This is a genomic window from Brevibacillus sp. SYP-B805 (assembly GCF_011059135.1).
Lineage (GTDB): Bacteria > Bacillota > Bacilli > Brevibacillales > Brevibacillaceae > Brevibacillus_F.
The window spans coordinates 1-115,343 of record NZ_JAALGD010000004.1 but is presented as its reverse complement, the minus strand read 5'-3'; the positions used below and the strand labels follow the sequence as shown (position 1 = coordinate 115,343).

The following is a 115,343-nucleotide window of genomic DNA, read 5'->3' as shown; positions in this document are numbered from 1 at the left end:
TCCCGACAAGGTGATCGGGCTGTTGACCGACATCGGGACGGAAGAATTTGCCCATCTCGAAATGATCGCCACCATGGTGTACAAACTCGTCAAGGATGCGACGCCGGAAGAGATGGAAGCGGCAGGACTGGGCGCCCATTTTGCCAACCATGACCGGGCGCTGTTTTACAGCAATGCGGCAGGGGTTCCCTGGACGGCCGCTTATATTCAGGCCAAAGGCGACCCGATTGCCGATCTGTATGAGGACATCGCGGCGGAAGAGAAGGCGCGGGCCACTTACCAGTGGTTGATCGATATGACGGATGACGTCGATCTGCAGGACGGCCTGAAATTCCTGCGCGAGCGGGAGATTATCCATGCGCTGCGGTTCCGGGAAGCCGTGGAGTTGATCAAGGAGGAGCAGGAGAGAAAGAAAGTGTTCTGAGGACGGGGAACCGATCTATTCCGCATAGGAACCTCCCGCGAAGTACATCATACTTTGTGGAGGTGATGCACAATGACAGTAGGCGTCAAAATGCAGCAGACGCTTGCAAGCGCACAATCGGTTCTGGCCAACCTGAACTCGTTTGCCCTGGAGACCCAAGATCAAGCGGCGAAAGCCATGTTCAACTCCCTTGCCCAAACGCAAAAAACGGTGTGTGATCAGTTAAGCCAACGCTTGCAGTACATTCAGGAACAGGAGCCGCAATACAAGCAGCAGTAACAGGAAACACGACAGCCGCCATCAACGGATGGTGGCGTTTTTCATGTGCGGGAACATTTTTTATGGGCAGCATGTTTGAACGGGAAAAAAGCCATTCGTGCGAATTGTGAGGTAGACAAAAGTACCAGGAAAGAAGTATTATTGACTATTGGATTCAAACATGCGGCAGCGTCGTTCGCATGGCCCTCGGAAACATGAAAAAAGAAAAACTGCTCCGATAATCGCAAACTTGTCGAAAGGCAGGGACGCAAAGCCATGGGCCTAAGGAAAGCATTTTCTATGGTTGCCAGGTTGCCGAAGAGTGGTATGTTGCTATTCTTGAGATGCAAACCACCTTCTTTACGGACGGTGGTTTGTTTTTTCATGCCACCTTCTTGCCCGCAGGTCGGGACGATCAGACAGGAGGCGGTACGATGAATCTTTGCAATGAGTGTCCGGAAAATGAGGCGTGTCAAGCCTGCTTATCGATGATTGATGGGGGAACGCTGCGGAAAAAGGTGGTTCCCCCACTGCCGGTGAAACTGTGCAATGTGGATGGCACAAAAACCTATCACGGCAAATTGTGCGCCGTCAGCCGGGTGGCGATGTTGATCCAAACAGACGCTCCCAGCGCCATCTATGACGTGGAGATCGATCAAAAGATCAAGGCGCGGTTATCACCGGTATTTCAGGAAAGACGGACCGGCCTGATTGCCTTCGATATTGTGGAAGTGATGCGGAAAGGAACGGCAGACACCCGTCTCTCGAAAGATGAATACGAGTATTTGTTCCTGCAGAAAAAAGACGTGATCCGTCAGCTGACGGAAAACCTCGGGACGGAGATCAAAGATTATCTGCGGGAAGAATTGTACAATGCCCTGATCAAATCGGAGATCCTGGATCGGCTGAACGTCGGTTCCACCTATAAGTACGAGAAGGGGAGGCTTGTCCGGCTGACCGGGGAGAAACCTGCCTTTTTGAAAGAAGAAGAGATGCTTGCGATCATGCAGGCAGCGCTGGAGGAACATGCGCCCAAACGGGAGATGTTCTTCGACAACGCTTCCGGAAGATATGTGGATGTGCACGCCATCCCCATCGAGCACCAGGTGGGCGGTTTTGTCATCTTTGACGTGACGGAGATTGTGAACAAGGAAAAAGCCCTGCTGAAAGAACAGTGGAACAATTATAAAGAGATCATCGGGGCGCTGACCCATGGAAAAATCATGCTGATCGATCAGCAGGAATTGCAGGACAAGCTGAAGGAGCTTGTCAAGGAGAGCGAGCTCATTTTTCAGAAGAGCACAACAACATTACGGGACATACGGGAACAGGTAAAAAGGAAATTGGAGCGCTTCGGCTACCCGGAGAAGGCTCACTTCGGGGCTTTGCTGGGCGTGCAGGAAGCTGTCACCAACGCATTAAAGCACGCGGAAACGGGGTATATGCAGGTTTGGGCAGACGAGAGCCGCATGCTGATCGTCATTGCGGATCAGGGGAAAGGGATTGAGCTGCAGGATTTGCCGAAAGCAACGCTTCTAAAAGGATATTCGACAACAGGCTCCATGGGCGCAGGCTTTCTCCTGATGTCCAAGTTTAGCGACAGAGTCTACCTGAAAAGCGATCAATACGGAACGACGGTTGCACTGGAATTTTGCAAGCCAACCGAAGCGGAAAGGCCGCGCAGGCACGGGGAGGATTGAGCAGGCGTGCCCGGGACCGGAACGCCGCGGAGAAGCGCATGCGTGCACCGGTCAATTGTGAAACCGGAGAAAAATTTGCTATCATGTTGACTACTTCAGCATTTCGGATGACAAAAAGGTGATGGTGAATGTTCTCCTCCAGACCTCGTTACGCCAATCTGGATGATGTGAATCCCCTGAAATCGGTGAGAGAGCTGTGGCGCTGGCGGCAAGAGCGCAAAGCGAAACAGAAGGCCCTGTCTTTTCAGGTCCCGCGGGTGGCTGAACCCGATACGGCTTTTCTGCGGGCAAACAGGCTGCATACCACCCTCACCTGGGTGGGCCACGCCACCTTTTTCCTGCAGCTCGGCGGGCTAAACATCCTGACGGACCCGGTTTGGGCCAGGCGGATGGGCTGGGAGCGACGGTTAAGCGAGCCGGGTCTTCCGCTGGCGCAGCTGCCCGCGATCGATCTGGTGCTGATCTCCCACGGCCATTACGATCATTTGCACTTTGCCACCTTGCGCAGATTGCAGGGGGACCCGCTGTATCTGGTGCCCGCCGGCCTGGCATCATTGATGCATCGGAAAGGGTTCCGCCGTGTCAGGGAATGCTCCTGGTGGGAGGAGCATCGGGTGAACGATGTCACCTTTACCTTTGTGCCGGCCCAGCATTGGGTGCGCAGAACCCTGTGGGATACCAATGCCTCGCACTGGGGCGGTTGGGTGATGCAGAAGGACCGCGGGGAGACGATTTACTTCGCGGGAGACAGCGGGTATTTTCGCGGCTTCCAGGCGATCGGCGAACGTTTTGCGATCGATTATGCGCTGATGCCGATCGGGGCGTACGAACCCGAATGGTTCATGTCCGTGCAGCATGTGAGCCCCGAAGAGGCGGTGCAGGCGTTTCTTGATGCCAAGGCGAAAACATTCATTCCGATGCATTACGGTGCCTTCCGTCTGGCGGATGACACCCCGAAAGAGGCGCTGGATCGGCTGACGGCGGAGTGGGAACGGCGCGGTTTGCCGCAGGAACGATTGTGCATCCCGAAGCTGGGAGAGATCGTGAGGAGCGGAGGATGAGAAAACTTTATTAATAAAAAGAGGTTTATGGCGGTTTATAGCTGGGTATATCAACCATAACAAAACAAACAGAGAAACAAGCTTCTGAAAAAGGCAAACTTGTTCGAAAGACAAGGACGCAAAGCCACGGGCCTAAGGCGAATGCTATGGCAGCCGGGTTGCCGGGAAGGTTGGCAAAATCCCACCTTCTTCAAGGTGGATTTTTATTGCCATTTTTCGGTATACGGCGAGCGGCAGCCGCGTGGACATGGGAGGGAAAACATGATATACGAGTACCTGCTCCTCGTTGTGTTGATCGCATTGTGGAAGCGCGGATCGTTCAAACGGCTTGCGCAGACTGACATCAGGCAGCCGTTCCTGATCATCGCCAGCCTCTTGATGCAGATCGCGGCAATGAGCCTCTATCACCGGGTGGAATGGATGGCGCAGACGTTTACCATCTGGATCGTGCTCTCTTACGCGCTGTTGAGTTACTGCTGCTGGCTGAATCGCAGGCTGCCGGGTTTTCTGCTGTTCGGCATCGGGATGGCTCTCAACTTCATCGTGATTACGGCCAATGGCGGAAGGATGCCGGTTTCCGTCGATGCGCTGCAGTGGGCGGGCTTATCCTCCTACATCCCTCTGCTGCAGGAGGGGATCACGAAGCATCAGGCAATGACGGATGCGACCCGTCTGCCGTTGTTGGGGGATATCATCCCGCTGCGGCCGCCATTTGTCTTCAGCAGGATGGTGGTGAGTGTGGGAGATGTGGCTGCAACCTGCGGGATCTCCTGGTTCTTCTATAAAAGGATGACGCAATAGAGTCGTTTTTTCCGGGGCGCAAGCGATGTCAGGTGGAAGAAGGTGATGACGGATGAAAAAGAACATACTGTTCTGGCTGACCATGGCCGCGCTGGTGCTGTCGGCCGTCGCGAGGATTCCGCTGAAATAATCCGATCTGCACAACCGTAATGCAAGCCTGCGGCTCAAGCGCGCGGGAGAAGATTCCGCTTCAATCATCGAAGGAAAGATAGAGAGAGAAATCATTCCTGCTGCAATTCACATGCTGCTTGCGCCCCGTTTTTTATCATATCAGAAAGAAAGGATGTGCAGACATGCCAAGGATACTGAATAGCTATCTTTATACGGTATTTGCTCTCGGCATGGCTGTGCTTTTCTGTTATTTTCCCAAGCTGAATCCAGGTTCGCTGCTCGCTGTCATGATACTGGCCATCATCGCCGGTTTCATGGAAAAATATCTCGTGGAACTGCCAAACGGGACGCTGTTCTCGGGGGCGGCGATTTTTACATTTACAGCGCTATTGTGCTACGGGCTGCCGGAAGCCATGATGGTCGAGGTCGTCGTAGTGTTAAGCAGCACGGTGTTTGATCGGGTGCAGCTTTCCTATATCCTTTTCAATATCGGTCAATTTGTGCTCTCGATTGCGGCAGCAGGCAATACATACCTATGGCTTGGGGGAACGCCAGGCAGCTTTGCATGGAGTGATTTGCCCCATTTTCTGGCTGCGCTGTTGGTGTATAACCTCGTCAATTCAGGCCTGGTCTTTGTGGCCTTGTCCCATATCCAAAACAAGAACTACTTCGTTCTCTGGTACGACAGCTTGCAGGACATCGCCCTGATCTACACGGTAACCTTCTCGTTGGGGCTGCGCCTTGTGCTTACCTTTCGGGCAGACAACCAGACGCAGTTCTGGATCGAAGCCATCTTTATCTTTTTCATCTTCCTGGCTCTCCGCTATGCATTCCGACTATTTATTGAATTGCGAAAAACCTACTTGACGTCGATGGAATCTTTCACGAATATAACGGAGGACAAGCTTTCCATCAGCGTCGGGCATGCCACCCGGGTAGGGCGGCTGGCCCGCCAGATCGCGGAAGAATTGAAATTATCCCAAACGGAAATCGATGCCATTCACTACGCGGCGTTGTTTCATGATTTGGGGAAAGTCCAGGTGAAAGACAGCATTTACAAGAAGCGGGGACCGCGCACACTGGAAGAAGAGAAGGAACACCGGAAGCACGTGGAAATCAGCGCGGAGATGGTAAAAGAAATCTCCGGACTGGAAAAGGCGGCCGAATTCGTCCTTTACCACCACGAACAATGGGATGGCCGCGGCTATCCAACCGGCAAAAAAGGGGAAGAAATTCCGCTTGGCGCCCGCATTATTGCAGCGGCCAACGAATATGACCATGTGCTGTATCATGCCAAGGGGAAAAATCCGAAAAGCGAGTATGCCAAACTGGCGGATAACAAGCTTGATCCCAGGCTGGTCAAATTGGTCATGAAAATTGCCGATTTCCATATCGAGACGGAGGAAACGGCACAAGTCGACAATCAGGTGGAAGTGGTTGGACCGTCCCTTTCTCCAAGCGGTGCCCGCATCAAAATCTATCAGTCGAAGCTGCTGCAGAAGATTGGCGCCTGTCTGCTTGCCGTATACGACGATACCTTCCGCAATGGCAAAGGGGAGCCAATCGACATTCCGCTCGGGCAACACATCCTGCCGCTGGTGAAGCGGGCAAGGGAACAGCACGTCCAGGTCCGTGAATTCGTGGAAGATACGGCAAACGGCAAGGTGTATGACGTATACTGCGTGCCTTACCGGGATGTCGTCTATCTCAGCCTGTTTGATGCCTCCACCATCATTGACTATGAGCAGAAGCAGGAAGAACGGATCAAGCTGCTGTACCGGGACGTGATTTATTCCGTCACCCAGGGAAAAATGCTGCTTTCCGATGACCAGGAGATCGCGCAGTTCTATCGGTCCGAACTGCTGGCCGAAGTGCCGATTACGGCAAAGAAAGACGTGGCCATCTGCCGCGATCAGGTCTCCAAGCATCTGGATCGACTGGGCGTACCGGAGAAGATGAAGTTCAGCATCCTGCTGTGTACCTCGGAGGCGGCGACCAATGTACTGAAACACGCCATCGACGGCCGGATGAAACTGTTCGTGGATGAGCCGTTCCTGCGCGTGATCGTAGAGGACAACGGCAGCGGCATCGAGTTGTCCGAGATTCCCAAGTCGACCCTGATGACGGGTTATTCGTCAAAAGTCTCGATGGGACATGGGTTCAGTCTCATGCTGAAGCTGATGAACCGCGTGGTGCTGAGTACCGGTCCGCAGGGGACCACGGTTGTGTTGGAAGCAAAACTGGACAGCGACAGGGAAGCGGAACCCCGTCTCTCCCATGCACCGCACAGCGTTGATTCCCTGTCGTCGATACCCGTCCAGCCCGTTCTGCGCGGCGGTACATAATGGCCATAACGTCATATCAAACCTGTGGTGATACGGGATGAAAGCTGCTCGCAGTCGAATCATGACGCAATTGCTGTTACGCTTTGGGCTGGTGATCAATCTCCTGGGCTTTGCCATGATCGCCATCCTCTATGTCCTCTTGAGCAGGGCATACCATGCCGACCAGCAGGAAGAGATTCAAACGGTCAGCAAGGTGGTGCTTGAGGCGATGGCATCGTCCCACAAAGCCAGCCAAACCGTCGAACACCTCATTGATATCCATTTGCAAACCGTTTCCAAGGAGATCGCGGAACGGCTGAAGGGGAGATCGCTGGACGCCATCAGCCTGCAGGAACTGCTTGACCTGAAGAAAACGTACGACCTGGCTGGCATCTCCCTTTTTGTCCGAAAAGGAGACGATATCGTCATCGCCAAATCGACCGACATTCACGAGCTGGGGTTGAGCGCCAAGAGCTGGGGGTATTGGTTTACCGCCTTTCAGCAGCTGATGAATCGGGAGCAGGTGACGGTCGAAAAAGGATACAGGAGCGATCACTTTTGGGTCGGGCCGATCTCCAAATCCGAATGGGAGCAGCGCTATTACAAATATGCCTACTATTTTGACGGTTCATCCCCCTTTATGATCAATCCTTACATGGATGCGGAGAAAGTGTATCAGCTCAGCATCGAATCAGGCCCGAACCAGCTGATTGAACAGATCAGCAGGGAGAGCGCACTGATCGATCGGATCGCCGTTGTCAATGTGCCCGCGTTCCTGAAGGGGGCCGACAATCAAGTGATTGAACCGGAAAATGATCTTCCCGTACTCTATGGCACACTGGACCCTGATCTCCCGGAGAACGGGAAGCTGCTGGAAGAAGCGTGGCGCACCAAGCAAATGCAAAGCATCCGATTCGAACGAGAGGGGAAGGTAAAAAACAGCATCTATCTCGCCTTGCCGCAAAATCGGGTGATGGTGTTTACCACCGACTTGACGAAACAGGAAGCGGAACGGACACAGCTGATCACCGTCATGATCGCGGGCCAATGCCTGTCGATGCTGCTGCTCTTCGTGATCTTTCATGCGGTGACAAAGCGGCAGCTCAGGCCGCTCATGCAAATGGCCGACCATATCAGCCGAGTATCCGACGGAGATTTGACCCAAACATTGCGTATTCACGAGAATAACGAATGGGATCAGCTGGCGGAAAAGATCAGCCAGATGACGGAAAAAATGCGGCAGTTGATCCTGCAGATCAAAAAGGAAATCCATTCCCTGCACGTGCTCTCCAGCCTGTTATCCCAGCGCGTCTATGCGTCGATCAACAGTATGAATACCCGTTCTCTCTTGATGACGGAAGAGTCCAAAGCCCTGCTGGTCGAGCTGGACGCCTGCGGGGAAACCATCCAGGAATACGTACAGGCTGCCACGAAGCTGCTGCAGCAAGGGGAATGGAGCCCGGCAGATCTCGCTGCGCTGGAAGAAAGCGTGGGAGCAATGGGCAACAAGGTGCAGCAGCTATCCGCTCTATCCCATTCACATGCCGGCAATCTGGTGAATCTCAGTATTGCTTTCCACGATTCGCTAAGCGAATTGAGTGGAATTATTGACAATATTGATCACCTGACGGAAGAGCTGAAGGAAAAAATAGGGATGTTCCGTCTGGGCGAGTAGACAGGAGGTACAACTATGGTAAAAATACATCATGTGCAAACGGATCGCCACCATGTGCTGGAAGTGGAAGGGGTGCTTGATATCTTTACCATCGAAAACTTTGATGCTGCCCTGGAAGAGATACAGGACGTGTCGTCACTGACGATCGATTTTTCCCGGTTGACGTTCATCGATTCCACCGGCATCGGTGCGATCTTGCGGGCGATCCACTTGTCGCAGGAACAGGGTTTCCCTATTTCTTTAACCGGTATGAATGAAGAGATTCTCGATATGTTCGAAACGGTGGGGGTACTGCGGGTGTTGGAAGCATTGCAGAAGGGGGAAAAGTAAATGGGATCAAATGAGCTGGATCCAATAAGACAGGGGGCTTCTTCCCCTTGGGGACGCCCCGACAGCTCATCGCTGGAAGACCTGGAGAAGACGCTAAGGCGGGAAATCCATCTGGCGAAACATATTCAGATGCGATTGCTCAACGGCAGGAAGCCGAACCTGCGGGAAGGCGCATTGACGGGAAGATCGATTCCCGCGCGCTTGATCGGCGGCGATTATTACGATTTCTATCCGCTGCCGGGCGGGAGCATCCGCATCGTGATCGGAGATGTGATGGGAAAGGGAATTCCCGCAGCGATGCTGATGATCCTTACCCGGGGAGCTTTCCGCAGTGCATCAGCCACCGCGAAAAGTCCCGGTGAGACGCTAACGGCCATGAATCAGGCCCTGTACGAGGATTTGCGCGCGTTATCTTCCTTTGTCACGGTATTTTGTGCAGACTGGAATCCGGTGACGAATCTGTTCACCTATGCGAATGCGGGTCACACGCAGCCTCTTCTTGTCAAAGGCAGCCGAGGCGTCAGCGAGATTCCGAGAAACAATGGCGTCATGCTGGGGGGACTGCCCGGACAGACATATGGGGAAAACCAGATCCGACTTGAAGCCGATGATACTGTCTTTTTTTACACCGACGGGATTATCGAAGCGGAAAACAAGCGGGGCGAACAGTTTTCGCGCCAGCGTTTGATCGAGCTGCTGCACAAGCATGGCGATCAAAACGTGAATCAGCTTGAACAGACGGTGGTTGATGCGATTCAGGACTTTACCGAAGATTTGCCGCAGAAGGACGATATCACCATGGTGATTATCAAGGCGGGCAAAAACGGGAATCTCCCTCCATCCGGCGAATCAGCAAGGAAGTGGTGATGCAGATGAGCAGAAGCGTAGTGTCCAGGGGAAAAGACGTGCAGGAAGCGATTGCGCTTGCCTTGCAGCTGTTGAATACGCAGAGAGACAACGTTGACATCGAAGTATTGGAAGTCGAATCAAAAGGTCTCTGGGGGATCGGACGGAAACCCGCTGTCGTCAAAGTCTCCACCAGAGAGGGGAGAAGCGCCGGATCCACATCTCCTGCCGACTCCGCCGCCCTGCCCACAGCGCCTGACAAAACGGATGCCTTTGAGGAACTGGTCCGCACCATCGAGCAGCTGGAGATACCGGAAGATTCGCTTTCTTCCGTCCCTGAACGGCGGGATTCCGCGACGGCAGCCCGGCATGCGGAGGGCAAAGTCTGGGTCCGTAACGGGCAGATCTATTGCAAGGATGGCATCAACAAATTTCCAACCGTCACGCCCTGCAAGGGGGCCGTGTTGTACAAAAACGGCGAGCCGGTTGACGGGAGCGTCATTGTGACGGAAAATGATACCCTGCGCGTCGAAACGGAGCGGGAAGTGACGCCTACGAAATGGGAGATTTTTCTTTCCCCTGATCAATTGAAAGCCATTTTGCAGGTGAAACCGGGCAGTATCATCGAGCGAAAGCTGCTTGACCAAGAACCGGCAGATCATCTTGATCTGCGTTTGGAGGAAATACGTATCCGGAAAAACGACATCGATATCAAGAGGGTGCTTGATCGGGCTGCCGAATTGGGGATCGTACAGGGAATCAATCATGCCGAAATCGTGCGTGCATGCGAATCGGAGGAAGGGGGCGAATTCGTCATTGCGGTCGGCAGGGAGCCCGAGCCTGGTATCGATGGGTATCTCGAGTTCATGGTAGACGTGTCGGAGCAGACGAGCGGTCCGCGTGAACGCTATAACGGGACGATCGATTACCGGGAGAAGAAACGCATTCCTTCCGTAAAAAAAGGGGAGGTCATCGCGATCGTTCGACCCCCGAGGGAGGGAAGGCCCGGTTTGACCGTAACAGGGGTTACCCTGCTTCCTCCGCCTGTTCGGGCCATGGAGGTGAAGACGGGGAAGGGCGCGGTCCTGATGGAGGATGGGATGAAGGTGGTCGCCATCGAGGCGGGACGTCCGCACGTTCAGATCCGCGGCCGCTTGGCCAAAATCGCCGTTCTTGAAAAACTGTACCATGACGATGACGTCGACATGAGGTCGGGAAACATCCGCTTCACGGGAGACGTGGAAATTTTCGGGAACGTGGAAGAAGGCATGGAGGTAAGTGCGGAAGGAGACATCATTCTGCACAAAAATGTGAATATGGCGAAGATTACGTCCGGCAATTCGATCGAGATTCTGGGCAACGTCATCGGCAGCGAGGTTGTAGCCGGGAAAAGCAATCTGTTCATCGCCGAAATGTCGCTGCTGTTGGGAGAGATGGCCGTACAAATCAGACAGATCATCACAGCCGTCGAGCAGCTCTATCGAACCCCGGCCTTCAAAACGGCTGACATCCAACGGGTCGGGTTAAGCTCGCTGATCAAGATCCTGCTGGAAAGCAAATTCAAGGCGTTTCCCGGTTTGGTGAAGCAATTTTATGAAAAAGCCCGGGAAAACAAACAGGTGCTGGATGACGAATGGCTGGAGTTTGCCAACCGTCTGTATCTTGGCTTTTGTACGATCCATCCGAATGAATTAAAGGGCATTGAAGATCTGGAACGAATCAAGCACAAGCTGAATGAGCTGCATCAATTCAGCCTGACTCCCCCTGACCCCAACGCCAGCATCCATCTGCCGTACGCGCTGAACAGCCAAATCTACTGCAGCGGCGATATTGTGGTGACCGGCCAGGGCTGCTACAACACCCGAATTTACGCCGGCGGGGTTCTCAAGGTGAAAGGTTTCCTGCGCGGCGGGGATATTTATGCCGGATGGGGGGCGGAAATCACGGAAGCAGGCACCAAAGGCGGGGTTCCCACCCGCATTGTCGTTCCGCACGACCGCAGCATCATCATCAAACTGGCGATGGAAGATACGGTGGTTCAGGTGGGAAAAAAACAGCACAAGTTTTTGCAGGAGACGCGCAACATTTACGCCCGCCTGGATCAAAACAACGAACTGCTTCTGTTCTGAGGAAGAAAGGAGGTGCCTCATGTTTCACTATCAGGTAACGGTCGAAGATACCAAAAGCGTGCTGTCGCTGAACGGGGATTTGGATATCGACGCGTTTGAAACCGTGAAGGAAGAGATCATGACGGAGCAGTATTCCACCCAGCATGTGGAAATCGATTTCTCCCGCGTCCGGTTTGTCGACTCCACCGGGATCGGACTGTTGATCGATCTCGTCCACCATCTGCGGAACGGCGGCAAGGCGATTACCATTGCCAACGTCTCGCGCGAGGTGCAGGAGGTTTTCTCGCTGCTGCAGCTTGCCGACATATTGGGGAAGGACGTGTTTATCTGACCAGGATGGACGCGACGCCATCTGCTGACAGTCCGCATGCAGCCTGAGCGGCCGGATTGCCTTTACAATCCGGCCACCAGGCGGGGCACCCGCTGTGAGACCTGCCTGAACAGTTCCTCTTCCGGGATCGTCAGCAGCTGTCTGTTCCGCATCAGGATGCGGCCGTCGACAATCGTGGTGTCCACATCAGCACCGGTCGCGCTGTACGCGAGAAGCGCGTACAGGTTGTGGACGGGCTGCAGGTGGGGCTTCTGCAGATCGATGAGAATCACATCCGCCCGTTTGCCTTCCTCCAATGTGCCGACCTGACCGTCAATGCCGAGCAGCCGGGCGCTGTCGATGGTCGCCATCTGCAGGGCCCGTTTGGCCGGCAGCTGCGTGGGATCGCCGTGGTTCACCTTTTGCAGCCAGGCGGCCGCCTTGATCTCGGCAAACATGTCCAGGGTTGTGGCGCTGCCCGCTCCGTCCGTTCCCAGGCCGACCGTCAAGCCCTGTGCAGCCATTTCCGCTACGGGCGCGATGCCGCACCCCAGCTTCAGATTGCTGACGGGGTTGTGGGCGATCCCGCCGCGCATGCCCCGCAGGCAGCCGATATCCCGGCGAGTCAGATGGACGCCGTGCGCCAGGAGGACATGCGTCTTGTCAAACATGCCGAGATGGTACAGATACTCGGTCGGCGTCTGTCCGTACTTCTCCCGGATCTTTCCGATCTCTTCCCTGGTTTCGGCCAGATGGATGTGAATCGGGATGCCGCGCGTGCGCGCCAGTTCAATCACTTCCGAAAGCGGCTCGGGGGGACAGGTATACGGCGCGTGCGGCCCCAGCATCGTCGTGATCCGGCCGTTTGCGGCGCCCGACCACTTGTCCACCAGATCGATCGCTTCCTGCATGCGGCGGCCGCCGTCATCCTGCAGGAAGACAAGCCCGCGTGCGAGGGAAGCCCGCATCCCGCTCTCCTGCACGGCCGCCGCGATCGTGTCCATCCGGATGTACATGTCGGCGAAGGCCGTCGTGCCGGACCGGATCATCTCGGCCATCGCCAATTGAGCCCCCCAGTAGATATCCTCGCTGTCCATCCGCTCTTCTGCCGGGAGCATTTTCTTCTCCAGCCAATCCATCAGCTTCAGATCATCCGAAAAACCGCGCAGCAGCGTCATGGCCGAGTGCTGATGCGCATTGATCAGCCCCGGCATCGCCACCATGCCCTGCGCGTGAATCGTCTCGTCGGCAGCCGCTTCGACGGCCGGCGCAATCGCCGCGATTCTTCCGTCCGCGATCAGGATATCTCCCGCAAACGGCTCATCTTCCTCCCGCATGGTCAGAATGGTTGCGCCTTTGATCAGAATCGATGTCATATCCGCTTCACTCCTTCATCATTGGTTGCATGGAAGAAGTGTAAAGCTTGACGCAGGGGGAAGGTCAATCGGGATGACGGACGTTTTTTTCCAGCCAGAGAGCGGTGATCGTGCCATCCCGGAACGTGGCAAAAAAGGTGAGAACATTGGCTTGGGCAGGATAACGGAGGAGATACGCGGCGTGGGTGTCGCTCTCCCGCTCCCATTCGGGCTTGCCCAAGGCCCGGCGGACATCTTCCGCGCGCAAGTACCCGATCTGCTGCTGGAACACCCAGAGAATCGCTGCTTTCCCCGTATCATCATAGAGCACCGCACATCCGCAGGCGGCATACAGGTGGAAGATGCCGCCTTCATAGGCATAGGTATCGACCGGTTTTCCCCAGGTTTTCTCAATGTCTTCCCGGGCGGCACCCAGCGTGACGGGAATGCCTTTTACCTCTCCCCGCGCCGCAAGGGCAAGCATCTCCTTCTCCACGATGCCGAAATCTTTCGGCCTGGTGGCGATCACGGCGGTCCGGGCATACGCAACCCACTCCACCTGCGCCCCCAGCGATTCGCTGACGAAGCGCAGCGGCACCAGCATCCCGCCTTTCTGCGGGCGCGGGGCAAGCGGCAGTTTCACCCGTTGGCCGTTCACCACAGCGAAGGAGGTTCCCGCCCGCAGCTGCAGCTTGTTGCTCCCCTTGACCGCCGTGATGGTTGTCCAGGCCGGATCGTGCTCCACCTGCGCCCCCAGGGAGGCGAAAAGCTCCGCGGCGGAGACCAACAGCCGGTCTTGGACGATCGTATACTCGAATTGTTCCATGTAGGTAAGTACGTTGCCGTCCACCTCGATGGCTGCGGCAGGAGCATCCGCCGCATGGGCGGTCCGTCCGGCAGCGAGCGCGATGATGAGACCGAACGCCATATGGAAAAGAACCATCGTCAACCGTTTCATTCCGCCTCATTCCTTCGTAGGGGATTGGATGGATATGACAAGACCCTTCCTGAACCGTTTCCGGTACTGGCTTTACAGAGAAAGACAGGTTGGTTTGACAAAAAGTTGCTGATCTGGGTTGATGTATACATCTCCGCCCCAAAGCCGGATCGTCTCATCATGGCTCGTCCGGCGTGGGCGGCCGGGTCTCTTTCTGTTACCACCAACGTATGCACGCATGATCCAAAATAGAAGCATCCCGCCCATTTCCCACCGCCGCCGCATTCGTTATAATAGTCGGAAGATCAAGCTGGAAGATCGTGGGCTTTTCCAATGCAGAATAAGACTGGAACATGTATCTAGTTTCAGACCGATGACAAACGTCTGTTTGGGGCATGGAGGAATGGGGCCAGGCGAGCTCCTTTGACGACCGACCCAGCGGAGAAACAAAGACGCGGGGTCACAGGGGGCGTGAGTCTCACTTCGCTGAGACGCCCAGATGTTGAGCCCCCTGCCCGCGTCGCGTTTCGGAGCGGACAAAAGCCCACTTCCTCGCGGGTCGTCAAGAGAGCGAGCAGGAACCATTACCCATGAATTTATCGACAAACAGAGACTGGAACACGTTTCCAGTCTTTTGTACTAGGAGCGGCGGCTCGAATCAACAGCGACAGCATCGTTCCCGATGTTGAATGCCAGGGGAAGTAAGCGGTAATATTATTTCATAGAATATTTAATAAAAAAGAAGTATTATTACTTATCATGAAAAACCGGAAAAGGAAGGGTGCATGCGCATGCTTGCAAGCCAGGCCAAGACCGAACTGAAAGCATTGCTGGGGGAAGCGTACTGTTTGGATAAACCGGAGGCGCTGGTCGCGTATTCCTATGATGCGACCCCGATGCAGCAGGCGCTGCCGGATCTGGTCGCCATGCCGAAGGATACGCAAGAAGTGAGCGAAGTGATGAAAATCGCGTCCCGCTACAAAATTCCCGTCATCACGCGCGGGGCCGGAACCAATCTGTGCGCGGGAACGGTTCCGGTGACGGGAGGGATCGTGCTTGTCCTGAACCGGATGAACCGCATTCTGGAACTGGACGAACAGAACCTGACGCTGACGGTGCAGCCGGGGGTCAGGACAAAGGATATCCACGCGTATGTGGAAGAGAAAGGGCTTTTCTATCCCCCCGACCCGAGCAGCATGACGGTGTCGACCATCGGCGGAAACATCGCCCTCGGTTCGGGAGGGCTGCGCGGCCTGAAATACGGGACGACGAAGGATTACGTACTGGGGCTGGAAGCCGTGCTGCCGAACGGGGAGATCATCCGCACGGGCGGCAAGCTGATGAAAGATGTTGCCGGTTATGATCTGACAAAGCTGCTCGTCGGCTCGGAAGGCACCCTCGCCATCATTACGGAAGCGACGCTCAAGCTGATCCCGAAACCGGCGGTGCAGCGGGTGATGCTGGCCATGTTTGCCGATCTGACAGCGGCGGCCAAAACGGTGTCGGAGATCATCGCCAACCGCATCATCCCCGCCACGCTGGAGTTTATCGACCAGGGGACGATCCGCGTCGTGGAAGCGTTCAAGCTGATCGGGCTGCCGACCGACATGGCGGCGATCCTGGTCATCGGTCAGGACGGCGAACAGGAGGCGGTGGAGCGGGATATGGCCAAAATCGCGGAGATCTGCCGCCAGAACCAGGCCGTGCAAACCCGCCTGGCCCATTCGGATGCGGAAGCGGAGGAAGTGATGACCGCCCGCAGAAGCGCCTTGGCCGCGCTGTCCCGCCTGCGCCCGACGACGATTCTGGAGGACGCGACCGTCCCCCGCGCCCAGGTGGCCCCGATGATCGAAGCGATTCAGCACATTGCGGAAAAATATCGCGTGCAGATCTGCACCTTCGGCCATGCGGGGGATGGCAACCTGCATCCCACCTGCATGACCGACGCCCGGGACCACGCGGAAGTGGAGCGCGTGGAACAGGCGTTTGAAGAGATATTCGCCAAGGCGATCGAGCTTGGCGGCACCATTACCGGCGAGCACGGCGTAGGCATTGTGAAAGCGCCGTATCTGGAATGGAAGCTGGGGCGGGCGGGGATCGAGCTGATGAAAAACATCAAGCGGGCTTTTGACCCCGACAATCTGCTGAATCCGGGAAAGATGTTCGCCAAGGAGACGCGCAAGAGGGTGGTGATCGATCGTGCAGCTGACCGATAAGCTAAAACAAACCCTCGATTACGAAGAGCTGTCCAACTGCATGCGCTGCGGATTTTGCCAGCCGGCATGTCCGACCTTTCGGGAGACCGGCTATGAAGCGGCTTCGCCGCGCGGACGCATCGCCCTGATGAAGGCGGTGGCGGACGGCTTGATGGAGCCGGATCAGGATTTTCTCGATCAGATGAGCCTGTGCCTCGGCTGCCGCGCCTGCGAGCCGGTTTGTCCGGCCGGTGTGCATTACGGCCAGCTGCTCGAACAGACGCGCGAAGCGATCGCAGAGACCGTGCGGCATCCGTGGTGGGTGCGCATGATCCGCTCCATCGTTTTTACCCACCTGCTGCCGCATCAGCACCGGCTGTACCGGGCAGGCAGGCTGCTCCGCTTCTACCAGCGATCCGGGCTGCAGAAGCTGGTGCGCCGCTTCAAGCTGCTGAAGCTGTTGCCCGCCCATCTGCGCGAGATGGAGGCGATCCTGCCGGAAGGAAACGGCACGCCGCTGACGGAAGCGGTGGGCACCTTCGTCCCGGCGGAAGGGGAGCGCAGGGGACGCGTCGGCATGTTTCGCGGCTGCATCATGGACGTGATGTTTCACGATACCAATGTGAATACGGTGAAGCTGCTCGCCAGGGCCGGCTATGACGTCGTGATCCCACCGGAACAGACATGCTGCGGCGCCCTGCACGCCCACAGCGGCGAACGGCCGCAGGCAAGGGAACTGGCGAAACGGAACATCCGCGCTTTCCAGGCGGCAGAAGTCGATTACATCGCCTCCAATGCGGGCGGCTGCGGCGCGCTGCTGCAGGAATATGACATGCTTCTGGAAGACGACCGCGAATGGCGGGAAGCGGCAGGCTGGTTCGCCTCCCGCGTGCGGGATATCAGCGAACTGCTGCTCGATGCGGGCGGCGTGACCCCGCTTGCCCCGATCCAGCGGCGGATCACCTACCAGGGCTCCTGCCACCTGCGCAACGGCATGCACGTCACGACCCAGCCGCAGCGCCTCCTGCAGGCGATTCCAGGAGCGGAATATGTGCCCCTCTTTGAAGCGGACCGCTGCTGCGGTTCCGCCGGAATCTACAACCTGGTGCAGCCGCAGATGGCAGGGCGCCTCCTGCAGGAAAAAATGGAGCATGTGAGCCGGACCAAGGCGGATATCCTGGCAACCTCCAATCCGGGATGCCTCCTGCAGATGAAGGCGGGCATCCATCGGGCCGGGCTGGAAGGCAGGATGACGGCGGTCCATCTTGTGGATCTGCTGGCGGAAGCGTGCAGGGAGAAAGAATAACTGTTTTGTGTAATAAAATTTTATGACAATTAATTGACTTCAGAAATAATGTTTCATAAAATATCCATAAGTGAGGGATGAAAGCGGTGTCATTGATGATGAATGGCGGTCTTGTCAGTCTGCAAGCGATCCTTGACCAATTGAAGCCATCGGAACGGCGGGTGGCCGAGTTTATTCTTGCCAACCCCGAGCAGGTGGTCCATCTGTCGGTGCAGAAGTTGGCCGAGCTGAGCGGCGTCTCGGAAGCCACGGTGATCCGCTTGGCCCGCTCGCTCAACATGAAGGGCTACCAGGAGCTGAAACTGCGCATCGCCGGCGATCTGACGAAGCAGTCGGCGGCGGCCGGCGGCAGTTACCAGGAGATCATGATCCAGGGATCGGTGGAGTCGATTATCCAATCCGTCAGCTGGAACAACATCCAGTCCATTCAGGACACCATCTCCGTCCTGTCGGTGGAGGAGGTGCAGAAGGCGGCGGACGCCCTGTCACGCGCGCGCAAGATCGATGTCTACGGGGTCGGCGCCTCGGCGGTGATCGCGGCTGACATCAAGCAGAAGTTTTCCCGGATCAACCTGTGGTGCGAAGCGTATTCCGACTTCCATGCCCAGCTCACCTCCGCGGTCAGTCTGACGCCGCAGGATGTGGCGATCGGCATTTCCTACTCCGGCCAGACCGAGGACATCATCCAGTCGCTGACGGAAGCCAGAAAGCAGGGGGCCACCGTGATTACCCTGACCAAGTTCGGCCCGTCGCCGGTCGCCGAGCTGGCGGATATCCGCCTGTTTACCAGCACGGTGGAAAAAAGCATCCGCAGCGGCGCCATGGCGTCAAGGATCGCCCAACTGAACGTGATCGACATCCTGTTCATCACGATGATCAGCAAGATGCACGATCGGGTGATCCCTGTTCTGGAAAAAACGCGCATGGCGGTAAGCCGCACGAAACGCTCGGAAAGGTGAATGGGAATGGGACGTGTGGAACAACTGGTGAACGGCTGGACGCAGGCCGGGTTGATCCCCGGGGCTTCCCTGCGGGTCATGCACAAGGGAGAGCTGCGGATCGCGTGTGACGCCGGGATACTTCACCGGGAGCGTCCGCATGCCGTGGACCGCACCACCCTGTTCGATCTGGCTTCATTGACGAAGGTGGTGGCTACCCTGCCTGCCGCGCTGCTGCTCGTGGAAAAAGGGCTGATCAAGCTGGACGATCCGCTTGCCCGGTTTTTCCCCACCTGTCCGGCTGACAAGCGCGCGATCACCATCCGGCAGCTGCTGACCCATACGGCCGGGCTGCCAGCCGGTCTTCAGGTGGAGCGCAGGGATGCCCGGCTGAAGGTGCCCGATGCGATATTCGCGCTGCCGCTGCTTCATCCGCCGGGGACGCAGGTCGTGTACAGCGATCTGGGCATGATTTTGCTGGGGCTGATCGTGGAACAGGCGGCCGGGCAGGCGTTGGACCGGTTCACCGCCGAACAGGTTTTTGCCCCGCTGGGGATGCTGGAGACCTGCTTCAAGCCGGACCGTGGGTGGAGCGGGCGGATTGCCGCGACGGAGTATTGCGCGATCCAGCAGGCGTACATCGTGGGCGACGTGCATGATGAAAAAGCGTTCGTCATGGGCGGCGTCGCGGGCCATGCGGGTCTGTTCGCTCCGGCAGACGACCTCGTCCGTTACGCCCGTTTCTGGCTGTATGGGGAAGGGAAACTTTTCGCGGATGAGTGGCGCCATGCCGCCGCCCGCTGCCATACGGACGGCTTGGGGGGCCACCGCGGCCTGGGCTGGGAGAGCAATCACGGCCCTGTGACGGTCAGCTGCGGTTCACGGTTCAGCGCGGCCAGCTTCGGCCACACCGGCTTTACCGGCACCAGCCTCTGGATCGATCCGGAGCAGGATGTGGCTGTGGTGTTCCTGACCAACGCGGTCCACGCAGGGCGCAACAATTTCATCAGAAAATTGCGACCCATTTTGCACGATGCAGTCATTGCCCAGTTACAGGGTACTGAACCATAAACAAAGGGGGATGTAACCGATGAAAAAACGAAGCCTGACCTTTTTCCTGACGTTGGCCCTTGGTTCTTCGCTCCTGCTGTCGGCCTGTGGCGGGAACGGCTCGGACACGGCCGCGCCCGGAACCGATCAAGGCAAACAGGCGGGAGATTCCAAAGGCGAGGTCGTGCTGCAAATGCACAGCTGGCGCGTCGAGGATGTGGCCGGTTATGAAAAGGTGATCAAAGCCTTTGAGGAAGAGAATCCGGGCATCAAGATCGAGTTCAAGCCGTTCAAGGCGACGGAGTACAACACCATTCTCAATACCGCGCTGCAAAGCGACAGCGGTCCGGACATCATGCAGCTGCGGCCGTACGGGGCAGGCATGGCCCTGGCGGAAGCCGGTTATCTGGAGCCGCTTGACAGCGTGAAGGGACTGGACGTCTTCTCCAAGGAATCGCTGGCGGCCGCAACGGGCAAAGACGGCAAGGTCTACGGTGTGCCGCTCTCGCTCAACACTACGCAGATCTATTACAACAAGAAAATCTTTGACCAGTACGGCTTGAAAGAGCCGAAAAGCTGGGATGAGCTGATCGCCATCGCCAAAACGCTGAAGGAAAAAGGCATCACGCCGTTTGCCTTCGGCTCCAAGGAGGGCTGGCTGCTCTCCCTGAGCCACGGTGTGATCGGGCCGGGCGCCTACAACGGCAGTGCGTTCGTCGACAAAGTGCTGAAAGGCGAAACCAACTTCCTCAGCCCGGAATTTCAGAAGTCGATCGAGCGGATGAAGGAATTGACGCCTTATTTCCCGGACAACTTCACCGGTCTGGAACTGACCGATCTGCGCACCCTGTTCACGGCGGAAAAAGCCGCGATGTTCATCAACGGCTCCTTTGAGCTGGAAGGGCTGCGCAAGGCCAATCCCGACCTACAGCTTGATTTCTTCCCGATGCCGACCGATGACGGCAAGTTCGTGATTACCACCTGGGTGGACGGTTCCTACGGGGTGAACGCGAAGTCCAAGCACAAGGCGGAAGCGCTCAAATTCATGGAGTTCATGACCACGAAAAAATTCGGGGAAACCTTCGCCAACTCCCTGATGCGGATCAGCGCCGTGCCGGATGTGAAGACGGAAGACCCGCTGATCAACAAGATGGCCGACCTGATCAGCACGAGCCCGACCCCGTACCTGATGGTGGTCAACTTCAATGAAGGCAACCCCACGACGAAACAAACGCTTGAAACCGCGCTCCAGGGCATGTATCTGGGCCAGTTGACCCCGGAGCAGGTGGCGCAGGAAGTGCAAAAATCGGCCGAAACCTGGTTTGCGCCATTTAAAAAATAAGTGGAACAGCAGCAAGCAGGGCAGTGTTTACCCGATCAAGAGCCGATACCCCCTCTGAGGCAGGAGGGACAGATCGGCTTCTTCTGTCATCAGGAACATTCGTTCGAAAGCAAAGGTCGGTGAATGTATGGACAAGACGAGGACCCGCACGCTACAGCAAAAGAGCAGCGCCAAATGGCTGATCCATCTGTTTCCCCTGCCGGCCCTGCTCGTCTATGTCATCTTCGTCCTTTACCCGCTCTTTTCCGCGTTCACGTACAGCCTGTACGACTGGAAAGGGATCGCCAAAGGCAGCTTTGTCGGGCTGCAAAACTTCATCATGCTGTTTCAGCAGGAACCTTACAACGAGATGTTCGCCAGAGCGTTTGGGCACAACGTCATCTACTTCGTGGGCGAAATGATTGTGCAAAACGGCATCGCCTTTGCGCTTGCCTACATCATTTACCGGAAAATCAGAGGGGCCGAATTTCTGAAGGCGGCCTACTTTCTTCCGCGCCTGCTCTCCGTGATCATCGTCGGCTTCTTGTGGAAGCTGATTCTGAATCCCAACTTCGGCGCGCTCAATACGCTGTTGGCCAAAGTGGGCCTGCAGGAATGGGCGCGGCCGTGGCTGGGGGACCCGGATACCGCCCTGTATGCCATCATTCTCGTCAACAGCTGGTTCGGCATCGGGTTTGCCGTGCTGATCTTCCTCGCCGGGCTGCAGGCCATCCCGGAGGAACTGATCGAAGCCGCCCGGCTGGAAGGGGCCGGCGGTCTTCGGCTGCTGACCCGGATCATCCTGCCGCTCTGCATGCCCTCGCTTACCATCATGAGCGTGCTCACTTTCATCCAGGCGTTTGAAGCGTTCGAACTGGTGTATGCGATGCAGGGGTCGATGGGTGAACCGTATTATTCCACGGATACGCTGGCGGTCTTTTTCTATCGCCTTACCTTTGGCGGAGCGGGCGGCGGCGACACGGTTGCCATCGGGCTTGGGTCGGCGCTGGCGGTCGTCTTGTTCGCGATCGTCGCGTCCGTTTCTGCGCTTTCGCTCTATGTGATGCGGAAACGGGAAGTGCAGCATTGAGAAAGGGGAGAGAACCATGAAAACAAGCATCGCCGCCCGTTCGCTGCAGGTTCTGTTTGCCTATCTGTTCGCGCTGATCGCCCTCTATCCCATTCTCCTGATGATCGGCTCGTCGTTTAAGACCAACCAGCAGATCTTTGCCAATCCGCTGAGCCTGCCGACGTCGTTTTCCTTCAAAAACTACGCCGAACTGTGGGAAGCGGTGCCGTTTGCCGATTTTCTCTGGAACAGCGTGATCGTCAGCGTCGCTTCGGTGCTGTTGATTTTGCTCTTTTCCGCGATGGCCGCCTTTTACATCGCCCGCTTTTCGTTCAAATGGAACGGGTATCTTTACTTTTTCTTCCTGCTCGGCCTGATGATTCCGGTCAAGCTGGGCATCGTGCCGCTGTTTCTGCTGATGAAAAAGCTGGGGCTGTTGAATTCGCTCTGGTCGCTCATCCTGATCTATACCGGCAGCGGGATTCCCATCTCCGTGTTTATCCTGACCGGATTTTTGCGTACTCTGCCGGTGCAGCTGGAAGAGGCGGCGCGCATGGACGGCTGCAACAACTTCCAGGTGTTCTGGAAGATCCTGCTGCCGCTGGTCCGGCCGGCCCTGGGGACCGTGATGATCATCAATTTCATTCAGGCATGGAACGATTTCTTCTTTCCGCTCATTTTTATCCAGAAGGAAGAGCTGAAGACGATTCCCGTCGGCATGTTAAGTCTGTTTGGCGAATATGAAGCCAATTGGAGCCTCCTTTTCGCCGGCTTGACCCTGTCCGCCCTGCCGATGATCGTAGTCTTTCTGCTGGCGTCGAAACAATTCATGGAAGGATTGACAGCCGGTGCAGTCAAGTAAGCGCGGATGGATCGGCATGGATGGGGGCGGCAGCAAAACGGTTGCCGCGCTGTGCGATGAACAGGGACGTGTGCTCGCCCGGGCGCACGGGGATGCCGCCAATGTGATGTCCGGGCCCTGGCCGGAGGTGGAGCGAACCCTTCGGGAGCTGATCGGCGAGCTGCTGCGGCAGTGCGGGATGGCGGCAGAGCAGGTGGCGGCCGTCTGCCTGGGTCTGGCAGGCGCCGACCGCCCGGAAACGACAAGCCTGCTTCGGGGGGCGTTTGGCCCGCGCTTCGGGGAGAGGCTGCTTATCGACAACGACGCGGCCGTCGCCCTGTACGCCGGCACGTGGGGAGAGCCCGGCGTGGTGCTGATCGCCGGCACCGGCTCTATCGCCTATGGCATGACGAAGGAAGGGGTACGGCACCGCGTTGGCGGCTGGGGCTATCTTCTGGGGGATGAAGGCAGCGGCTTTGATCTGGGCAGATCGGCGCTGGCAGCGGTACTGCGGGCCTACGACGGCAGAGGGGAATCCACGATGCTGACCGAACTGGTATTGGATCAGTTCGGACTGCGTTCCCCTGCGGAATTGATCCAGCTGGTCTATGGGGCGGAGAATCCGCGCAAGCTGCTGGCGGAAGCAAGCCGTGTGCTCCTCATCGCAGCGGAGGCGGGAGATACGCTCTCCCGGCGCTTGGTGGAACAGGCGGCCGCTGAGCTGGCAGCGCTGGCGCTCGCCTGTTTGAAACGGGTGGGAGAACGGCAGCCTGTCGTGCTTGCAGGGGGACTGCTTACCGCCGATACGCTGTTGCGGCAGCGCGTCATCGAGCGGTTGGGCGCTCACGCCGATACCAGAATACCGGCCCATCCCCCCGTGGTGGGGGCATTGGTGATGGCGCTGCGCCATACGGGCATCGCGATTGACCGACAGATTCGGGACAACTTGCAGAAAAATTGGATGGGCAGCGGGAGAGGATGAAGAAGATGTTGGAGAATCTGCACGAACTGACGACGGAGATGCGCAACCCCCGGACGGAAGATCTCGATCGTCTGCCGACGTTGGAGATCCTGCGGGTGATGAACGAGGAAGATAAAAAGGTGGCCTATGCGGTGGAGCGGGTTCTGCCCGAGATCGCCCGGGCGGTGGAGATGATCGCAGAAGCGCTGAAACATGGCGGCAGGCTCTTTTATTTCGGGGCGGGAACCAGCGGCAGGCTGGGGATCCTCGATGCCGCAGAATGCCCCCCCACCTTCGGCACCGATCCGAAGCTGGTGCAGGGCGTCATCGCCGGCGGCATGTCGGCCATGATGGTGGCGGTGGAAGGGGCGGAGGACATGCCGGAACTGGGGGCGGAGGACGTGGAGAAATACGGCGTGACGGCGGACGACGTGGTCGTCGGCATCGCGGCGAGCGGCCGCACGCCCTATGTGATCGGCGTGCTGGAAGCGGCGAAGGCCAGACGGGCGAAAACCATCTCCCTCTCCTGCAATCCCGTCGCCACGATCAACCAGGGCGTGGACGTGGCGATCAACGTGGTCGTCGGTCCCGAAGTGGTCACCGGTTCCACCCGGCTGAAAGCCGGAACGGCCACCAAGCTGGTGTTAAATATGCTGACGACCGGAAGTATGATAAAATTGGGAAAGGTATACGGCAACCTGATGGTCAACGTGCAGGCGACCAATCAAAAGCTGCGGGAACGGGTGAAAACGATCATTCGGGCAGCGACCGGTGTCGGTTATGCGGAAGCAGAACGTCTGGCGCAGGAGGCCGGCGGCGATGCCAGACTGGCCATCGTCATGCAGAAAACCGGCCTGGGAGCGCAGGAGGCCGCACGGTTGCTGGCTGCTGCAGGAGGAAACGTACGACATGCCATCGAAGGAAACGCAAAAGATTAGCAATGTGACGATTTTGACGGAGGACGGCTTTGTTCCGGAAGCCGTCCTGCTCATTGAAGACGGCAGGATCGCCTATCTCGGGGAGGATCAGGGGCAGGCGTGCGCGCAGGTGTTTGACGGCCGGGGAGCGATGCTGGTTCCCGGCTTTCTCGATCTGCATGTGCACGGCGGGGCCGGTTGGGATTTCATGGACAAATCGGTCGAGGCCGTGCAGGCGATCTGCCGCTTCCATGCCGCGCATGGCACCACGGGTCTGTTGGCGACGACCATGACCGCCCCGATGGAGGAGACGGTGGAGGTGATCCGCTTCTACAATCACCTGCCTGACACGGGCGGCGCCGCCGTCCTGGGGCTGCATCTGGAAGGGCCGTTCATCAACAAGGCATTCAAAGGAGCCCAAAAAGAAGAGTGGATCGAGCCGGCCCATATCGAGAACGTGCAGCGGATTCTCGAGACAGCCAAGCCGGGATGGATCAAGCAGATCACGCTGGCACCGGAGCTGGTGGAAGACGACCGGGTATTTGACCTGCTGCGGGAGCGGGGGGTCATCATCGCGGCAGGACATACCGCGCTTGATTATCAAGGCGGTCTCTGCTGCCTGCAAAAAGGGGTAAGCCACGCGACGCATCTCGGCAACGCCATGAAAGGGTTCCATCATCGCGATCCCGGGATCATCGGGCTGGTGATGGAGCGGCCGGAGCTTACCTTTGACCTGATCGCGGACGGCATTCATGTCGCGCCCGCCTTTATCCGCCTGCTGACGCGCATTTGCAGCCCGGAACAGATCATGCTGATTACCGATGCGATGCGCGCCGCCGGTCTGCAGGACGGCGTCTACGAACTGGGCGGACAGGAAGTGACGGTAAAAGGGAACGAAGCCAGACTGGCGGGCGGCGTGTTGGCGGGCAGCCTCCTGACACTGGATGCGGCCTTGGCCAATCTGATGCGCTTTGCCGGCATGCCGCTTGAGCAGGCCATCCGCCATGTCACCCTCAATCAGGCGGAGAAGCTGGGGATCGCCGACCGTAAAGGCAGCATCGCTCCCGGCAAGGATGCCGATCTGGTCCTGCTGTCCGATGACCTGCGGGTGCTCGCCACATGGGTGGAAGGCAGGCTGGTGTATCAAGCCCGGTAAGGGAGGACAAGCAAAAGCCACCGCATTGCAGCGGTGGTTTTCTTAGCGGATCAGAAAGAGGGAATTTAAGTTCATTAAAGTGATAAAGTGACGAAGAAAGTTTGGGGGCCCCCGCCGACACCAGTGTTAGCTTAAGTCGGCGGGGTTATTTTACACATGCTCCGCTGGCTTCGCCTTCTTCAACCGCTGCTCGATCAGCCCGGTCGTCAGCAATACGCCGGTACAGACCAGCAGCCCGCCGATCAGCTGGGCCGCGCTCACCCCGTCGCCCAGCGCGAAACCGAGCAGCGCCGTAAAGACGGGAATCAAATGCAGCGTAACCCCCGCCTGGTTGGCTCCCGTCACCCGGACGGCCATGTTCCACAGCAGATAGGAACCCACTGACGGAAAGACGGCCATATACAGGATACCGATGAGAGAGAGCGAACTAATCTGCCCGACGGACAGCGGGTTGAGCGCCGCGAACGGCAGCAGCAGCAGGACCGCCCAGAGCGCCGAGACGGCCGTTGTCGTGATCGGCGGGATATGGGCCAATCTTTTGCCGAGTACGGAATAGAGCGTCCAAACCGTGATCGCAAGTAGCATCAGCAGATCGCCCCGATTCAGCTGGAAGCGGGCAAACAGGGTAACGTCGCCGCGGGTAATGGTAATCAGTACGCCGACGAGGGACAGGGCAAGGCCTGCGTACTGCCCGCCTGTCATCCGCTCCCGCAGGAGATAGGCGGAAAAAAGAACAATCAAGGCGGGATTCAGGGAATTGACCAGTGCCGCATTCAGCGGGGAGGTAAAGGCGAGGGCCTCGTAGAGAAGGAGATTATAGCCGACCACCCCCAGCAGTCCCATCCCCAGCAGCGGCAGCCAAGCGCGGCGGACCGCCTGCCAGTCCGGCTTCTCCAGCAGCATGGCCATGGGCAATAGTGCGCACAGCGCCAGCACCCAGCGTGAGAATGTGATCCAGACAGGGGAAATTTCCGCTGTGACGTATTTGCCAAAAACATAGTTGCCTGCCCAGAACAGATTGGTCAGGACCAGCAGCACCCACGCCAGATGTTTTTGGTTCATGATTTCTCCTCCGATCCACGGTTCGGATTGTCTTTACTCTTCCATCTTATGTCTTTTTCCCGCAGATTCGTCAAGAGGAAAGGAGCGCCCGGGATGCAACAATCGCATGCTGACATGCGGACGTACCAGTTTTCAAATTTTGGAATTATCCGATTGAAAAGTATAAAAATGGATGTATAATGATAACTATATGAGAGTCTTTCGTTGATCATACGATGAACATACATATATCGAAAGGGCAAACTCTTCGAAAGAGGAGGACGCAAAGCCACGGATCTAAGGTTGACGAAACTAAGATGGCCGGGTTACCGAAGGGGGATTTCTGTCAATAGACCAATGGCTGTTTCCAGGAAGAGTTGGAAGAGCCATTTTTCTTTTGAGCGATTTTGGGGAAAAGGCAGGGGAAAGATGGCAATGTTAAACGACATGATTGTCGCGCGAAATGAACTGCCGAAACACAGAATCTATAAACAAAAGGAAGGGAAGGAGCAGTTGTACCAGGCTCTTTTCGAAAACAATCCGGATGCCGTCTACGCCGTTGACTTGGAGGGCAATTTTATCAACGGCAATCCGGTCTGTGAACGGCTTACCGGCTATACATTGGAAGAAATGCGGGGAAAATCATTTGTTCCCCTGATTGTGCCGGAACAGTTGAAGAAAGTGTACCAATCTTTTAAACGGGCAGCTGCCGGCGAGCGGCTGGAATACGAGACGGTGATCTTGCAGAAATCCGGCCAGCGCATCGATGTGTACGTGAAAAATTTTCCGATTATTCTGGATGATAAAATTGTGGGCGTTTATGGCATTGCCCGGGACATCACCCCTTTCAATCGCAAAAAGATCGAGCTGCGGGAAAGCGAGGAGCGCTACCGCCTGATCACCGAAAACTCGCTGGATCTGATCTGTCGGCTTTCCCTCGACGGCATTTTCCTGTACGTCTCTCCCGCCTGTCGGACGCTTCTGGGCTATAAACCGGAAGACCTGATTGGAAAGCAGGCGGCCGATTACGTTCATCCGGATGATGTGGACGAGCTGACCAGGCTGTATCGCTCCTCGTTTCCGTTCAAGGAGGCGAATACCGTCACCAGCCGGCTGCGCGCCAGGGATGGCCAGTACGTCTGGTTTGAAACCACGGGGAAAGCCATTCTCCACCCTCGGACCGGCGAGCTGGAGGAGTTTATTACCGTCTCGCGCGACATCACGGAACGGATGAAAACTAGGGAACTGCTGCAGCATTCGGAAAAGCTGACGCTCGTGGGCCAGCTTGCCGCCGGGATCGCGCATGAAATCCGCAATCCGCTGACGGCCCTGAAAGGCTTTCTCCAGCTCATGCAGAAGAACGGCCAGGAGAAAAAAGAGTATTTTACCATCATGTCATCGGAATTGGCCCGGATCGAACTGATCGTGAGCGAACTGCTGGTGCTGGCCAAGCCCCAGTCAACCCATTTTCAGGAGCGGGATTTGCAGACCCTGATCAAGCATGTCGTCACGCTGATCGATACCGAAGCCATTATCAAGAACGTGCTGATCACCGTGGAGTTTGAATCCGACATCCCGCCGATCCGCTGTGACGAAAACCAGTTGAAGCAGGCGTTTATCAATTTCCTGAAAAACGGGATCGAGGCGATGCAGAACGGAGGAAATATTTTCATCAAGGTAAGCCGGGACGAGGCGCACGTGATCATCCGCTTTATCGATCAAGGCTGCGGCATCCCGGAGGAAGGGATCAAGAGGCTGGGCGAGCCGTTCTACACCACGAAAGAGACGGGAACAGGCCTGGGGTTGATGGTCAGCTACAAGATCATTGAAAACCACAACGGCCGGATTCGGATGACGAGCAAGCTGAATGAAGGAACCACGGTGGAAGTCATCCTGCCGATCGACCGCGGGTAACCGGCTGTGACGAAAGCCCCCCGTTTCCGTTATAATAGAAGCAGTTGAAACGGTAAGGAGTGTTTTCATGTCATCGCCAGCTGCCGGAAAAAATACGGTGTTGACGGCCGGCTTTGCCCAAATGCCCAAGGGAACCCCGCTCCATGAAGCGTATGCGCTGGTGGGCTGCGTCCTGATTATCGACGTGGAGCAGGAGAGGATCGTCGACGCCGGTTTTACCTTTTTGATGGACACAACGAGCAGTTTCCTTGCCGATCTCGTGCGGGGCATGAGTGTCGCGAACGGGGCCGGAGAGATTCAGAAAGCGATTCAGGAACGTTTCCTGGCCCCGGGGCAAGGGGCGGTTCTGCAGGCGGTTCGCGCCGCTGTCGACCGCTATCTGGAGCATAAGAAAACCCCGCCGACTTAAGCTGTGCTTAACCCCAAAAAGTGACGTTGACCTTCGAAGCTTAATCCGAGTACTTTTTGGGGACCCCTGAACTTGCTGGTGTCGGCGGGGGCCCCAACCTTTCTCACTTCGCTTTAGTGATGTAAAGAGTTTAAACTCCCTCTGTGTTGATACAGTGATGCGGATGTGGAGGACCGGCTGATGAGGCCGGCCATTTTTTTTCGCGCCCGCCCGCAGAGAGGGGAAGGGGCAGCCTGCAGGTGCCATCCACATTAGAATGATTGTAAAATGATATTGACTTTTTGGGGTGGACTGATAAAATAATAGTTGTTACTAAATGATAATAATTACTATATAAAACAGATGAAAAGGAGATGGAGAGGCATGGCACAAGCAATCATTTATACCAGTACCACCTGCCAATTTTGCAAGCAGGTAAAGAATTACATGGATCAACATCACATTTCCTACGAGGAGCGCAACATCGACGAAAATCCGGCGTATGGCGAAGAGTTGGCCCGCCTCGGCATCATGTCTGTCCCGCTCACGCTGATCGGCGACAAGCAGATTCTCGGGTTTAACCCGAACCGCATCAACAAGGCGCTGGCCGCTTTGGAAGAACAGCAAGAGCAAATCGGATAAACCGCCGGGGGGAACAAAGTGCGGCAGGCCTTCCTTCTCTGATCCGAAACAGGTATAGTAGCTTCAAGAAGGAAACAGGAGGAACCCCCATGGTGAGAGATGTTGCCAACCGCTACAGAGGGCTGCCGCCGCGTACCCCGGAGATGCTGTTTCAGATCATCCGCAAGTTTTACCGGGGGGCGGTCAGCCACTACGCATTGATTCAGGAGAGGAAGGCGGATGCGCTGAAGGCTTGGCAGCAGTACCGGCAGACGGGTGATGCTTCTCTGCTGGCCGATGCGCTTTATACGCTTTTTAGTGAATTTCACTTCTATGTTACCTGCTGGCTGCAGATTGATCTGGCGCTGTATCGCCTGGCACGGCTGGAAGAGACGCGCCGTTTCGCCGACGTCCGGGAACGGTTTCATCCGGCGATTGAGCGGCACCTGACCGTCCGGGAGAAGATCGACCATATCGCCGCAGCCCTGGAGGCCCAGTATGAGCGCTTCGGTACGGAAATGGCCTGTGTGCCGCGCGATGAGTACTGGTTCGGCGATGTGGCCTTCAGTGTGAATGAAGAGAGCCTGCGGAACCTGCACCACCTGTATGAAACGATTCAGCAGGAAAGAGAACGTCTGCTATAACTAGAACCGCCCCGTACAAACGGAGCGGTTTTTTGCTGGCTATGTTTTAGAAGCTTCTGTACGGCGTTCCATAACCCGTATTCAGGGCGCGAACCTCCTGGACATTGGTTCCGGCGAAACCGGGATGGAAGATGGCATTGACGGATCCGGGAATGCCTGCTGCCTGTCCGGCATACGGGGCTCCCTGACTGACGAAGGAAGCGGCGGGCGGGCTCGGTACCGTGGCGGGTGCCGGATAACCCGGCTGAAGGCCGCGCACTTCCTGCGGATTGGTGCCGGCAAAACCCGGGGAGAAAATCTGGCTCACGCCTGCACCTCCCACGCCTGCATATGGGGCGTATGTACCCAAGTTGCGTGCGCGGACTTCCTGCACATCGGTACCGACGAAGCCGGGGGAGTAGATGGAACTGATCGGTCCGCCGATGCCGACGTGCGGTTGATAGCCCACAGGGGATGGGGCCGAAGCAATGGGCGCATGGCTTACGCCCAGTCCCCCGGACAGCGCTGGCGTAGCGTACCCGGCATTCAGCGCGCGGACTTCCTGCACGTCAGTGCCCGCGAATCCCGGTTGAAAGATGGCGCTCACCGGTCCGGATGCCGGAGCGTTGAAAGACTGATACGGTTGATAAGGTTGATAGGCTTGTGTTTGCCATTGATGGGTCATGTGTTGACCACCTCCTGAGAATCATTTTTTACTAAAGGTTTTTTCCCAATTCATCCGCGTGAAAGAAATAATATTCATACAACAAAAAAAGCTGCGGCAGCTTGGAGACTGCCCAGCTTTTTCTTGGCAACTGCGGCTCCGCCACCGCTCCAGGCTCGGCGTTCGCCGCGTTTCCGCATCATCCTGCGGCCGCTTCCTTGTTCTCTTTCATCCGGGATACGTATTGCGCGTACCGGATGAGATTGGAGAGTGAAGCGCGGCGGATGGTGGGTTCGTCAAATTTTTCCGGCTTGGCATTGGCCTCGAAGAACCAGAGACGCCCATCCTTGGTGAGTCCCAAATCCATGGACATTTCGGCCAGGCTGTCCAGCTCTTTGTCCAGGCAGCGTGCGATGGTGAGCGCCGTCTGTTTGACGGTTTCCATGATGTGCGCTTCCTGCTTCGGGAACAATTGGCCCAGCACCTTTTGGGGGGATTGGATCGAGCCGCCCCTCGGCACATGGGTGGTGATGCTGTTCGCTCCCGCGTGCCGGATGCCGATGCCGGTCACCCCCCATACCCCGCTGCCGTTTTTCTGCACCAGCACGCGAATGTCAAAGGGGCGTCCCTTGTAGTGCGCCAGTCTGATTCCCTGCTGGATCAGGTATGGTTTGTTCCTGATCCGTTTTTTGACAAAATCCCAAACCTCCTCCAGCGACGAGAAGTAGCGGGTGATGGAGCGCTGTTCGTGGACGCGCCGCAAGCGCCACCGTTCGTTGTGTTGATCGAGCCGCATGATTCCCTCGCCGGCCTTGCCCAGCACGGGCTTCAAATAGAGGACCGGGTGCTTGAGGGTGAAGAATCGCAACCTGGCGTATGAGTCCAATCTTTTCGTATCCGGCAAAAAGGGGGCCGCTTCGGGATTGCCATCCAGCAGGTGGAACAGCGTCTGCTTGTTGAAGAAGCGCCGGTTAAACAGCGTGATGTTCGGGATGCTGGCCAGCTGGTCCAGGGTTTTCCTCACTTCGCTCTGTGTTTCCCATTTCCGGCTGGGGATGCGGTTATAGACGACATGAGGGAACGGCAGGGTGGCTTCCAGCCAGGCATCCTGCTTGTCGTCGTACAGGAAACCGCGTATTTTCTGCCGGGTCCAGTCGATCCCCCCCGGTGTGAACACATAGACCAGGGCGCCCAGCTTCTTACCGGAGAGAAAGATATCCCGAAAGTTCTCCCGGTTTCCGCGAAATCCCATGCCGTATCCTACCGTCAGGATGCCGATCAGCGGTCCGATGGCAAGCCGGTCATTGGCGATTTTCCAGCGGACTCTCGTGCGGATCCGGCCTTGCTGCAGCGGGGGTAAACCGACGTACAGGTGCTTTTTCTGTGCGAAAGGGCCCACATGCGCGACGATGCGGCGGCCTTTGCCGGCGATTAACGGCAGTCGTCCGGCTTGCAGGTACCATTTGTCGGCCGGAAGTATCGTTAACCACCCGGTACGCGACTGGGGCATCGGAATTCCTCCTTCCTTTTCCACACGGGATGTGATCAGAAATTGGCCAGATAGCAGCTGTAATCGACAAGCAGGCTCCGGGAAATTTCATCGGCCTGTTTCAGGCGGGAGTGTTTGAAAATGGAACGGCCGGGCTTGGAATTGGCTTCAAACATCCAGACATGGCCATGGGTGTCGATCCCCATGTCCAGACCGAGTTCGCCCAGATAGATGCCTTTTGCCTGTTCGATCGCCGTGGCCAGGCGGATGGCGGCGTGAGCGATGCGCTCCTGAATCAGGTTTTTCTGCCGGCCAAACAGGTAGGCGAGCAGGTCTTCGCCGGGAATCACGGTACCGCCTGTGCGGACATGGGTGGTGACGCTTCCCGAGCCGGCCACCTTGGCGGCCATGCAGGAGACCACCCATTCATTTTTCTGGTTCTTGTGCAGATGCACGCGGAAATCGAACGGTCGGCCCTGATAGGTGGCCAGATGAATGCCCTGTTGGATGAGATAGGAACTAACCTTGCGGGTGCGGAAAACATGCTGATAGAGAGATTCCAGCTTGCGGAAGCGCCGCTTGATGTTGCCGGAACCGGTATGGTACGAGACATCGTATCCCGAACCGGGGACATGGACCACTTTGACGATGCCGTAGCCGAGGCTGCCGTCCTTGGGTTTGAGGTAAATCATCCGGTGCTTGTGCAGCATGGTTTTCACTGTGCGCAGGGAGGGAGAGGGGTAGGTTTCCGGGATGTGCTCATTAACTTCCGGATTGGGATACAGGAGTTGATGAACTCCCCATTTGTTGAAGAAGCCCTGGTTGAACATCGGCAGATTGTCGTAATGGGCCAGGCGCAGTTTGAACTGGCGGACGCTTTCCTGCCGCTCGGCCCCGCGCGACGGAATGCGGTCATAGATTACATCAGGCAGGGGGGTGGTCAGTTTTTTCCACTGATAGCGCCCGGTTTTGGTCGGGCGCAGAAACCATCCCCTGACCCGGTTTTCTCGCCAATCGACGTCATCCGGCGTAAAAATGAAGTAAAAGACCCCCTTGCCTTCCTGAGCCAGAAGCAGCTTGTAAAAAAAGGAGTGGCGCGTACCGATGGGGTTTTGCGGACGATTGCGCAGGCCTGTCGTGACGATGCCGATGGAGGGGCCAATCCGCAGGACGTCCCCTTCTCTTTTCACATGGATGTAACCGCCATGCGGGATGCCCAACTCCGTTCTGAGTGCGCTGGTCACTTTGATGGTGTTGCTGTTCGGATTTCGTTTGTCCTGATAAACGGTGGCGACCACTTCTCGTTTCCCCAGAGATAGGGTGATTTTCTGGTTGGGGCGAAGCTGCAGCCTTTGACACAGGTGAAGCGGTATGACAATCCCAGTCAGATGAGGATACGACAGGAAGCGAAGCTGCACTGTGATTGAATCCATACAGTTAGTAACCTCCTACACGCTCTTTCATGAGATAGTGTGCGTACCTGACCGGTTGGGTGAGGGAGCGGAGTCTCGCTGTCCGGTCTGCGAGCTGGCGAAACACGTTTCTGCCTGGTCTGCTGTTCACTTCAATGAGCCATACATGGCCGTTCGTATCGATGCCGATGTCGATGCCGAGTTCAACCAGGCGGCCATGCTGCTCTTCCAGAATAGGAGGAAGCAGTTGAACGAGCTGTTCGATTTCATGTTCGATCCGGATGCGCTGCTCTTCCGGAAAGATGCCGGCGAGAAAATCGGACAACGGGGCCGCCCTGCCTCCGCCGTGCAGGTTGGAGGTAATGCTTTTCTTGTCCCCGATGCGGACGGCTTTGCCGGTGGTTTGCCATTGGCCGATTCCGTTTTTCTGGACGAGGACGCGCACGTCATACGGCACATGATCGGGTGTGTGGAGCGTCAGATAAGGCTGCAGCAGGAAGCTTCGGCCGCCGACGAAACGGGTGACGAAGGTTTTGAGCCCCGCCTCGGTGCGGAAAGCGCGCTGGAACGGTTTGTTTTCCTGCCCTCTCCCGCAGACGGTGTATCGCCCGTTCTCCCTGCTGATGCGGACCACCCCGATGCCGTGTGTGCCGGCGGACGGTTTGATCACGGCCGCTCTCTGGCGTTTCAACAGGGAAAAAAGCGCCCCCATCTCAAACGGTTGGGTCTCCGGCAGCCAGCGCTTCAGGGCAGGCGACCGGGATAAAATCCGGTATACCTGCCATTTGCCCGATAATCCGTGCCCCAGGAAAGTGATGGACGGGTCTTTTTGCAACTTCTCGATAAATGGTTTATAGTGGCGGTATGACGGGCCGACAAAGCAGCGGTCATAGACGGTGTCGGGCAGCGGAAACGTGCCTTTTTTCCATTTCCCCTGCCGGTATGCGTAGCCGGTCACCTGTCTGGATTGAAAATCGACCGCCTGCGGAGAAAAGACAAAGACACGGATGCCCCATCGGTGTCCAAACAGCGTCAGCTTTTTATAGTAGGCTTTCTCCATGAAGGTGGGGCCGTTGCAATACGTCATAATCCCTAACGTTTTCTCCTTGTTCGCCATGGAACGTCACCTGCGTTTGCGTTTTCTCTTGTTGGCTTTCGCGGATGCCGACTTCCGCTTCAGGGGAATGGGAAAGCCGCTGAGATAAGCGGCATAATCAAGCATGCGCACGACGGATGGACGGGGACGGCGGCGAGGAGGGGTCACTCCTGCCGCCGCCGACGGCTGCTGGACAGCCGAGTTTGCTTTGGAGGGCTTGCTGTTTACCTCCAACAGCCAGATGCGGCCGTGGATATCCACGCCGAGGTCGATGCCAAACTCGGCGTAATGGCCCTGCAAGGTTTTCTCAAGCAACCGGGCCAGCCGGAGAGAGACCTTTTTCAGCGCCTCGGCCGACACCGGGCCGGACAGCATGGGGCCGCAGATCCGCAGCGCCTGGGAAGCCGAGACCATGGTGCCGCCGCGGGCGATGTTGGAGACGACCATGTTCCGGCCGAGGCGGGCCACCATGGAGCTGACGGCCCACTCGCCGCGTTTTCCTTTTTGCACCAGGACGCGAAAATCGGCCGGATTGCCGTTCACGCCGATCAGCTTCAATCCCTGCTGCAGGATATAAGGGGTGCCTTTGATCCGCTTCTGCAGTTCGCCGTGCAGGGCCTTCAGCGAGCGGAAGCGTTGGATGACTCCGCCGCCTGCGGAGGGACGAATCAATTGATAACCGGACGAACCGGCGCGAATCAGGTAAATTCCGCGCCCCATGCTGCCGCTTGCGGGCTTCGCATAGACGGAGCGGTAAGCGGCAAGCATCTCTTTCAGATCGTGATGCCCGTGATAGCGAATCGTTTTGGGCAGGTGATTGGCTGCGTCGGGCTCGTTCTGCAGCGCTTGGTGCACGTGCCATTTGTTTAGAAACTGCTCGTTGAAAAAGGGGATGAACCGCTCCTTGCACCGCTCGACCCAGCTGTGGACCTGATCGCTTTTCTCCGATTTGCGGGAGATCAGGCGATTGTAGATACACTGTGGCAGCGGCAGGGTGGCGGCGTGCCAGGCTCCGTTTTGGCGGATCAGCCCGTGGACCGTTTCGGTATCCCAATTCACGTCTTGCAGCCGGAGGGCGCAGACGACGCCGCCGCGGCAGGCGTCGGCAATCTCGTTGAGAAATGGGGTAAAGGTGCCGAACGGGGTGGGCGATGACTGCGAGTACCGGGAGACGAGGATGCCGATGAGCGGGCCGAAGACCAGGCGCTGTTGGCTTGCTTCATAACGCAGCAAGAGCGGCACGTCGGTCGGAATGCGCAGCGCGTACACAAGGGAGGGGCGAAGCACGGCGATGTCTTTCTGTCCGTATCCTTTTACCCGCCCGGTTACCTGTTTGCTTCCGAACTGGAACGTAAGCGTCGCCTGCGGAATGTGCAGCCGGCTGCATACGCTGCGGGGGAGATAGAGATCTGTGTCGGCCGATTTCGGTTCGAGTGCGCGAACGGTAGTCCGAACGTACAACATACAAATCCCCTTCCCGTAGGCGTTAGGTTAGTCTATCTTATGAGAGCCTATTATTTTTGGTTCCTTTGCAAGAGAGGTGTTGGAGATGTCCCCTTGGCTGCTGGTAATATTCAATATCGCGATCGGATCGGTGATAGGCGGCGTGACGAACGAGCTGGCGATCCGGATGCTTTTCCGCCCTTATCACCCATGGAAAATCGGGCGTTTTCGCGTGCCGTTTACCCCTGGGCTGATTCCCCGGCGACGGGATGAAATCGGTGTCCAGATGGGCCGGTTGGTAGAGCATTATCTGCTTACCCCGGCAGGTATAAAAAAGGCGGTTGCCCATGCGGATTTGGAGGCGGGTCTGCAGGAATGGCTTGTCGGCACACTGGACCGCTGGCTGGATCATGAACAAACCTTGCGGGAGCATCTGCAGCGCTGGTTCCCGGCGTTGTTTGACCAGGACGGCCGGTGGAGCGAGCTGGTGAGAGGGCCTGTCCGCAAGCAGTGGCAGGGCTGGTTCGAGGAGCTGCTGCGCCAGCAGGGGGAGAGGCCGCTGCACAGCCTGCTCTCCCCGGAGGCCAGGGAACGCCTGGATGAAGCCCTGCAGGCACTGGGGAAGCTGGTGCTGGAGCGGTTTGCAGACTATCTGCGCTCCGAGAACGGCCAAAAGGATGTCCAACGGATGATTCGCGCTTTGTTGGGCGGGGGCGGCGGCATGTTTGGCGGTTTGGTCGGCATGTTCCTGGGCGATGAAAAGGTGGTCGGCAGGCTTCTTCCCTATGTGGAGGAGGCGCTGACCAGCCCGCAGCTGGCGGAGCGGCTGTCAGCCCTCCTCCAGCAGAAAGCGGACAAGCTGCTGGCGAAGCGGGTGGCGGACGTCGCGGCCTGGATCGGGGAAGAACAGCTTGCCGCGTGGGCGGACAACCTGTTTGCCAGACTGGAAGAGAAGAGTCTGGCCTGGCTCGATCAACCCGCTTCCCGCTGGTTCGGCCGCTTCCGCCAGCCCGTCGCGGAGAAGCTGATCCCGCGCCTTGCCAACTGGGCCATCGGGCTGTTGGAAGAGAACGTGGAGCGCCTGTTGGCCAAGCTGTCCATCACCGAGATCGTCAGACGGCAGGTGGAAGGCTTTCCGCTTGAGCGCGTGGAAGAGATGATCCTCGGCGTCACCGGCAAGGAGTTTCGCATGATCACCATCCTGGGCTTTCTTCTCGGGGGACTCATCGGGCTGATCCAGGGCGTGTTTTACCTGCTTTGGTAACGGCGGCAAATTGAAAAGAAATTGTAATTCCCTTGTAATATTCCTGTAACAAAAGAGGGATAAGATAAAAGCACGATGAAAACCCCCTTGATGATATATACCTGTTGGGAGTAGCGAGCAAGGAAAGCTGCTCTTTTTTTTTGTTTCCCGTTCAGTTATATTTGTCGAAGGAGGGCAATACAGTACGGTACGAAGCAGATGCAACGGCATTGATAGAATAGAAAAGAGAGGCAAGGGAAGGGGGAAGATGAATGGCAACCAAGCATGAACAAATTTTGCAATATATCGACCGCCTCCCCGTCGGGACGAAAATCTCCGTACGGCAAATCGCCAAAGACCTGGATGTGAGCGAAGGAACCGCCTACCGGGCGATCAAGGAAGCGGAAACGCAAGGATATGTCAGCACGATCGAGCGTGTCGGGACGGTGCGCATCGAAAAGAAGCAGAAAGAAAACATCGAGCGCCTCACCTTTGCCGAAGTGGTCAATATCGTGGACGGCCACGTTCTCGGCGGCAAGGAAGGGCTGCACAAGACGCTGAACAAGTTCGTCATCGGCGCGATGAAACTGGAAGCGATGATGCGCTACGTGGAGGCGGGCAGCCTGCTCATCGTCGGGAACCGCGATCAGGCCCACAAGCTGTCCCTGCAGCAGGGAGCCGCCGTCCTGATCACCGGGGGATTCGACACCAGCGAAGAGGTGAAGGCGCTGGCCGATCAGCTTGCCCTGCCGATCATCTCCTCCAGCTATGACACCTTTACGGTGGCCTCCCTGATCAACCGGGCGATCTATGACCGGCTCATCAAGAAAGAGATCGTCATGGTGGAAGACATCCTGAAGCCGCTCGCAGAAACGCCCATTCTGCATCCCTGGGATACGGTGCAGCAGTGGCACCAGTTTACCGAATGGTACCGGGAAACACGGTTTCCGGTGGTGGATGAGCACATGCGGCTGGTGGGGATCGTCACGTCGAAGGATATCATCGGCCACGATGAAACCGTTCCGATCGAGAAAGTGATGTCCAAAAATCCGATTACCACGTCGCCGCGCGTCTCGGTGGCCTCTTCCGCCCATCTCATGGTGTGGGAAGGGATCGAACTGCTGCCGGTGGTGGATCAATACAAGAAGCTGGTAGGCGTCCTGAGCCGTCAGGACGTGCTGAAGGCCCTGCAGTACATTCAGAAACAGCCCCAGATGGGCGAAACCTTCCCCAACCTGATCATGAACCACTTCCGCGAGGAGAAGCAGGCGGATACCCTGTATTACCACGGGGAAGTGACGCCGCAGATGACCAACCATCTCGGGACCATCGCGAGCGGCATCCTGACCACGGTGATGGTGGAAGCGGCCTGCAACCTGCTGCGCCTGCACCGCCGCGGGGACATGGTGCCGGAAAACATCACGGTCTACTTCCTGAAGCCGGTGCAGATGGAAAGCGAGATTGAAGTGAAGCCGCACCTGCTGGATATCAGCCGCCGCTTCGGCAAAGTGGAGGTCTCGGTCTTTCATGCGGACCAGCTGGTGGGACAGGCGATGATTACGGCGCAGATTATCGAACGATAACGGAAAACATGACAGGACGACAGGGAGAAATCCGCGGGTCGTCCTGTTTGTTGTCTTGAAAAGTGGATGGCGTTTTCAAATTTACGAACTGGTGTTTTTTTGACGTTTCTCTTCTGGTTCCCCGTATAATCCAACCCCGGCGTTTCTATCATCTTCCTGGTTGTCACGGATTGTTTTTTGCAGCACAAAGGAGGACATGGTGAGGAAGAGCGCGCTTACGACATAGTAACCTTTGACAGGAAGACTGGCATCCAATGTGTAAATGCCAATAAACATGGCAAGGAAAGACAGCACAAAGGATGCCCACGCTAAAAAGGTAAAAGCAGGAGTATTGCGGCGATGCTTCATGTTTTTTCCCCTCTCAAGTGTAATGTTGGTCGATTATCATTTTATCAAATCTTTCCAATATTCCATACTATTTTCCGTGATGTTATTTTCTCTCAACGATTGGACTTCTCTCACCCCCATGGCTATTTGACAACCAACCATCACTTTTATTATTATCTAATTAAATATTCATCTAATTTACATGGAGGTGAATGATTGTGCAGCTGCAGCGCATCGTCAACTTTTACAAAACCCTGGGCGATCCCACGCGCATCCGCATCCTGGCTTTGTTGGCGAAGGGACCACTGCACGGGCAGGCGCTGGCCGGCAAGCTGGGGGTAACGCCGCCCACCATTACCCACCACATGGTCAAGCTGCGGGAAGTTGGGCTGATCTACGAACGACGGGAAAAAAACACCATCTATTTCTACTTGAACGACAAGAGCCTGAAGCGGGATGTCCAGGCGATTCTGGATGTCGTCTTCAAGGGGGAAGGGCTCCTGGAGGAACATGGAGAGGAGGGAAGAAGCATGAGCGCATTGGAAGCGGAACGGGCGGCGGTGATTCAGAACTTTTTCACCGTGGACGGGAAACTGAAGCAGATTCCGGCCCAGCGCAAGAAGAAGCTGTTCGTCTTTGAGCACATGCTGAAAGGGCTGAAGCAGGGACGGAAGTATCCGGAAAAAGAGCTGAACGAGTACATCAAGCAGTTCCACGACGACTATGCCACTATCCGCCGCGAGTTTGTGATGAACCACTACATGTACCGGGAGAACGGGGTATATGAGTTGAATCCGCGGGAGATGTGGGCGAAACCGGAAGAACTGAAATGACAGGGAGGGAAGATGGCCGTTTCCCTGATGAAAAAGAAAAAGGACAACCGCAGGCATCGCAGCACGGTTGTCTGAAGCTATAGAATGTCACTGAGGCGATTATAGCGCGGCTGCCACCACGGCCGCCACCATAAAATTTTTGGCAGAGAAAAAAATGAACCCGGTCGGCTGCGGCCGGGTCAATTCTCCTGCTTCACAGCCTCCCGCCACTCCTTGCGCCAGGCAAGATAATTGCGTGTCCCCAGCACGACGTTCACGCCGCCGAGAAGGAGAAACACCACGGCGACCACAACCCGGGTGGTGGTCAGCGGTTCATAGGTAAACTGGTTGGTGCCAAAAAACAGCAGCAAGAGGCCCATGGCGACATTCATTTTTCCCAGTGTCATGCGCGCCGCCAGCGGATGCATGTCCCGCCTGCGGGCGGTGACGCTGTAATAGACGCTGGCTACCAGCGAGGCGAGCACACCGGTCAGGTACAGGGCAGTCCACATCGTCTTATCCCTCCGTTATCATTTCCCTTCTCCATCCTACCGGAGATTCGCTTTTCGCGCAAAATAGGAAGGGGATTTCAATGTTTAAGAATATCCAACGAGGAAAGCAAGATCAAAAGAAAGGCTTAATCAAACAAAAACGTAGTAAGATTCTTATTTTATCATTGGTGTTGCTGCCATTGCTGGTTCTTTTGTCGCGGGGACTCAATAATTTAGCAAGATAGAAGCAGCACAGACGCAAGAATCACAGATGTCTGATCTGGATTGGGCAAAGCATGTTGGGTAGATTGGTCAGAACCAACAAACGTATCAGCAACAGATTCAAGGAGATTTTTTGAAAATGGTTATGACCCAATTTGGTGATACATCCGCGAAAAATATTGAGAACCTGAACTTAAGGGATCGCCTTATTTGCCAGTATATCAAGCCGCAAAATTTTACGGGGTGATTCCTTGTGGATGTAAAATTAAAGCCCGTTCAACGCTGTCCCTCCAAGAGGGGGTCGAAATCGTCATGCTGGCGATTAATAAAAAGGCCGATGAACGAGCTGTTAGCATCGAAGATGTAGAAGCTTGGGTAGGAGTCAAGGATGGGGCTAATGCTCCATTGAATTACGAGAATGTTGCCAAAATGCTCAGGAAAATGGAAGAGGTATATGAAAGTAAAAAATTTAAGCTCTTTTCGCAAATATTGTTGTCAGTATGAATAAACCATTGTTCCCATATGATTCCAATTGAATGTATAATGAGAAAAACTACGATTAGGGTTAGGAAAATGTATAATGATGTAGATATTAGATACATCAGACAAGATGAAATACAAAAGTTATTGGATTTGTACAAGCATTTGCACAAAGATGACCCTGAGCTTAATGTGGATAGTATAAATTCACTTTGGGAACAAATTTGTAATGACAAAAATATGCATTACATTGTTGCCGAGAAAGATGCTCAATTGGTTGCATCATGCGTTTTGGTTATAGTTCCTAACTTGACAAGAAACGCTCGTCCTTATGGGTTAATAGAAAACGTGGTTACTCATAACGATTTCAGAAGAAAAGGATATGGAACTAAGGTATTAAGGAAAGCATTAAATATTGCTTGGGAACATAATTGCTATAAAGTAATGCTTCTTACAGGCTCAAAACAAGAGGGAACCTTAAAATTTTATGAGAATGCTGGATTTAAGATGGGCGTGAAAACAGGATTTATAGCTACACCATAGCCCCTCTACGCAATTTTGAATGTTTTGATGGTTATATGGTTAGCTCTTTTACAAGCATCAAGCACCATTGTTTGTTTGCAAAGTTTTTTACTCAGTTGTTTGTTCAATTCTAAAAAACGAAACCAAAATAAGTAATTGTCAATATATTTTGTGGCAACACCATTGAAACGTTCCATCCACTTTTTTAATCGTTGGTGATAAGCATTAACGTGCTGGATATGATAAACACCTTTTCTGACATGAACGCCCTTGTTGGCATTTATAATTTCGTGACTAATCCCTTTCTGTTTGGCAAATGCTTTGTAATTGGTCGCAGAATCAGTACAAAGGACAATCTCTTTGTCAAGATATTCACTTAAAACTTGATCGATTTCATCAGCCGAAATACGTCCACGTCCAGCCATTTTAGAAATAATATTTCCATTACGATCATGAGCGACAACAACACTTTTTTGTTCTTTGCTAATACCCCGTTTCGTAGCTTTACCGCCACGCTTACGGGGCTTTCGATATATAATGCGTTTCTTGCCTTTGTCACTTTCCAAGAAGTATGTCTCATCACTTTCAATAATACCTTTTAAAGTGGAGAAACCAAGAGAACGCAACGCATTTAGTATTTTATGTCGCCAATAGAAAGCAGTGGAGATATGAATCTCCAACTCTTCAGCGATTTTGGGCAACGTCTTGCCATCAACGTATTTCAGCCACTTGTGCGGATAATGAGTTCCCGAAATCGGGCTTGCAGTCATGTCATTAAACGATTTGCCACAATCCTTGCACAAATAACGCTGTCGAGAACGATACTTACCATTCCTTTTGAGAGCAATACTCCCACAATGAAAACACGCTAATCCATTGCTGAAACGAACTTCCCGAATCTGGTGAATCATCTTAGATATGTCTTCTTTTTCTTCTGGAAACAATGTATCTTTTATGGCTTGAAATAACCGCATTTGTTCTGTTTTAGACAAATCGGAGAAGTCTTCATAAAGACGTTTCCAATCCATTGTTTGTAAGCCTCCCAAAAGCTTTTACAATTTTTATAACAATTCAGCATAAATAGCAACAATATTTCAGAAAAGATCCAAAATTTAAGACACGAGGAGGCACGACTAATGCGAAAACAAGCTAATACTTTTCTTTTGACAACCCTGATTCTTGGAGTTATCTCATCCGTATCTTCTGTTCATGCAGAAGGTACCTTGCAAAAGGTTGAGGGGAAAGTGATTAAGGCTGTTTCTCAAGTACAGGCTGCTGCAAATCAAGAAAAAAATACTGCAACACAAGTTGCAGGAAAGGTTGCACAGGTGAAACTGTACCTTACCACCAATGAATACGCGAATCATCCTGCAAAAGTAGATATCGATTACGTACTCAAGAATAATCTGATGTGGAAGTTTTCCGATGGAACGTTCCGCCCTGAAGAAGTAATAACACAAGCGCAATTTGTAGCTAGTTTAGTCGCTGTACGAGGATTGAAAGATAAGACCCTGCTTCCAACCATTCCAGCTGGACATTGGGCAAAAGATGTTTATGAGAAGGCTGCTAAAGCTGGGATACTCAATGGAGTAAAGATTGACTTCAATAAACGGCTGACAAAGGAAGAAGTAGCAATGCTAGCTATGAACGCTTGGAAAGTTTATCGAGGGAACAAACCAGCTGGCGTAACATATTCAAGTGCATTGACAAAGTGGGGATGGATGCCAAAAAAAGGGACTTATCTAGGTGAGGTTCCGTACACAAGAGCTGACACCGCCATATTACTCAAAAATTTGCACGAAGACAGACTGGGTATAGAGTTGGCTGAAAAATATGTTAGTGATTTTCACAATGGGCTAAAAATATCGAATGGTGTCTTAAGTGGAAGATTACCCAACAATCAGCAAAATTTACTTTTTAAGCTTATTTTAATAAGTAAAGACTACCAAAGAACATCAATAACACCAGGAAGTGCTTTTTCAGTAAAGATTAGTGACTTAGCGCAAATGTACATTAATGTAACTAGCAATATAGACTCTTCAAACTTGTCACGTTATTCTTACCCGAAACTTCCTGATATTAGAGTAAGAACAGAAATGAGGCAAAAATTCGACTCGTAGGCAGGCGAAAAAAATGAGTGGCGATTGTATGTTCGCATCCCTGGACAAATGCGGTATAATGAAAGCAGATCATTCGTTCATCGGACCGTCCGACGGTAAGGAGGGAGAGCGTGCATACTTCCTTTGTCCATCTCCACGTCCATACGGAATACAGCCTGCTTGACGGGGCGGCCCGCATCGACGCCCTGGTGAACAAGGCGGCGGCGCTCGGGATGCCCGCGCTTGCCATGACCGATCACGTCCATCTGTACGGGGCGATCCCCTTTTACAAAGCGTGCAAACAGGCGGGTATCAAGCCGATCATCGGGATGGAGGCATACATCATTGAGGGGGACCTGTCGGAACGTTCCCGGCAGGCGCCGCCGCCGTTCCACCTCACCCTGCTTGCCGAAAATGATGAGGGGTACCGCAATCTGCTGCGCTTGAGCTCGCTTGCCAATACGGAAGGGTATCACCTGCTCCCCCGCATCAACAAGGCTGCCCTAGAGCAGCATCACAAAGGGCTGATTGCCCTGAGCGGCTGTCTGAAAGGGGAAGTGCCGTCACTGCTGCTGGCCGGCGATGTCGCCGGGGCAAAGCGGGCCGCGCTCTGGTACCAGCGGGTGTTCGGCCAGGGTTCCTTCTTTCTGGAACTGCAGGATCACGGGTTGGAAAGGGAGCGGCGGCTGAACCAGCGGCTGCTGGGCCTGCATCAGGAGACAGGCATCCCGCTGGTAGCGACCAACAATGTCCACTATGTGGAAAAAGCGGATGCCAAGCTGCATGATGTGCTGCTGGCCATCGGCGAAGGGAAGACGCTCGAGGAAGAAGGACGCTTCCGCTACGAGACGGAGGAGTATTATCTGAAAAGCGCGGAGGAGATGGCGGGCTTGTTTGCCCATGTGCCGGCGGCGCTTGCCAATACCCTTGCCATCGCGGAGCGCTGCCAATGGGAGGTTTCGTTCGGGCAGCACATTCTCCCCCGTTTTCCCGTGGAGCCCGGGCAGGATCCGGTGCAGCTGTTGCGCAAGCTGTGTGAAGACGGCTGCCGGGAGCGCTACGGGGAACTGACCGAACCCGTCCGGAAGCGGCTTGACCACGAACTGGACATTATTACCAAGACCGGATTTACGGATTATTTTCTGATCGTGTGGGACTTCATGCGCTATGCCCACGAGCAGGGCATCCCGACGGGGCCGGGACGGGGCTCGGCCGCCGGCAGTCTGGTGGCGTACGCGCTGAAAATCACCAACGTGGACCCGCTCGCGTTCAATCTGCTGTTCGAGCGGTTTTTGAACCCGGAGCGGGTCACCATGCCGGATATCGATATCGATTTTTCCGTCGAACGGCGGGATGAAGTGATCCGCTATGTGGCCGACAAGTACGGCCGGGACCGTGTGGCGCAGATCATCACGTTCGGCACGCTGGCGGCACGCGCGGCCGTGCGCGATGTGGGGCGGGCGCTCGGCATCTCGCTCGGCCAGATCGACCGCGTCGCCAAGATGATCCCCCATTCGGTGGGCATGACGATCGAACGCGCCATGGAGCTGAATCCCGAGATCGGCAGGCTCTGTGCGGAAAACAAGCAGATTGCCCAGCTGATCGACATCGCCAGAGGGCTGGAGGGGCTGCCGCGCCATGCGTCCACCCATGCGGCCGGAGTGGTGATCTCCCGGGAGCCGCTGACCGAGTATGTGCCGCTGCAGGCGGGAAGCGAAGGGTTGGCGCTGACGCAGTACCCGATGGATGTGCTGGAAGAGGTGGGCCTCCTGAAAATGGACTTCCTCGGCCTGCGCAACCTGACGATTATCCAGGAAACCCTGCGTCATCTGAAGCGGCAGGGGATCGAGCTGTCGCTTGATCATTTGCCGCCGGCAGACGGGAAGACGTTTCGCATGCTGAGCCGCGGTGAGACGACGGGTGTCTTCCAGCTGGAGTCGGCCGGGATGCGCAACGTGCTGCGCGAGCTGAAGCCGAGCAGCCTGGAGGATATCATCGCCGTGCTGGCCCTCTACCGGCCGGGGCCGATGGAGATTATCCCGCAGTATATCCAGGCGAAGCACGGCGTCACCAAGGTGGTCTATCCCCATCCGGATCTGGAGCCCATCCTGCGCGAAACCTACGGCTTCATGATCTATCAGGAGCAGATCATGCAGATCTCCTCCAGGATGGCCGGCTTTTCGCTGGGGGAGGCGGATATTCTGCGCCGGGCCGTCGGCAAGAAAAAGCGGGAACTGCTGGCGGAGCAGCGGGCCAAATTCGTCGTCGGCAGCATCCGGCAGGGGTATGACGACAAGCTGGCCAACCACGTGTACGACCTGATCGTCCGCTTTGCCGATTACGGGTTCAACAAGGCCCATTCCGTCGCCTATGCGGTGATTGCCTACCAGATGGCTTATCTCAAAGCCAATTATCCGCTGGCGTTTATGGCGGCCCTGCTGTCGCTTTCCATCGGCAGCCAGGGCAAAATCGCGGAATATGTGGAAGAGGCGCGCCGCCTGCGGTTGACCGTGCTTCCCCCCGACGTGAACGAGAGCGAAGCGGCTTTCACGGTGAAAAACGGGGCGATCCGTTTCGGGCTGGCTGCCGTCAAAAATGTGGGCTACGGCGCCATCGACTGGATCGTGAAAGAGAGGGAGCGCGCCCCGTACCGCAATCTGCTCGATTTCTGCACCCGCATGGATACCCGGCTGGTCAACCGCAGGGTGATCGAATCCCTGATCCTGGCGGGGGCGCTCGACGGCCTGCCCGGCCACCGGGCGCAGAAGCTGGTGATGCTCGATGAGATCATGGGGAAAGCCAACGTCCGGCGCGAGGAGCGGGAGGGGGCGCAGCTGAACCTGTTCGCCCTGGAAAACACGCCTGTCGCCGATACCGCTCCGCTGGCGTATCCGGATGTCCCGCCGTTTTCCCGCATGCAGCAGCTGCGGGAAGAACGGGAGCTGCTCGGCGCCTACCTGTCCGGCCACCCGCTGGATCAGTATGCCTTCGCCCTCAACCGGCCGGAGATCAGGACGATCGCCAGCCTAGCCGATCTGGCCAAGGATCAGCCGGTCAAGGCGATCGGCATGATCGTGGAGCTGAAGCGCATCCAGACCAAAAAAGGCGACGCGATGGCGTTCCTGACCATCGAGGACAAGACGGCGCAGGTCGAGGTGGTCGTCTTCCCGCAGGCATACGCCCGGTACGCCGAACTGCTGGAAAAGGAGCGGCTCGTCGTCGTGGAAGGGCGGCTGGACACCCAGGACGAGACCGTCAAGCTGCTCGCCTCCCGCTTCTGGGATCTGGCCGCCCTGCCGAAGCCGGAGACGGAACCGGTGCTGTTCATCAAAATCTCGCCGCAGCAGGAGCGCGATTCGACGCTCACCGCGCTGCAGCAGCTCTTTGTCGAAAAAAGAGGTACGGTTCCCGTGGTGCTGTACTATGAGCGCAAAAAGCAGTCGCTGCGCCTGCCGGACAGCATCCGGGTGGAAGCGGACGAGCCGTTCTTGGAGCAAGTGCGAGCAATTGTGGGGCATGGCAGCGTAATTCAAAAAGAAATGCCGATAAACTGGGAAGGATGAGGAATGTCCTTCCATTTTTGTGTTTTTCGGCAGGTTTACAGTTAGGCGGGTTTTGCTATAATGAGAACATGATTCGTTAAGTGGTCAGACCACTTGGCAGCGGTTCAACACATGGGTGGGAATGGAGTGATCGAGTTGTCCAAATTACGGGAAGAAGCGCTGGAGTTGCACAAAAAAAATCAGGGGAAATTATCCGCGGTGGCAAAGGTGCCGCTGCGCAATGCGCATGACTTGAGCCTGGCGTACTCACCTGGGGTGGCTGAGCCGTGCAAGGAGATTTTCGATGATCCGGCGAAAGTGTACGATTACACGATGAAAGGGAATCTGGTCGCCGTGGTCAGCGACGGAACGGCGGTGCTCGGGCTGGGCAATATCGGTCCGGCTGCAGCCATGCCGGTCATGGAAGGGAAAGCCGTGCTGTTCAAGGCGTTTGCCGGTGTGGATGCCTTTCCGATCTGCCTGAACACCACGGATGTCGACAAGATCATCGAGACGGTGAAACTGCTGGAGCCGACGTTCGGCGGCGTCAATCTGGAAGATATCGCGGCTCCCGCTTGCTTTGAAGTGGAGGAGCGCCTGAAAAAGGAAACGAACATTCCGATCTTTCATGACGATCAGCACGGAACGGCCATCGTGACGGCCGCCGGTTTGATCAATGCCCTGCGCGTGGTAGACAAGAAGCTGGAAGATATTCGCGTGGTGACCAACGGTGCAGGCGCGGCCGGCATCGCCATCATCAAGCTGCTGCTGCGCATGGGCGTCAAAGACGTGATCATGTGCGATACCAAGGGAATTGTGTACGAAGGCCGTCCGTTTGGCATGAATCCCGTGAAGGAAGAGATGGCGAAGATCACCAACCGGGAGAAGCGGGAGGGAGGTCTGGCCGAGGCGATGAAAGGGGCGGACGTGTTTATCGGCGTTTCCGTGGCCGGTGCGGTTACTCCGGAGATGGTGGCTTCGATGAACCGCGATCCGATCATCTTTGCCATGGCCAACCCGGTTCCGGAGATCATGCCGGAGGAAGCGAAGCAGGCGGGTGCTGCCGTGGTGGGAACGGGACGCTCCGATTTCCCCAACCAGGTAAACAACGTGCTGGCCTTCCCGGGCATTTTCCGGGGAGCGCTGGATACCCGCGCGACCATCATCAACGAAGAAATGAAACTGGCCGCCGTTTACGCCATTGCCGATTTGATCACACCGGAAGAGCTGTCGGCCGACAAGGTGATTCCGGCGCCATTCGATCCCCGCGTAGCGCCCCATGTGGCTGCCGCCGTGGCGAAAGCTGCGATGGAAACAGGGGTGGCGCGCAAGATGGTCGATCCGGAAGAAGTGAAGGCGAAAACGTTCCGTTTGTCTGCGATCACGCCGCAGCAAGTCAACTAGCGTCCGTTCGGGAGGCCGATCTCCAAAAGGACGGCGCCAAAGAAATCATCGAAGGGAGAATGCGGTGTGCTTGATTCCGCCCAAGACCGCAAAGTGTACGAAGGCATTCTGCTGGAGATTCACGAGCTCGTGCAAAAGCGGAATTTGCGCCCCGGAGACAAATTGCCGTCGGAGCGTGAACTCTCGGAGCAGCTTGGCGCGGGCCGTTCCTCCGTCCGTGAAGCGCTGCGCGCGCTGGAACTGCTCGGCCTGATCGAGACCCGGCGCGGAGAGGGAACCTTCCTCAAGCATTACCGGCACAACCGCCTGATCGATATTCTCGGCTTTTTCCTGCTGCGTGATGCCAAGACCAAAAAAGATATCGTCGAGATGCGCAAAATTCTGGAGCTGGAAGCGGTGCGGCTGGCATGCAGGCGGGCTTCCAGCAAGCATTTTGAAGAGATGGAGCGCATCCTGTCGGCAGCGGCCGAACGCGTGGAGAAAGGGGAAGTCCCGACGGAAGAGGATTATCTGTTCCATCGGGTCATCTGCCGTTCCAGCCGCAATTCCATTCTGCACCGCATATGGGTGCCGCTGGTCGAATACAGCCAAAGCACCCGCAGCGAATCGCTGTCGAGAGAAGGCAGGGCGCGTAACGCCATCGAAGAGCACCGGCAGATCATGGAGGCCATTCGTTCCGGAGACGAGGAGACGGCCATAGCCCGGATGAGGGAGCACTTGGAGAACAGCAAGCTGTAAGATACGGCTGGTTTGCGGCGATCCGTAATGCTGTGATATGATGATGCAGGTTACATACTGTCACGGGGGTAGTAAGGAGGAAGAACGGCATGTGGACGGTCATCTACATCGCTCCTAGCGCCAAAATCGCCGAACGCATTCAGCAACGATTGACAGATGAAGGATTTCTTGTCAGAGTTCGTGAGGCAAAGGTTTCCAAACAATATGAAATCCTTGTTCCCGAGGGCGAAGTTCACGAAGTCCAAGAGGTATTAGGCACGATCCTTCACTGAACGAAATGTGAGGTGTTACTGTGCTCAAAGATCTTTTCGGCAAAAAGCGAAAGTTTGCCACCGTTCCGGCGGAGAATCTGGGACGCGCTCCGACAGTCGAACAGAAAGAAGTTCCGGAAGGACTTATGCATAAATGCTCCCAATGCAGCACTATCCATTATTCCAAGGATCTGGAAAAGAATCTGCGCGTCTGCAAGGGCTGCGGCCATCACTTTCCGATGTCTGCGCCGGAGCGGATTCAAACCATCCTGGACGATGGCATCCTGACCGAGGAATTTGACGCGGATCTGATCACGACCAATCCGCTGGAGTTTGCCGGTTATCTGGAAAAGCTGGAGCAGGACATGAAGGCAACCAACCTGCGCGAAGCGGTGATCACCGGGGAAGGCAAGCTGTACGGCAACCCGGTGGTGATCGGGGTGATGGATTCCCGGTTCCGGATGGGCAGCATGGGATCGGTGGTCGGGGAAAAAATCACCCGCGCCATCGAGCGAGCGATCGAACGGCAGCGCCCGTTTCTTCTTTTTTCCGCCTCGGGCGGAGCCCGCATGCAGGAGGGCGTGCTCAGCCTGATGCAGATGGCCAAGACGAGCGCCGCGCTCGCCCGGTTGGCCGAGGAACGCCTGCTGTTCATCTCGGTGCTGACCAACCCGACCACGGGCGGCGTATCCGCCAGCTTTGCGTCCCTCGGCGATTTCAATATCGCCGAACCGGGAGCGCTGATCGGCTTTGCCGGCCGACGCATCATCGAACAAACCATCCGGCAGGAGCTGCCGAAGGATTTCCAAACGGCGGAATTCCTGCTTAAGCACGGACAGCTGGACATGGTGGTGCATCGCAAGGATTTGCGCGATACCTTGGGCAAATTGGTGGAGATGCATCCGGTTCCGGTCCGGGAAGGGGTGTAGATATGGCGGGAGAGCTGCCTTTTGAAAAACCGCTGGTCGAGCTGCAGGACAAAATCAAGGAGCTGCGCCGCTTTACCGAAGAGAAGGGAATCGACTTTTCCGACGAGGTGAAACGGCTGGAGCAGAAAGCCAAAGACCTGGCGGAACAAATATACGGCCACCTGACACCGTGGCAGCGGGTGCAGATTGCCCGCCATCCGGAGCGGCCGACCACGTTGGATTACATTCAGCACATTTTTACCGATTTCATGGAGCTGCACGGCGATCGGCTGTTCGGAGACGATCAGGCGATTGTGGGCGGGATCGCCCGGCTGGACGGCCGGCCGGTGACAGTGATCGGCCATCAGAAAGGAAAAGACACCAAGGAGAACATCAGCCGCAACTTCGGCATGCCCCATCCGGAGGGGTACCGGAAGGCGCTGCGTTTGATGCAGCAGGCGGACAAGTTCGGCCGTCCCATCATCACCTTCATCAACACGCCCGGCGCCTATCCGGGCAAGGCGGCGGAAGAGCGCGGCCAAAGCGAAGCGATCGCCCGCAACCTGCGCGAGATGGCAGGCTTCGGCGTGCCGATCATCTGCGTCGTCATCGGGGAAGGCGGCAGCGGCGGCGCGCTGGCGATCGGCGTGGGGAACCGTATTTACATGCTGGAGAACTCCACCTATTCCGTCATCTCGCCGGAGGGAGCAGCCGCCCTGCTGTGGAAAGATGCCTCCCTGGCGATGCGGGCGGCGGAGACGATGAAAATCACCGCGCCGGACCTGCTGGCATTGGGGGTAATCGACGGCATTATCGAAGAGCCGTTCGGCGGAGCCCATCGCGACGTGGCCCGGCAGGCCCAGCTGGTAAAAGCCCAGCTGCTGGATGGACTGCAACAGCTGGCGGGAATGACGCGCGAGGAACTGATACAGGACCGATACAGCAAGTTTAAACAGATCGGCGCCTATGCCTCCCTGTAAGCACAGGGAGGTTTTCTTGTGGCGCTGTCCGAGGGAAGCGACTGTGATCAGATCAGGGGTTTTTCTGCTTTTTTCTTCGGCATAAATCTGCTACAATCGTCTCTGATGCAAAGTGTGCGAACATTTGGAAAAGAGTGTGGCACATTTGGCCGTTTAGTGTAACAGATATAGAAAGAAAACTATAACAGCATGGTGGAACACCGGTTTGTTACATACTGTTTGCGGTTCCAGCCATGCTAATGACGTGGAGAAGAATGGAGAGGTGAAGCAGGATGAAAAAAATTGCTGTCCTGACCAGCGGGGGCGACTCCCCTGGCATGAATGCCGCGGTGCGTGCCGCTGTGCGGAGGGCCTTCTATTTCGGCGTCCAAATCTACGGCGTGTACCACGGCTATAACGGGTTGATCCGGGGCGACATTCGGGAAATGACGCTGGGTTCGGTGGGAGACATCATTCACCGCGGCGGAACCATCCTGTATACGGCCCGCAGCGAAGAGTTCCGGACGGAAGAAGGCCAGCTGAAAGCGGTGGAGCAGCTGCGCCGCCATGAGATTGAAGGGCTGATCGTGATCGGCGGGGACGGTTCGTTTCGCGGCGCCCAGCAGCTGACCAAACGGGGCATTCCCACGATTGGCGTGCCTGGAACGATCGACAACGACATCCCGTGCACGGACTTTACCATCGGCTTTGACACAGCGCTGAACACCATTGTCGAAGCGATCGATAAAATCCGCGATACCGCCACTTCCCACGAACGCACCTACATCATCGAGGTGATGGGACGAGATGCGGGCGACCTGGCTCTGTGGGCGGGACTTGCCGCCGGAGCCGAATCGATTATCATTCCGGAAGCGGACCAGGATATGGATGACATCATCGAGCGTCTGCATGCCGGCCACCGCCGGGGCAAAAAGCATTCCATCATCATCGTGGCCGAAGGGGTGGGCAGCGCCACGTCCTACGCCGAACAGATCAAGGCGCGCACCGGTTGGGAGACGCGTGTGACCGTGCTCGGCCACATTCAGCGCGGCGGATCGCCGACGGCTTTCGACCGCATGCTGGCGAGCCGGATGGGCGCGGCGGCCGTGGACCTGCTGCTGGAAGGCAAGAAGGATCGCATGGTGGGAATCCAGAACAACCGGATTGTGGACATCGACTTTGATGAAGCGCTGGCGCAGAAGCACCAGCTCGACCTGTCCGTCTATCAGCTGGCCCGCACGCTATCGATCTAGTTGACGTATAAGAGTGATTTGTAAGGGGGACCTACGCTTGCTGAGAAAGGCAAAAATCATCTGTACCATCGGTCCGGCCAGCGAGTCGGTGGAAACGCTGGCCAAACTGATTCAGGCCGGCATGAACGTGGCCAGACTCAACTTTTCCCACGGCTCCCATGAAGAGCACGCCGCCCGGATCGCCAACATCCGGAAGGCTTGTGAGCTTACGGGCAAACAGGTGGGCATCCTGCTTGACACCAAAGGGCCGGAAATCCGTACCGGCACGCTGGCAACAGACGCCGTCGAATTGGTGGAGGGCAGGACGATTACCTTGACGACGGAAGAGGTGGCGGGGACGGCCGAACGCGTCTCCGTCACCTATCCCGATCTGCCGAACGACGTGGAGGTAGGCAGCACCATCCTGATCGACGACGGGTTGATCGGCCTGACCGTGGAAGCGGTCGAGGGCACGGAGATTCGCTGCCGCATCAAGAACGGAGGCACCCTGAAGAGCAAAAAAGGGGTAAACGTGCCCGGCGTCAAAATCAAGCTGCCGGGGATTACCGAGAAAGACGCCCAGGATATCGAATTCGGGATTGAGCAGGGCGTGGACTTCATCGCCGCCTCCTTTGTGCGGAAGGCATCCGATATCCTGGAGATTCGGGAGATCCTGGAGCGCCACAGCGCCAAGATCGACATCATCGCCAAGATTGAGAACCAGGAGGGCGTCGACAATGTGGACGAGATCCTGGCGGTCGCCGATGGCCTGATGGTGGCGCGCGGGGATCTGGGCGTGGAAATCCCGGCGGAGGAAGTGCCGCTGGTGCAGAAGAAGCTGATCAAGAAGTGCAACGAGCTGGGCAAACCGGTCATCACAGCGACCCAGATGCTCGACTCGATGCAGCGCAATCCAAGGCCGACGCGGGCGGAGGCAAGCGACGTGGCCAACGCGATCTTCGACGGCACCGATGCCATCATGCTCTCCGGGGAGACGGCCGCGGGCAAGTATCCGGTGGAATCGGTGGAGACGATGAACCGGATCGCGCTGCGCGCCGAGCGAGAGCTGAACTACCGCGAGATTTTTCGCGGCCATGCATTGGCCAAGCAGGTGACGATCACCGATGCGATCAGCCAGGCGGTGGCCAATGCGGCGCTTGATCTGGAGGCGGCGGCGGTGCTGACGCCAACGGAGAGCGGACATACCGCCCGCATGGTGTCCAAGTATCGTCCGAAAGCCCCGATCGTGGCGGTTACCCCGCATGAAGGGGTGGCGCGCAGGCTGACCATTGTCAACGGCGTTTATCCGCTCGTCAGCGCAGTCGCCCATACCACCGACGAAATGCTGGCTCTTTCCGTCAGCGAAGCGCTGAAATCGGGCATCGTCCGCCACGGCGATCTGGTGATCATTACCGCCGGTGTACCGGTGCGCGAGACGGGAACCACCAACCTGATGAAGATTCATGTCATCGGCGACATCATCGCCAAAGGGCAGGGCATCGGACGCAAGGTGGTGACGGGCAAGGTCGTGATCGCCCGTTCCGCCGCCGAAGCGCTGGAGAAGATGGAAGACGGCGCGGTGCTGGTAACCATCGGCACCGATTCCGACATGATCCATGCTTTTGAAAGAGCCGGCGCGGTCATTACCGAAGAGGGCGGGCTCACCTCCCATGCGGCGATAGTCGGCTTGAACCTGAATGTTCCGGTCATCGTCGGCGTCCCGCGCGCCACCGAGGTCTTGAAGGAAGGCAGCCTCGTCACGGTTGATTCCGGGCGGGGGCACATCTACACCGGGGTGGCACGGGTGCTGTAAGGAACGGGGGCTGCTTCCCAGGCAGAGTGAATCTGCCGGGAGCAGCCCCTTGTTTGTCAAAAATCAAAATTGTCCGGATCCGGACCGACCCGATGATGCTGGTTCAACCCATCAATCCGCGCCATCTCTTCCTCTGTCAGCGCAAAATCAAATACATCCGCATTTTCAACGATGCGGTGTTCCTTTGTGGATTTCGGAATCGTTACAACCCCATGCTGCAGATCCCAACGCAGAATCACCTGGGCAGCTGACTTGCGATACACCTGGTTCACCATGGGGATGATGTCTGCGTCTTTCATCAATTCTTCAAGATGATGAATGTGAAAATTGCTTACTCCGATGGCTTTCACTCGTCCTTCTTGATAAAGGGTTTCCAGCGCTCTCCACGCTTCCTTAAACTTGTCTTCCACCGGCCAGTGAATCAGGTATAAATCGAGATACTCCAGCCCCCATGTTTACCCCATTGTGCAGGGTTGTGGTATCTTGCAAATGTTTCGCCATTGCTTGTTTCTTCCATTTCATTTACATGGAAAGGTTGGTTTGAGATTTTTCGGTACGTGCTTCCCTTTTCTGATCTCTTCGCTCCAAAGCCATGCTCCAGCCTGTCAGGATCACGGCTCCCAGGACCATCAATGCGCCTGCCCAGGCCGTATGAATCAGGCCGATGGAGTCGGTGATCACCCCGCCGAGGTATGAGCCGAGGGCAATGCCGGCGTTAAACGCCGCAATATTGATGGCGGATGCCACATCGATCGCCCCCGGCACAAAACGTTCCGCCAGCATCACCACATAGAGCTGCAACCCCGGCACGTTCATGAACGCCAGCAACCCCATCAGAAAGATCGTGACCAGGGCGGCTGCTTTCCATGGCGCCGTGAACGTTAAGAGAAACAGCACCATCGCCTGCACGATAAACATGTAGAAAAGAGCCGCAATGGGATTGCGGTTGGCGACCTTGCCGCCGATGACGTTGCCGATCGCAATGGCAACGCCGTATACAAGCAGGATGGCAGCAACCGTTTTTGCCTGAAAACCGGTGATTTCCTGCAGCAGCGGCGACAAATACGTAAAGACGACGAATGTGCCGCCATACCCCAATGCTGTGATCAGAAACAGCAGCAATAAACGGCCGTTCGTAAGCAGTTTGTACTGGTCGCGGAATGTGGCGCGGGTTCCTTGGCGCAGATCGGATGGCACAAGGATGCTGTTGGCGATGAACGCAATGATGCCGACAGTCGCTATGGCGAGGAAGGAGGCTCTCCACCCCCACTGCTGCCCAAGAAATGTGCCAAGAGGGACACCGGTGACGATCGCTACGGTAAGTCCCGTAAACATGAAGGAAATCGCGCTGGCCCTGCGATGATCCGGGACGACATTGGCAGCGATGGTAGAGCCGATCGACATGAACACGCCGTGTGAAAGCGCGGAAATGACACGAGCCGCAAGCAGCACCGCGATACTTGTTGCACCTGCGGCGATGCTGTTGCCAATGATAAAAACGATCATAATCCACAGCAATAGGGATTTGCGCGACATGCCGGATGTCAGGGAAGTCAGGACAGGAGCCCCGAACGTTACGCCAAGCGCGTATAAGGAAACGGTTAATCCCGCTGTCGTGACGGGAACCTTCAAATCCTGCGAGATCAGGCCTAACAGCCCGACGCTGATAAATTCGGTCGTTCCGATGGCAAAGGCGCTTACAGCCAATGCGAGCAGCGCCAGCGTGCTTCGCTTTTGCTCCAGGGTCATGTTGGTCCTCCTTGCTCATTGGTTTCGGAATAGCTGCAGCGATCAGGTATGGTGATAACCGGCCGGCAGATGCTATTATGGGTGATACGAAACCAATCGAGAAGTACGCACTTTTTTGTGCTATAGGCACGAAAAAGTGCCATAGGTACGAAAAAGTTCCCATCATGCTGGCAGGAGGGACACCATGCAAAAAAGGAAGTACAATATTGCCGTTGAAGCAACGCTGGAAGTGATCGGGGGAAAATGGAAGTGCGTCATCCTTTGTCATCTGACGCGTGGCAAAAAGCGCACGAGCGAATTGAAACGCCTGATGCCCGGGATTACGCAGAAAATGTTGACACAGCAGCTGCGCGAGCTGGAGAATGACGGGATCATTCGTCGCATTACCTACAATCAGGTTCCGCCGAAAGTGGAATATGAACTGAGCGAATACGGATGGAGTCTGAAAAGCATCCTGGACTCGCTCTGCGCTTGGGGAGAACAGCATATTCTCAAAGTTTATGGAGATAAATATGCGGTATTGGAAGAGAGCATCCTGAATCAATAGATGCAGCAGGATGAGGTGGAAAGGTTGGGGGCCCCCGCCGACAACAGCATGATCAGGGGGGCCCACTCGCGCAGCGTTAGCTATCGCCAAGTGGATAGAGCGATAGCCATTGCCGATTGGGTGGAGCGTTCGATTAAGTCGGCGGGTTTATTTCAGCTCCGGCCGCGTGTGAGCCGGTTGCGATGCGGCCCCGGCCAGCCGCCGGCGCATCGCCTGCGCGGCCCGCACCATGTTGCGCAGCGAAGGAATGGTTTCTTCCGTCCCTCTTGTTTTCAAGCCGCAGTCGGGGTTGATCCAGAACAAGGAAGGATCGAGCACCTGCAGGCCGCGTTCGATCATGCTGCGGATCTCCTCCGTATCGGGAATGCGGGGGCTGTGGATGTCGTATACGCCCAGGCCGATCCCTTTGTCGTAGGTGCGGGCTTCAAAGGCGGCGATCAACTCGCCGTGGCTGCGCGAGGTTTCAATCGAAATCACGTCGGCATCCAATCGATGGATGGCGTCGAGAAAATCGTGAAATTCGCAATAGCACATGTGGGTATGGATTTGGGTCGTATCCCGGACCGAGGACGTGGTCAGGCGAAACGCATTGACGGCCCATTCGATATACGCATCCTGTGCCCGTTTTTTCAGGGGGAGTCCTTCGCGCAGAGCGGGTTCGTCGACCTGGATCAGTCTGATGCCGGCTTCCTCCAGGGCGGCGACCTCCTGTCTGAGGGCCAGGGCAATCTGGCAGGCCACTTCCTGGCGGGATAGATCGTCGCGCACAAACGACCAGTTCAAAATGGTTACGGGTCCGGTCAGCATGCCTTTGACGGGTTTGGATGTCAGCGACTGTGCGTACACCGATTCCTTGACCGTCATGGGCGCTTGGAAGACCACATCCCCGTAGATAATCGGCGGACGCACGCAGCGGGAGCCGTAAGACTGTACCCAACCGTTGCGCGTGAAGGCGAACCCGCCCAGCTTTTCGCCGAAAAATTCCACCATGTCCGTCCGCTCCAACTCGCCATGGACCAGCACATCCAGCCCGATCTCCTCCTGGATGGCGATCCAGGTCTTGATCTCCTGCCGGATAAAGGCGTCATACTGTTCCTGGCTCCATTCCCCGCTCCGCCATTTCTGTCTGGCCTGGCGCACCTCTGCGGTCTGCGGGAAGCTGCCGATGGTGGTCGTCGGCAACAGGGGCAACTTCAGCGCTTGCTGCTGTTTCACCCGCCGCTCCGCGAAGGGGGAAGAACGGTGCAGATCCTCCTCGCGCACGGCGGCAGCGGCTTGATGCACATCACGCTGGTTGCGCGCCGCCGACCGGGCCAGGCGGTCGAGCGCCTGCGACGCTTCGGCGAACAGCGCTTCCGCCCGCTTGCTGTCCTCCTGGCGATAGGCATCGGCCAGAAGCGCCAGCTCACCCAGCTTTTCATCGGCAAACGCAAGCGACCCGCGCACCTCCGGCGGCAGATGGGACTCCTGCCGCAAATTGACCGGGACGTGCAGGAGGCTGCAGGAGGGCTGCAGCCAGATCCGATCCGGCGGCACCATCGCTGCTGCTGTTTTCAGCAGTTCATGTTTCGCACGCAGATCGGCGCGCCAGACGTTCCGGCCGTCGATCAGGCCGAGGCCCAGCGTTTTGTCGGCGGGAAAGCCATGCGTGCGCAGCGCTCGCAGATTTTCTTCGCCGCCGTGGACGAAATCAAGGCCGATTCCCTGCACCGGCAAGGCGATCAGTTCTTCGTACCACTCCACCGCGTCGAAGTAGGTCTGCAGCATGATGTTCAGCTGGGGAGCCGCATCGTGGAGCTGTCTGTACAGATAGGAGACCGTCGCCATCTCGTCTCTGTCCAGAGAGGTGACCAGAATCGGTTCGTCCATCTGCACCCATTCCACCCCTTCTGCGGCCAGTTCCTGCAAAATGCGCGCATAGAGCGGGACAAGCTGCAGGAGAAAGGCGGGCAACTGCTTGGGATGGTACCCCTTGCACAGCTTGACGAAGGTATAAGGACCGACCATGACCGGCTTCCCCTGAATGCCCAGCTTTTCCTTGGCTTCCCGGTAGGCGAGGAGCGGTTTGTTCTCCGTCACCTGCAGCGGTTCTCCCGTGTATTCCGGGACGATGTAGTGGTAGTTGGTGTTGAACCATTTGGTCATCTCGCAGGCCACGGCGTTGTTGTTCCCCCGTGCCATGGCGAAGTAGGTGGCAAGCGGCACGGGGCCGCCTTCATACCCGAACCGCTGGGGAATCATGCCGAACATGACGGCCATGTCCAGCATATGGTCATACAGCGTAAAATCACCGACGGGAATCCGGTCGATGCCGATCGCCTGCTGTTTGCGCAGATGGCGAAGCCGGAGTTCTGCCAGTTCCTTCAACAAGGTTTCCTCATCCGTGCGACCGGCCCAGTATGCTTCCAGCGCCTTTTTCCACTCGCGATGTTCGCCGATGCGCGGATATCCCAGATTGCTGGTTTGGATTGTTGCCATGCTTAACCCCTCCCCGTATGAATCGGCCAAACGCAAAAAGGCATCTCCCCTTCCCATAGAAAGGTAGAGATGCCTACACGGACAAGCGCATGCGAACCCCTGTCTTCCGCGACATTTCTAACACCTCCCTATCTTCCGTAGGTCAAGCAGTGCTGTCAGAACAGGCAGGTCTCCTGACTCAGGGTTCATGGCCATCACGCTCCTTCCCAATCCGTCCGGATCAGTGGATCCATGCGTCATGACTCCCCCATTACAGTGGCGGGACCGTGTCGGAATTGCACCGAGCTTCCCTTTTCATCCATGCGCCGAGTGCGGGCATGGAACCTGTTCCCACATATGCAGTTGGTAGGAATATACATGAATTCCGATAAAAAAACAAGACATTTTTGCCGGCTGTACGAGAACCCGTTCCCCTATCGGCAAAAGGGCTTTGACATTTTTCAGCAAAATTATCCTGATTTCCACTTTTTTCTCCAGTTTTCGTCAAGAGAGCGCTTTTTATAATCATGGTATAGAAGGAAATCACTTACAGGTTGCATGCAATCAGGGAAGAGTGGAGGTATTATCGTTGATTCGTACGATCAGAACGAAACTGATAGCGGCCTTTTGTCTGGTGATTGTTGTTTCGCTTTTGCTTCTGGGAATCTCCGGCACCTATCTGTCCAAACAGCTGATGGAAACGTTGATGATCACGTCCATCAAGAAGGAGATGACCCAGGTTGAAAACATTCTTGGAGAGATGTTAAAAGGGGTGGACGAAAACGTTCATTATCTGGCCAATATGCCGGTTGTCCGCAAAGCGGACGGCACCGTTTCCCACTATTACGACAAGCCGACCGTCACCAAGGCGGCGGAGAAGAAACGGTCGCCCGTCGAGCAGGAGATCTACAATGAGTTCGAGCGGTATGCCCAGAGCCATCCCGATGTCAAGTATGTCTACATGGGGACGGTGCAGGGGGGCTATGTGCAGTGGCCGAACGAGGACGAGCAGGCCAACTATGATCCGCGCGTCCGGCCCTGGTACGAGCAGTCCATCAAACAGCCTGATGCGATCATGCGCTCGGAACCCTACCAGTATGATTCGCCCAACGGCCCGGTGATTGTCATCAGCACCACCACGACGGTGAAAGACAGCGCCGGCAACATTGTGGGCGTCGTCGGAATCGATCAAAGCCTGGACAAGCTGTCGGCCGTCATCAAACAGATCAAGATCGGCCGGGAGGGCTATCTGTTCCTGTTTACGCCGGACGGCACGCTGATCGCCCACCCCAACGACAAGCTGAGTTTCCACAAGCTGGATGAGCTGAACAAAGGGGTGAAGGTGGAAAACACGGGCGAACAGCTGTCGTACCGCCTGTCCGGATTGAATCAACTGCTGCAGAACAAGGAAGGAAGCTTCGAGATGGAAGTGGATGGTCATCCTTCTGTGGTTACCCTGCATACGCTGGGCGACACCGGCTGGAGAATGGCGGCCGTGGTCAATCAGAATGAAGTGATGCAGTACGCCGGGCAGATGTACTTCATGATGGGCATCATCGGTTCCGTCTGTCTGATCCTGTCCATTCTTCTCGGGTGGCTCCTTGCCCATTCGTTTGCCAAACCCATCCGGATGTTGAAAAATTGGGCCAATGAGGTGGCGCAGGGGAATCTGCGTGTCCAGATCGCCAGCGGCGGTCGAAAGGATGAGATCGGGCAGCTGATGGAGAGTTTCGGGCAAATGTCCGCCGACCTGCGGCAGACGATCGAGCGGGTGACAGACGCGATCAGCCATGTCACCTCCTTTTCCCATCAGCTCTCCGCCAGTGCGGAGGAGTCCGGCAAGGCAGCAGAACAGATCTCCGCGATCATTCAGGAAGTGGCTGCCGGCACGGACAAGCAGGCCCAGGGGGTACAGGAAAGCTCGCTGGCGGTAAGCGAGATGTCCTCCGGCATCAGCCGGATTGCCGGCAACAGCCAGGCACTCGCCGCCAATGCCGAACAAACCTCCCGGATCGCCATCGACGGCGGAACGATCATTCAACGGGCGGTTGCCCAAATGAACAGGCTGCATGCCACCATGACCGACATTCAAGCCGTGATCAAGGGACTGGACAGCTGGTCCAAGGAGATCGGACAGATCACCAGCGTCATCACCGGCATCGCGGACCAGACCAACCTGCTGGCATTGAATGCCGCGATTGAAGCGGCGCGGGCCGGAGAGTACGGGCGTGGGTTCGCGGTTGTCGCCGATGAAGTAAGGAAGCTGGCGGAAGAGGCGTCGCATTCTTCCCAGCGGATTGCCAGCCTGGTTGAAAGCATCCAGCAGGAAACCATGAAGGCGACCGAAGTGATGGACGCGGGCATGCAGGAAGCGGAGATTGGCATGAACGATGTCCACGAGGCAGGAGCGCTGTTTGGTCAGATCCAGACCTCGATCGGCGGAATCACGGCGGAGATCCGCCAGATGGCCGGCATTGCCGAACAGCTTTCCGCCCATACGCAGCAGGTGAACGAATCGGTACGGCTCATCTCGCAGGTTGCCCAGGCCAACGCGGAAGGGTCGCAAAATGCTTCGGCGGCGACCGAAGAGCAGCTGGCCGCCATGCAGGAGATTGCGTCTTCCGCCGTTTCGCTGAACCACATGGCCGAAGAGCTGCAGGCACTGGTTCAGAAGTTCCGCATCTGACGTCCGCTTTTCCAGGAAAAGAGGCCGTTGGACAGCCCCTCTGCGCCAACGGCCGTTTGCTTCCGCAGCAAAAATCTCAAGATACGACAAAAAAATTAAGAGGGGGGGACCGCTGCGGAAAACTGGCGCAAAATTGTCCGAAAATTAATATTTCCATCCAGTGCTTGACAAAAGGGGGATGGATAGAATGGGAGATAACCAAAACCCGATTCCGGCGAATACCGTCCCGGTCTCGTACGGCCCAAGGTAAAACAGATAGGAGGAATGCCGGTGAAATATTTGCTTACGCATCTGGACAAGGTGGGCCAGCTCTTCTGGGAGCATCTCTATCTGGTGACCATCTCCCTCCTGATCGCCCTGTGTATTGCGGTTCCCGTCGCCCTGTGCGTTTCCCGCTACCGCAAGACATACACCCCGGTGATCGGCGGGCTTGGTGTGATCTACACGATTCCCAGCCTGGCGCTGTTTGCGCTCCTCATCCCCTTTCTCGGACTGGGCACCAAGTCGGCCATCACCGCCCTGGTTGCCTATTCGCAGATGACGTTGGTCCGCAATATCGTCACGGCCATCCGGGGAATCGATCCTGCCATCATCGAGGCAGCCAAGGGGATGGGCATGAACGGCTGGCAGATCCTGCGAAAAATCGTCCTTCCGCTCGCGCTGCCCGTGGTCGTAGCGGGGGTGCGCATCGCGACGGTTTCCATGATCGGCATTGCCGCCATCGCCGCCTACATCAATGCAGGCGGGCTGGGCGAGCTGATTTTCGAGGGGATCTACTCCGATCACAGCGGCAAGATTGTGAGCGGCACGATCGCCGTCGCCTTCCTGGCTATCCTGTCCGACCTGCTGTTTCGCCTGTTGGAAAAACGGTTGAAGTTGAACGTATAAGGGGGGATTGTCTTGGCACTGCTGCTTGAAGCTTACCAGTACCTGCTGGAGAACCAGTCCGACTTTTGGCATGCGGTCAACACGCATCTGCTCCTCAGCTTTCTTGCCCTTGGCATCGGCGTGGTGATATGTGTGCCGCTCGGCATCTACCTGGCAAAAACCAATCGCGGTTCCATGGTGATCCTCAACGCCGTGAACATCGGGCGGATTATCCCCAGCCTGGCCGTGCTCGCTTTGGCGATGCCGTACATCGGCGTCGGCTTTGGGCCGTCGCTGCTGGCGCTCTCGCTGCTTGTCTGCCCGCCGATCCTGATCAATACGGTAACCGCTTTCCGGGAACTGGACAAAAGCGTCATTGAAGCGGCCTACGGCATGGGGATGGATCACCGGCGCGTGCTGCGCACCGTGGAGATTCCGCTGGCCCTCCCGGTAATCATCACCGGGATCAAGACGGCAGCCGTTGAAGTGATCGCCAGCGCGGCGCTGGCCGCATTCATCGGCGGAGGCGGACTGGGCGAGTACATTTTGAACGGGATCGCGCTGGCGCAAACCTCCCTGCTGCTGGTCGGCGCCATTCCCATCGCCATCCTTGCGCTGCTGGCCGAGGTGATCTTTGGCGGGATTGAAAAATGGACAACCCCGCCGCTTGTCTAACACATGAAAAAGGGGGAAACAGGAGATGAAGCGATTTGTCAAAACATTTGGATTATGGGCGATGGTGGTTGCCCTGAGTCTGGTAACCGCCGCTTGCGGAGGGGGGACGGCTTCCCCGTCGGCCTCATCCAATGCCAATAACGGCCAGAGCAAGCCGACGATCAAGATTGGTTCCAAGAACTTCACGGAACAGTACATCCTGGGGGAATTGTACGCCCAGGCGCTTGAAGCGGCGGGCTATCCGGTCGAGCGGAAGCTGAATCTCGGCGGCACGCTGGTAGCGTTTGAAGCCCTGAAAAACGGCGAGATCGATCTTTATCCGGAGTATACCGGCACCGCTCTCTTGGATGTGCTGAAAGGCGAGGTCCAAAGCGACGACAAGGCGGTGTACGAGGCCGTCAAGAAAGGCTACAAGGAAAAGTGGAATATCGAGGTGCTGGAGCAGACGCCGTTTAACAACGGTTATGTGCTGGTCACGACGAAAGAAGTGGCGGACAAATACGGCCTCAAGACCCTCTCCGATCTGTCGGCGAAAGCACCCGAACTCCGCTTTGCGCTGATTCCCGAATTCGGCGACCGCGCCGACGGACTGCCGGGCCTGCAGAAAACCTATGGCGGCTTCCAGTTCAAATCGGCCAAGCTGTTTGACATCGGGCTGAAGTACAAGGCGCTGACGGCCGGTCAGGTGGATGTGACGATCGGCTTTGGTACAGACGGTCAAATCGCCGGTTACAACCTGGTGGCGCTGGAAGACGACAAGCACTTCTGGCCGCCGTATCACGTGGTGCCTCAGGTGCGGGGAGAGCTGCTGGCCAAGTACCCCGAGGTGGGAGAGATCATCGGCAAGGTGAACGCCCTGCTGACGAATGAAGTGATGGCGAGCCTCAACTGGAAGGTGGACGGCGACGACAAGGAAGAGCCGGCTGCCGTCGCCAAGGAGTTCCTCGAGGAAAAAGGCTTGCTCAAATAATCAATCGGAAAAGGGGCCCGCATCCTGCATGAAGGCCCCTTTCAATCCATAGGAAAAGGGTGAAGGACGTGGGCGGAATCAGATTTGAAAACGTTAGCAAATGGTATCCCGGCAGCGACAGGCCGGCGGTCAACAATGTCAACTTGAGCGTCGAGGAAGGGCAATTGGTCGTGCTGCTGGGAAGTTCGGGCTGCGGGAAGACCACTCTCCTGAAAATGGTCAACCGCCTGTATGAGCAGTCGGCGGGCACCATCTATGTAAACGGGAAGGATACGCGCGAGGTGCCGGTGAACGAGCTGCGCCGCCAGATCGGGTACGTGATTCAGCAGAGCGGCCTGTTCCCGCACATGACCGTCGAGCAGAACATCGCCGTCGTGCCGGACATGCTGGGTTGGCCCAAAGAGCGCATCGAGCGCCGGATCGATGAACTGCTGGAGCTGGTCCATCTCGATCCCGGCCAGTACCGGAAGCGGTATCCGCGGCAGATGTCGGGCGGCCAGCAGCAGCGGGTGGGGCTTGCCCGTGCGCTGGCGGCAGATCCCCCTTTCATGCTGATGGATGAACCATTCGGGGCGATCGACGCCATTACCCGTACCAAGCTGCAGGACGAGCTGGTTTCCATTCAGAAAAAGCTGCACAAAACCATTCTGTTCGTCACCCATGACGTGGATGAAGCCCTGCGTCTGGCAGACAAGATCATCATCATGAAGGACGGCGAAGTGGTGCAGTACGATACGCCGCTTGCCATCATTGCCCAACCGAAAAACGACTTTGTGCGCAATCTGATCGGCGGGGAGGATGTGATCCGCCAGATCAGCCTGATTGCCGTTGAAGCCGCGATGAAACCGGCGGCAGGGAAGGATGCGCCGGCCGGCAGCCGCAGGATCCGCCGCGACGACAACCTGAAAGCGGCCCTCTCCCTGATGCTGCGTTCCGGAGCGGAGAAGCTGGCGGTCGTGGATGAAGAGGATCGGCACGTGGGGGAACTCAGTCTGGCGCATATCCAGGAGCTCCTGCGCGCCGAACGGAACATGGTGGGAGTGAACGCCTGAGATGCAGACAGGAAGACAGGTTATCATCGGTGACGGTCCGGTCACCATCGATCAGCTGGCAGCGGTGGCGCGCGGCCGGGCGGAAGTGCAGCTGAGCTCTCAGGGGGCGGAAAAAATCGCGCGCTGCCGCCGGTTGGTCGATCGTTTTGTCGCCGAGGGGCGGATCGTGTACGGCGTCACCACCGGGCTGGGCGAACTGTGCAAGGTGCGGCTGTCGGCAGAGGAGGCATCCCTGCTGTCCCGGCGCGTGCTGATGAGCCACGCCTGCGGGGTCGGGGAACCGCTGCCGGAAGATTTCGTGCGGGCGATCATGTTCGCGGCCGTCACCAACTTCAGCCAGGGCCACTCCGGGGTGCGCCTGGAAGTGGTGCAAACCTTGATCCGCATGTTAAACGAGGGGGTTGTCCCCTGGGTGCCGTCCCAGGGCTCGGTCGGCTATCTGACCCACATGGCCCATATCTCGCTGGTCTTGATCGGGTTGGGGCAGGCGTACTACCGGGGCGCTCTGTTGTCCGGAGCGGAAGCGATGGCACAGGCGGGCATTCCGCTGCTGGAATTGAAGGAAAAAGAGGGCCTTTCGCTGGTAAACGGCACGGTGTGCATGACCGGAATCGGCGCGCTGGTGATCCATGATGCCAAACAGTTGGCCAAATGGGCCGACATCGCGGGGGCGATGAGCGTCGAAGCGTTGAAAGGGACGCGCTATGCCTTCGATGAACGGGTGCACAACCTCCGGCCGTTCCCCGGACAGCGCCGGGTGGCGGCCAATCTGCTGGCGCTGCTGCAGGACAGCGAGATTGCGGAAACCTACAAGGATTACCGGCTGCAGGATGCGCTCAGCCTGCGGTCCATTCCGCAGATCCACGGCGCCTGCCGCGACAAGATCAGCCATGCGGAAGAGATGGTGACGATCGAACTGAATGCGGCAACGGACAATCCGCTGCTGTTTGAAGACGGGGCTGGCGGCATCGCCATCTCCGCCTGCAATGCCCACGGCGAACCCGTGGCCCTGACGATGGACATGCTGGCGATGGCGATTTCGGAACTGGCCAATGTGTCGGAGCGCCGGCTGGATCGGCTGGTCAATCCGCATGTGAGCGAACTGCCGCCTTTTCTGGTGGAGAAGAGCGGCCTCAACTCCGGCTTCATGATTCCGCAGTACGTGGCCGCTTCGCTGGTGGCGGAAAACAAGGTGCTGTGCCACCCGATCTCGGTGGATTCCATCCCAACCTCCGCATTCCAGGAGGATCATGTCAGCATGGGGACGCCGGCGGCCCTCAAGGCGCTGCAGGTGCTGAAGAACGCCCAGAAGGTGATTGCCATTGAACTGCTGGCGGCGGCCCAGGCGCTGGATTTCCACAAACCGCTGGGATTTGGCCGCGGCACGGGGAAAATCTACGAATTGCTGCGGACACACATTCCCTATTGGCAGGAAGACCGTCTGTTTTATCCCGACCTGCATCTGGCGATCCGCTTCGTGGAGAGCGGCGAGTGGATACGGGAAGTGGAAGCCCAGGTAGGCACGTTATAAATCACGAGAGGATGAATGCGATGGGGAAAGCGGTCCATTCTCCCGCAGAGGGATTGCGCTGCAAAAATTGGCAAACGGAAGGCATTCTGCGATTGCTGCAAAACACCATTGATCCGGATGTCGCAGAAGATCCCGATCATCTCGTGGTGTATGGCACAGGGAAAGCGGCCCGCAGCAAGGAGGCGGTGGCGGCCATCATGCAAACGCTGGAGCGCCTGGATGAGGACGAGACGCTGCTCATCCAATCCGGCAAACCGGTCGCCGTCTTCCGCACGACGGAAATGGCACCGCGCGTGATCGCCGTCAACTCGGTGGTGGTGCCTGCCTATGCCAACTGGAAACAATTTCGGCAGCTGGAGCGGAAAGGACTGACGATGTACGGTCAGTCCACCGCCAGCGCCTGGTCCTATATCGGCACCCAGGGCATTTTGCAGGGCACCTATGAGACGTTTCATGCGGTCGCCAGGCAGCATTTTCAGGGAACCCTGGCCGGCAAGTGGGTGCTGACCAGCGGGCTTGGCGGGATGGGCAGCGCCCAGCCGACCGCGATCAAAATGAATCAGGGCATCTGCCTCATCGTCGAAGTTGACCGGGAGAAAGTGGCGCGCAGCATCAAATACAACATCTGCGATGTGACCACGGATCATCTGGAGGAAGCGGTCCGCTACGTGATGGACGCCAAACGCACCCGCACCAGCCTCAATGTCGCCCTGGTGGGCAATGCCGCCGATGTCTATCAGGAACTGCTGCGACGGGAGATCATCCCCGATGTGGTGACGGACCAGACATCCGCCCACGATCTGTTGAACGGGTATATCCCCACGGAGTATACGGTGGAACATGCCAACCTCATCCGCAAGCAGGTTCCCGACATGTACCTGCGGGACGCCAAAATGACTGTTGTGCAGCACGTGAAGGCGATGTTAGGATTTCTAAAAAAGGGTTCAATTGTATTTGACTACGGCAACAATATCCGCCAGCAGGCGTTCGAATCCGGGCTTAAAGAAGCTTTTACGATATCCAATTTCGTACCGCTTTATATCCGGGAACTGCAGTGCGAGGGGCTGAGTCCGTTCCGCTGGATCGCGCTTTCCGGCCATCCGGCGGATATCTATGCGATTGACCAGCTGCTGCTGAAGCAGCTTGACAATGAACGGGTAAAGCAGTGGATCGAGTACGCGCAGGCCAATATCCGCTTCCAGGGGCTGCCGGCCAGGGTGTGCTGGATGAATGCCAAGGAGCGCATCTGGCTGGCGGAGCGGGTCAACGCCATGGTGGCGGAGAAGGTCCTGCGCGCCCCCGTCGTGTTCACGCGCGATCACATGGATGCCGGGTCGATGGCTTCGCCCCTGCGGGAAACGGAGGGGATGAAGGATGGGAGCGACGTCATTGGGGACTGGCCCATACTAAACACCCTGTTGAACACGGCAAACGGCGCCACGATGGTGAGCTTCCATTCCGGAGGCGGAGTGGGTATCGGCTATTCGCTTCATGCCGGCATGAGCATCGTGGTGGACGGCAGTCAGCGCACCGCGGAGAAATTGCCCAACCTCTTTCTTGGCGACGTGGGGGTCAGTCTGGTGAGGTATGCTGACGCCGGATACGAGATCGCCGACAAAACCGCCCGGGAAGCGGGGCTGAAACGAATTCAGCCGTAAGGAGGACAGCATGAATGTCTTGGTCGCGGAGAAGAGTGACTTTCAGCGAAATGGCCTGAGATGGATGCTGGAGCAATCCGGCTTGGCGATCGAGCGCTTCACGGAAGCAGCCAACGCCAAGGATCTGTTTGAACAGGCGTTCACGGGTCAGCATCAGCTGCTGCTCGTGGATGTGGACATGTTGAGCCATGACGATTGGAAAAGCATGTCGGAAGTCGCCAAAACATCCGTTGTGATTGGCATCACGGAGACGAAGGATTTTGATCTGGCCATCCGATGCATGGAAGCCGGATGCTATCGGCTGTTCGTCAAACCGCTCGCCATCCAATCGTTCATGGAAGCGCTCCAACAGGTCGGGGAAACGACGGCAAGGCGCCCCCATGCCAAAGAGGGGGCTGCCAGGCGGGAGGCATTGAAAAAAGAGTGGGTTTCCACGCTGATCCATGGGCAGGTGACCAATCTGCGCGAAGTCTGGAATCAGGCCATCCAATTGGGCTATGATGCGCTCCCCAGCAGCGTGATGGTAGCCAGGATCAGCCGCCTGAACGAACTGATGGCGAACAAGTCGGACGCGTGGCGCAGGCAGGTTCTTACCCAGGTTTTCCATACCGTGCAGGCTTTCAGCCAGGATACCGGCATGATCGCCACGCTGATCCAGGATGAGTTTGTGCTGCTGTACACCCCGAAAAAAGGGGAACAGAAGCATGAACTGGTGGAGAACATGAAAAAGCTTGGGCTGCGGCTGCATCAGGAGGTAAAAGCGCAGACGGGGTATGTGCTCAATATCGCCTGCGGGGACGAATACAAAAACCCGATGCTCCTCTACCACTCCTATGAAGAGGCGAAGCGCCTCCTTTCCCTGGAGTTTTATTTTTCGTCCGGCAGAATCTGCGCCTATGCCGACTTTCCCGCCCTGTTCAACAAGGAGATCATTGAGGAGATCGAGGTGCCGTTTGACGAGGAAGAGATCACCAGGGAGAATCTGGCATTTCTTTTCGGCGAACTGGAAAAGAAGCTGGTCCGGCTGAAGGAAGGCGGGGTGTCCCCGCTTTATTACAAGCTGACGCTGATGTATGTCTGGCTCAAGATGACGAAACATTTTCACTATACAGAACAGGAGCAGTTCCGGTCCTTCCTGCAGAAGGGGGAACTCTTTCTGAACTGCGAATCGGCCGATGATTTGCTGGCCAAATGGAAAGGATTTATGGAGGAGCTGGCGGAGAATGCGGTGTTCTCCACCCATCATCTGATGATCGACCGGGTGCTGGACTTCATCAACGCCAACTTTCACCAGCCCATCACGCTGGAGCAGGCGGCCGAACATATCAACCGCAGTCCTTATTATTTGAGCCATTTGTTCAAAAAAGTGATGAACATGACGTTTGTGGAGTACATTACCCATGTGCGCATCAAACGGGCCAAAGAGCTGCTGCTTATGGACGAATATACCATTTCGGACATTGCCGCCTCCATCGGGTACCAGGATCCCAACTATTTCAGCCGGGTGTTCAAGGCGATCTGCGGCGTTTCCCCGAAGAAGTGGAAAACGCAAAAAAAACTAGAAACGACAAGAATGGCAAGATCGGGGAAAGGCGACGTTACAACATTGCAAAAAGTTACAACTTACCATAATTCCGTCTAGTGCTGTTTTGCCACGCACCCCCTATCATGAAGAAAACGAGATTGAATGCAAGGAGGAAACCTATGAATACGGACAAACGGATCATCCGCGCCCCAAGAGGCAGACAGCTTCAGGCGAAAGGATGGGTGCAGGAAGCGGCCCTGCGCATGCTGATGAACAATCTTGACCCGGAGGTGGCCGAGCATCCGGAAAATCTGATCGTATACGGCGGCATTGGCAAGGCGGCGAGAAACTGGGCGGCTTTTGACGCCATCGTCGAATCGCTGCGCAACCTGGAGGAGCATGAAACGCTGCTGATCCAGTCCGGCAAACCGGTTGCGGTCTTCCGCACCCACAAGGATGCGCCCCGCGTGCTGCTGGCCAACTCCAACATCGTGCCGGCCTGGGCCAACTGGGAGACGTTCCATGAGCTGGACAAAAAAGGGCTGATCATGTACGGGCAAATGACGGCCGGAAGCTGGATCTACATCGGCAGCCAGGGGATCGTTCAGGGAACGTATGAATCGTTTGCCGAATGCGCCAGACAGCACTTCGGCGGAACGCTGAAAGGCACCATCACCGTAACGGCCGGTCTGGGCGGAATGGGCGGTGCCCAACCGCTTGCCGTTACCATGAACGAGGGGGTCGTGATCGCCATCGAGGTGGACCGGACGCGCATCGAGAAGCGGATCGAGACCCGGTACTGCGACATGATGGTGGAATCGCTGGACGAAGCGATCCGGCTGGCCCAGGAAGCCAAGGCGGAAAAACGGCCGCTCTCCATCGGGCTGCTCGGCAACGCGGCGGAGATTCTGCCGGAGATGCTGCGGCGCGGATTTATTCCGGACATCGTGACCGACCAAACCTCGGCCCATGATCCGTTAAACGGCTATCTGCCGGCCGGCATGACGATGGAGGAAGGGGCACGGCTGCGCAAGGAAGACCCCGAACGGTATGTGAAGCAGGCGAAAGCCAGCATGGCCGTCCATGTCCGGGCGATGCTGGAGATGAAGGAACGCGGCGCGGTCGTCTTCGACTACGGCAACAACATCCGGCAGGTGGCCTATGACGAAGGGGTGAAAAACGCGTTTGATTTCCCCGGCTTCGTGCCTGCTTTCATTCGCCCGCAGTTCTGCGAAGGCAAAGGGCCGTTCCGCTGGGTAGCCCTGTCGGGTGATCCCGAGGATATCTACAAGACGGACGAAGTGATCCTGCGCGAATTCTCCTACAATACCCACCTGTGCAACTGGATCAGAATGGCGCGGGAAAAGATCGCCTTCCAGGGCCTGCCTGCGCGCATCTGCTGGCTGGGCTACGGCGAGCGCGCCCGTTTCGGCAGAATCATCAACGACATGGTGGCATCGGGCGAGCTGTCGGCCCCCATCGTGATCGGGCGCGACCATCTGGATTCCGGCTCGGTGGCCTCCCCCAACCGGGAGACGGAAGCGATGAAAGACGGCAGCGACGCCATTGCGGACTGGCCGATTCTCAACGCGCTGCTCAACACGGCCGCCGGAGCCAGCTGGGTGTCGGTGCACCACGGCGGCGGGGTCGGCATGGGCTATTCCCTGCATGCGGGCATGGTGGTGGTGGCGGATGGCAGTGAAGATGCGGCCAAGCGGCTGGAACGCGTCCTCACCACAGACCCCGGCATGGGCGTGGTCAGACATGCCGACGCCGGCTACGAGCTGGCTATCGAAACGGCCAAACAAAAAGGCATCAAGATTCCGATGCTGAACCAAAAGGGATGACGAGGATGGAGCAGAGAACCTATATCAGGAATGCGGCGCAGGTCATCACGGTCGGCGGGGCAAGCGACGCGCCGAAAAGGGGCGCCGAGATGGAAGATCTGCGGATCATTGAACAGGGGGGAGTGGTCTGCGAGAACGGGCGGATACGCTTTGTCGGGCCGGATGCGGAAGCGGAAGACTTCGTCCGTTCGCTGGGAGGAGCGGATACGGTGATCGACGCGGCCGGCAAAATCGTCACTCCCGGCCTGGTTGATCCCCATACCCATCTGGTGTTTGCCGGCAGCAGGGAACGGGAACTGGAGATGCGGCTGCAGGGTGCCACCTATCTGGAGATTCTCCAGCAGGGCGGCGGCATCCTGTACTCCACCACCCAAACCCGCGCCGCCACCGAAGAGGAGCTGCTGCAGGAGTCGTGGAAACGGCTGAACCGGTTCCTGCAGCACGGTGTCACCACGGTGGAAGCCAAGAGCGGCTATGGCCTTACGGTGGAAGACGAATTGAAGCAGCTTAGGGTGGCGCGCCTATTGCACGAACGCCATCCGGTCGACGTGGTTTCCACCTTTATGGGGGCGCATGCGGTGCCGCAGGAATACAAGCACGATCCCGACGAATACGTGCGCATCGTGATCGAGGAGATGCTGCCCCGGGTGGCCGCCGAAAAGCTGGCCGAGTTTTGCGATGTGTTCTGCGAGCAGGGCGTGTTTACGGTGGAGCAGTCGGAGCGGATTCTGGAGGCGGGGAAACAGTGGGGATTGATCCCCAAAATTCACGCCGACGAAATCGTCTCTTTCGGCGGCGCGGAACTGGCCGCCAAAGTAGGAGCCATCTCGGCGGATCATCTGCTGAAAGCATCCGATGAGGGCATGCGGGCCATGGCGCAGGCGGGCGTCATCGCCGTGCTGCTGCCGGCAACGGCCCTCTTCCTGATGGAGCAGCCGGCACGGGCGCGCGCGCTCATCGAAGCGGGAGTGCCGGTTGCGCTCTCGACCGACCGCAATCCCGGCTCCAGCCCGACGGAATCGCTGCCGCTGGTGATGAATCTGGCCTGCCTGACCATGAAAATGACGCCCGCTGAGGTGATCACCGCCAGCACCATCAACGCCGCCCATGCCATCGGGCGCGGCCGGGAAATCGGCAGCATCGAGCCGGGCAAGAAAGCGGATCTGGTGGTATTCGATGCGCCCAACTACGTATACCTGCAGTACAACTTCGGCGTCAACCTGGTCGATACCGTGGTGAAGGATGGCCGTGTGGTGGTCAGGGAGGGGAGGATCGTATGACGAACGGCTATGGCTACATTGATCCCCCGCAGATGAAATGGAACGCTGCGCCGCCACCGGGGCCGGAGATGCGGATGAATCAGCTGATCCGGCAGCACGTCCAGGGGGAGCCGTTCGACGTGGGCCTGCTGGGCGTCCCGCTTTCCCGCTCGTCCATCAGTCCGTCGGCTGCCAGCGAGAATCCCAATGCCATCCGGATGATCTGGAAATCGTTTGCGGCCTATAACATTGATTACGATATCGATCTTTCCACCCTGCAGATTGTGGACCTGGGCGACGTGAAGATGCATGTGACGGATATTCCCCGCTGCCATCACAACATCGAGCAGGGATTGCTGGAGGTGCTCGACCGGAACCCGCCGTTTCTGCCGGTCATGATCGGCGGCGATCACTCCATCACCAACCCGCTGGTGAAGGCGGTCAAACAGCATCACCGGGACAAAACGATCGGGATTGTCCAGTTTGACACCCACTTTGACCTGCGCGACCTGCGGGACGGGGGACCGAGCAACGGGACGCCGATTCGCGGCCTGATCGAGTCGCAAACCGTCTCCGGCCAGCATGTGGTCAACATCGGGCTGCACGGTTATTTCAACACCTACTCCCTCAAGCAGTATGCCGATCAACACGGGGTGCGGTATGTAACGCTGCGCGAGGTGAAACGAAAGGGAATCGAGCAGGTGGTAGCGGAGGCGGTGGAGTATCTGCGCCAACGGGTCGATCTGATCTATGTGACGGTGGACATCGACGTGCTGGACGCCGCGTTCGCTCCCGCCGCTCCCGCTTCCACGCCGGGGGGAATGTCCCCGTGGGAGCTGTTTGACGCGCTCTATCTCCTGGGAAAAGAACCCCTGGTATGCGGCATGGACCTGGTTTGCCTCGATCCTTTCCGCGACCACCGGCACATGGGGACCGTGAAAACGGGCGCCCATGCGATCCTGAATCTGTTGTGCGGATATATGGCCAGACAGCGTTAAGCGCGGAAGATAGGTTTTTCGAAACCTATCTTAGATTGATGACAAACTTCAGTCAGAGTCATGGCATGATGGGACCAAGCGAGCTCCTTTGACGACCGGCTCAGCGAAGAAACGAAGACGCGGGAGCTAAGGGGGCGTGAGTCTCACTTCGCCGAAACACCCAGATGTTGAGCCCCCGCCCGCGTCGCGTTTCGGAGCGGACAGAAGCCAACTTCTTTGCTGGTCGTCAAGAGAGCGAGCAGGAACCATCATCCATGATAGAACCGACTTTGTCCCCCACTGAGATAGGTTTTTCGAAACCTATCTTTTTTTGCACTTTCAGAAAGGTAACGGACAGACAGAGGAGAGGACTGGCATGATCTATGTGTGGATGGGATTGATCCAGATCCTGTATGTGGCGCTGAACTCGCTGCGCGTGGTGCTGATGATCAGGGGAAGGAAACTGCTTGCCACCCTGATCAGCACGGCGGAGGTGTTCGTATACATCTGCGGGCTGTCCATCGTGCTCAACAACCTCCAGTCCCCCTTGGGGATCGTCGTGTACAGCTTGACATTTGGGGTGGGGGTGCTGCTCGGCACCTACCTGGAGCAGCGGATCGCGCTCGGGTACATCAGCCTGCAGGTGATTACCGATTGCGAACGGGACTTGGCCACCCCTCTGCGGCAGCGGGGATTCGGTGTCACCGTGTGGACGGGCTACGGAGCGGATGGGGCCAGGCAGATGCTTTTCATTCTGGCTCCGCGCAAAAGCTTTTCCGGGCTGCTGGCCGATATCAGGCAGCTTGATCCGGACGCGTTTATCGTTTCCTTTGATGCGTCGCATGTGGCTGGCGGATACTGGCGGCGTCATGCCGGAATCGGATAGCATATCCGCTATGCCCGCCGCCTCCCTGCTCCGCTTCTCCACCAGCATTCTCCGACGGGCGGACGCTCCCCCGGAATCCGGCGCTTTCATTGGTGTCTGGATCAAAACATGTTAGTATGAATAGCAAGGGGATGAAAGGAGAGAGGATATGAGCAAGCCCATGCATTGGAACACAGAGATCCGTGTAAGATACAGTGAGACCGATCAGATGGGCGTGGTCTACCATGCCAATTATCTGCACTGGTTTGAAGTGGGGAGAACGGATTTTTTGCGCGGAGCGGGGTTCAGCTACCGTGAGCTGGAGGAGCAGGGGCTGCTGCTGCCGGTCACCGATGCATCGCTTTCGTACAAGCAGCCCGCCCGCTATGACGATGTGGTGGTGGTGCGGACATGCATTTCCCGGCTAACGCCGCTGCGCCTGGCCTTTGGCTACGAGATCACCCGGCCCGGCGACGGTCAACTGCTGGTTACGGGAGAGACGATGCACGTCTTCACCAACGCGGCGTTTAAACCCGTCCGCCTCTCCCGGCAGCTGCCCGAGCTCTACGCCTGGCTGGAAGAAGCGTACCATGCCAACCAGGCAGCCCGGGCGCAGGAAAACGCTGCAACATAGGAGGGCATGCGATGTTTCGCCTTTTGGTGCTGTTGTTTATCGTCGTACCGGCGATCGAACTGTGGGGATTGATTGCGGTTGGCAAATGGATCGGCGGCTGGACAACCGTGGGCCTGGTGATTCTGTCCGGCGTGCTGGGAGCCTGGCTGGCCAAACAGCAGGGCTTGCAGGTGCTGCGCCTCGTGCAGCTGCAGCTGTCGCGCGGCCAGCTGCCGACCGATGCGCTGCTGGACGGCCTTCTGGTTCTCGCCGGCGGCATGCTGCTGCTGACGCCGGGATTTTTCACCGATATCGCCGGCTTGGTGCTGCTGATTCCCTACACCCGCATGTTCGTGCGCTTTTTCCTGAAAAAATGGATCGTGTCGCTAATTGCGTCCGGCCGGATCACGATGATCTTCCGCCGTTAGGAAGGCTTTTCTTTAAAGCGATAAAGCGACGTGAGAAAGGTTGGGGGCCCCCGCCGTCAACAGCAAGGGACCCCACTCGGCGAAGCGTTAGCTATCGCCGAGTGGGTGGAGCGTTAGCTCAAGTCGGCGGGGTTTTCTTGATGTAGGCCCACAGATCGGCCAGCACATTCGCCCTGACCAAGGCGTTGATGACCACCAGGCTCACCGGACCGACGATTAGGCCGAAGAAGCCGAACAGCTGCAGGCCGACAAACAGCGCCACCAACGTCAGAAGCGGATCGAGCCCCACGTTTTCGGCAACCACTTTCGGCTCCACAATCTGCCGGAAGATCACGACGATGCCGTACAGGATGGAGAGACCGATGACCAGCGAATAATTACCTTTGAAAAAGGCGTACACGATCCACGGCACAAATACGGTGCCCGTTCCCAGGTAAGGGAGCAGGTCGACGAGCCCGGTGATCAAACCGATGGTGACGGCAAAATCGACGCGCAGGATCAACAGCCCGACGATCACGATCGCGGCGGTTAACGAGATCAGCGTCAGCTGCGCCTTCACAAATCCGAACAGCGCATTGCGCAGGTCGAGCGCAATCTGGTCGATGCGGCTGCTGTAATGTTTGGGCAGAAGCCGGCGGAAGCGGCGGTTCCATAAATCATAGTCCTTGCTGATAAAAAAAGCGCCCAACAGCGAGATCACCAGCACGGTGGCCAGATTCGGCAGCGACAGGAGGAAGTTCTGCAGTCCGGCCAGAAAGCCGACGACCAGCTCTTTACCCGCAGCCGTGACGGTCCGGATCGCATTGCCGACATAGGCATCGATGTTCTCCTTGTACGCCGGGTCCAGCTGGTTGTAGAAATACTTGACCTGGTTGTACAAGCCGGTCACAAAATCCTGCGAAATGGTTTGCTGCAGATAGTCGGCGAACTCGTTGGCAATGGGGGAGAGCCTGTCGATCAGGTGGCCGATCTCAATCACGGTTTCCGTAATGGCCAGCGTGATCAATCCCCCTAATACGGCCAGCAGCAGGGCGAGCAGGAGCAGAACCGCGAGCCACCTCGGCAATCTTGCTTTTTGCTGCAGGTACGCGACGGGCCGGTTGATCATCAACGCGATGAGTAAGGAGATAAAAAATGGGTAAAGTAAGGGTGTTGCGAACAGGAAAACGCGGTAACCGATGTACAGGATGACACAGACCCAGAGAAAGCGAACGATCTGAAAATGGCGGGCAAGCCAATTGTCGCTGGACAAAAAAAAGCCCCTCCTTTACCTGTAAGTACAGCTTTTGCTTTCATTATGCCGCAAGCGTTTCCCGCCGGGCAAGCATGCATACCGTTCATGGCGGATTGCATGCATCTTGGAACTTTATCATTCACAAAGGCGTAATAATCTTTTATAATTGTTGTCGGATTATGGGTACTTTCTTTGTATTGCCATGCTGAAGGGGATACATGCACGTATCTTCTTTCTCTTTCCTTTTTTCCTTGCGATGGAAAGGCGTCTCTCGCTTTCATCCGCACTTCCTTGCCCACGGTGATCGATGGATGCCTTTTCAAATCTTGGGGAATGGCGGTAAAAAGGAAGTCTGCCTGAACAATTCACGAGAGGGACCAATACGCTAAAAAAGGAGAGAGTATTATGACAGCTACTCGTGGACTCGAAGGCGTCGTTGCCGCGCAATCGTCCATCTGTTCCATCGTAGACGGCGTCCTCAGCTACGGCGGGATCAACATTGACGAGCTTGCCGAGCACGCCACCTTCGAAGAAGTCGTCTACCTCCTCTGGCACGGTGTGCTGCCGAAGCGCGAGCAACTGGAAGAACTGAAGAAGCAGCTTGGTGAAAATGCCGCTGTACCCCAAGAGGTGATCGACAACATCCGTACATATCCGCACGGTGTTCACCCGATGGCGGCGCTGCGCACGGCTGTTTCCACCCTGGCGCTCTACGATGCGGAAGCGCAGGATATGGATGCGGAGGCCAACTACCGCAAGTCGATCCGCCTGGTGGCGCAAACCCCGACAATCGTCGCCGCTTTCGCCCGCATCCGCAAAGGGCTGGAGCCGGTAGCGCCCAATCCTTCCTACAGCATTGCCAAGAACTTTTTGTACATGCTGACGGGTCAGGAGCCTTCGGACACGGCGGTCAAAGCGTTTGACGTCGCGTTAATCCTGCACGCCGACCATGAGTTTAATGCGTCGACGTTTGCCGCGCGCGTAACGGTGGCGACGCTGACCGACATCTATTCCGGCATCGTCTCTGCGATCGGTACGCTGAAAGGACCGCTGCACGGCGGAGCCAACGAGGCGGTAGCGTCCATGCTGACGGAGATCGGCTCCATCGACCGCGTGGAATCCTACATCCGGCAGAAGCTGGATAACAAGGAGAAGATCATGGGCTTCGGCCACCGCGTTTACAAGGATGGCGATCCGCGCGCCAAGTGGCTGAAAGCGATGTCAAAGCAATTGACGGCACAGGTGGGACGTCCCGAACTGTACGAAATGTCCGTCAAGATCGAAGAGATGGTGACCGGAGAAAAAGGATTGAAGCCGAACGTTGACTTCTACTCCGCATCGGTCTACATGTCGCTCGGGCTGGAAAACGATCTGTTCACCCCGATTTTTGCGATCAGCCGCATGTCCGGCTGGACCGCACACATCATGGAACAATATGAAAACAACCGGCTGATTCGTCCGCGCGCCGATTACACCGGCCCAGTCAATCAGCATTACGTGCCGATCGACCGCCGCTAACCGCCCGGTCGATGGGAGACCGCAGGAACTACCACATTCAGGGTGGTAGTTCTCCTGCGTTTGTGGCTTCGTTTTTCCAATATTTTCCTATATATGCGATGTGGAGGGATTACAGTGTTCAAAACCTTGTCGATGCCGACATCCGGCGAAAAAATTAAGGTAGATAACGGACGTCTGCTTGTTCCCAACAATCCGATCATTCCGTTCATCGAGGGTGACGGTACCGGACCGGATATCTGGAAAGCAGCCGTGCGCGTGCTGGACGCGGCGGTAGAAAAAGCGTACAAGGGCGAAAAGAAAATCGCCTGGTTTGAAGTGTACGCAGGGGAGAAATCCTATAATCAATTCGGCGAATGGCTGCCGGAAGATACGCTGACGGCCGTGCGGGAATACCTGATCGCCATCAAGGGACCGCTCACCACACCGGTTGGCGGCGGCATCCGTTCCATCAACGTCGCGCTGCGCCAAGAGCTTGATCTCTATGCGTGCGTGCGTCCGGTTCGCTACTTCCAGGGCGTGCCGTCCCCGGTGAAACATCCGGAGCTGACCGACATGGTGATTTTCCGCGAAAACACCGAAGATATCTATGCCGGTGTGGAATGGGCGGAAGGAACGCCGGAAGTGAAAAAAGTGATCGAGTTCCTGCAGAAAGAGATGGGCGTGAAGAAAATCCGCTTCCCGGAAACGTCCGGTATCGGGATCAAGCCTGTCTCCAAGGAAGGAACGGAGCGTCTGGTGCGCGCCGCGATCAACTACGCGCTGGACAACAAGCGCAAGTCGGTGACGCTGGTGCACAAGGGCAACATCATGAAGTTTACCGAAGGCGCGTTCAAGAACTGGGGCTATGCCGTGGCTGAGCGCGAATTCGGCGACAAAGTGTTCACCTGGGCCCAATATGATCGCATCAAGGCGGAAGGCGGCGATGCCGACAAGGCGCAGAAGGAAGCGGAAGCAGCCGGCAAGCTGATCATCAAGGATGTGATCGCTGACGCCTTCCTGCAGCAAATCCTGACCCGTCCGGCGGAATACGATGTCGTAGCTACCCTGAACCTGAACGGGGACTACATCTCCGACGCGCTGGCCGCACAAGTGGGCGGCATCGGAATCGCTCCGGGTGCCAACATCAACTATCTGACCGGCCATGCCGTCTTTGAAGCAACCCACGGCACCGCGCCGAAATATGCGGGTCTGGACAAGGTGAACCCGTCTTCCGTCATCCTGTCCGGCGAAATGATGCTGCGTCATCTCGGCTGGAACGAAGCGGCCGATCTGTTGATCAACGCCATGGAAAAAACGATCTCCGCGAAAACCGTCACCTACGATTTCGCCCGTTTGATGGAAGGAGCAACCGAGCTGAAATGCTCCGAGTTCGGCGACGCGCTGATCAGGAACATGTAAGAAAAATCACGGATCTGGAGGGGATCCTGTTATGACCATGTTCAAACGCAAAAAAATCGCCGTCATCGGCAGCGGCTTCACCGGTGCAACCACCGCTTTCATCCTGGCTCAAAAAGAGCTGGGCGACATCGTGCTGGTTGACATTCCGCAGCTTGAAAATCCGACCAAAGGAAAAGCGCTGGACATGCTGGAGTCTTCCCCGGTGCTCGGCTTCGACGCCAACATCACCGGGACGGCTGACTATGAAGAGATCAAAGATGCCGACCTGGTGATCATCACCGCCGGCATCGCCCGCAAGCCGGGCATGTCCCGCGATGATCTGGTGAATACCAACGCAGGCATCATGCGCTCCGTGGCGGAACAAGTGAAGACCTATGCGCCCAATTCCATCGTGATCGTACTTTCCAACCCGGTGGACGCGATGACCTATACCTTCTACAAAACGTCCGGCTTCCCGAAAGAACGCGTCATCGGTCAATCCGGCGTACTGGACACCGCGCGCTTCCGCACGTTCGTCGCACAGGAGCTGAACGTGTCCGTGGAAGATGTGACCGGCTTCGTCCTGGGCGGCCACGGCGACGACATGGTTCCGCTCGTGCGTTACTCCTATGCCGGCGGCATCCCGCTGGAAACCCTGATCCCGAAAGACCGCCTCGATGCGATCGTGGAGCGCACCCGCAAAGGCGGCGGTGAGATCGTCAACCTGCTCGGCAACGGTTCCGCCTACTACGCGCCGGCCGCATCCCTGGTGCAGATGGCGGAAGCGATCCTGAAAGACAAGAAGCGCATCCTGCCCTCCATCGCATATCTGGAAGGCGAGTACGGCTACCACGATCTCTACCTCGGCGTGCCCACCCTGCTCGGCGGCGCGGGTATCGAAAAGGTAATCGAACTGGAGCTGACAGCGGAAGAGAAAGCGGCGCTGGATAAGTCCGCAGACTCTGTGCGCAACGTCCTGAAAGTATTGGAGTAAATGCGATCAACCGAAGCGGTGAAATAAATAGACATGAGTGATGGGGCCAAGCGAGCTCCTTTGACGACCCACGATGCGAAGGAACCATCACCCATGACAATACGGAAGCGTCCTGTCAAAAACAGGGCGCTTTCTTTACAGAAAAATAACTTGTATCCCGAACTGCCTTTTGGCAGACTGAAAGTTAAGAACAGGTTAAGAAAGATTGTTGCTGTGCGGTGGGGGGTTCAGCAAACGTGACGAAGATTTTGGTCGTGGACGACGAGGTGTCAATCGCCAAGCTGCTCCAGTTCAACCTGGAGAAAGCGGGGTATGAGGTGGTAACCGCCTTTGACGGCAAACAGGCCCTGGAGATGGTTCAGAGAGAGAACCCGGACTTCATCATCCTTGACTTGATGCTGCCAAAGGTGGACGGGATGGATGTGTGCAAAACGCTCAGACAAGAGAAAAACAATACGCCGATCCTGATTTTGACGGCCAAGGATGACGAGTTGGACAAGATCCTGGGGCTTGAGCTGGGAGCGGACGATTATTTGACGAAGCCGTTCAGTCCGCGGGAGGTGCTGGCCCGGGTGAAGGCGATCCTTAGGCGCACCCAGGCGGTTCCGGAGCCGGCGGTCGTGAATGAGGACGTGGTCCTGCAATTTGGAGAAATCCGCCTCTATCCGGAGAAATACGAGGTGTACCGCGGCGACCAGAAGGTGGAGCTTACGCCCAAGGAATTTGAACTGCTGCATCATCTGGCAATCCACCAAGGGCGCGTGCTGACGCGGGACCAATTGCTGAACGCCGTGTGGAACTATGATTTTATCGGCGACTCGCGCATCGTCGACGTGCACGTCAGCCATTTGCGCGAGAAGCTGGAGGAAGATACGAAAAATCCCCGCTATATCAAAACCGTGCGCGGATTAGGATACAAGCTGGAAGGATCGTGATGGTGGTGGGCAAGTGACGCGCTTCCGCATTCGACTCTCCTTGACCATCCTCGGCTTGATCTCCGTCGTCATGGTGCTGACGGGCGGATTTTTTGCCAAGGTGCTGGAACAATCGTATCTGGATACGATGCAGGAACTGCTGGGAAGGGAATCCCGGTTCATCGCGGAGTCGATCAGGCAGCCGGAACAGCTGGCGGATTCCGTCCTGCTGGCGGAGCGGGTCCGCCGGTTTTCCCCTGACGGCGAGGTTCGCGTGACGGTGATCGACAGGACGGGCACGGTCCTGTACGATTCGGAATCGGACCCGACGCATATGGAAAACCACGCCGCCCGTCCCGAGTTCAGCGCCGCGCTGCGGGGGGGAACCGGCATGTCGCGCCGCTACAGCGGAACGCTTGGCTACGATATGCTGTACGTGGCGGTGCCGATCCGTTCGGAGGCCACCGTGATCGGAGCCGTGCGCTCCGCCATGTCGATGGAAGAGATCACCAGGACGATCCATCGCATGTGGTACAGCCTGATCACCGGCCTGTTTGTCACGCTCGTGGTCGGTTCGCTGATCGTTTCCAAGATTTCGTCCAACATCAGCAGACCGATCGAAGAGATCACCCGCGTGGCGCGCAACATTACCCAGCGCCAGTTTGAGAGCAGGGTAAAGCTGAAGGCGAAAGATGAGATCGGCCAGCTCGCCGATGCGATCAATTTCATGGCCTCCAGCCTGGAACAGCAGATGTACGCCATTTCGGAAAACCAGCAGCGCCTGACCGGCGTGCTGACCAACATGACGAGCGGCGTGCTGTTCGTTTCGGAAAACAGACGCATCATGCTGGTGAATCCGGCGGTGGAGAAGCTTTTGGGCACGTCCGCCAATGAGCTGATCGGCAAACTTCATATCGAAGCGGGGAAAAATTTCGGGCTCAGCCGCTATATCGACCGCTGCATCGACACGGGGGAGAAGTTTCGCCAGGAAGTGCACATCTACTACCCCGAGGAACGCATCCTCGATGTGCATTTCGCCCCATACATCAACTTCAAGGGCGAGGCGAAGGGGGTCGTGACCGTTCTCCATGACATCACCGAAATTCGCCGCCTGGAGAAGATGCGGAGCAATTTTGTCACCAACGTCTCCCATGAGCTGCGGACCCCGATCACGTCGATCAAGGGCTTTACCGAAACGCTGCTGGACGGCGCCATGTATGACGAGGAAACATGCCGCAATTTTTTGCAGATCATCTATGACGAGAGCGAGCGCCTGTTCCGGATGATCCGCGACATCCTCGACCTGTCCAAGATCGAACAGAAGAAGATACCGCTGGACATCCGCAGGCTGAATGTGCATCAGTTGATTCACGATCTGGCGGCGCTTCTGCAGGAGCAGGTGCAGCGCAAGAACCTGTCGCTCAACCTGCCGGAGATGGCGGAGGTCTGGCTTCATACGGACCGCGACAGCCTGCACCAGATTCTGCTCAATCTGGTAAGCAACGCGATCGCCTATACACCGGAGGGCGGCACGATCACCATCAGCGTCGAGCAGGATCAGGAACGCACGATCATCAGGGTGTCGGATACGGGAATCGGCATCCCCGAGGAGGATCTCGGCCGCATTTTTGAACGCTTCTACCGGGTGGACAAGGCGCGGGCCCGCGACTCGGGCGGTACCGGCCTCGGCCTCTCCATCGTCAAGCATCTGGTGGAGAATCTGGACGGACAGATCAGCGTGGAAAGCAAGGAAGGCGTTGGCACGACCTTTACGGTATCATTGCCTCAACGGGCATGACAAGGCGAGGGTCAGGAGGATCCCCACCACAGACTGATGAGTAACGTTTGTTAGCTTCATGGCGTGATGGGGCCAAGCGAGCTCCTTTGACGACCGACGAAGCGAAGAAACGAAGACGCGGGAACACAGGGGGCGATAGTCTCACTTCGCTGAAACACCCAGATGTTGAGCCCCCTGCCCGCGTCGCTTTTCGGAGCGGACATGGACAACTTCCTCGCGGTCGTCAAGAGAGCGAGCGGGAACCATTACCCATGATCGACGGACTTTGTCTGCACAACTGTGGCGAGGATCGGGAAGACCCTCGCCTTTTTTCGCATTCAAAAAATTTACAAAAAACATACATGGCGTTAAACATGCGTCCATATTCTCCATGTACCATGAACGCGTCGAGCATCTTTTTTGGGGAAAAGTCGAGGCGCCCCGGGAGGAGAAGAGTACGCATGAGCAGACACGCTTTTGAGGAACAGCTGGATATTCTGCATCGCACGCTGATGTCGATGGGCTCTTTGGTCGAAGAGGCCATTCACAAGGCGATTAAAAGTTTGGTGGAACGGGACACGAAGCTGGCGGAAGAGGTTATTGAAAACGACAGGATGATCAACCAGCTTGAACAGGAGATTGAAGCCGGCTGTTTTCGCCTGATTGCGCTGCAGCAGCCTGTTGGCAGCGACCTGCGCAGGGTGGGGACCATGCTGAAGCTGGTGACGGATCTGGAGCGGATGGGCGATCATGCCGTCGCGATTGCCAAAACCACGCGCCGGCTGATGAACGAGCCGTATGTGAAACCACTGATCGATATCCCGATCATGGCGGACAACGTCAAGGCGATGGTCCGCGACTGCCTGAACGCATACATCGCCAAAGATCAGGCGGCGGCGGAGGAGGTGGCTGCCCGCGACGATATCGTGGACAAATTGTTCTCCAAAATCTTCCGCGACCTGATTGAAGTGATGACCAAGCATGAGCACACGATCTCGCAGGGGACGCACCTGCTGCTGGTCGCCCAGTATCTGGAGAGAATCGCCGATCATGTCACCAATATTTGCGAGTGGAACATCTATATGCTGACCGGCAGGATGACGGAGCTGAACAACTGACGGCTTCGTCAAGCGCACGCCCGTAAGCAGCAAAAACAGGGATGAAACCCATGGGTCTGCCCATACTAATTTGGGAGGTGCTGACACATGGGTTTTGCTTGGCTGGCGGGGTTGATGCTTCTGATGCAGCCATCGGCAACGGCGGACAGCTTTATCATCGAGATCGACGGACAGCCGGTTGCGGTTGCCCAGAAAGCCGATTACCACTTTCCGCTGCTGGGGAAGCCGTTCGTGGATGATGAGAAGCTGGATGGGTTTCTTGCCTGGGTGGCAAGCCGGGTAAACCGGCAGCCCATCAATGCCAGGATAGACGATTCGGGCCGGATCATTGCCGAAGAAAACGGGCGGCAGCTGGACGTGGAACGGCTGAAGCACGATTTTTTGCAGTATTATTACGGAACGGGCGGCATGCTGGTCCAAAATCCTTACCGGACGCTCCTGCCCAAGGTGGACAGGAAGCTGCTCGCACAGGTCCGGCAGAAACAGATCGGCTGGTATGTCACCTACTTCAACGCCCGCAACCGCAATCGTTCCCATAATATCAGCCTGGCGGCACAGGCCATCAACAACTGGGTGCTTTTGCCGGGCGAGGTTTTTTCCTTCAACAAGGTGGTCGGTCAGCGGACGGCGCAAAAAGGGTACCGGCCGGCCCCGGTCATCGTCAGGGGAGAGCTGTCGGAAGGCATCGGCGGCGGCATCTGCCAGGTCTCGTCCACGCTGTTTAACGCCGTGGACCGCGCCGGGATGCACATCCTCAAGCGCTATTCCCACAGCAGGGAAGTCCCATACGTACCGCCGGGCCGGGATGCGACGGTCAGCTGGTACGGGCCCGATTTTGTCTTTCAAAATCTGTATCCTTATCCCGTCCTCATTCGCGCCTATGCCAGGTATGGACAGGTGATGGTCTCGGTTCATTCGTTTCAGGAATTGGAATACGAACCGCGCCATGTACCGGGGGCCTCTACCAAACTGCCCCAGGAAACAAACGCAAACGAACAGAAAGTGACGGAAAGCGGCGATTCGTAGAAATCCCGCTTTTTTTTCTTTACCATTCCAAGCTACCTGTGATATATTGTCATTTGTAAAAAAATTTCGGACGCGAAATACTTAGCAGATAGGAGATTGAACCATGGGGAAAGCGCATGAGATTGGCACCCTGCTGCGAAAGCTGATCAAGACCTATCAGCTGCTGATGGCCAGGGAATGGGAACGGTGCGGCTTAACCATGCCGCAGATGATCGTATTGCGCGAAATTTCGCAAGGGCCCAAAACCATCGGCCAGATCAGCCAGTCTGTCGATCTGTCGTACAGCACCATTTCCGGCATCATCGACAGGCTGGAGCGCAGTCAGCTGGTGGAGCGTGTCCGGGATGAGCATGACAGGCGGGTGATTTGGATTCGCAAGACACACAAAGTGGAAGAGATGATGGAGCAGGTTCCGTTTCTCAATGAAGCCTACTATGCCGAGATGCTCGAAGGGATCACCGGAGAGCAGATGGATGCCATCATTTCCACCCTGCATGTATTGATTGGAATCATTGAACAGAAAGTTGAGGAGAACGCATGAACCGCAAAACAGTCTTATTCCTGATCCTGGCTTTGATGGTGGCAAGCGGAGCCGGCATTGGCGGCTACTACTGGTATGAAGGGGAGCATTACGTCAAAACGGAAGACGCCCGGGTCACAGGGGATATCTACCGCATCATGCCGCGGATCTCCGGCAAGATCACGTCGCTGGTCATCGCGGACGGCGATCCGGTGGTAGCGGATCAGATCGTCGGCGAGCAGGACACCGCCAATCTGCCGACCAACATGCTGGATAACGCCACGCTTCGTTCCCCGATCACAGGGACGGTCATCAAGACGCTGGCCAAAGTGGGAGAGGTCGTCAGCCCGGGCCAGACCGTTGCGATGGTCGTGGATGAAAGCAAGCTCTATATTTCCGCCAACATTGAGGAGACTGAAGTAGGGCGCGTCCACCTTGGCCAACCGGTGGAGATTACGATCGATGCCTTCCCGGACAAGACGCTGCACGGTCACGTGACGGAAATCGGCAGGGCGACCAACGCCACATTCTCCCTGCTGCCCTCCACGAACACGAGCGGCAACTTCACCAAGGTGACGCAGCGGATTCCGATCAAGATCACCATTGACAAGATGGAGGATGTGGACCTGTCTACCGGGATGAACGCATTCATCAAGATTGATGTGAAAGGAACATAGGTGATCACGATGAACAGAAAATCAACTATTACATGCGCATGCCTGTCTCTTCTCGCTTCCCTGGCCCTAGTCGCTGCGGGATGCAGCAGCCCGGAGTCGGCCGCCGCTCCTGACAACAGCCTGCCTGCCATAAAGGTATGGAACGTCGGCAGTGTGTCCGAAGGCGGGGTCATCGCCAGCGGCAAAGTGGCGGCGGCAGAGGAGATCCAGGTGGTTTCCAAGCTGGCCGGCAAGATGGCGTCGGTAAACGTGCAGGAAGGGGACGTGGTCAAGCAGGGCGCTGTATTGGCCCAGCTGGATGCCGCCGATTACATCCAGCAGGTGAAACAGGCGGAATCCGGCATCGCCAGCGCCCAGGCGAAACTGGCGGATGCGCGCGCCGGTACCCGCACGCAGGAGCTGGAACGTCTCGAAAGCGTCGTCGAGCAGGCGAAAGCAGCCCAGGATGTCGCCCAGAACACCTACAACCGGATGAAGGCGCTGTATGAGACGGGGGCCATCTCGCAGGCGGAATTTGAAAAAACCTCGCTGGAGCTGGAAAAGGCCCGCACCGGGTACGATCAGGCGAAGGCGCAGCTTGACCTGGCCAAAGCGGGGGCAACCCCCAACTCGCTGGCTGCCCTGCAGGCGGAGGTGGATCGGCTGCGGTCCAGCCTGGATCTGGCCAAAATCACGTTGGCCAACACCAGGATTACCGCCCCGATCTCCGGAATCGTCGCCCGCCGCAGCATCGATCCGGGGGAAATGGCGCAGCCCGGCGTGCCGCTCTTTACCCTCGTCAACATGAATGACGTGAAGGTGGAAGCAAGCGTACAGGCCGAAGCGATAAACCGGATTCGCACCGGCAGCAAGGTTGCCGTGCGCGTCAGCAGCCTCGGCAATCAAACGTTTGCAGGCACTGTGGAGTTTGTCAGCCCGATCTCCGATGCCAACAGCACCACATTCCCGGTGAAAATCAGGGTGAACAACCGGGAAGGGCTGCTGCGCGCCGGCATGGTGGCGGAAGTATTGTTGGACCAGCAGGCGGGCAGCGCGCTGAAAATCCCGGCGTCCGCTGTCGTCCAGAAAGAAGGCAAAGCCTTTGTCTACAAGCTCGACGGGGATGTCGTCCATCTGACGCCTCTCACCATTCAGGACCAACAGCAGGACTGGGTGACCATCGCCGGCGGTCTTGCCGCTGGCGACAAGATCGTCATCACCCCGGACGCCCGCCTGACGGACGGCGGCAAGGTCCGGGTGAATTAGGAGGCGAGCGGCGTGTCGCAAACGACAGAGGCCAAGCGCGCCGGGGAAAACGGCAGCTTCTGGGTGACGCTGTTCGCCATCATCCTCGGCACGTTCGTCGCCGTGTTGAACAACAGCTTGATCAACGTGGCGCTGCCCAAGCTGGTCAACGTCTTCGGGTCCACGACGCAGGACATTCAGTGGGTGCTGACCGGATACATGCTGGCGTCAGCCGTTGTCATTCCGATGAGCGGCACGCTCGGCGACAAGTACGGGTATAAAAAAATGTTTTTGCTGTCGCTCTCGGCCTTTACCATCGGCTCACTCCTGTGCGGCCTGGCGTGGAGCGACACCAGTCTGATCGCCTTTCGGATCTTCCAGGGGGTTAGCGGCGGCTTCATCATGCCGATCGGGATGGCGATGATCTACATGATCGTTCCCCGCCACCAGATCGGGATGGCGCTTGGCCTGTGGGGAATTGCGGCGATGGTGGCGCCGGCCGTCGGTCCGACGCTCTCCGGTTACCTGATCGAATATTACAGCTGGAGGGTGCTGTTTTTCATCAACATTCCTGTCGCGATCTTTGCCGTGCTGGTCAGCGGGATGCTGCTGAAAGAGACCCCGAAAAAACCGGAGCTCTCCTTTGACATGCCGGGGGCGGTGCTGTCCGTCATCGGGTTTGGCACACTTCTGCTGGCGCTGACCAAAGGGCAGTCGGAAGGATGGGATTCCCTGTATATCGTCAGCCTGTTCTTCCTCTCCTTTTTCAGCCTGGTGCTCCTGGTCTGGGTGGAAACGGGGAAGGAACAGCCGCTGCTGGATTTCCGGCTGTTTAAAATTCCAGTCTTTTCCATCAGCGTGGTTACATCCGGCCTGGTGATGATGGGAATGTTTGGCGGCGTCTTCCTGACCCCCCTCTTCCTGCAGAACATCCAGGGGCTTTCCCCCGTTGACACAGGGCTTCTGCTGATGCCGCAGTCGATCGCCATGGCCTTGATGATGCCGATCAGCGGGAAGCTTTTCGACAAGTTCGGGGTCGGCCCGATCGGCTTGGTCGGGTTGACGATCATGGGGACGATGACCTATGAGCTGCATCGCCTGACGGCCGACACGCCCCACCGCTGGCTGGATATGATCCTGACCATCAGGGGGCTTGGCATCGGCCTCTGCATGATGCCGCTCACCACGGTGGGAATGAACAGTGTTCCCCGCCACATGGTGGGGCGGGCTTCCTCCTTGTCCAACGTGATCCGCCAGGTGATGGGCTCGCTTGGAATCGCGGTACTGACGGCGATCATGACGCAGCAACAGTCGCTGCACAGCGCCATCATCGCGGAGAGCGTCTCCGTCACGTCGCCTGTGGCGCAGCAAACCATCAGCGCTTTGGGCGCACTCTATGCCCAAGGGGGAGTCGATGCGGCCAGTGCCCAAGGGGGAGCATTGGGCCTACTGGCCGGTTTGGTCCAGAGGGAAGCGGCGGTTCGCGCCATTGCGGACACGTTCCTGATCTCCGCGATACCGATTTTGGCGTCGATTCCGCTTGTGTACTTCCTGCGCAAAAAGAAAAGTCCGGCCCAGGCCGGACAGGCTTGACAGCGGTGAAATCCCGCTGTTTTTTTGTTTCCGCACGCTCAGCAAGCACCCGCCACCCTTTTTACACGGGGCGGGGCTGTTCAGGAGAGCCGGTAGATGCGCCAAGAAACGCCAGCACCTGTTCGGCATACGGGCCGGCATCCCGGTGAATCCAGTGGTCCGCTCCGGCGACGGTAACCAGCCGGGCATCGGGCATGATCTCCACCATGCGCTTCGCCACATCGGGGGACAGGTGGGTGCTTTCGGCGCCGCGCAACAGAAGGGTCGGCGCCGTGATCACCGCCAGCCGATCCCAATAGTCCCGCAAATAGAGCAGCCGGATCGTTTCTACCATCATGGCCTTGTCAAACGCCCATCCCCACCCGCCGTGGGGGAGGGGAATCAGGCTGGGCTCCCACCAGGCAAGGGAGCGCCCTGCCTCCGTCAGATAGGCGATAGCCTCTTCCCTTGACGCAAAACGCCATCTCCACTCCTCCGCCCATTCCAGCCAGTAGGGCAGCGTGCTCAGGGCGGCGTCGGGATGGTGATCCTCCAAGACCAGCCGTTTGACCAGATCGGGGCGGGAAGCGGCGATTTCCCAGGCAACGGCCGCGCCGAAGGAATGGCCGACCAGATGGACGCCGCCATGTCCCGTCTGTTCGATCAAACCGATCATGTCGGCAGCGTATGCGGCAAGCCGGGGATCCCCCGTCTTGGCGGAGCGGCCGTGTTCGCGCAGATCGGGGGCAAGGACCCGGTACCCTGCTGCCGCCAGCCGCGCGGCCACCCCCTCCCAGATCGCAGCGCAGCCGGTCAAGCCGTGAATCAGGACGATGGCGGGCGACGACCTGTGCCCCCACTCCAGATAATGGATCCGGATACCGTTCGATGTCAGCATGGGCATCGGCGATTCTCCTCCTTTCCCTGTGCAGAAAACCGCATGCTGCCGGAAGGAACGCGCTGTTCTGCGGCTATGAAAGCAGTTTGCCGATCCAATAGACGATCCGCCCGACGATATAACCGAGCACGATCACCCACCCGATCTTGCCCCAGACGCTGAGGCCCGATACATACTCACGCAGGCTTTTCCTGTGAGGTGAAGGCTGCTTCATTGGTTTCCCTCCCTTTTTGCGGCGTATTGTAGCGGATAAAGAGGAAGATGCCTCCCAGAATCACAGCGCCTCCGATCCACTGCGGCAGACTGAGCACTTCGCCGAGGATAAAATAGGCGAGGATGGCTGTGCCCACCGGTTCGCCGAGAATGCTCATCGAGATCGTCGAGGTGCTCAGCCACTTGATCGCCCAGTTGAAAAGGGTATGGCCCAGGAGCGTGGGGAACAGGGCCAGGCAGAAGAACCAGCCCCAGTCGGCCGCCGGATAGCCGACGAGCGGAATCCCCAGCAGAAGATCATAGCCGACCAGAAACAGGCTGGTGATGGTGTAGACCAGCAGGGTATAGGCGGAGAGCGACATGTCCTTGCGAATATATTGGCCGATCAGGAAATAGCCGGTCACCGTCACCGCCCCGAGCAGCGCCAGAATATCCCCCCAGAGCGCCATCCCGCCCAACCGGAAATCTCCCCAGCCGATGACGACGCTGCCCGCGATCGCCAGAAATCCGCCGGACAAGGCCAGCAGGTGCAGGCGTTCGCCAAAGAGGAAATAAGCGCCGACAAAGGCGAAGAGCGGCTGCAGCGTGACCAGCACGGTCGAGCTGGCAACGGATGTGTAGCGCAGCGACTCGAACCACAGCAGGAAATGGCTGGCCAGGAATGCCCCCGAACAGGCAGCCAGCAGCCATTGCTTGCGTCCCAGCGTCACGATTTCCCGCCATACGCCGCGCGTCAGGAACGCCAGCGGCAGGGTCAGCAGCACCGAAAATACGAGACGGTACGTGGCGATGATCGGGGCGGGAGCGGATGCCAGTTTGACAAAGATTGCGGATGTCGATACGGCAAGCACGCCGATGAATAAGGCAAGATACGGTGGGAAGGTTGGTTTGTCCATTGGCAGCACCCTTTTGTGGCAATGATGGTTGATGTATATCTACTTATTCTACCCGGAGCGATTCCCGCAGACAACCGCCAAATATGGCCGCTTCCGCAGGGGAAAGCCAACCGGTCAATCGGTCGGCAGGCTGCCCTTCCAAATGCTGCACCGCACGCTGGCAGCATGGAAGACCACCCGGACAGGCGAGCCGGAGACAAGCGTGAACGCCCGTTTTGCCAGCCTTGTCCAGCCTATGGTAAGATGAAAGGTAGCGATCGATTGGAGAGGGGTCGGAAAGCGTGCAACATTTTGTATTGATTGACGGAAACAGCATTGCCAATCGCGCGTTTTACGCGCTTCCGCTGTTGTCCACCTCCAGCGGACTGCATACCAATGCCGTGCTGGGCTTTACCACCATGCTGTTGAAAGTGCTGGAAGAGATGAAACCGACCCATCTGCTGGTCGCTTTTGACGCGGGCAAGGTGGTTTTTCGCCACAGCGACTTCACGGAATACAAGGCCGGCCGCGCCAAAACGCCGCCCGAGCTGTCCGAGCAGTTTCCGCTGATTCGCGAGCTGTTGGATGCATTCTCCATCAGCCGCTATGAGCGGGAAGGGTATGAGGCGGACGACATCATCGGGACCCTGACGCGCCTGGCGGATGAGAACGGCTGGAAGACGACGGTAATCACCGGCGACAAGGACATGCTGCAGCTGGTGTCGGATCATGTTACCGTGGCGCTGACGCGCAAGGGCGTAAGCGAGATCGAGCTGTACGGAACGGCGGAGATCCAGGAGAAATACGGGCTGACGCCCAGGCAGATCATCGACTTGAAAGGGCTGATGGGGGATACCTCCGACAACATTCCAGGCGTGCCGGGTGTCGGGGAGAAAACAGCCCTGAAGCTTCTGCACGAATATGGCTCCGTGGAGGAAGTGCTGAACAACATCGACCGCGTCTCAGGCAAAAAACTGCAGGAGAATCTGCGGACCCATGCCGAGATGGCCAGGCTGAGCAAGCAGCTCGCCACCATTTTGCGGGATGCACCGCTCGATATCGAGATGGAACAGGTCAGCTACCGGGGGTACGATTCGGCTGTCCTGACCCAGTTTTTCCGAAAAATGGAGTTCAAGTCGCTGATCCCCAAGATCGCGACGGCGGATGCCGCCCCTGCTCACGGGGAGGGAGAGGCCGCAGGCGGCGAGGAAGCGGCAGCATTCTCGTACGAAGTGGTGGATGCCGGATCGCTGGACCGCTTTGCCGCCAAGCTGACTTCGCCGATGAGCCTGATCGTGGAGATGGACGGAGACAATTACCACCGCGCGCCGATCATCGGGTTCGGCGTGGCTTGCGACGATACCGCCTTCTACGTGCCGTATGAGGTTGCCTGCGATTGGCCGGCATTTCGGGAATGGCTGGCGGACGAGACGAAAGAGAAGCACGTCTTTGACGGGAAGCGGGATACGGTCGGCCTGGCATGGCACGGCTTCACCCTGCAGGGCATCCGTTTCGATCTCTATCTTGCCGCCTATCTGCTGAATGCCTCCGAGAGCAATCCCGTTCTGCACGAGGTAGCGGCCCAGCATGCGGCGGTCAAAGTGGCGGCGGATGAAGACATCTACGGCAAAGGGGCGAAGCGTGCGCTGCCGGATGCCGCCGTCATCAGCGAGCATGCCGCCCGCAAAGCGGCCGCCGTCTGGCAGTGCGTCTCCGCCGTGAAGCAGGAGATCGCCGCCCACCAGCTGGAGCAGCTCTTGGCCGAACTGGAAGAGCCGCTCAGCCTGGTGCTCGCCCGGATGGAGCATACCGGCGTCCGCGTGGATGGGGAGCGCCTTCTGCAGATGGGACGGGAACTGGATGAGAAGCTGGAGGAGTACACCAACCGGATTTACGAGCTGGCGGGCACTTCGTTCAACATCAACTCGCCGAAGCAGCTGGGGGAGATTCTGTATGACAGGCTGAACCTGCCCGTCCTGAAGAAGACCAAGACCGGTCCGTCCACCAGCGCCGATGTGCTGGAGAAGCTGGCCCCCTATCATCCGATCATCGATACCATCCTGCATTACCGCCAGTTGGGTAAGCTGCGCTCCACCTACATCGAGGGGCTGGTCAACGAGATCAACAGCAAGACGGGGAAAATCCATACCATCTTCAACCAGGCCACGACGGCGACGGGTCGGCTGAGCAGCACGGAGCCCAATCTGCAAAATATCCCGATCCGGCTGGAAGAGGGGCGCAAGATTCGCGAAGCGTTTATTCCGTCGGAAGAAGGCTGGTATATCCTGGCCGCCGACTATTCGCAGATCGAGCTGCGCGTGCTGGCCCATATCTCGCAGGACGAAAATTTGATCGACGCCTTCCGCAAAGGGATGGATATCCATACCCGCACCGCCATGGATGTGTTCGGCGTGCCGGAGGAGCAGGTGACCTCGCTGATGCGCAGGCAGGCCAAGGCGGTTAATTTCGGCATCGTCTACGGCATCAGCGATTACGGTCTCTCCCAGAACCTCAACATCACGCGCAAAGAGGCGGCCGATTTCATCGAGCGGTACTTCGCCGTCTTTGCCGGGGTGAAACGCTATATGGAAGAGATCGTCAAGCAGGCCAAACAGGACGGCTACGTCACCACGCTGCTGCACCGCCGCCGCTACCTGCCGGATATCCGCAGCAGCAACTTCAACCTGCGTTCGTTTGCCGAGCGGACCGCGATGAATACGCCCATCCAGGGGACGGCCGCCGACATCATTAAGCTTGCCATGATCCGCATGCAGGATGAGCTGGTGAAACGCGGGTTGAAGAGCCGGATGCTCCTGCAGGTTCACGACGAACTGGTCTTTGAAGTGCCGCAGGACGAGCTGCAGGCGATGCAGCAGATCGTACCGGACGTGATGGAAAATGCCCTGCCGCTCGACGTGCCGCTCAAGGTGGATGTCCACTACGGCCGTACGTGGTACGAAGCGAAATAGGCAATGACAGGCACGCCCCTTTCCCGGTGAGTGGAGAGGGGCGTTTTGGCATGGATCGCCCGGCATCCCTATGATATGCTATGGAAAGAAACCAGAGCAGGAGAGGGTATCATGCCGGAAGGACCTGAAGTGCAGCGCGTGCTGGAGACGCTCGCGCCGAAAGTGATCAACAAAACGATTGAAGCCGTCCGCATCTCCCCGTACAAAATCACCATGCCCCAGGGCAAGCGGGGACGGCAGGACGTTGAGCTGTTTATCGGGCGCATGTCCGGTACCAGGGTGGAAAAACTGGAGCGCCGGGGCAAATATCTGGTGTTCCACTGCCGAAACAACAGCGTGCCCCTTTACATGGTTGCCCATCTCGGCATGACGGGAGCCTGGTTCGCCGTCGGTTCGCCGGAAGAAGTGGAGGACAGATACCGCAAGCATATCCATGTGACGTTTCTGCTGGATGACCGCTCGCTGATGGTCTACTCCGACCAGCGACGATTCGGCTGGGTGGGGGCCCTCACGGAGCAGGAATACCGGGAGTACGCCCCCATTCAAAACATGGGGCCGGAAGCATTCTGGGAGGACGCTCCCGCCCTTTTCCTGGAAAATCTCCGCAGCAAGCAGGCGATGACACAACCCATCAAAAGACTGCTGATGAAGCCGGAGATCATCGCGGGGGTTGGAAACATCTACGCGTGCGAAACCTTGTTCAAAGCCAAAATTCACCCGCTGACACAGCCAAAGGATCTGTCGGATGCCAAAATCATGGAACTGTTCGGCCACATTCGGGAGACGCTGGAGACGGCTGTCAAGCTGGGCGGCTCATCCATCAGTAACTATGTCAATTCGGAAGGGAAGAAGGGCAGCTTTCAGAACCACCACAAGGTGTACAAGAAAGAACACTGCCCGGACTGCCTCACGCCGCTGGGCAACATCCGCATCGACCAGCGCTCGTCGTTCTTCTGCCCGCAGTGCCAGACCCTGCCCGGCCGGGGGTAGGTTGAATCGCCCGCCCGTCTCTGCGATAATGGAAAAGATTCTGCCATTTCCCGCCAGGAATGTATCGCTCATGCGGGGAATATGTATAGGACAAACCCAATTCACCGAGGGAGGTAACGTCCATGATACTTGGATTGACGGGTGGGATTGCCACGGGCAAAAGTACGGTTACGGCGATGCTGCGCGAGCGTGGAATCCCGGTCATCGATGCGGACGCCATCGCCCGTGAGGTGGTTGAGCCTGGCAAGCCTGCCTATGAAGCGATTGTCCGTCATTTTGGACGGGATATCCTGCTTCCGGACGGGCAGCTCAACCGGAAGAAGCTGGGGGAAATCGTCTTTTCGGATGAGGCCGAGCGGCAGGCGCTCAACGCCATTGTCCATCCCGAGGTGCGGAGGATGATGAGAGAGCAGGCGGAGCTGGCTGAACGCAGCGGGGCGCCGATCGTTTTCATGGATATTCCGCTGTTGTTCGAAAGCAGGCTGCAGCATATGGTGGAAAAAACCGTGGTGGTCTATGTACCCGCCGCTACCCAGTTGGAGCGGTTGCAGGAACGCGACGAACTGGACGAGGAGCAGGCCATGAAGCGGATTCGCGCCCAACTGCCGATTGAGCAAAAGAAGGCATGGGCCGATTTTCTCATCGATAATCAGGGAACGCGGGAAGAAACGGCCAAACAAGTCGACCAATTACTCGCCAAAATCAAAGCGGAGTTAGCTACATGAACCGGAAGCGAAGAATGTTCATCCTCCTGGCCATTTTGCTGGGGGTGTTTGTCCTGATCAATACGCCATTTGTCTGGAAATGGATGTATCCGATCAAATACAAGGAGGAAGTCATGCAGGCATCCGCCCGGTATCAGGTGGACCCTCACCTGATCCTGGCCATCATCCGGACCGAGAGCGATTTTGCGACGGACAAGATCTCCAAGAAGGGGGCCGTCGGGTTGATGCAGGTGATGCCGGAAACAGCCGATTGGGTAATCAGCCAGGGAGCTTTCAAATCCGTCACGAAGGAACAGCTTCTCACTCCGAAGGTTAACATCGAAATCGGTACCTGGTATCTGGCTTTCCTGCTTGACACGTTTCAGGGGGATTATGTGAAGGCCATCGCCGCTTACAACGCCGGACCGGGCAACGTAAGCGGATGGATCAGCCGCAAGCTGTGGGACGGCTCCATGGAGACGATCCAGGATATTCCAATCGGAGAGACCCGCCATTATGTCCAGCGCGTGCTCTATTTTCAGGAGCGTTACCGCAAAATCTACAATGACCAGCTCAAATAACGAAGACTCCCGCCCCCTTCAGTCCCCGCGTCTTTGTTTCGCCGCTGAGTCGGTCGTCAAAGGAGTTCGCCTGGCCCCATTACTCCATGCCCCAAACAGAAGTTTGTCATCAATCTGAAGCTGTCGTTTATAGCAAACGGCAGCTTTTTCCTATATTTGAAGAGTTTTGGCGCACCCGCCTACCTCAGCAAGGGCGCCTACTCGGCAAAGCATGGCAATCTCCCAGCGGGGAGTGTTCGCTTAAGGCGGCGGGATTCATTCAGCAAAAGGATACACCAAAAATGATCCAAATTTTTATTTTTTAGTAAAACACATTGATAATTGTGCCATACTTATTATAATAGAGGTAACAGAAAAAGTGTATCTTAATTGTGGAAGGGGACTCAACATGACAATCAAAATCGGCATTAATGGCTTCGGGCGTATCGGACGCATGGTTTTCCGCCGGGCGATCCAGGACCCCAATATCGACATTGTAGCAATCAACGCAAGCTATCCCCCGGAAACGTTGGCCCACCTGCTGAAATATGATACGATCCACGGTCGTATTGACAATACCATCGAGGTAAACGGGAACCGCATCATCGTGGACGGCAAGCCGACCATCGTGCTGTCCGACCGCGATCCGCTCAACCTGCCCTGGGGCGATCTGGGCGTGGAAATCGTGGTGGAAGCGACCGGCAAATTCAAGGATCGGGAAGGCGCATCCAAGCATTTGAAAAAGGGCGCGAAAAAAGTAGTGATCACCGCTCCGGCCAAGGAGGAAGACGTCACCATCGTGATGGGCGTCAACGAGCATGTGTACGATCACGAGCGGCATCATATCATCTCAAATGCTTCCTGCACCACCAACTGCCTGGCGCCGGTAGCCAAGGTGCTGCATGAAGCGTTTGGCATCGAACAGGGCTTGATGACCACGGTTCACTCCTACACCAACGACCAGGTGAACATCGACAACCCGCACAAGGATCTGCGCCGCGCCCGCGCATGCGGTCAATCGATCATCCCGACCACTACGGGAGCCGCCCGCGCTGTCGGCAAGGTGCTGCCGGAATTAAACGGCAAGCTGAACGGATTTTCCCTCCGGGTTCCGACACCGAACGTCTCCGTCGTTGACCTGGTGGTGAATGTCCAGAAAGCCGTGACGGCGGAAGAGGTGAATCGTGTCCTGCGCGAAGCGAGCGCCGGCAAGATGAAAGGATACATCGAATTCTGCACCGAGCCGCTTGTTTCCAGTGATTTCAACGGCAATGACCACTCTTCCATCATCGATGGACTCTCCACGATGGTCATGGGCGACAAACAGGTGAAGGTGATCGCCTGGTATGACAACGAATGGGGCTATTCCTGCCGCGTCGTCGATCTGGTACGCCACGTATCGGAGATGAATCAACAACAAAAACAGGCGGAAACTGCCGTTGCCGCCCGTTGATACAACAATCCCCTTCTGGCCGCCAGAAGGGGATTGGTTCTTTATGCCTGCTTGACCTGCTCCTGCACCACGAACAAATCATCATCTTCGAATCCGACAATAAACTGGTTCAGCTGCGTCTTCAAATCGATCTCAAACGGCATGCGCAGCTCGTTGCCGCGTCCGTCTTTCATCACGCGGACCACGGGGCGATGGCAGCATTCCGGGTCCACCTTGCAGACAACTCCCGTCTCGCCCGTGTTCAGCACGACGGTGGAGCCGATCGGAAAGACCGCGATATGCTGGCGGAAGGCGTCAACCAGGCGCAGCTCAAAGAGATGGCCGCCGGAACCCAGCAGATACTCCAGCGCGTCCTGCGGCATGTACCGTTTGCGCCACGGACGGGGGGAAGTCAGGGAGTCATACACATCGCAAATCGCCACGATCTGGGCATATTCATGAATCTGCTTTCCCTTCAGCCCCTGCGGATAGCCGCTGCCGTTCAGGCGTTCGTGATGCTGCAGGGCAACGTGCGCGGACAGCAGCGAGATGTTGTGCTGCTTTCGCAGGATATTGAAACCGAGCATGGTATGCTGTTTGGCAATCTCCATCTCTTCCGGTGTCCAGCGGGTTGTCTTTTGCTGCATCTCCTGCGGCAGCTCCACTTTGCCGATATCATGAAGAAGCGCTCCAATCCCCAGTTCGGTCAGCTGCTGCCTGCTGTAGCCGAGCGACATCCCCACGGCCGTCGCCAGCACCGCCACGTTGACGGAATGATGGTACAAGGCGCCGGAGTAGGTCGAGATCGTGGATAGATGAACCATGATTTGCTGATTGCTCATCAGATCGTTTAAGATGGAGAGGAAAGCCTGTTGAAAGTGGTATCCCATCTCCTTCACGGATACGCGGCGCGACAGTTTGTTGGAATTGGCCAGCTGCCTGGCCATCTGATGAATGGTATCGACGGCCAACTGCCGTGTCTCCGGACGGACGAGATCCTCGACTACGATATCTGCCGTGAGGGGATCGTCAATGTAGACCGAATCGATCCCGGCCTTGATGAGTCCGCTAATCAGCCGTTCAGTCAGAACCATGCCGCTTCCCAGGAGAACTTTGCCGTCTCCGGTAAAGATGGTTCGTCCAATTTTCATCCCGGGCCGCACCTGCTTCATTGAGAGCAAACGCATCGGATATTGCCTCCTCTACCTTACTTCCTCTTATTCTAAATCACCCTATTTTGGAAAGAAATAGGCAGAATGATTTGAACTTGACTTTTCCCGCTCAGATAAGGGACACTGAGGAAAAGCATTGACTTTATTGGGAGTTGATCAAACATGCGCTGTCCCTTTTGTGAATACAATGGGACCAGAGTCCTGGATTCACGCCCGTTCAATCATAACAAATCGATTCGCCGGCGCAGGGAATGCGAGCGGTGCGAGCGCCGCTTTACCACCTTTGAAGTCGTGGAAGAAACGCCGCTGTTAATTATCAAAAAAGATGGCACACGGGAAGAATTCAGCCGCGAAAAGATTTTGCGCGGGCTGGTCCGCGCCTGTGAGAAGCGGCCGGTATCACTGGATGCCCTGGAAAACATCGTGAACGAGATAGAAAAAGAGCTGCGCAGCACCGGCCATTCCGAGATCCCCAGCAAAGATGTGGGAGAAAAAGTGATGGAACGGTTATACTATGTGGATGAAGTGGCGTACGTACGTTTCGCCTCCGTCTACCGGCAGTTTAAAGACATCAATGTGTTCATGCGGGAACTGCAAGATTTGCTGGCCCATGCCCGCAATTCCCCGCAGAAGCAAACCGACAGCTGAGGAGGATTGTGCTGCATGGTAACAAGCGCGCTGTCCAAACGGGTGCTTCTGCTGTTGCTGGCGGCTTCGTTGATGACAGGATGTACCCCTGGACAGCTGCCGTCTCTCCAAACGTCACCTGCTCAGTCGCCTCCTCCCCAAACGCCTCTTCCAACGGGTTCTCCGGCTGCACCAGCTTCCGCACCGCGTGAAGGCGGGGAACTGGTTGCAGCGGCTCTGGGCAAACTGCCCTCCTTTGATCCGTTTGGAGTTTCCAAGCAGGAGACGGCATTGACAGATTTTGAATCCCTTGCCTACCGGGGATTGTTTACCCACGGACCGGACCGCAGCCTCGTCCCGGCGCTGGCTTCCGGCTATACGATCGACCGGACGCAAGGCAAGCCGGCCGTCGTCGTGACGCTGCGCAGGGGAGCCGCCTGGTCGGACGGCCAACCGGTTACGGTCGACGATGTTGTCTTTACCTATGAGATATACGCCAACCCCCACTATTACGGGGTATGGCGCAAGTGGTCCCATCTGCTGGACGGAGTCTCGCCTTTCCGTGCGGGCAAGGCGCCCCACATCGCCGGCATCACGGCCGACCCGAAAAAGGGAACCGTCCGCTTTGCGCTCGTCCGGGATGATGTGACGTTCCTGCAGAGCTTGACGGCTCCCCTTTTGCCGAAGCACCAGCTTGCGGGCAGGCCGATCGGCGAGCTGGATGCGCTCTCCCGCAGCGGCAGGATGGTAGGCGCCGGTCCTTTTCAAGTGAAGGCGCTTGCAGAAGGAGCCTGGCAGTTTGCGGCCAACAGCCATTACGATGAAGGCAAACCGCACCTGGACGCGGTCCGGGTCGTCCCGGTTCCCCCGTCCCGGCTGGCCGACGAGGTCAAAGCCGGACGCATTCACTTCAGCTGGATCTCACCGGAGATGGCCCACCAACTAACGGTGGTTGGCGGTGAAGCCTGGATCGCGACCGGGCCTGCAAACGGTTACCATTTCCTCGGTTTTAACACGCAGAGCCCGGCCCTGCAGGATGTTGCGATCCGGCGCGCGCTGGCACAGGCGGTGTCGCCCCGGGCAATCACCGAGGAAAGTTTTTGGGGGCTGGCTGCTGTCGCCAAGGGCCCGCTGGCTCCCGGCTCGTTTGCATATGCGCCCGGCGAGATGCCGGCGTATCAACCGGAAGCGGCCGCCGGCGCGTTGGCCCGGAAAGGATATACCCGGGAGAAGCCGCTGGTCTTGACGCTGACTTATCCGGGGGGCAATCCCGTACGCGACCGGTTGGTAGACAGCCTGCTCAAGTCCTGGAGCAGCCTTCCCGTGCGCATCGAGAAGAAAGCGCTCCCTGCGGAAGAGTTTGCCGCCGCTGTTTTCGGGGGAAGCAAGCTGGATCTCTATCTCTACGCCTGGAAATATCCGGACGATCCCACCGAGCTGATGCAGCTGTATCACTCCCGCGAAAAGGTGGGCGAACTCGGCCTGAACGCATCCCGCTACCAGAACCGGCAGGCCGACCAACTGCTGGAGAGAGGCCAGCTGCTGCTGCCTGCGGAAGAGCGGAAGAAGGTGTTTGCAGCGTGGCAGCAGCGCTTTGCTGCCGACCTGCCTATCTTCCCGCTGCTGGCGCTTCCCAACCGCTATCTCGTGTCCAACCGCCTGCACGGCGTCCCGCAGCAGCTTGAAACCCAACCGTTTGCGGAGATTCATACCTGGTGGGTGGAATAACCGCCGCCCGACATCCCGAAACCGTCGACCTTCACAGTCGGCGGTTTTGCTTCCCTGCGTGCACAGGGGCGAGACATGGTATAATAGATAGACTAGATTCGACAGGAAGGATTCGGTCCCATGCGTCTGGTTTGGAATGAGCTTACCCCCAAAGACCGCTTTGTGGTGCGGCTGGTTCGCCCATTGAGCGTCAGCGAGATGGGGATCGTCTCCCATCTCTATCTCCCGATCATCGGGATGGAATCGTTTGCGCTCTACCAGCTTCTTGTCCATGAAGTGCAGGAGATCAGCGGGGCTGCCAGCGAGAGCACCCACCGCAGCCTCATGCTCATGACCTCCTTGCCCCTTGACCGGCTGCTGGCGGCCCGCGAACGCCTGGAAGCTTTGGGGCTGCTGGAAGTGTTCCGGCGCGAGAACAGGCAGGGGGACTATCTCTATGAATACGTGGTGAAGCCCCCGCTGACCCCGGCGGAATTTTTCCGGGATTACGTCTTGTCGCTGATGCTGCTCAACCGGGTGGAGAACTTCCGGTTTCAGCAGCTGCGCCGCAGGTATGCGGACGTGCTGGCGGCGGAAGTGCAGCGGGAGTACGACAGCGCGGAGAATGTGACCAAAGGCTTTCACGAGGTGTTTCCGACCCTCAAGGCTTCCGAACTGGAAGTGCCGCAGGGCTCGGAGCGGGAACAGTTTCTCGCGGAGATGGAAGAACGCTATCCGCCGGCGCCGATGCAGGCCGCCTATCAGGCCGTGCCCAATCAGCGGCTGAACCTGGCGGAGCTGCGCTTCAGCCTGCCGCCCGACATCAAGGCGGACAAGGTGCTGACCGGGGAGAATATCGAATTTTTCTACAAGCTGATCCACTTCTACCAGATCGACAGCTGGAGCTTGGGCAGGGAGCTTTCCGATTGGACCCTGTTCCGTTCCGACGGCTCCCTCGATCGGGAGGTGCTGCGCAAACGCCTCGTCCAGAAATATGTCGAAGAGGCGCTCGTCCGGGATGTGGCGGCTGCTTCCCCGGACGACGAACTGGCGCCGGGCAGGCTGCCGGAAGTCGGCAGCGAGGCGTTCCGGCGGATCTGCCGGGGCATCTCGCCGCTTTCCCTGCTGGAGCGTATTGTGGGCGGGAAATTGAGCAAACCGTTCGTGGACCGGGCGGAAAGCCTTGTGTTTGGCGATGGTTTGGCGACGGAAGTGGTGAATGCGCTGCTTCTGCATACCCTGCAGAGCCAGAACATGGAGCTGCCCAAATCGTATCTGGAGACTATCCGGGACACGTGGAAAGCGAAGCGGATCACCACCGTCGACGAAGCCGTGCGGCAGATCCTGGAGCGCGCGCAGGGTCTGGAAAAAGTCCGCAAGACGAAGAAAGAGGCGGAAGCGCCGCTGCGCAGGAACGGGCGTACGGTGTTGAAAGACAAGCTGCCCGAATCCGTCCAATGGCAGCTGGAGCGGGAGCAGGAACAGGAGAGGGCGCAGCCTGCCGCTTCGGCGCAGACGAAGGAGACGCGCTCCCAGACCCGGACCGTCCTGGACGATCCGGAACTGAAGGCGCTCCTGGAATCCCTGCGCCAACGTCAGAAAGGAGGGAGAGCGTAGATGGAACAGATCAAACAGTTCATGGAGGAACTGGCCAAACGCGCGCCGCGAACGCTGCTAACCCCCGAGCAGCAGCTGGACAAAATGCTGCGTTCTTCCGCCTATTTGCGGGCATTTCAACAGGAGCATCCCCAGCTGACCCGGGAGGATTACCTGCGCTCCCTCAGCACGGTTTATGAAGCGGTGAAGGAACAGTACTGGTGCGACAACTGTCCGGGGCTGGAGAAATGTCCCAACCTGGTGAAAGGACATTACAGCCAGCTGGATGTGCAGAACGGCCATATCGTCAGCGCGATCGCCCCCTGTGAGAAGCAGCAGGCGTATGAAGAGGAACTGCGGACCCGCCGCCTGATGCGCAGCTACTATGTGTCGGAGGAAACGCTCTCCGCCAGCTTCGAAACCTTGGAGATCGACCCGTCCAACCGGGCTGCGGTGACAAGGGCGATCCAGTTTTGCCAGGAGGCAAACGGCGGAGAGCGGGTCAAAGGCATCTATCTCCACGGCCCCTTTGGCGTCGGCAAGAGCTATATCATGGGGGCCATCGCCCGTGAGCTCTCCCAGCGCGGCGTCGCCTCCCTGATGGTTTATGTGCCCGACTTTGTGCGGGAGATCAAGGAGTCGATCGCGGATCATTCGTATTCCACCAAGCTGGAGCTGCTGATGGAAGTGCCGGTATTGATCCTCGACGACATCGGAGCGGAGAGCCTGACCCCATGGATCCGCGACGAGGTGCTGGGCGTGATCCTGCATCACCGCGTGAACAACCGCCTGCCGACCCTCTACACCTCCAACTATTCGCTGGAGGAGCTGGAGGAGCACTTGTCGATCAGCAACGGTAACCGGATAGAAGTTACCAAGGCCCGCCGCATCATGGAACGCATCCGGCATTATGTCGATGTGTTCCTGATCAAAAGCGACAACCGGAGGATGAAGGGGTAACCCTTGCATCACTCCGGTTTTTCCATGGGAAGGTATTCAGAGAGGATCCATTTGGTATAGGCAAACACTTCGCGGGCTTTATAATACGGGGTGTAGAGCACATTCGACTTTGCCCCCACCGGATGCACGTCCATCCCCAGCTCCTTCGCCATGTCGACCGCCCGTGCCAGGTGGTAGCCGTGGCTGACGACCAGCGCGGTTTTGAAGCCGTAGTCTTCCATCAGCTTTTGGCTGAACGCCAGATTTTCATAGGTGGAACGCGCCTTGTTTTCCACGATGATGCTGTCTTCCGGCACGCCCTTTTCCATGAGGTAATTTTTCATGACGACCGCTTCTTCCACTTTCTTTCCTTCCCCCAACCCGCCGGAGACCAGCAGAAACGGAACGTAGCCCTCTTGATAGAGGCTGAGTGCCAGGTCGAGCCGTTCCCGCAGTCCCGGACTGGGCTGGTCACCCCAGACGGACGCGCCGAGAACAATGGCGACATCCGCTTTCTTCGGCTCCGCCATCCGTTCCACCGCGTCGATTTTGTACAGGACATACCCGAACCAGAAGGCAAACAGCAGGACCAGCAATGCTGCAAATCTTACCACTCGATTCATCAAACCTCCTCCATGCGCACGCGAGCAAGACGGAAAGAATCTGCTACCAGCATAACAGAGATTGCTATCTGGATATACGCTCGGAAGGAGATTTTCGTTTCGGTTGAAAAAGGATCGCTTTTTAAAAAAATTACTCTTGCATTCGGTTAAGACTCTGTGTTAGAATCAATCATGTCGACGCGATGAAAACAACACGGGGCATTAGCTCAGCTGGGAGAGCGCTACACTGGCAGTGTAGAGGTCAGCGGTTCGAACCCGCTATGCTCCACCATACAATCTGTATGTAGAACCCTTGGAAAATCAAGGGTTTTTTTCTGTGAAAAACGTCTTCACGTTTTTCGTGAAATTGGATGTGACCGCTTGCGGTCAACAAAACAGTCGTGACCGTTTTGTTTTGGTAGTTCGGAGCGTCCAGTACAATAGGAGTTATTTAAATTCCAAATCTATCCTCCCCACCCCTCGCACATTTCTCGTATAATGTGAGAGGGGTGATATTGTGTATGATGAGCTAATCCAATATCTGCAATCCTATAAAAAAACCAGGATATCATTGGGTCAGCTCGAAAATTTGGCCGATCCGACTATGACCTATAACTCTTTTCAGCAAAACATACAAAAGCTGCTGGATAACCAGATTCTCCTCCCCATCAACAAGCATGGGACCAACGGGAAGCAACCACCGCTACCCCTAACCTTTCGTATCCGCAAATCTGTCGTCACAAAGCCCCTAAGGCAAGAAATTCAATCAGCCCAATTACGCGTGCACCCACTGATCAAGTTGGATGCCTACTTTTCGCTATCCGCTTCAAGATGGCAGAAGGACTTGCCATACATCGAAAGAATTCACGACTATCTGACACGCTATGGCGTCCCGCAGGAGGAAGCCACTGCGCCGGAACGATCCTTTCACCTTGTTGGCGACGAAAAATGGTTGGACGAAAAAGGTGGCAGAAAGCTGCTGGAGACAATTGGCGTATGGGAATTGCTCAAAATATCTGCAATGCCCGATCCATTGATGCTGGCGGTTAATAGTAGACGATATCACGAGAACCAGAGCGTTTGTCATCACCTGATCGTTGAGAACAAGACAACGTTTTATGCCATTCAACCGATTCTTTCATCCACACCATATACCAGTTTGATTTATGGAGCAGGCTGGAAGGTGGTTTCCGGCCTTGGGAACCTGACTGCCCAACTTGGATTGGTACGAGACGTTGAGCATCGTTTGGAATATTTTGGCGACCTCGACCACGAGGGCATTGCAATCTGGTATACATTGTTCGAAAAATGGGAAGTCGTACCGGCGGTATACCTGTATCAGGCTCTCCTCAAGCAACGCCCATCTGCGGGGAAAGAGACGCAAACTGCCAGAATGGAAGCGATAATGCGATTCGTCTCGTTCTTATCAAATGAGGAAGGTGAGCTTATCCAACGTCTTCTGCAAGGAGTTCAATACCTTCCTCAAGAAGCGGTTGAGGCGGAGCGGTTGCGAGCGTGCATGAATCAGTACGTCAGCCGCATGATGGAAAAGGAGGAGCGACGTATTGGAAATTGACCGATTGACAGGGATGCTGGAAGGATACAAGGAACGAATCCAGCGTCTCGCGTTGTTTGATCCCTTGCATAATTTGGAGGCGAAACGGGAAAAAGACCGTCAAGATCGGCCGATCGACTTCTTTGGACTCGGGCTCCTTGCGCTCCTGTTCTTTTTTGAGAATATGCTGATTCGCAACAAAAAGACGGGTGTCAAAGAGCTGGCCGACTATCTGCAGCAGATGAACGAGGGCGAGATCGACCTGGATGAAGTAGGTTTCGAGAAACTCGCCAGAACGATTGTGGAAGCATTCCGTCCCCCTAGCGGCAAGCGCAATGCTCGATCTTTCTATAACTGGGAGACGAGGCAGATGGATTTTGTGGAGTTCTCCATTTTGAAAGCGGAGCGGGGAGATCTTGCTTCCAACAAGCAATATTACTCTCTGGATGAGCACGGCCTGGAGCTGGTTTTTGCCACAAAAGAGTTTTTCCGGGAATTTCATTTGTCGATCAACCAATTGCTCCTGCGCAAACAATTGGAAAAAGGGGAGTTCGTAGGCGCACTGAGGCAAATCAGCGAGATGAGCGTAGATGTGGAAACGCTGAAGGAGCGTATCTTGCGGATCAAGCATGAGGTGCAGCGAAGCATCGTCTCCGAGGAAACCTATCTCCGCTACAAGCAAGTGATAGAAGATATCCATGCGCGGCTCGCACGGGAGCATGAGGAATTTACGGAGCTGCAAACATTTGTCGACGAGACCAAAGAGCGCCTGCTGTACGAACGCAAGGACGGAAAGGAACAGAAAGCGTACGAATATATTTTGCGCATCGACCGCGAGTTGGGGGAGGTACATTTTGCCCACACCCAACTATTGAAGGACAGCATCGCACTGAAAACGACAGCTCTCCAGGCAGCGCAAGAGTCGTTATACCATGTTGCACTGCAATCTTTCAACTTTGATCAGGAACTCGTGTCCCGGCTCGTCTCTACTCCCTTGCCGCTTTGGGCGACAAGGGTATTGCTGGAACCATTTCTGGGACTGGAGCAATCCGCCAGCTGGTCGCCCTTGGCTGTTTTTGAAAAACAGCGGGTGGGCGTCGCCAAAGAGGAAGAGGAACAGGATGAATTCGAGGATGTCACGGAAGAGCAAGAGCAAGCCCACTTTATGATTCAGCAGGCCAATTTTGGCACGCTCATGCAACGCATCCTCGCCATGTTGGGAGAGAAGAATGAGATAACGCTTGCTGAGGTTGCCGCCCATCTGCAGGAACATGGCGATGATGATTGGCTGCAGCATCGCTCTTTTTATGATTTCTGGCTGCTCTTGCATCATCGCTCACCTCTGCAAAAATCTGAGGAAGAAGAAGAGAATCATCTGTTGAAAGAAGTCCTGACGCACCTGGCTCCCGGTGAAAGCATCAGGGTGACGGAGTTGCTCGGACGATTACGATTGACAGAACGTTATGAAATTCAGAATATGCTCTTGACCAGGGAGGGACATAACGATGTATGAGAATGAGCAGGTTCTAGCTGCTTTCCGGCTCTACAGTCAGCTCAGCCGCGATGGTCAGGCGGATACGGCGGGCATGCGGCAGTATCTCTCCAACGACATGTTGAGGGGGCTGGTTGACCAATTTGTCCAAGAGGTAGATTGTACGATTATTCCGGCGGGGGACAAGCTCTATCTGGTGCCGATTGCGGTGGCCTCTCCCTTTCATGTCAAGAATGCGACCCTGAAAAAGGAGTACCTCTCTGCAAAGGCGAAAAACATCGACCTCTACCTGATGTATGTGGCGATTCTAGTATTGTTTGGAGAGTTCTATGACAGCTACCATTCCCAGAACACTACGCGCGATTTTATCACGATGTTCAACTGGCTGGAAAGTGTCGACGCGCGCATCCAGGCGTTAAAGGAACATGATCAAGAGGCCTTACAGAGGCTGGACGCGGAATATGATTTCAACTGGAGTCAGCTGGTGGAGAAATGGGATGCGATCGATGACCTTCGTGAGTCGTCCAGACAGCAGGATGGACGGACCAACAGCAGGTTGGGCTTCTTATCCCAGGTGCAAAATTTCCTGCTACAGCAAGGACTTATAACCGAGCTGGGCAATCAGGAGATCACCCTGACTGAAAAAGCAAAGACCATCGTGCAGCGCTATTATATGGACACACAATACAACCGGGGGATCCTGGAATTTTTATCCTCCCTGGAAAATCGGAAGGAGGGAGCTTGATGCCCGTAATCTCCAAAATCCGTTTTACAAACGTCATCTACGAAGGCGGCAGTAAGCGGTACAATGATGAGCTGTTCCAGTTTGATGGCCATAATGCAGCTATATTGCTGGAGAATGGCGGCGGTAAGACGGTATTCATACAGACTGCCTTGCAGGCCATATTGCCACATGCTGATATGGCAGGACGAAGGATCAGGGAAACGCTCTCCCTATCCGGAACGCCTGCCCATATCGCCATAGAATGGATCTTGAATGATTCCCCGCGCCGCTACGCGTTGACGGCTGTCACGTTATTTATTCACAACGATGAGCTGGATTCCTTGCGCTATGTCTTCGAGTATGAAGAGGGAAACCCGCATTCGATCGAAAATCTCCCTTTTGCCAAAGAAGGGATCAACGGGAAAAAACGGCCTGCAGACAAAGGGGAGATGCAGGAATATTACGCTTACATGAGCTCCCAACACCTGAATGCCCATATGTTTGGAACGAAGAAAGAATACCATGGGCATCTTGAATCACAGTTCCATATCATCCCCAGCGAATGGCAAAACATCGCGGTGATAAACGGCTCAGAGGGCGGTGTAGAGAACTTTTTCGAGAACTGCAAGACTACGGACCAGCTCGTCTCCCAGTTGCTGATCCCGGTCGTGGAAGAAGGGATCAATGGAAATAATGGTGATGCTTTTGCGGAAATCTTCGAAAAGCAACGGGAGCAGTTCAAAATGAGCAAGCAGCTGCGTACACAAATCCAGGAGTGCAAGCGGTTGGAGGAGCAAATCCAGCAGTTTAGCCAGGTGTTTGCCCGGTACGATAAAGCCAAGACGTTGTTTGAACGGGAAAAAGAGTGGTGCAAGGCCCTGTTCAACCATGCAAAAAGTGAGCATGCGAAGACCCAGGATGAACTGGCGGCACTGGAGGGGCAGCTTGCCGATTCGGACGAAGAGCTGAGGATCATTGAACGCAAGAAGGCTTCGCGAAACATTGCCGTGCAAGAACAGGCATGGCATGAAAGCGTGCTGGAGTGGAAGCAGGAAAAGGAGCAGCTTGACGAAAAGCAGCGGGAGTTCGATCAGCTTGAGCATCAGCAATATCAGCTGGAATACGCCAGATACAACGCCAAAAAACAAGAGGCAGTAGAGAAAAAGGAACTGGCTGAAGCGCAACTGCGCGCTTTGGATGAGGAACAAGATATCATCCAGATCAAGGATGATGTGGAGCGCGTGAAGAGGGAGATTCGCGGCTGCTATGTGGATGCGGAAAAAAGGGTAAAGCAGGAAGAGGCAATTCTCGGCAGCCAAATGGAATCGTTCCTCTCGCAAAGAAAGCAAAAACAGGCGGAAACCGAACAAGAGAGACGCCAAATCGAAATGAAGGAACGGGAGCATGCCGCTGTACAGATGCAGATGGAACAGACGGCACGGCAGATGGAGAAAATCGCTCATAAAATTTTGGATAATCCGCTACTGGAGAGCTTGGAAGAGTCGATTCCGATCTGGCAAAGCGAGATGGAAAAAACGCTTGCCGCTCAACAACGCTATCAGCAGCATCTTCACGATTGCGAGCAGCAAATCGAATCACAGACCGAGATGCTGGAAAAGGCGCAAAAAGAGCTCGAATCGGTACAGGAACAAGCCAATCTCTGGAACATGAAGTGCACGGAAGTGGAGCGGCAACAGGAAGTCGTATTGGCTGACGTGAAGCTTCACTTGCCGCGGATGGATTACCTCGATTCCCTCTATACCAAGCAGGAGACCGTGAAGCAAATGCTCGCAGACAAGGTGGCGCTGCTGGAACGGGATAAGGAAGAGGCCCTGCTGCATGAACGAATGGCTACAAGATTGAGCGACGATTACTTGCAAAGTGCTGTTTTCTTCGCTGATCCCGAGTTGGCCGTGCTTGTCGGCAGATGGAAGGATGCTTTTCACTATCTGGAAACAGGGACACTATTTCTTCAGGAAGCCGTTCGGCATAGCGGCGGGGTATCTTTGGACACCCTGTATGAGCGTTTTCCCTTCTGGTCCGCCTTGCTGATCACGACGGAGGCAGAGATTGAGCAGGTTGTGCAACGGGTGAAAAAACATGCGGATCAACTTCGCAACCCGGTGTTTGTTGCGAGTCTTCAGGAAGCAAAAGCGTTGCTGGAGTCGCCCGAGCAGTACGCGCATAGATACAGAGAAATCATTCCTGCACATTGGCGAACCAATCTGGATCAGGATCAGTTTGAAAACTGGAAGGTTGAAGCCCGGAAGAAAGCGGAGGAAGTGATCCAGCTTCGCAAACAAAAGGAGAAGGAGCATCAAGAACTGCTGCATCTGTACAGTCAGGTGCTGGGCTTCTTTTCCCGTTATCCACTGGAAACGTATCGTGAATGGAAACAGCAACGCGATCAATTGCGGGAGAGGGTTGGCACTCTTCAAAAAGAAATTTCCAACAGGAAAGCAGATATCAAAAAGTATGAAATGGAATGGAAATCCTTTAAGGACAGATTGGCCGACGAGATGAGTCGTGAGCAGCATCTTGGCTATCGCTTGCAGGAAGCAAGGGAGTATCTGCTCTTGAAAAAGGAGCGGGAAGAGGCCAAGAAAGCCGGAGAAGAGCTCAAGGCGAAGATTGACCAGATGCATCGCAATTTTGCCGCGCTTGCCAAATCCCTTCAAACACTGGAAGGACAGATCGAGGAACTTCGCAGTGAACTGGATGAAAAGCGGAACGAACTGGCAAAACTGCAAGGAGATTGGCTGTATCAGCATGTTGCAGCATTTTTGCCGCTTCCTCCGCGACATTCACTTGAGCGATTGCGTTCAGAGCTTGAGAGTCTTGAGGCGCTTTTGCGGAAACAGCAAGCAAGCAGAGCGGACCTGGAAAAACAGATCGAGCGTTATAGCAAGGAAATCGTCGAACACCAGCACGAGATGGAAATCATTCACACCAAAATGTCTCAGCCGCTTGATCTGGAAGCGCGTTTTCCTCTGGATGGACATGCACAATTGCAGCGTCTGGCAGCAAAAATGAAGCAACTAAAAATAGAATTGTCCGCACAACGAGATCGCGTTGAAATCTTGCTTAGCAATGCTACAGGCCATGGGAATCGCCTTGATCTGATGAAAAAGCAATTCGAAGAGAGATTTCCCGAGCAAGCCATTGACGAGTTTGCAGGCAATCTCGATGATGTTAGATCCATGCTGGAGCAAGAGGAGAAGGCTGTATCCTCCAGAAAAGAATATCTGTTGGGGCAACAAAATCGCTTACAGCTTGCTTTAAAGGAACTGGATGAGGTTATCCGCAAGCTCGAATTAAAAAATGAATCGTATACCTTCCTATCGTCACATGTCCAGGATGTTGCGCTAGCGGAGGATGATGATCTTGCGTTCTCGTATCAACGAATGGGGCTCACGCTCAAACGGTTAAAAGAGCTGGAAGAAAAACATCTCCACGCCGAAAGGGAATACAAGAAAGTAGAGGAGGAGAAATCGCGATTCAAACGTTTCTGCGAAAGCTCGATCCATAATGTCAAATTGCAGAAAACAGCGTTGGCGGGGATCGAAAGCAAGCTACGATTCGCAGAAGTGGAAGAATGGGCAGGCAATATGAGCAAAACGCTTGCAGCGAGCATTCGGGTGCTTGAGGATAATCTGCAAGGCCGGGACAAAGAGCTGCAAGATTTCATCACCATCGTGCACACGCATCTGCAGCGTATCGCGATCGAGTTGAAAACGATTCCGAAAAAGACGAGTGTAAAGATAGAGAGCGGAAGGAAAGAGATTTACCACTTCCATGTGCCTGAATGGAAAGAGGAGGTTGGCAAACAGCTTCTCCGCAATCATGTCGACTGGATGCTTCAGCGCTTGGATCATGAAGACTTTAAAGACCAGGAGGGAAATGACGATGTCGGCAAAATAAAGAAGTTTATTAACACTTCCCTTCAATCTAAATCGCTGTTGGGCATCGTCATGGGAAGCGACAGCATCCGGGTCAAATGTCGCAAGGTGAATCGAGATGCGAAAGTAAGCGGGGCGCTATCCTCTTGGGAGGAATCCAACAAGTGGTCCGGCGGGGAAAAGTGGAGCAAGAATATGACGCTATTCCTGGGGATTCTAAACTACCTGGCTGAGAAGCGTCAGCATATTGCTCAAAATGGCGAACGATATCGTACGGTGATCGTCGACAATCCATTCGGAAAAGCATCGAGCGAGCATGTGCTCGATCCGGTATTCTTTATCGCGGATGAATTAGGATTCCAGATCATTGCCCTGACGGCACACGCGGAAGGCAAATTTATTCGTGATTACTTCCCGATCGTATACAGCTGTCGTTTACGCGAATCTGCAAGCGGCGATTTCCTGATCATGACCAAGGAGCGTGAGATTAGGCGAGCCTACTTCCGTGATCACGATCCGTTTGCGTTAATAAGGCTGAGTGAGCATGAACAGCTCAGTTTGTTTTGATGAGATGAAATAATGAGGGTATGACAGCTATTTCTGTCAGTGGAACGGTCGTTCTCTTGTAGGAACTGTCATTTCATTAGCGAAACGTATTGACAATGGACATATCATTTCGAAAGTTATGCTCCACCGTGTACGAACTTACAGCTCAGCTGAAAAGCAAGCTGCGTTTTTCATGACGCGAATCTTGCATGCATAAAATGGAAAATGTATAATTAAGCTAAAGAAGGAGCCGTGCGGTAACACGACTCCCCGGCACAGTAGTCCGCTTCAAAGGCGGTCGGCTTCGGAAATACGGTAAAGAATAGACCGCAGACCTTGGCAGGGGCGGTCTATTTCTTTTGGTTAATCGCTGTGACGATGGCGATAACCAGCGTCAGCAGCGCGATAAGGAGCGCGCCAAAACTGATCATCAACGTCAAAGCGTCTTTAACCTCCATGGGCATCCCTCCCTTCATTTGAGAGGTAGCCGAGACCGCCCTTGCAAGCCGTTCTATGTGCCAGCTCTATTATAGCATAATTTACCAGATGTAATGAAAGAATTATAGGCAGTGAAACTAACCACCACGGTAGAGCGCTACACTGGCAGTGTAGAGGTCAGCGGTTCGAACCCGCTATGCTCCACCATACAGAATAGCAGAAACGGCAGAAATGGGGTCTGTCAATGATTTTGTGTAAACTCCAATAGCCGTTAGGCTCAGCGGAGATATGGTTGAACTCGCTCCGGAAACTGAACGGACAGTTGTAACAGAATTTGGCCCCAGTTCTGAACTCTCCCCGTCCACTTTCGTAACACATCCATGGTTGCCAGGTAGAGCATTTTGAGCAGGGCTTCG

At 56.5% G+C, this 115,343-nt stretch carries 100 protein-coding genes, 1 tRNA gene, 2 pseudogenes and 4 riboswitches (1 of these 107 running past the window's edge); of the genes and pseudogenes, 80 read left to right on the top strand and 23 right to left on the bottom strand.

The features are described 5' to 3' along the window. The 11 genes from G3578_RS06895 to G3578_RS06845 form a co-directional block, all read left to right on the top strand. Positions 1 to 424: the 3' portion of a manganese catalase family protein gene (locus G3578_RS06895; RefSeq protein WP_165210535.1), read on the top strand. The gene continues 146 nt to the left of window position 1, outside the view; 424 of the gene's 570 nt are visible here — the last part of the coding sequence; its start codon lies off the left edge, out of view; it ends in the stop codon at positions 422 to 424. A gap of 72 nt (positions 425 to 496) precedes the next feature. Beyond that, positions 497 to 703 carry a DUF1657 domain-containing protein gene (locus tag G3578_RS06890; protein ID WP_165210532.1) on the top strand — a complete coding sequence of 69 codons (207 nt, stop codon included), beginning with the start codon at positions 497 to 499 and terminating at the stop codon, positions 701 to 703. A 212-nt stretch (positions 704 to 915) separates the two neighbouring features. After that, positions 916 to 1,002: riboswitch (cyclic di-GMP riboswitch) on the top strand. Between the two features lie 114 nt (positions 1,003 to 1,116). Further along, complete coding sequence (locus G3578_RS06885; RefSeq protein WP_165210529.1) at positions 1,117 to 2,382, top strand: ATP-binding protein; 1,266 nt, start codon at positions 1,117 to 1,119, stop codon at positions 2,380 to 2,382. Between the two features lie 128 nt (positions 2,383 to 2,510). Continuing rightward, positions 2,511 to 3,443 (top strand): MBL fold metallo-hydrolase, encoded by a 933-nt coding sequence (locus tag G3578_RS06880; RefSeq protein WP_165210526.1) that lies wholly within the window; start codon positions 2,511 to 2,513, stop codon positions 3,441 to 3,443. A gap of 82 nt (positions 3,444 to 3,525) precedes the next feature. Further along, positions 3,526 to 3,609, top strand: a riboswitch (cyclic di-GMP riboswitch). A gap of 95 nt (positions 3,610 to 3,704) precedes the next feature. Continuing rightward, positions 3,705 to 4,244 (top strand): DUF5317 domain-containing protein, encoded by a 540-nt coding sequence (locus tag G3578_RS06875; protein ID WP_165210523.1) that lies wholly within the window; start codon positions 3,705 to 3,707, stop codon positions 4,242 to 4,244. 293 nt (positions 4,245 to 4,537) lie between these two features. After that, the gene (locus tag G3578_RS06870; protein WP_165210520.1) at positions 4,538 to 6,700 is read left to right on the top strand and encodes an HD domain-containing phosphohydrolase; all 2,163 of its coding nucleotides are present in this window, start codon (positions 4,538 to 4,540) and stop codon (positions 6,698 to 6,700) included. A gap of 61 nt (positions 6,701 to 6,761) precedes the next feature. Beyond that, positions 6,762 to 8,354, top strand: a complete 1,593-nt coding sequence (locus tag G3578_RS06865) for a methyl-accepting chemotaxis protein (RefSeq protein ID WP_165210517.1) — start codon at positions 6,762 to 6,764, stop codon at positions 8,352 to 8,354. 15 nt (positions 8,355 to 8,369) lie between these two features. Next, positions 8,370 to 8,684 (top strand): STAS domain-containing protein, encoded by a 315-nt coding sequence (locus tag G3578_RS06860; RefSeq protein ID WP_165210514.1) that lies wholly within the window; start codon positions 8,370 to 8,372, stop codon positions 8,682 to 8,684. Beyond that, positions 8,685 to 9,551, top strand: coding sequence for a PP2C family protein-serine/threonine phosphatase (locus tag G3578_RS06855; protein ID WP_165210511.1), 867 nt, complete (start codon positions 8,685 to 8,687; stop codon positions 9,549 to 9,551). It begins immediately after the preceding gene. Positions 9,552 to 9,556: 5 nt separating this feature from the next. Then, positions 9,557 to 11,659, top strand: a complete 2,103-nt coding sequence (locus G3578_RS06850; protein WP_165210508.1) for a flagellar assembly protein A — start codon at positions 9,557 to 9,559, stop codon at positions 11,657 to 11,659. A 19-nt stretch (positions 11,660 to 11,678) separates the two neighbouring features. After that, complete coding sequence (locus G3578_RS06845; protein ID WP_165210505.1) at positions 11,679 to 11,990, top strand: STAS domain-containing protein; 312 nt, start codon at positions 11,679 to 11,681, stop codon at positions 11,988 to 11,990. Between the two features lie 62 nt (positions 11,991 to 12,052). On the opposite strand, the gene G3578_RS06840 is transcribed toward G3578_RS06845, so the two are convergent. Together G3578_RS06840 and G3578_RS06835 are read right to left on the bottom strand one after the other, a co-directional pair. After that, on the bottom strand, positions 12,053 to 13,345 hold the full coding sequence (locus tag G3578_RS06840) for an amidohydrolase (RefSeq protein WP_165210502.1): 1,293 nt from the start codon (positions 13,343 to 13,345) through the stop codon (positions 12,053 to 12,055). Between the two features lie 64 nt (positions 13,346 to 13,409). After that, on the bottom strand, positions 13,410 to 14,282 hold the full coding sequence (locus G3578_RS06835; RefSeq protein WP_165210499.1) for a stalk domain-containing protein: 873 nt from the start codon (positions 14,280 to 14,282) through the stop codon (positions 13,410 to 13,412). Positions 14,283 to 15,052: 770 nt separating this feature from the next. Between G3578_RS06835 and G3578_RS06830 the strand changes: the two genes are divergently transcribed. The 10 genes from G3578_RS06830 to nagA all read left to right on the top strand — a co-directional run bounded on the left by G3578_RS06830 (position 15,053) and on the right by nagA (position 26,015). Next, positions 15,053 to 16,477: an FAD-linked oxidase C-terminal domain-containing protein gene (locus tag G3578_RS06830; RefSeq protein WP_165211009.1), complete on the top strand. Its 1,425-nt coding sequence runs from the start codon at positions 15,053 to 15,055 to the stop codon at positions 16,475 to 16,477. Then, positions 16,461 to 17,762 carry a (Fe-S)-binding protein gene (locus tag G3578_RS06825; protein ID WP_346773973.1) on the top strand — a complete coding sequence of 434 codons (1,302 nt, stop codon included), beginning with the start codon at positions 16,461 to 16,463 and terminating at the stop codon, positions 17,760 to 17,762. Before G3578_RS06830 ends, G3578_RS06825 begins: the two co-directional genes overlap by 17 nt. 95 nt (positions 17,763 to 17,857) lie before the next feature. Beyond that, complete coding sequence (locus G3578_RS06820; protein WP_165211003.1) at positions 17,858 to 18,721, top strand: MurR/RpiR family transcriptional regulator; 864 nt, start codon at positions 17,858 to 17,860, stop codon at positions 18,719 to 18,721. Between the two features lie 6 nt (positions 18,722 to 18,727). Beyond that, complete coding sequence (locus G3578_RS06815; protein WP_165210496.1) at positions 18,728 to 19,771, top strand: serine hydrolase domain-containing protein; 1,044 nt, start codon at positions 18,728 to 18,730, stop codon at positions 19,769 to 19,771. A 19-nt stretch (positions 19,772 to 19,790) separates the two neighbouring features. Further along, a complete protein-coding gene (locus tag G3578_RS06810) occupies positions 19,791 to 21,092 on the top strand; it encodes an ABC transporter substrate-binding protein (protein ID WP_165210493.1) in 1,302 nt (433 codons plus the stop codon). Between the two features lie 127 nt (positions 21,093 to 21,219). Continuing rightward, a complete protein-coding gene (locus G3578_RS06805) occupies positions 21,220 to 22,161 on the top strand; it encodes a carbohydrate ABC transporter permease (RefSeq protein ID WP_165210490.1) in 942 nt (313 codons plus the stop codon). A gap of 16 nt (positions 22,162 to 22,177) precedes the next feature. Next, positions 22,178 to 23,002 carry a carbohydrate ABC transporter permease gene (locus G3578_RS06800; RefSeq protein WP_165210487.1) on the top strand — a complete coding sequence of 275 codons (825 nt, stop codon included), beginning with the start codon at positions 22,178 to 22,180 and terminating at the stop codon, positions 23,000 to 23,002. Then, positions 22,989 to 23,963, top strand: a complete 975-nt coding sequence (locus G3578_RS06795; RefSeq protein ID WP_346773972.1) for an N-acetylglucosamine kinase — start codon at positions 22,989 to 22,991, stop codon at positions 23,961 to 23,963. The genes G3578_RS06800 and G3578_RS06795 overlap by 14 nt, the downstream gene beginning before the upstream one ends. Before the next feature lie 5 nt (positions 23,964 to 23,968). Continuing rightward, positions 23,969 to 24,880, top strand: a complete 912-nt coding sequence (gene murQ / locus G3578_RS06790) for an N-acetylmuramic acid 6-phosphate etherase (RefSeq protein WP_165210997.1) — start codon at positions 23,969 to 23,971, stop codon at positions 24,878 to 24,880. Beyond that, on the top strand, positions 24,852 to 26,015 hold the full coding sequence (gene nagA / locus G3578_RS06785; protein ID WP_165210484.1) for an N-acetylglucosamine-6-phosphate deacetylase: 1,164 nt from the start codon (positions 24,852 to 24,854) through the stop codon (positions 26,013 to 26,015). The genes murQ and nagA overlap by 29 nt, the downstream gene beginning before the upstream one ends. A 150-nt stretch (positions 26,016 to 26,165) precedes the next feature. Here the strand turns inward: nagA and G3578_RS06780 are convergent, their stop codons facing one another. Further along, positions 26,166 to 27,077 (bottom strand): DMT family transporter, encoded by a 912-nt coding sequence (locus tag G3578_RS06780; protein WP_165210481.1) that lies wholly within the window; start codon positions 27,075 to 27,077, stop codon positions 26,166 to 26,168. 227 nt (positions 27,078 to 27,304) lie between these two features. Next, positions 27,305 to 27,390, top strand: a riboswitch (cyclic di-GMP riboswitch). 95 nt (positions 27,391 to 27,485) lie between these two features. On the opposite strand from G3578_RS06780, the gene G3578_RS06775 reads away from it, so the two are divergent. From G3578_RS06775 to G3578_RS06760, 4 genes are all read left to right on the top strand, one after another. Then, entirely contained in the window at positions 27,486 to 28,970 is a 1,485-nt protein-coding gene (locus tag G3578_RS06775; protein ID WP_165210478.1) for a PAS domain-containing sensor histidine kinase, read from the top strand. A gap of 67 nt (positions 28,971 to 29,037) precedes the next feature. Continuing rightward, complete coding sequence (locus G3578_RS06770) at positions 29,038 to 29,379, top strand: DUF3870 domain-containing protein (protein ID WP_165210475.1); 342 nt, start codon at positions 29,038 to 29,040, stop codon at positions 29,377 to 29,379. A gap of 363 nt (positions 29,380 to 29,742) precedes the next feature. Continuing rightward, on the top strand, positions 29,743 to 30,000 hold the full coding sequence (locus G3578_RS06765; RefSeq protein WP_165210472.1) for a glutaredoxin family protein: 258 nt from the start codon (positions 29,743 to 29,745) through the stop codon (positions 29,998 to 30,000). 89 nt (positions 30,001 to 30,089) lie between these two features. Continuing rightward, positions 30,090 to 30,623: a hypothetical protein gene (locus G3578_RS06760; protein ID WP_206529542.1), complete on the top strand. Its 534-nt coding sequence runs from the start codon at positions 30,090 to 30,092 to the stop codon at positions 30,621 to 30,623. Between the two features lie 46 nt (positions 30,624 to 30,669). Here G3578_RS06760 and G3578_RS06755 read toward each other — a convergent pair whose 3' ends face one another. From G3578_RS06755 to G3578_RS06735, 5 genes are all read right to left on the bottom strand, one after another. Continuing rightward, on the bottom strand, positions 30,670 to 31,287 hold the full coding sequence (locus G3578_RS06755) for a hypothetical protein (protein WP_165210469.1): 618 nt from the start codon (positions 31,285 to 31,287) through the stop codon (positions 30,670 to 30,672). A 178-nt stretch (positions 31,288 to 31,465) separates the two neighbouring features. Next, positions 31,466 to 32,776 carry a YheC/YheD family endospore coat-associated protein gene (locus G3578_RS06750; protein ID WP_165210466.1) on the bottom strand — a complete coding sequence of 437 codons (1,311 nt, stop codon included), beginning with the start codon at positions 32,774 to 32,776 and terminating at the stop codon, positions 31,466 to 31,468. Positions 32,777 to 32,811: 35 nt separating this feature from the next. Then, positions 32,812 to 34,188: a YheC/YheD family endospore coat-associated protein gene (locus G3578_RS06745; RefSeq protein ID WP_165210463.1), complete on the bottom strand. Its 1,377-nt coding sequence runs from the start codon at positions 34,186 to 34,188 to the stop codon at positions 32,812 to 32,814. A 4-nt stretch (positions 34,189 to 34,192) separates the two neighbouring features. Beyond that, entirely contained in the window at positions 34,193 to 35,284 is a 1,092-nt protein-coding gene (locus G3578_RS06740; protein WP_165210460.1) for a YheC/YheD family endospore coat-associated protein, read from the bottom strand. A 6-nt stretch (positions 35,285 to 35,290) separates the two neighbouring features. Next, complete coding sequence (locus G3578_RS06735) at positions 35,291 to 36,727, bottom strand: YheC/YheD family endospore coat-associated protein (RefSeq protein WP_165210457.1); 1,437 nt, start codon at positions 36,725 to 36,727, stop codon at positions 35,291 to 35,293. An 85-nt stretch (positions 36,728 to 36,812) separates the two neighbouring features. On the opposite strand from G3578_RS06735, the gene G3578_RS06730 reads away from it, so the two are divergent. Further along, positions 36,813 to 37,970, top strand: coding sequence for a DUF445 domain-containing protein (locus G3578_RS06730; protein WP_165210454.1), 1,158 nt, complete (start codon positions 36,813 to 36,815; stop codon positions 37,968 to 37,970). Positions 37,971 to 38,221: 251 nt separating this feature from the next. Beyond that, positions 38,222 to 39,532: a DRTGG domain-containing protein gene (locus G3578_RS06725; RefSeq protein WP_165210451.1), complete on the top strand. Its 1,311-nt coding sequence runs from the start codon at positions 38,222 to 38,224 to the stop codon at positions 39,530 to 39,532. 81 nt (positions 39,533 to 39,613) lie between these two features. Here the strand turns inward: G3578_RS06725 and G3578_RS06720 are convergent, their stop codons facing one another. Then, positions 39,614 to 39,880 (bottom strand): YiaA/YiaB family inner membrane protein, encoded by a 267-nt coding sequence (locus G3578_RS06720; RefSeq protein WP_165210448.1) that lies wholly within the window; start codon positions 39,878 to 39,880, stop codon positions 39,614 to 39,616. 197 nt (positions 39,881 to 40,077) lie between these two features. On the opposite strand from G3578_RS06720, the gene G3578_RS06715 reads away from it, so the two are divergent. Continuing rightward, complete coding sequence (locus tag G3578_RS06715) at positions 40,078 to 40,692, top strand: metalloregulator ArsR/SmtB family transcription factor (RefSeq protein ID WP_165210445.1); 615 nt, start codon at positions 40,078 to 40,080, stop codon at positions 40,690 to 40,692. A gap of 179 nt (positions 40,693 to 40,871) precedes the next feature. Here the strand turns inward: G3578_RS06715 and G3578_RS06710 are convergent, their stop codons facing one another. Continuing rightward, positions 40,872 to 41,183, bottom strand: a complete 312-nt coding sequence (locus tag G3578_RS06710) for a YtpI family protein (RefSeq protein WP_165210442.1) — start codon at positions 41,181 to 41,183, stop codon at positions 40,872 to 40,874. Positions 41,184 to 41,696: 513 nt separating this feature from the next. On the opposite strand from G3578_RS06710, the gene G3578_RS06705 reads away from it, so the two are divergent. After that, positions 41,697 to 41,888, top strand: coding sequence for a hypothetical protein (locus G3578_RS06705; protein WP_165210439.1), 192 nt, complete (start codon positions 41,697 to 41,699; stop codon positions 41,886 to 41,888). A gap of 69 nt (positions 41,889 to 41,957) precedes the next feature. Continuing rightward, positions 41,958 to 42,407: a GNAT family N-acetyltransferase gene (locus G3578_RS06700; RefSeq protein ID WP_165210436.1), complete on the top strand. Its 450-nt coding sequence runs from the start codon at positions 41,958 to 41,960 to the stop codon at positions 42,405 to 42,407. Positions 42,408 to 42,412: 5 nt separating this feature from the next. On the opposite strand, the gene G3578_RS06695 is transcribed toward G3578_RS06700, so the two are convergent. Beyond that, positions 42,413 to 43,414, bottom strand: coding sequence for an IS1595 family transposase (locus tag G3578_RS06695; RefSeq protein ID WP_165210433.1), 1,002 nt, complete (start codon positions 43,412 to 43,414; stop codon positions 42,413 to 42,415). A gap of 108 nt (positions 43,415 to 43,522) precedes the next feature. Here G3578_RS06695 and G3578_RS06690 point away from each other — a divergent pair, with 108 nt between their 5' ends. The 9 genes from G3578_RS06690 to pyk all read left to right on the top strand — a co-directional run bounded on the left by G3578_RS06690 (position 43,523) and on the right by pyk (position 55,332). After that, entirely contained in the window at positions 43,523 to 44,506 is a 984-nt protein-coding gene (locus G3578_RS06690) for an S-layer homology domain-containing protein (RefSeq protein WP_165210430.1), read from the top strand. 110 nt (positions 44,507 to 44,616) lie between these two features. Further along, positions 44,617 to 48,048, top strand: coding sequence for a DNA polymerase III subunit alpha (locus tag G3578_RS06685; RefSeq protein WP_165210427.1), 3,432 nt, complete (start codon positions 44,617 to 44,619; stop codon positions 48,046 to 48,048). Positions 48,049 to 48,183: 135 nt separating this feature from the next. Next, complete coding sequence (gene ystJ / locus G3578_RS06680; RefSeq protein ID WP_165210991.1) at positions 48,184 to 49,431, top strand: NADP-dependent malic enzyme; 1,248 nt, start codon at positions 48,184 to 48,186, stop codon at positions 49,429 to 49,431. Between the two features lie 66 nt (positions 49,432 to 49,497). Then, a complete protein-coding gene (locus tag G3578_RS06675; protein WP_165210424.1) occupies positions 49,498 to 50,169 on the top strand; it encodes an FCD domain-containing protein in 672 nt (223 codons plus the stop codon). An 89-nt stretch (positions 50,170 to 50,258) separates the two neighbouring features. Next, the gene (locus G3578_RS06670) at positions 50,259 to 50,441 is read left to right on the top strand and encodes a glutamate decarboxylase (protein ID WP_165210421.1); all 183 of its coding nucleotides are present in this window, start codon (positions 50,259 to 50,261) and stop codon (positions 50,439 to 50,441) included. 20 nt (positions 50,442 to 50,461) lie between these two features. After that, positions 50,462 to 51,349, top strand: a complete 888-nt coding sequence (accD, locus tag G3578_RS06665) for an acetyl-CoA carboxylase, carboxyltransferase subunit beta (RefSeq protein WP_165210418.1) — start codon at positions 50,462 to 50,464, stop codon at positions 51,347 to 51,349. 2 nt (positions 51,350 to 51,351) lie between these two features. Beyond that, positions 51,352 to 52,308, top strand: a complete 957-nt coding sequence (accA, locus tag G3578_RS06660; protein ID WP_165210415.1) for an acetyl-CoA carboxylase carboxyl transferase subunit alpha — start codon at positions 51,352 to 51,354, stop codon at positions 52,306 to 52,308. 272 nt (positions 52,309 to 52,580) lie between these two features. Continuing rightward, on the top strand, positions 52,581 to 53,540 hold the full coding sequence (pfkA, locus tag G3578_RS06655) for a 6-phosphofructokinase (RefSeq protein ID WP_165210412.1): 960 nt from the start codon (positions 52,581 to 52,583) through the stop codon (positions 53,538 to 53,540). 37 nt (positions 53,541 to 53,577) lie between these two features. After that, a complete protein-coding gene (gene pyk, locus G3578_RS06650; RefSeq protein WP_165210409.1) occupies positions 53,578 to 55,332 on the top strand; it encodes a pyruvate kinase in 1,755 nt (584 codons plus the stop codon). A 56-nt stretch (positions 55,333 to 55,388) separates the two neighbouring features. On the opposite strand, the pseudogene G3578_RS06645 reads toward pyk, so the two are convergent. Then, positions 55,389 to 55,781: pseudogene (locus tag G3578_RS06645) on the bottom strand (aldo/keto reductase); the annotation flags it as partial. A gap of 73 nt (positions 55,782 to 55,854) precedes the next feature. Next, on the bottom strand, positions 55,855 to 57,081 hold the full coding sequence (locus tag G3578_RS06640; protein ID WP_165210406.1) for an MFS transporter: 1,227 nt from the start codon (positions 57,079 to 57,081) through the stop codon (positions 55,855 to 55,857). A gap of 184 nt (positions 57,082 to 57,265) precedes the next feature. On the opposite strand from G3578_RS06640, the gene G3578_RS06635 reads away from it, so the two are divergent. Then, positions 57,266 to 57,628, top strand: a complete 363-nt coding sequence (locus tag G3578_RS06635) for a winged helix-turn-helix transcriptional regulator (RefSeq protein ID WP_165210403.1) — start codon at positions 57,266 to 57,268, stop codon at positions 57,626 to 57,628. A 147-nt stretch (positions 57,629 to 57,775) separates the two neighbouring features. Here the strand turns inward: G3578_RS06635 and metE are convergent, their stop codons facing one another. Beyond that, on the bottom strand, positions 57,776 to 60,106 hold the full coding sequence (gene metE / locus G3578_RS06630; protein WP_206529539.1) for a 5-methyltetrahydropteroyltriglutamate--homocysteine S-methyltransferase: 2,331 nt from the start codon (positions 60,104 to 60,106) through the stop codon (positions 57,776 to 57,778). A 146-nt stretch (positions 60,107 to 60,252) separates the two neighbouring features. Continuing rightward, positions 60,253 to 60,449: riboswitch (cobalamin riboswitch) on the bottom strand. A 225-nt stretch (positions 60,450 to 60,674) separates the two neighbouring features. Here metE and G3578_RS06625 point away from each other — a divergent pair. The 14 genes from G3578_RS06625 to G3578_RS06560 all read left to right on the top strand — a co-directional run bounded on the left by G3578_RS06625 (position 60,675) and on the right by G3578_RS06560 (position 77,038). Next, on the top strand, positions 60,675 to 62,771 hold the full coding sequence (locus G3578_RS06625; protein WP_165210400.1) for a methyl-accepting chemotaxis protein: 2,097 nt from the start codon (positions 60,675 to 60,677) through the stop codon (positions 62,769 to 62,771). Positions 62,772 to 63,041: 270 nt separating this feature from the next. Beyond that, entirely contained in the window at positions 63,042 to 63,659 is a 618-nt protein-coding gene (locus G3578_RS06620; RefSeq protein WP_165210397.1) for an ABC transporter permease subunit, read from the top strand. Positions 63,660 to 63,671: 12 nt separating this feature from the next. After that, complete coding sequence (locus G3578_RS06615) at positions 63,672 to 64,313, top strand: ABC transporter permease (protein WP_165210394.1); 642 nt, start codon at positions 63,672 to 63,674, stop codon at positions 64,311 to 64,313. 25 nt (positions 64,314 to 64,338) lie between these two features. Then, positions 64,339 to 65,283 carry a glycine betaine ABC transporter substrate-binding protein gene (locus tag G3578_RS06610; RefSeq protein WP_165210391.1) on the top strand — a complete coding sequence of 315 codons (945 nt, stop codon included), beginning with the start codon at positions 64,339 to 64,341 and terminating at the stop codon, positions 65,281 to 65,283. A gap of 68 nt (positions 65,284 to 65,351) precedes the next feature. Continuing rightward, complete coding sequence (locus tag G3578_RS06605; protein ID WP_165210388.1) at positions 65,352 to 66,335, top strand: betaine/proline/choline family ABC transporter ATP-binding protein; 984 nt, start codon at positions 65,352 to 65,354, stop codon at positions 66,333 to 66,335. A gap of 1 nt (position 66,336) precedes the next feature. Continuing rightward, a complete protein-coding gene (hutH, locus tag G3578_RS06600; protein ID WP_165210385.1) occupies positions 66,337 to 67,866 on the top strand; it encodes a histidine ammonia-lyase in 1,530 nt (509 codons plus the stop codon). A gap of 11 nt (positions 67,867 to 67,877) precedes the next feature. Beyond that, complete coding sequence (hutU, locus tag G3578_RS06595) at positions 67,878 to 69,524, top strand: urocanate hydratase (protein ID WP_206529538.1); 1,647 nt, start codon at positions 67,878 to 67,880, stop codon at positions 69,522 to 69,524. Between the two features lie 10 nt (positions 69,525 to 69,534). Next, positions 69,535 to 71,166, top strand: coding sequence for a response regulator transcription factor (locus G3578_RS06590; RefSeq protein ID WP_165210379.1), 1,632 nt, complete (start codon positions 69,535 to 69,537; stop codon positions 71,164 to 71,166). Between the two features lie 62 nt (positions 71,167 to 71,228). Beyond that, positions 71,229 to 72,896 carry a urocanate hydratase gene (hutU, locus tag G3578_RS06585; RefSeq protein ID WP_165210376.1) on the top strand — a complete coding sequence of 556 codons (1,668 nt, stop codon included), beginning with the start codon at positions 71,229 to 71,231 and terminating at the stop codon, positions 72,894 to 72,896. Positions 72,897 to 72,901: 5 nt separating this feature from the next. Beyond that, positions 72,902 to 74,176 carry an imidazolonepropionase gene (hutI, locus tag G3578_RS06580; protein ID WP_165210373.1) on the top strand — a complete coding sequence of 425 codons (1,275 nt, stop codon included), beginning with the start codon at positions 72,902 to 72,904 and terminating at the stop codon, positions 74,174 to 74,176. Then, entirely contained in the window at positions 74,173 to 75,153 is a 981-nt protein-coding gene (locus G3578_RS06575; protein ID WP_165210370.1) for an agmatinase family protein, read from the top strand. Before hutI ends, G3578_RS06575 begins: the two co-directional genes overlap by 4 nt. Before the next feature lie 355 nt (positions 75,154 to 75,508). Next, positions 75,509 to 76,018: a DUF2179 domain-containing protein gene (locus G3578_RS06570; protein ID WP_165210367.1), complete on the top strand. Its 510-nt coding sequence runs from the start codon at positions 75,509 to 75,511 to the stop codon at positions 76,016 to 76,018. A 148-nt stretch (positions 76,019 to 76,166) separates the two neighbouring features. Next, a complete protein-coding gene (locus G3578_RS06565) occupies positions 76,167 to 76,631 on the top strand; it encodes an acyl-CoA thioesterase (protein ID WP_165210364.1) in 465 nt (154 codons plus the stop codon). Positions 76,632 to 76,642: 11 nt separating this feature from the next. Next, positions 76,643 to 77,038: an FxsA family protein gene (locus G3578_RS06560; RefSeq protein WP_165210361.1), complete on the top strand. Its 396-nt coding sequence runs from the start codon at positions 76,643 to 76,645 to the stop codon at positions 77,036 to 77,038. 118 nt (positions 77,039 to 77,156) lie between these two features. Here the strand turns inward: G3578_RS06560 and ytvI are convergent, their stop codons facing one another. Beyond that, positions 77,157 to 78,290 carry a sporulation integral membrane protein YtvI gene (ytvI, locus tag G3578_RS06555; RefSeq protein WP_165210358.1) on the bottom strand — a complete coding sequence of 378 codons (1,134 nt, stop codon included), beginning with the start codon at positions 78,288 to 78,290 and terminating at the stop codon, positions 77,157 to 77,159. A 387-nt stretch (positions 78,291 to 78,677) separates the two neighbouring features. On the opposite strand from ytvI, the gene citZ reads away from it, so the two are divergent. The 11 genes from citZ to G3578_RS06500 all read left to right on the top strand — a co-directional run bounded on the left by citZ (position 78,678) and on the right by G3578_RS06500 (position 91,010). Beyond that, entirely contained in the window at positions 78,678 to 79,790 is a 1,113-nt protein-coding gene (gene citZ, locus G3578_RS06550; RefSeq protein ID WP_165210355.1) for a citrate synthase, read from the top strand. A 114-nt stretch (positions 79,791 to 79,904) separates the two neighbouring features. Then, positions 79,905 to 81,188, top strand: a complete 1,284-nt coding sequence (icd, locus tag G3578_RS06545) for an NADP-dependent isocitrate dehydrogenase (RefSeq protein WP_165210352.1) — start codon at positions 79,905 to 79,907, stop codon at positions 81,186 to 81,188. A 31-nt stretch (positions 81,189 to 81,219) separates the two neighbouring features. Next, on the top strand, positions 81,220 to 82,161 hold the full coding sequence (gene mdh, locus G3578_RS06540) for a malate dehydrogenase (protein ID WP_165210349.1): 942 nt from the start codon (positions 81,220 to 81,222) through the stop codon (positions 82,159 to 82,161). A gap of 236 nt (positions 82,162 to 82,397) precedes the next feature. Next, positions 82,398 to 83,096 carry a response regulator gene (locus tag G3578_RS06535; RefSeq protein ID WP_165210346.1) on the top strand — a complete coding sequence of 233 codons (699 nt, stop codon included), beginning with the start codon at positions 82,398 to 82,400 and terminating at the stop codon, positions 83,094 to 83,096. A gap of 13 nt (positions 83,097 to 83,109) precedes the next feature. Next, on the top strand, positions 83,110 to 84,873 hold the full coding sequence (gene pnpS / locus G3578_RS06530; RefSeq protein WP_165210343.1) for a two-component system histidine kinase PnpS: 1,764 nt from the start codon (positions 83,110 to 83,112) through the stop codon (positions 84,871 to 84,873). A 440-nt stretch (positions 84,874 to 85,313) separates the two neighbouring features. Further along, entirely contained in the window at positions 85,314 to 85,970 is a 657-nt protein-coding gene (phoU, locus tag G3578_RS06525; RefSeq protein WP_165210340.1) for a phosphate signaling complex protein PhoU, read from the top strand. Positions 85,971 to 86,057: 87 nt separating this feature from the next. After that, on the top strand, positions 86,058 to 86,996 hold the full coding sequence (locus tag G3578_RS06520; RefSeq protein ID WP_165210336.1) for a VanW family protein: 939 nt from the start codon (positions 86,058 to 86,060) through the stop codon (positions 86,994 to 86,996). A 103-nt stretch (positions 86,997 to 87,099) separates the two neighbouring features. Beyond that, positions 87,100 to 87,537, top strand: a complete 438-nt coding sequence (locus tag G3578_RS06515) for a MarR family winged helix-turn-helix transcriptional regulator (RefSeq protein WP_165210333.1) — start codon at positions 87,100 to 87,102, stop codon at positions 87,535 to 87,537. Next, the gene (locus G3578_RS06510) at positions 87,534 to 88,193 is read left to right on the top strand and encodes an HlyD family secretion protein (protein WP_165210330.1); all 660 of its coding nucleotides are present in this window, start codon (positions 87,534 to 87,536) and stop codon (positions 88,191 to 88,193) included. The genes G3578_RS06515 and G3578_RS06510 overlap by 4 nt, the downstream gene beginning before the upstream one ends. A gap of 9 nt (positions 88,194 to 88,202) precedes the next feature. Continuing rightward, complete coding sequence (locus tag G3578_RS06505; RefSeq protein WP_165210327.1) at positions 88,203 to 89,438, top strand: efflux RND transporter periplasmic adaptor subunit; 1,236 nt, start codon at positions 88,203 to 88,205, stop codon at positions 89,436 to 89,438. Positions 89,439 to 89,450: 12 nt separating this feature from the next. Further along, a complete protein-coding gene (locus tag G3578_RS06500) occupies positions 89,451 to 91,010 on the top strand; it encodes a DHA2 family efflux MFS transporter permease subunit (protein WP_346773971.1) in 1,560 nt (519 codons plus the stop codon). A 61-nt stretch (positions 91,011 to 91,071) separates the two neighbouring features. Here G3578_RS06500 and G3578_RS06495 read toward each other — a convergent pair whose 3' ends face one another. The 3 genes from G3578_RS06495 to G3578_RS06485 all read right to left on the bottom strand — a co-directional run bounded on the left by G3578_RS06495 (position 91,072) and on the right by G3578_RS06485 (position 92,996). Beyond that, complete coding sequence (locus G3578_RS06495; protein ID WP_165210324.1) at positions 91,072 to 91,893, bottom strand: alpha/beta fold hydrolase; 822 nt, start codon at positions 91,891 to 91,893, stop codon at positions 91,072 to 91,074. Positions 91,894 to 91,960: 67 nt separating this feature from the next. Then, a complete protein-coding gene (locus G3578_RS06490) occupies positions 91,961 to 92,101 on the bottom strand; it encodes a hypothetical protein (protein WP_165210321.1) in 141 nt (46 codons plus the stop codon). Continuing rightward, on the bottom strand, positions 92,064 to 92,996 hold the full coding sequence (locus G3578_RS06485; protein WP_165210318.1) for a DMT family transporter: 933 nt from the start codon (positions 92,994 to 92,996) through the stop codon (positions 92,064 to 92,066). Before G3578_RS06485 ends, G3578_RS06490 begins: the two co-directional genes overlap by 38 nt. A gap of 31 nt (positions 92,997 to 93,027) precedes the next feature. Here G3578_RS06485 and G3578_RS06480 point away from each other — a divergent pair, with 31 nt between their 5' ends. The 6 genes from G3578_RS06480 (at position 93,028) to G3578_RS06455 (ending at position 99,651) form a co-directional block, all read left to right on the top strand. Then, positions 93,028 to 93,243, top strand: a complete 216-nt coding sequence (locus G3578_RS06480) for a hypothetical protein (RefSeq protein WP_165210315.1) — start codon at positions 93,028 to 93,030, stop codon at positions 93,241 to 93,243. 34 nt (positions 93,244 to 93,277) lie between these two features. Beyond that, positions 93,278 to 95,944 (top strand): DNA polymerase I, encoded by a 2,667-nt coding sequence (polA, locus tag G3578_RS06475; protein ID WP_165210312.1) that lies wholly within the window; start codon positions 93,278 to 93,280, stop codon positions 95,942 to 95,944. Between the two features lie 111 nt (positions 95,945 to 96,055). Further along, positions 96,056 to 96,934, top strand: coding sequence for a bifunctional DNA-formamidopyrimidine glycosylase/DNA-(apurinic or apyrimidinic site) lyase (gene mutM, locus G3578_RS06470; RefSeq protein WP_165210309.1), 879 nt, complete (start codon positions 96,056 to 96,058; stop codon positions 96,932 to 96,934). A 122-nt stretch (positions 96,935 to 97,056) separates the two neighbouring features. Beyond that, positions 97,057 to 97,659 (top strand): dephospho-CoA kinase, encoded by a 603-nt coding sequence (gene coaE, locus G3578_RS06465; protein WP_165210306.1) that lies wholly within the window; start codon positions 97,057 to 97,059, stop codon positions 97,657 to 97,659. Continuing rightward, positions 97,656 to 98,219, top strand: a complete 564-nt coding sequence (locus tag G3578_RS06460; protein WP_165210303.1) for a lytic transglycosylase domain-containing protein — start codon at positions 97,656 to 97,658, stop codon at positions 98,217 to 98,219. Before coaE ends, G3578_RS06460 begins: the two co-directional genes overlap by 4 nt. A 388-nt stretch (positions 98,220 to 98,607) precedes the next feature. Then, the gene (locus tag G3578_RS06455) at positions 98,608 to 99,651 is read left to right on the top strand and encodes a glyceraldehyde-3-phosphate dehydrogenase (protein WP_165210300.1); all 1,044 of its coding nucleotides are present in this window, start codon (positions 98,608 to 98,610) and stop codon (positions 99,649 to 99,651) included. A 41-nt stretch (positions 99,652 to 99,692) separates the two neighbouring features. On the opposite strand, the gene G3578_RS06450 is transcribed toward G3578_RS06455, so the two are convergent. Next, on the bottom strand, positions 99,693 to 100,817 hold the full coding sequence (locus tag G3578_RS06450; protein ID WP_165210297.1) for an HD-GYP domain-containing protein: 1,125 nt from the start codon (positions 100,815 to 100,817) through the stop codon (positions 99,693 to 99,695). 147 nt (positions 100,818 to 100,964) lie between these two features. Here G3578_RS06450 and nrdR point away from each other — a divergent pair, with 147 nt between their 5' ends. The 4 genes from nrdR to dnaI all read left to right on the top strand — a co-directional run bounded on the left by nrdR (position 100,965) and on the right by dnaI (position 105,692). Beyond that, complete coding sequence (gene nrdR, locus G3578_RS06445; protein WP_165210294.1) at positions 100,965 to 101,450, top strand: transcriptional regulator NrdR; 486 nt, start codon at positions 100,965 to 100,967, stop codon at positions 101,448 to 101,450. A 15-nt stretch (positions 101,451 to 101,465) separates the two neighbouring features. After that, positions 101,466 to 103,157 (top strand): ABC transporter substrate-binding protein, encoded by a 1,692-nt coding sequence (locus G3578_RS06440; RefSeq protein WP_165210291.1) that lies wholly within the window; start codon positions 101,466 to 101,468, stop codon positions 103,155 to 103,157. Between the two features lie 120 nt (positions 103,158 to 103,277). Further along, the gene (locus tag G3578_RS06435) at positions 103,278 to 104,753 is read left to right on the top strand and encodes a replication initiation and membrane attachment family protein (RefSeq protein ID WP_165210288.1); all 1,476 of its coding nucleotides are present in this window, start codon (positions 103,278 to 103,280) and stop codon (positions 104,751 to 104,753) included. Next, positions 104,754 to 105,692 carry a primosomal protein DnaI gene (dnaI, locus tag G3578_RS06430; RefSeq protein ID WP_165210285.1) on the top strand — a complete coding sequence of 313 codons (939 nt, stop codon included), beginning with the start codon at positions 104,754 to 104,756 and terminating at the stop codon, positions 105,690 to 105,692. Positions 105,693 to 105,700: 8 nt separating this feature from the next. Here dnaI and G3578_RS06425 read toward each other — a convergent pair whose 3' ends face one another. After that, positions 105,701 to 106,294: a YdcF family protein gene (locus G3578_RS06425; RefSeq protein ID WP_165210282.1), complete on the bottom strand. Its 594-nt coding sequence runs from the start codon at positions 106,292 to 106,294 to the stop codon at positions 105,701 to 105,703. Between the two features lie 195 nt (positions 106,295 to 106,489). Between G3578_RS06425 and G3578_RS06420 the strand changes: the two genes are divergently transcribed. From G3578_RS06420 to G3578_RS06405, 4 genes are all read left to right on the top strand, one after another. Beyond that, positions 106,490 to 106,565, top strand: a tRNA-Ala gene (locus G3578_RS06420). Between the two features lie 225 nt (positions 106,566 to 106,790). After that, a complete protein-coding gene (locus tag G3578_RS06415; RefSeq protein ID WP_165210279.1) occupies positions 106,791 to 107,849 on the top strand; it encodes a Wadjet anti-phage system protein JetD domain-containing protein in 1,059 nt (352 codons plus the stop codon). Then, positions 107,839 to 109,341: a replicative DNA helicase gene (locus G3578_RS06410; RefSeq protein ID WP_165210276.1), complete on the top strand. Its 1,503-nt coding sequence runs from the start codon at positions 107,839 to 107,841 to the stop codon at positions 109,339 to 109,341. Before G3578_RS06415 ends, G3578_RS06410 begins: the two co-directional genes overlap by 11 nt. Continuing rightward, positions 109,334 to 110,065, top strand: coding sequence for a DUF6063 family protein (locus G3578_RS06405; protein ID WP_165210273.1), 732 nt, complete (start codon positions 109,334 to 109,336; stop codon positions 110,063 to 110,065). Before G3578_RS06410 ends, G3578_RS06405 begins: the two co-directional genes overlap by 8 nt. 569 nt (positions 110,066 to 110,634) lie before the next feature. Here the strand turns inward: G3578_RS06405 and G3578_RS20870 are convergent. Continuing rightward, positions 110,635 to 111,252 (bottom strand): hypothetical protein, encoded by a 618-nt coding sequence (locus G3578_RS20870; RefSeq protein ID WP_241254504.1) that lies wholly within the window; start codon positions 111,250 to 111,252, stop codon positions 110,635 to 110,637. Positions 111,253 to 111,285: 33 nt separating this feature from the next. On the opposite strand from G3578_RS20870, the gene G3578_RS06400 reads away from it, so the two are divergent. Then, positions 111,286 to 114,510, top strand: a complete 3,225-nt coding sequence (locus G3578_RS06400; protein ID WP_241254503.1) for a hypothetical protein — start codon at positions 111,286 to 111,288, stop codon at positions 114,508 to 114,510. A gap of 329 nt (positions 114,511 to 114,839) precedes the next feature. On the opposite strand, the gene G3578_RS06395 is transcribed toward G3578_RS06400, so the two are convergent. Both G3578_RS06395 and G3578_RS20865 read right to left on the bottom strand, forming a co-directional pair. After that, positions 114,840 to 114,947 (bottom strand): putative holin-like toxin, encoded by a 108-nt coding sequence (locus tag G3578_RS06395; protein ID WP_241254502.1) that lies wholly within the window; start codon positions 114,945 to 114,947, stop codon positions 114,840 to 114,842. Between the two features lie 257 nt (positions 114,948 to 115,204). Then, a pseudogene (locus G3578_RS20865) lies at positions 115,205 to 115,343 on the bottom strand (IS256 family transposase); the annotation flags it as partial.

What these genes read in the sequence shown, in the direction of transcription:
- G3578_RS06840 (WP_165210502.1), bottom strand. Translation starts at nt 13,345, where the DNA reads ATGACATCGATTCTGATCAAAGGCGCAACCATTCTGACCATGCGGGAG.
- G3578_RS06490 (WP_165210321.1), bottom strand. Translation starts at nt 92,101, where the DNA reads ATGAAGCAGCCTTCACCTCACAGGAAAAGCCTGCGTGAGTATGTATCG.
- G3578_RS06575 (WP_165210370.1), top strand. Translation starts at nt 74,173, where the DNA reads ATGACGAACGGCTATGGCTACATTGATCCCCCGCAGATGAAATGGAAC.
- G3578_RS06565 (WP_165210364.1), top strand. Translation starts at nt 76,167, where the DNA reads ATGAGCAAGCCCATGCATTGGAACACAGAGATCCGTGTAAGATACAGT.
- dnaI (WP_165210285.1), top strand. Translation starts at nt 104,754, where the DNA reads ATGGAACAGATCAAACAGTTCATGGAGGAACTGGCCAAACGCGCGCCG.
- G3578_RS06395 (WP_241254502.1), bottom strand. Translation starts at nt 114,947, where the DNA reads ATGGAGGTTAAAGACGCTTTGACGTTGATGATCAGTTTTGGCGCGCTC.
- G3578_RS06495 (WP_165210324.1), bottom strand. Translation starts at nt 91,893, where the DNA reads ATGCCCATGCTGACATCGAACGGTATCCGGATCCATTATCTGGAGTGG.
- G3578_RS06780 (WP_165210481.1), bottom strand. Translation starts at nt 27,077, where the DNA reads ATGAACCAAAAACATCTGGCGTGGGTGCTGCTGGTCCTGACCAATCTG.
- G3578_RS06670 (WP_165210421.1), top strand. Translation starts at nt 50,259, where the DNA reads ATGTGGACGGTCATCTACATCGCTCCTAGCGCCAAAATCGCCGAACGC.
- G3578_RS06820 (WP_165211003.1), top strand. Translation starts at nt 17,858, where the DNA reads ATGATGAATGGCGGTCTTGTCAGTCTGCAAGCGATCCTTGACCAATTG.
- G3578_RS06750 (WP_165210466.1), bottom strand. Translation starts at nt 32,776, where the DNA reads ATGCCCCAGTCGCGTACCGGGTGGTTAACGATACTTCCGGCCGACAAA.
- G3578_RS06460 (WP_165210303.1), top strand. Translation starts at nt 97,656, where the DNA reads ATGAACCGGAAGCGAAGAATGTTCATCCTCCTGGCCATTTTGCTGGGG.
- G3578_RS06440 (WP_165210291.1), top strand. Translation starts at nt 101,466, where the DNA reads ATGGTAACAAGCGCGCTGTCCAAACGGGTGCTTCTGCTGTTGCTGGCG.
- G3578_RS06880 (WP_165210526.1), top strand. Translation starts at nt 2,511, where the DNA reads ATGTTCTCCTCCAGACCTCGTTACGCCAATCTGGATGATGTGAATCCC.
- G3578_RS06875 (WP_165210523.1), top strand. Translation starts at nt 3,705, where the DNA reads ATGATATACGAGTACCTGCTCCTCGTTGTGTTGATCGCATTGTGGAAG.
- phoU (WP_165210340.1), top strand. Translation starts at nt 85,314, where the DNA reads ATGAGCAGACACGCTTTTGAGGAACAGCTGGATATTCTGCATCGCACG.
- pfkA (WP_165210412.1), top strand. Translation starts at nt 52,581, where the DNA reads ATGAAAAAAATTGCTGTCCTGACCAGCGGGGGCGACTCCCCTGGCATG.
- G3578_RS06730 (WP_165210454.1), top strand. Translation starts at nt 36,813, where the DNA reads ATGTCCCCTTGGCTGCTGGTAATATTCAATATCGCGATCGGATCGGTG.
- G3578_RS06435 (WP_165210288.1), top strand. Translation starts at nt 103,278, where the DNA reads ATGCGTCTGGTTTGGAATGAGCTTACCCCCAAAGACCGCTTTGTGGTG.
- G3578_RS06860 (WP_165210514.1), top strand. Translation starts at nt 8,370, where the DNA reads ATGGTAAAAATACATCATGTGCAAACGGATCGCCACCATGTGCTGGAA.
- G3578_RS06815 (WP_165210496.1), top strand. Translation starts at nt 18,728, where the DNA reads ATGGGACGTGTGGAACAACTGGTGAACGGCTGGACGCAGGCCGGGTTG.
- G3578_RS06800 (WP_165210487.1), top strand. Translation starts at nt 22,178, where the DNA reads ATGAAAACAAGCATCGCCGCCCGTTCGCTGCAGGTTCTGTTTGCCTAT.
- murQ (WP_165210997.1), top strand. Translation starts at nt 23,969, where the DNA reads ATGTTGGAGAATCTGCACGAACTGACGACGGAGATGCGCAACCCCCGG.
- nagA (WP_165210484.1), top strand. Translation starts at nt 24,852, where the DNA reads ATGCCATCGAAGGAAACGCAAAAGATTAGCAATGTGACGATTTTGACG.
- G3578_RS06705 (WP_165210439.1), top strand. Translation starts at nt 41,697, where the DNA reads ATGCTGGCGATTAATAAAAAGGCCGATGAACGAGCTGTTAGCATCGAA.
- G3578_RS06765 (WP_165210472.1), top strand. Translation starts at nt 29,743, where the DNA reads ATGGCACAAGCAATCATTTATACCAGTACCACCTGCCAATTTTGCAAG.
- G3578_RS06740 (WP_165210460.1), bottom strand. Translation starts at nt 35,284, where the DNA reads ATGGCGAACAAGGAGAAAACGTTAGGGATTATGACGTATTGCAACGGC.
- G3578_RS06640 (WP_165210406.1), bottom strand. Translation starts at nt 57,081, where the DNA reads ATGACCCTGGAGCAAAAGCGAAGCACGCTGGCGCTGCTCGCATTGGCT.
- G3578_RS06725 (WP_165210451.1), top strand. Translation starts at nt 38,222, where the DNA reads ATGGCAACCAAGCATGAACAAATTTTGCAATATATCGACCGCCTCCCC.
- G3578_RS06865 (WP_165210517.1), top strand. Translation starts at nt 6,762, where the DNA reads ATGACGCAATTGCTGTTACGCTTTGGGCTGGTGATCAATCTCCTGGGC.
- G3578_RS06745 (WP_165210463.1), bottom strand. Translation starts at nt 34,188, where the DNA reads ATGGATTCAATCACAGTGCAGCTTCGCTTCCTGTCGTATCCTCATCTG.
- G3578_RS06560 (WP_165210361.1), top strand. Translation starts at nt 76,643, where the DNA reads ATGTTTCGCCTTTTGGTGCTGTTGTTTATCGTCGTACCGGCGATCGAA.
- G3578_RS06770 (WP_165210475.1), top strand. Translation starts at nt 29,038, where the DNA reads ATGTCATCGCCAGCTGCCGGAAAAAATACGGTGTTGACGGCCGGCTTT.
- G3578_RS06760 (WP_206529542.1), top strand. Translation starts at nt 30,090, where the DNA reads ATGGTGAGAGATGTTGCCAACCGCTACAGAGGGCTGCCGCCGCGTACC.
- G3578_RS06755 (WP_165210469.1), bottom strand. Translation starts at nt 31,287, where the DNA reads ATGACCCATCAATGGCAAACACAAGCCTATCAACCTTATCAACCGTAT.
- G3578_RS06695 (WP_165210433.1), bottom strand. Translation starts at nt 43,414, where the DNA reads ATGGATTGGAAACGTCTTTATGAAGACTTCTCCGATTTGTCTAAAACA.
- G3578_RS06635 (WP_165210403.1), top strand. Translation starts at nt 57,266, where the DNA reads ATGCAAAAAAGGAAGTACAATATTGCCGTTGAAGCAACGCTGGAAGTG.
- G3578_RS06590 (WP_165210379.1), top strand. Translation starts at nt 69,535, where the DNA reads ATGAATGTCTTGGTCGCGGAGAAGAGTGACTTTCAGCGAAATGGCCTG.
- metE (WP_206529539.1), bottom strand. Translation starts at nt 60,106, where the DNA reads ATGGCAACAATCCAAACCAGCAATCTGGGATATCCGCGCATCGGCGAA.
- G3578_RS06690 (WP_165210430.1), top strand. Translation starts at nt 43,523, where the DNA reads ATGCGAAAACAAGCTAATACTTTTCTTTTGACAACCCTGATTCTTGGA.
- G3578_RS06570 (WP_165210367.1), top strand. Translation starts at nt 75,509, where the DNA reads ATGATCTATGTGTGGATGGGATTGATCCAGATCCTGTATGTGGCGCTG.
- G3578_RS06710 (WP_165210442.1), bottom strand. Translation starts at nt 41,183, where the DNA reads ATGTGGACTGCCCTGTACCTGACCGGTGTGCTCGCCTCGCTGGTAGCC.
- nrdR (WP_165210294.1), top strand. Translation starts at nt 100,965, where the DNA reads ATGCGCTGTCCCTTTTGTGAATACAATGGGACCAGAGTCCTGGATTCA.
- hutU (WP_206529538.1), top strand. Translation starts at nt 67,878, where the DNA reads ATGAATGCGATGGGGAAAGCGGTCCATTCTCCCGCAGAGGGATTGCGC.
- G3578_RS06845 (WP_165210505.1), top strand. Translation starts at nt 11,679, where the DNA reads ATGTTTCACTATCAGGTAACGGTCGAAGATACCAAAAGCGTGCTGTCG.
- G3578_RS06405 (WP_165210273.1), top strand. Translation starts at nt 109,334, where the DNA reads ATGTATGAGAATGAGCAGGTTCTAGCTGCTTTCCGGCTCTACAGTCAG.
- G3578_RS06735 (WP_165210457.1), bottom strand. Translation starts at nt 36,727, where the DNA reads ATGTTGTACGTTCGGACTACCGTTCGCGCACTCGAACCGAAATCGGCC.
- hutU (WP_165210376.1), top strand. Translation starts at nt 71,229, where the DNA reads ATGAATACGGACAAACGGATCATCCGCGCCCCAAGAGGCAGACAGCTT.
- G3578_RS06450 (WP_165210297.1), bottom strand. Translation starts at nt 100,817, where the DNA reads ATGCGTTTGCTCTCAATGAAGCAGGTGCGGCCCGGGATGAAAATTGGA.
- G3578_RS06455 (WP_165210300.1), top strand. Translation starts at nt 98,608, where the DNA reads ATGACAATCAAAATCGGCATTAATGGCTTCGGGCGTATCGGACGCATG.
- mutM (WP_165210309.1), top strand. Translation starts at nt 96,056, where the DNA reads ATGCCGGAAGGACCTGAAGTGCAGCGCGTGCTGGAGACGCTCGCGCCG.
- G3578_RS06810 (WP_165210493.1), top strand. Translation starts at nt 19,791, where the DNA reads ATGAAAAAACGAAGCCTGACCTTTTTCCTGACGTTGGCCCTTGGTTCT.
- G3578_RS06520 (WP_165210336.1), top strand. Translation starts at nt 86,058, where the DNA reads ATGGGTTTTGCTTGGCTGGCGGGGTTGATGCTTCTGATGCAGCCATCG.
- G3578_RS06425 (WP_165210282.1), bottom strand. Translation starts at nt 106,294, where the DNA reads ATGAATCGAGTGGTAAGATTTGCAGCATTGCTGGTCCTGCTGTTTGCC.
- G3578_RS06870 (WP_165210520.1), top strand. Translation starts at nt 4,538, where the DNA reads ATGCCAAGGATACTGAATAGCTATCTTTATACGGTATTTGCTCTCGGC.
- G3578_RS06850 (WP_165210508.1), top strand. Translation starts at nt 9,557, where the DNA reads ATGAGCAGAAGCGTAGTGTCCAGGGGAAAAGACGTGCAGGAAGCGATT.
- G3578_RS06480 (WP_165210315.1), top strand. Translation starts at nt 93,028, where the DNA reads ATGTATATCTACTTATTCTACCCGGAGCGATTCCCGCAGACAACCGCC.
- G3578_RS06830 (WP_165211009.1), top strand. Translation starts at nt 15,053, where the DNA reads ATGCTTGCAAGCCAGGCCAAGACCGAACTGAAAGCATTGCTGGGGGAA.
- G3578_RS06855 (WP_165210511.1), top strand. Translation starts at nt 8,685, where the DNA reads ATGGGATCAAATGAGCTGGATCCAATAAGACAGGGGGCTTCTTCCCCT.
- G3578_RS06775 (WP_165210478.1), top strand. Translation starts at nt 27,486, where the DNA reads ATGGCAATGTTAAACGACATGATTGTCGCGCGAAATGAACTGCCGAAA.
- citZ (WP_165210355.1), top strand. Translation starts at nt 78,678, where the DNA reads ATGACAGCTACTCGTGGACTCGAAGGCGTCGTTGCCGCGCAATCGTCC.
- G3578_RS06505 (WP_165210327.1), top strand. Translation starts at nt 88,203, where the DNA reads ATGAACAGAAAATCAACTATTACATGCGCATGCCTGTCTCTTCTCGCT.
- G3578_RS06890 (WP_165210532.1), top strand. Translation starts at nt 497, where the DNA reads ATGACAGTAGGCGTCAAAATGCAGCAGACGCTTGCAAGCGCACAATCG.
- G3578_RS06835 (WP_165210499.1), bottom strand. Translation starts at nt 14,282, where the DNA reads ATGAAACGGTTGACGATGGTTCTTTTCCATATGGCGTTCGGTCTCATC.
- G3578_RS06610 (WP_165210391.1), top strand. Translation starts at nt 64,339, where the DNA reads ATGAAGCGATTTGTCAAAACATTTGGATTATGGGCGATGGTGGTTGCC.
- G3578_RS06510 (WP_165210330.1), top strand. Translation starts at nt 87,534, where the DNA reads ATGAACCGCAAAACAGTCTTATTCCTGATCCTGGCTTTGATGGTGGCA.
- G3578_RS06700 (WP_165210436.1), top strand. Translation starts at nt 41,958, where the DNA reads ATGTATAATGATGTAGATATTAGATACATCAGACAAGATGAAATACAA.
- G3578_RS06485 (WP_165210318.1), bottom strand. Translation starts at nt 92,996, where the DNA reads ATGGACAAACCAACCTTCCCACCGTATCTTGCCTTATTCATCGGCGTG.
- G3578_RS06720 (WP_165210448.1), bottom strand. Translation starts at nt 39,880, where the DNA reads ATGAAGCATCGCCGCAATACTCCTGCTTTTACCTTTTTAGCGTGGGCA.
- accA (WP_165210415.1), top strand. Translation starts at nt 51,352, where the DNA reads ATGGCGGGAGAGCTGCCTTTTGAAAAACCGCTGGTCGAGCTGCAGGAC.
- G3578_RS06885 (WP_165210529.1), top strand. Translation starts at nt 1,117, where the DNA reads ATGAATCTTTGCAATGAGTGTCCGGAAAATGAGGCGTGTCAAGCCTGC.
- G3578_RS06805 (WP_165210490.1), top strand. Translation starts at nt 21,220, where the DNA reads ATGGACAAGACGAGGACCCGCACGCTACAGCAAAAGAGCAGCGCCAAA.
- hutH (WP_165210385.1), top strand. Translation starts at nt 66,337, where the DNA reads ATGCAGACAGGAAGACAGGTTATCATCGGTGACGGTCCGGTCACCATC.
- mdh (WP_165210349.1), top strand. Translation starts at nt 81,220, where the DNA reads ATGACCATGTTCAAACGCAAAAAAATCGCCGTCATCGGCAGCGGCTTC.
- coaE (WP_165210306.1), top strand. Translation starts at nt 97,057, where the DNA reads ATGATACTTGGATTGACGGGTGGGATTGCCACGGGCAAAAGTACGGTT.
- hutI (WP_165210373.1), top strand. Translation starts at nt 72,902, where the DNA reads ATGGAGCAGAGAACCTATATCAGGAATGCGGCGCAGGTCATCACGGTC.
- G3578_RS06515 (WP_165210333.1), top strand. Translation starts at nt 87,100, where the DNA reads ATGGGGAAAGCGCATGAGATTGGCACCCTGCTGCGAAAGCTGATCAAG.